Here is a 109,570-nt window from a genome sequence, read left to right on the forward strand (position 1 = left end):
TCGTCTCCAGCGGGCGCATCCAACCGCCGGGCCGCACGGCCGCGACCAGATAGCCGCCCGCATAGACGGCGCCGACGACCGCACAGGCCAGGGCGATGATTCGGTCCGGCGTCAGGCCGTGCTGGCCGATGCGTAGCGCCAGCCCCCAGAAGGCCAGGCCGACCAGGGGCGCGACCAGACCCCCGGCGATCCGGGTGGCGATCCGCAAGGCCGCAGGCGGCAGATTGTCGGGCCGACCGTCCTGATAGGCGGTGTTGATCAGGATGATCAGGGCGGCGGCCGCGGCCAGCACCAGGGCCGTCGCGCTGCCCGTGTCCCACAACCGCTCCAGGCCGGTGAAGGGCAGGGCGGCCAGAAAGCCCGCCGTCAGCAGGGCGATGACGGGCAGCAGCCAGGACAGCAGCATCAGGGCCACGGTCCGCACGCCCCGGATCAGGCCGTCGCGCACATCGGTCAGCTGGACCCCCAGGGCGAAGGCCAGGCAGGTGACGGGTATGGCGAACCAGGCCTCGCCGATCAGGGAGCTGAGGGCCTTGACGCCGATGACGTGGAACAGGGCAGCGCCCAGTTGCAGCAGGAGCCAGAAGGCCAGGGTGAAGCCCAGGGACAGCGCCAGCTGCACGCCCGCTTTCCAGGCCACGTCGAAATAGGCGTGATAATCGGCCCGCCAGCGCCGTTCGCGGATCGCCGGCAGGATCAGGTGGTGGGCCACGAAGAGGGCGGCGGCGCTGAAGGCCAGGACGGGAACCTCAAGATAGGGGGCCTGGTCGTTTTCGGGGGTCACCCGCCGCGCCACGTCGTGCCAGCCCATCAGGAACAGGGCCGTCGCCGCTGCGGCCGTCCACAGAGCCAGCGGCAGGGGCTTCAGCCGTCCAACCGCCGCCAGAAGCACGGCGGGCGCATAGCCGAAGGCTAGGGCCAGCCCGCCGAACACCTCGGGCCGGGTGTCGGGCCACATCCCGACCTCGGCCGCCCGGTACAGCAGATACAGGGCGCCGCCCTGAATCAAACCGGTCGCCAGGCGCGCGGCGAACAGCCGACCTTGCCCGTCCAGCCCCTTGCGCCCGCCGTCCTGCATCCACTCGTTCATGACGCTCGCCCCCGTGTTGCGGCCCAGTATGAGGCAGCTGGATACGGCAAGATAGCGGCGCGCGGTTGCGGCACGGCCGAACCTTCCCCAAAACAGGGGTATGAACGCCCCCTTCAAGACCCCCGACATTGACGCCCCCCTGTGGGACCTGTCCGACCTCTACGCCTCGCGGGACGACGCCCGGCTCGCCGACGACCTGACGCGGGCGCGCGCCCTGGTGGACGAGATGAACGGCCTGCGCGGGCGGCTGGCGGGGGCGTCGGGCGATCCGGCCGCCCTGGGGGTGGTGCTGGATCAGGCCATCAGCCTCTATGAGCAGGCCTCCGACATCCTGGGCGCGCTCGGCGCCTATGCCTTCCTGTCGGCCTCGACGGCGCGGGACGACGCGGGGGCGCAGGGGTTCGAGGCGGATGTGCGCGAAAAGATCACCGTCATCGCCACCCCGACCGTCTGGCTGACGCTGGAGATCAACCAGATCGACGACGCCGCCCTGGAGGCCGCGCTTCAGGCCCACGCGGGGGCCGCGCGCTGGCGGCCGTGGCTGCGGCGGGTGCGGGCCATGAAGCCGCATGAACTGTCCAGCGAGCTGGAGACCTTCATCGCCGAACGCGGCCCGATCACGGCCCAGTGGCCGCGCCTGTTCGACGAACAGCTGGCGGCGCTGCGCGCCAAGGCAGGGAATGAGAGCCTGACCCTGGCCGAGGCGCTGAACCGCCTGTCCGATCCCAAGCCCGCGCGGCGCAAGGCCGCCGCCGAGGGGCTTTCGGAGGCCTTGGCCGCCCGCGCCCCGACCCTGGCCCTGGTGCTGAACACCGTCGCCGCCGACAAGGCGATGGAGGATCGCTGGCGCGGCTTCAAACGCCCCGCCGACAGCCGACACCTGGCCAATGAGGTCGATGGCGAGGCGGTGGACGCCATGGCCGAGGCCGTCGCCGAAGCCTATCCGCGCCTGTCCCACCGCTATTACGCCCTGAAGGCCAAGGCCATGGGCAAGGCGCGGCTGGATCACTGGGACCGCAACGCCCCGATCGAGACCACCGCCCCGCGCGCCTTCACCTGGAGCCAGGGCCGGGAGATCGTTCTGGACAGTTTCTCGGACCTGGGGGCCGAGTTCGCCGAACGCGCCGCCGGCTTCTTCGACCGGCCCTGGATCGACGGCCGCGCCCGGCCGGGCAAACAGTCGGGCGCCTATGCTCATCCCGTCACCGCCGACCGCCACCCCTATGTCTTCCTGAACTGGATGGGCGAGCGGCGCGACGTCCTGACCCTGGCCCACGAACTGGGCCACGGCGTGCACCAGACCCTGGCGGCGGATCAGGGCACCCTGTTGGCCGACACCCCCCTGACCCTGGCCGAGACCGCCTCCATCTTCGCCGAGGGTCTGACCTTCGACCGTCTGCTGGCCACGGCGCCCAAGCGCGAGCAGCGTGGTCTGCTGGCCGGGAGGATCGAGGACGGGCTGAACACCGTGGTGCGACAGATCGCCTTCCACCGGTTCGAGACCCGTTTCCACGACGAGCGGCAGAAGGGCGAGGTGTCGCAGCAGCGGATCAATGAACTGTGGCTGACCGAAATGGGCGCGTCTCTGGGGCCGGCGGTGACGCTGAACCCCGGCTATGAGCACTGGTGGGCCTATGTCAGCCACTTCGTCCACTCGCCCTTCTACGTCTACGCCTACGCCTTCGGCGACCTGCTGGTGGCGGCCCTGATGGAGGCGCGGCGGGCCGATCCCAAGGGGTTCACGCCCCTTTACCGCGACCTTCTGGCCGGAGGCGGGGCCCGAACCTATGTCGAGGCGCTGAAGCCCTTCGGCCTCAATCCGCGCGACCCGGCCTTCTGGAGCGTGGGCTGCAAGCGGCTGGAGCGGCTGGTGGATCAGTTCGAGGCGCTGGGGTGAGGGTGTGTGCTTGAGCGGCGTCGAACCCGCGCTATAGTCGCGCCAACGACAAGACCGAGGGAGCTCTCATGGCCAAGGCCAAAAACCCCGCCACCGCCCAGGCCGACGCCGATGCGAGCGCCTATGTCCGGGGCGGGATGCAGATCAATGAACAGGTCTCGACCTTCCACCTGTTCATGGGCCTGACCAAATGGGGCGCCCTGGCCGTGGCCTGCGTGCTCGTGTTCCTGACTCTGTGGTTCCATCCGGGCGGAACTTTCGTCGCGGGCTTCATAGGGGCGGCGGTTCTGGCCGCCGTCGGCTTTTGGGCTCTCAAGCCCAAGGGCGGCGCCGGCCACTGATCCGTTCGCCCGACACGGGTCTTTGACGGCGTCGGTGGAACCGGCCTAGGCTCGTCTCCCAGCTTCAATGAGAGGGGATTCGCTTGGCCGTCGTTATCGCCGCCACCCGTGAACGTCGCGAAGGCGAGACGCGCTGCGCCGTCACGCCTGAAACGGTCAAGAAGCTGATCGCGCTCGGCGCCGCCGTCTCGGTCGAGGCCGGGACCGGCCTGGGCTCGTCCATTCCCGACGCCGACTACGCCGCCGCCGGCGCCACGGTGAAGCCTGACACCCGCGCCGTGCTGGACGGCGCCGACGTCGTGCTGAAGGTGCGCGGCCCCACGGCCCAGGAAATCAGCGCGCTCAAGCCCGGTGCGATCGTGATCGCCATGCTGGACGCCTGGCGCGACAAGGCCACGGTCGAGGCCCTGAAGGGGGCGAACGCCACCGCCTTCGCCATGGAGTTCGTGCCCCGCATCACCCGCGCCCAGGTGATGGACGTCCTGTCGTCCCAGGCCAATCTGGCCGGCTACCGGGCGGTGATCGAGGCGGCCTACGCCTATGGCAAGGGCTTCCCGATGATGATGACGGCGGCCGGCACGGTCGCCGCCGCCAAATGTTTCGTCATGGGCGTGGGCGTCGCCGGGCTTCAGGCCATCGCCACGGCGCGGCGTCTGGGCGCCGTCGTCACCGCCACCGACGTCCGCCCCGCCACCAAGGAACAGGTCGAAAGCCTGGGCGCCAAATTCCTGGCCGTCGAGGACGAGGAGTTCAGGAACGCCCAGACCGCCGGCGGCTACGCCAAGGAGATGTCGGCGGAATATCAGGCCAAGCAGGCCGAACTGACCGCATCTCACATCGTCAAACAGGATGTGGTGATCACCACCGCCCTGATCCCCGGCCGCCCGGCGCCGCGGCTGCTGACGGCGGCCCATGTGGCCTCGATGAAGCCGGGCTCGGTCATCGTCGATCTGGCGGTCGAGGCGGGCGGAAACGTCGAGGGCTCGAAGCTCAACGAGGTCGTGACCACCGCGAACGGCGTCACCATCGTCGGCTGGTCCAACCTGCCCGGCCGCATCGCCGCCGACGCCAGCGCCCTGTACGCCCGCAATCTGACGGCCTTTGTGGGGCTGATGATCAAGGACGGGGCTCTGGCCGTGGATCTGGAGGACGAGATCCTGAAGGCGGCCGTTGTGACGCACGGCGGGGCCGTGGTGCATGAGGGGGTGAGGGGATGAAACTCTCTCAATGGATACGAGCGGGCATTTGGATTTTGGTCCTCGCCATGGCCACACAGAGCTTCTGGGAGCGGTGGTCGGATTTGAGAAGCACGCAGCCTGAAGCGTCCGTATGGATGTTTGCGGGGGAAGAAGCATTGCGGCTGGTGATTGGCGTTGTTGTTCTGGGGCTGGGGTTGATGCTGGTGCTTGCGGGGCAGGACGTTTTCGACCGGCTGACGAAGCCTCATTTGACAAAGATGCTCCCGTTTCTGGCCGCGGGCCTGACTGTAGCCGTGGCGGCGACTGCAGTCCTGATCTGGGTCGGATCAACATGGGCGCCGCTCGCCGTCGCGGTCTCTATCGGGCTCGCGGTCTATGCGGCGAAGGCCGCCGGGCTAGAGCCCAAGCAGACGCCTGACAATCTCCCTCGCGTGGAAGGCTGACTATGGAACACGTCGATCCCACTGTCTTCCGCCTGGCCATCTTCGTCCTGGCCATCTTCGTCGGCTATTATGTCGTCTGGAGCGTGACCCCGGCCCTGCACACGCCGCTGATGGCGGTGACCAATGCGGTGTCCAGCGTCATCATCGTCGGCGGCCTGATCGCGGCGGCGGCCGTGTCGGGCGATGCGACCGGCCCAAGCGCCTGGATCGCCAAGGGCGCGGGCGTGGCGGCCGTGACCCTGGCCAGCGTCAACATCTTCGGCGGCTTCATGGTCACCCGGCGGATGCTGGCCATGTACAAGAAGAAGGAGCGGCCGGCTCAGAAGGGCGCGGCATGATCGACCCCGCCCAGATCGCCATAACCGGCTCCTGGATCGCCACCGGCGTCGGTTTCGGCCTGTGGCTGTACGGCTGGTTCGGGACCAAGATCCCGATCAAACGCCAGCGGCTGCACGACTGCGGCATCGCCCTGGTGTTTTCGGCCATTCTGGTCCGGGTCGTGACCCAGGACCGGCAGCTGGGCGTTTTCGAATGGGCCCTGTTCTTCATCGGCCCCCTGTTCATCGCCGCCGCCCTGTGGCGGCTGGCGCGCACGTCTTGAGGGGAGGGGCGTGATGAACGCATCCTTGGCCGCGCTGGCCTACCTGGTTTCCGGCGTTCTGTTCATCCTGTCTCTGCGCGGCCTGTCCAGCCCCGAGACCAGCCGCCAGGGCAATACCTTCGGCATGATCGGCATGGCGCTGGCCATCGGCGTGACCCTGCTGACCCTCGGCGCCACGCGGGCCTTGGACCCCCTGACCCTGGGGCTGATCGCGGGCGGGGTCGTGGTCGGCGGCGGGATCGGCGCCCTGATCGCCCGGCGCGTCGCCATGACCGACATGCCCCAGCTGGTCGCCGCCTTCCACAGCCTGGTCGGCATGGCCGCCTGCCTGGTCGCCATCGGCGCCGTCTATGCGCCCGAAGCCTTCGGAATTCTGTCCGAGGACGGGACGGGCATCAAAACCCTGTCGATCGTCGAGCTCAGCCTGGGCGTCGCCATCGGCGCCATCACCTTCACCGGTTCGGTCATCGCCTTCGCCAAGCTGAACGGCAATATGTCGGGCGCGCCGATCCTGCTGCCGGCGCGGCACCTGATCAACGTCGGCCTGGGCCTGGCCCTGGTCTTCCTGATCGGGATTCTGATCGGCACGGGCGGCTCGGCCGTCTGGGCCTTCTGGGGCGTCTTCATCCTCAGCTTGGTGCTGGGCGCGACCCTGATCATCCCCATCGGCGGCGCCGACATGCCCGTGGTGGTGTCGATGCTGAACTCCTACTCCGGCTGGGCGGCGGCGGCCCTGGGCTTCACCCTGGAGAACATCGCCCTGATCATTACCGGCGCCCTGGTCGGCAGTTCCGGCGCGATCCTGAGCTACATCATGTGCAAGGGCATGAATCGCAGCTTCGTCAGCGTCATCCTGGGCGGTTTCGGCGGGGATGCGGCGATGGCCGGCGCGGGCGGGGCCAGGGAGACGCGGCCGGTCAAACAGGGCTCGGCCGAGGACGCCGCCTTCATCATGAAGAATGCGTCCAAGGTCATCATCGTGCCCGGCTACGGCATGGCCGTGGCCCAGGCCCAGCACGCCCTGCGCGAAATGGCCGACAAGCTGAAGGAGGAAGGGGTCGAGGTGAAATACGCCATCCACCCCGTCGCCGGCCGCATGCCGGGCCATATGAACGTCCTGCTGGCCGAGGCCAATGTCCCCTATGACGAGGTGTTCGAGCTGGAGGACATCAACGCCGAATTCGCCACCGCCGACGTCGCCTTCGTCATCGGCGCCAACGACGTCACCAACCCCGCCGCCAAGACCGACCCCCAGTCGCCCATCTTCGGCATGCCGATCCTGGACGTGGAGAAGGCCGGGACGGTGCTGTTCATCAAGCGCGGCATGGGCTCGGGCTATGCGGGGGTGGAGAACGAGCTCTTCTTCCGCGACAACACCATGATGCTGTTCGCCGACGCCAAGAAGATGGTTGAGGGGATCGTGAAGGGGCTTTGAGCGCCCGGCCGCTCAGTGCGGCGCCTGTCCATAGGCGTCGAACACCGGTTGCAAATGGCTCTGGTATCGCCGCCACGCTTCACGCGACGTCGTATAGAGCGGCCGGCGAACCTGGGCGAAGCTGGCGGTCGTGACGGCGCGTTTCGTCAGATGAAAATCCTTGAGACCGGGTCGGAGCGGCAGGCCCGCGTGCACCAAGATCCGCGCGATCCAAGGCTCGGGATCGACGACGAGGTCTTCATAGGGGACGGTCAGAATGCGATCCCCCAGAACCGCCGTCCAATGTGCGTGCAGCCGATCCTCGCCGATGAAATACCGACCCATGTCGGCCAGGGACAGGCTCCAGTCCACCCCTCGGGCGAACCGGGTGCGCAGGCAGGACCAGGCGACAGCGCCGGGGCTGCGACGGAGCCAGATGAAGCGCGCCTGGGGCAGGGCCTTGGCGATCAGACCCAGGTAGCGGCTGTGGTTCAGGGTCTTGTCCACCACCCGGCCATCTGGGCCGAACCGCTGATCCAACAGGTGGCGATAGGCGCGGCCGACCCCGGTCAGACCCGCCGCCCCCCGAGCCTGGACGAAGCCGCCGACGGCCTCGGGCGTGAAGCCGCGAACGGGCATGGCGGCGACGCCGAACAGGTTCAACTCCGCCCCATCCATGACCGCCTCGTGGCTGACCAGGATCTGCTCGACCAGGGTGGTGCCTGATCGCGGCAGACCCAGGACGAAGATCGCTCGGCCGTCGTCGTCCAGCCCGTCCGGCAGGCGCGCGTGAAAGTCAGCCGTCCAGCCTGAGACCACCGTCTCGACGAACCGGTCGGTGGCGTCCGCATCATAGGGGCGGTGCGGCTTCAAGATCGCGGCGGCCTGGGCGTAGGCGGCGAAGGCCCGATCAGCCTCGCCCCGATCGTGGAAGGCCTTCCCCAAGGCGTAGAAGGCGGTGCTGCGCGCCTCATCCGTTTCATTGCGCGCCGGTATAGCTTCGACGAGGGCGACCATGGCTTCGAAATCCGGATCATCGGCCTGAAAGGTCTTGGCTTCGGCGATCGCATGCCAGGACGGGGTGCTGGCGGCGGGCGAAGGAGCCAGCGCCACCGCGCGCCGAAGATCTAACATCGACTGTCCCGCATCGCCCAGCTGCGCACGACAGGTTCCCAGAAAATGCCAGGCGGCCGCGTCGGCGCCGCGCTCCTGGGTCAGATGAACACCCACCGTCTCGGCCTCCGTCAGACGCCCATGATGCGCCAGCATCTGCCCCAGCGCCAGCCAGGGTCCAGGCTGAGCGGGATCGACGGCGGCGAAGCGGCGCGCGGCGACCAGGGCCGCCTCGGCCTCGCCGATCATGGAAGCCAGCCGCGAAACGGCGCCCCACCCCTGGCCCAGAGGGGCGTCGGACTGAACTGCCTGAATCAACAGTGCGGCGCAGGCGTCCCGGTCCCGCGCCTTAAAGGCTTCAAGCGCCAGATTGACCCATTGAGCCGCCTGGTTTTTCGTCGCCGTCACCTCGTCTCCCAGCCCCCGGTATTCATCCGTCGCTCCGGTCAACGCCGGCGATAAACTTCACCTATCCCAGGCCGCCGAGGGGCGCTATGGGCGGGAAATGAGTTTTAAGACGACACGGTTCGAAGCCCTGGACTCCCTGCGCGGGGTGTGCGCCGTTCTGGTCGTCATGTTCCACATGCCGGTGGCCAGCCACTGGCGGACCTGGGATTTCATCCAGCACGCCTATCTGTTCGTCGATTATTTCTTCGTCCTCTCGGGCTTCGTCATCGCCCACGCCTATGCCGAGCGGCTGAAGACGGCGCAGGACGCGGGCCGGTTCATGGTGCGGCGGTTCGGGCGGATCTGGCCGATGCATGTGCTGATGCTGGCCGCCTTCATCGGGCTGGAGGTGGCGCGGCTCGTCTTCCATTTCGACGGGGCCGAGCCCTTTACGCGCGACCGGTCGGTGGAGGCGATCTTCACCAATCTGGCCCTGATCCAGGCCTGGCATGTCCATCCCTATCTGACCTGGAACGGGCCGTCGTGGACGCTCAGCGCCGAATGGGCCTGTTATCTGATCTTCGCCGGCCTGGTGCTGGTCGCACCCAAGCGATTCCGCTGGATCGGCCTGGTGCTGGCGGTCATTGGCGGGGTGCTGGTGGTCAGCTACGCCCGGCGTTGGATGAACACCACCTATGACTTCGCCGTGCCGCGCGCGGTCTACGGCTTCTTCCTGGGCTGTCTGCTCCAGGGCCTATGGCTGAACATCCCCCGCTTGAAGGGGCTGGCCGCCACGGGGCTGGAGGTCGCCGCCGTCGCGGCCGTCTGCCTCTTCGTGGCCTGGGCCCAGGGACCGGTGACGGTGGCCGTCACCGTGGTCTTCGTCGTTCTGGTCTGGGTGTTTGCGGGCGAGGAGGGACGGGTGTCGCGCCTGCTGGACCATCCGGCCCTGGTCACCCTGGGGCGCTGGTCCTTCTCCATCTATATGGTCCACATGTTCATCCTGACCGTGATGCTGATCATCGCGCGCAAGCTGGACTGGATGCCCGGCGGCAGGCGCGTCGATTTCGGCTCGGTCTGGCTGAACGACCTGTTCGCGCTCGGCCTGTTCGGCTTCATCGTCGGGGTCGCGGTGGTGGCGCACAATCACGTCGAACGCCCGGCCCAGCGGCTGATTGATCGCTGGACCAAGCCGAAAGCCGCCTGATGAAGACGGCCTGAGTTCAGGCCGCCATCCGCCATTCGGGCGCGTCCCACTCCGACCGGGCCTCGTCCCACAGCATGTCTTCGTCGGAATAGCGGCTGCTGGCGGCGGCGGAGATGACGTCCACCACCTGTTCCTCCAGCCGATCCCAGATGACGGCCAGGTCCGACGATCCGTCGGCTTCGCACGGCACGATGATGTAGCGGTTGGCGTTGACGGCCTTGTGGGCCAGGGGGGCGGTCGGTTGGAACTGAGCCATCTGATGATCTCCTGAAGCGGTCGGCCTCTTGTCGATGATTGTGTTATGGCGCACTGATGCGTCAGAAACGGACGTATCTTTCAGGAGCGACGGTGAGACACGACAAGGCGGCCATGGTGATCGACCTGGCGCGGCGCCTGGCCGCCAGCGCCGAGGGCCTGAGCCTGGACGAGATGGCGCGCGACATGGGCGTCAGCCGCCGCACCGCCGAGCGGATGCGCGACGCCGTCTTCATGCTGTTCCCGACGGTGGAGGAGGTGTCGGACCCGCCGTCGAAACGCTGGCGCATTCGCGGCGGCCTGTCGGCCTTCGAACAGGCGCCGACCGCGACCGAGATGCTGGAGCTGACCAAGGCCGCGGCGGCCCTGCGCGCGGCGGGCGAACCGGCGCGGGCGGCGGCGCTGGAGGCGCTCGAACGGAAACTCAAGGCGGCGATGCGCTCCACCACCTTGAACCGGATGGCGCCGGACCTGGAGGCCCTGGTCCGGGCCGAGACCATCGCCGTCCAGGCCGGGCCGCGCCCCTCGGCTGACGAGGCCATGCTGACCGCCATTCGCGGGGCCATATTGGCGCAACAGCCGCTGGGCTTCACCTATTCCCGGCCGGGCGCCGAGCCGCGCCGCCGCAGCGTCGCCCCTTGCGGGGTCATGTTCGGCCGCGCCAACTATCTGGTCGCCGCCGACCGCGAGACCGGCCGCATCCAGACCTTCCGTCTGGACCGGATGAGCCATGTCGCCGCTCAGGACGGGGTGGCGATCCCGCCGCCCGATTTCGACCTGGGCGTCTTCGCCAGCCAGTCCTTCGGCATCTATCAGGACGAGATCGAGGACGTGGTCCTGCGCATCGCCCCGCAAGGCGCGGCCGAGGCCAAGAGCTGGCGCTGGCACCCGACCCAGACCTTCGAGGACCAGGCGGACGGCGGCGTGATCGTGCGGTTCCGGGCGTCCGGCATGCGCGAACTGGCCTGGCACCTGTTCACCTGGGGCGAACAGGCGGTGATTCTGGCGCCCGAACGGCTGAAGGCGGTCATGGCCGGGGAACTGGCGGCGGCCGGACGCGCTCTGGACGCGGCCCGCGGATGAACAAGGCTTAAGGTGACGCTGTCGCCGGCCGTCGCTATGGCCGCCATGACCTATCGGAGAGCTTCATGCGTCTGAAGACGGCCCTCATCTGTGCAGGCTTGATCGGACTTTCGGCCGTCACAGCCTGCGCCTCGCCCACCGTCGTTGCGGTTCAAGCTCCGGTCACGGCCGAGGACGGCCGCGTGGCCGTCACCGTCCAGCGCGACGGTGACCGGTGGACCGCCGACTATGTGCTGGACCGCGACGCGCCGGTCTGGGCCTTCTTCCGGTCGGCCCTGCTGCGCGAGAGCCGCCGGCCCTGGCGGCCGGACTGGTGGCGGGTGGAGACGCCGGGCGTCGTGCTGGAGCGGGTGGGGGACTATGACGTGCTGCGCTCGACCGACGGCGGTCCTGTGCCGCGCGACGTGCGCATAGTCATGACGCCGCGCCCCGGCGATCTTGAGGCCGAATATGATCCGGCTCTCGTCTTTTCGGACGGCACGGTGGCGCTGTTTTCCGGCCAGTTCGACGTCATTCCGCTGGAGTCCGTCGCCGCCGCCCGCGCCCTGCCGCGCGATCTGAACGGCGTCGAGGTGCCGGGCGGCCCGGCGGCCGTGACCTGGCGCGACCGGTCCGGGCCGATCCTGTTCAAGGGCGAGCGCAAGCCGGAGGCGACCGCCGTGGACGCCCAGACCTATGTCCTGTTCGGCGACGCCACGACGCGCCGGGGCGACGGGATCACCACCGTCATCGACCCTGGTCTGCCGCGCTGGCTGGGCGACCAACTGGCCGGTTTCACGCCCCAGGTCATGGCCTATTACGCCCGCCGTCTGGGCCCGGCCCAGGGCGAGCCCCCGACCCTGATGGTCAGCTGGACCGGCCCGACCAAATCCCTGTCCAGCATGGGCGGCAGCGTCCTGCCGGGTCTGATCTCGATGAATTTTGAAGGCGAGGGGGTGCTGGACCCCGACGCCCAGGCCCTGGCCCGCGCCCGCTGGTTCATCGGCCATGAGGCGGCGCATTTCTGGCTGGGCTCGCAGGGGCTCAGATATCAGTACGCCCGCGAAGCCTGGATCACCGAGGGCGGCGCCGACCTGATGGCCGTGCGCGCCCTGAAGGCCATCGACCCCGTCTATGACGATCGGGCCGAGCTTCAGCGCGAGGTGGACGACTGCGTTCGGCTGGCGGCGGGCAGGCCCCTGGCCTCGGCGGGCGATCGGGGCGACAACCGCGCCTATTACGCCTGCGGCGCAGTGTTCGGCCTGGTCATCGAAGGGGCCGAGCGGCGCGCGGGCGGGGGAGACTTCTTCGACGTGGTGGCGGACTTCCAGCGGCGGGACAATGACGACGGGATCCTCAGCCGCGAGGAATGGCTGGGCGCCCTGACCCGCCTGTCGCGCGACCCGACCCTGGCCAACGACATCTCCACCCTGCTGGACCGGGGCGTGGCCGATCCGTCCGCCGTCATCGCCCGCCTGTTCCAGCGCACCGGCGTCGCCTTCCGCCTGGAGAACGGCCGGGTGGTGCTCAGTTGAAGGTTTGACGCGGATCAAGGCGGGACGGGCCCGGCGGGCGCATCCAGGCTCCGGAAACAAGGAGCATCGCCATGACCTATTCGAGCCTGATGGTCTATGTGGACGACGAGGCCGACAATGTCGCCCGGATTGGTTTTGCGCGCGATCTCGCGGTCGTCTTCGACGCGACCCTAATCGGCATATCCGTCAGCGAGCCGGAGCCGCCCCTGGTGGACGCCTATGTCGCCGGCGGCATGGCGGGCGAGATCCTGACCCTGCGGCGCGATCAGGCGGAAGGGGAGTTGGCTGCCGCCAAGACCCGCTTTCTGGACGCCCTGAAGGACACCGGCATCGCCCATGAATGGCGGGCCGAAACCGGCTATCCCGCCGCCTGCGTCGCGCACCAGGCGCGTGCGGCGGACCTGATCCTGATCGGCCGAGACGCCGGCCGTCTGCCCTATCGGGCTCCGGACGCGGGCGACCTGATCATGAATCTCGGTCGCCCTGTCCTGGTCGCTCCGCCGCGCGCCCAGGCCGCTCCGGTCGACGGCGTCGCCTTGGTGGCCTGGAAGGAGGGGCGCGAGGCCCAGCGCGCCGTCGCCGCCGCCCTGCCGCTGCTGAAACAGGCGCGCGAGGTCCAGGTGGTCGAAATCTGCGCCTCGGCCGACGCCGCGGCTGCGGCCGCCCGCGTCGCCGACGTCGCCGCCTGGCTGCGTCGACACGGGGTGGTCGCCGAGAGCGAGGCGCGGGTCCGCGACGAACGTCCCGCCGGCGACCGTATCCTGGCCCTGGTCGAACAGATGGGCGCCAATCTGATCGTGGCCGGCGCCTGGGGCCATTCGCGGATGCGCGAATGGGTCCTGGGCGGCGTCACCCAGGCCCTGCTGAACCGCAGCCAGTCCTGGCTGCTGTTCAGCCACTGAGGCTTCAGCGATTCTCGCGGGCGTGGAAGATGCGGGCGACGACGACGGCGTCCGCATCGACGCGGTATTGGACGACGTAGCCGCTGTCGCCGAAGGGGATGTAGAGGTGGCGTAGACCGTCCAGGTCGATCCCGATCATCGGTGTGTCCGCCAGCCGGCCTATGGATCTGGTGATGATATGGCCTGCTCGTCGGGCGGCGTTTGGATTGACGCCCCTCAGAAAGCCGATGACCCGTCGGCGATCCTGAACCGCATCGGGCGACAGCCTAATTTTCAAGCCTTGGCCTTCAGCATGGCCTCGATCTCAGCCTCGAAATCCGCCGCCCAGTCCTCGAAATCGACGAACTTGCCGGTGCGGTCATACTCAGCCAGCCGACGTTTGGCCTCAGTGGTGTCATAGGGCGTGGTCGGGGGCCAAGGCTCTGGGCTGTCCACGATGAAGGCGGCGTCCGTCTCTCGAACCTCGAAGTCGCCGGAAGCGGCGTCACGCCCGCTTGCGAGCGCTCGATCCAGAACCGCGACGGCATAGGCTTCCGGCTCCATGCCCGCCGCGCGCGCAGCGGCCTTGAGCCGCTCAAGCGCCTCTTCGGTCAGGGTAAGGGTCAGGACGTGATCGGCCATAACCGCATCATCTCACAACTATGAGTGGTTGTGAACTCATGTCGCGGCGAACGGATAGGGGCTGACCGACTTGGCCCAGTCGTCCACGGCCAGGGGCCGGTCGATGGGGGCGGCGGCGCGCTCGGCGCAGGGGTGGCGGTGACACAGGCGGCAGGCGGGGCCGATGGGGGTGACCTCGGGCCGCTCCAGATCCAGACCGTGGGCATAGGCCAGCCGGTGCGCATGGCGCAGTTCGCAGCCCAGGCCGACGGCCAGGTCTTGGGCCTCGCCATAGCCGTCCCGGCCCTGGCGTTCGACGGTGCGGGCGAAGGTGAACCAGCGGCCGCCAGCCTTCCCGTCCTGGGCGGGCGTCTCGATGATCTGGGTGATGATCCGGCCCGGCGTGCGAAAGGCGCTGTGCAGGCGCCAACGCGGACAGGCGCCGCCGAAGCGCGAGAAGGGAAAGGCGCCCGCCGCATAGCGTTTGGAGATATTGCCCGCCTGGTCCACCCGCATCAGGAAGAAGGGCACGCCCCGCGCCGTCGGCCGCGACAGGGTGGTCAGCCGGTGCGCCGCCTGTTCGTAGCTGACCCCGAACCGGGCCTGGAGCCGCGACAGGTCATAGCCGGTCTCCTCGGCCGTCCGCTGGAAGGCGGCGTAGGGCATCAGGATCGCGGCGGCCAGGGTGTTGGTCAGGGCCACCTTCAGCAGGGAGCGCGTCGGTCCGTCCGGGGCGTTCGCCGCCTGGACCATGTCGTGGAGCGCCTGTCCGTGCTCGGCCAGGGCCAGCTGATAGGCGATGGCGAAGGCGCGAGACGACGGGCCCAGGGTCTCGGACAGCAGCAGACGGCGGCGGTGCAGATCATAGCGCCTGGTCCATTCCACCATGACCTCGGCCGGCAGGGTGCGGACCCCCAGGTCGTGTTTAGCCGCCAGCCGCTGGCGGGCGGCGGGTTCGAAACCGTCGGCATGGGCCGGCGCCTCGGCCGCCAGAACCTCGGCCAGGGCCTCGCCCATCTGGTCCAGTTCGGGAAAGTGGTTGCCGCGCGACTGGATATATTCGCGCACCCATTCGGCGGGACTGGCCTCGACAAGGCCCTCGCCGGTCTCGGCGGCGGCGCGGGCCTTGGCGCGGCCGTCGTCAAAGGCCCGATACAGGCGCAGCAGGGCGTCGGCCACGCCCGGCGCCTCTTCCAGCACCTGCACCAGTTCGTGACGGGGCAGGGCCAGGCCCTTGAACAGGGGATCGGCCAGAACCTCGCTCAGCCGCGCCTCATCGACGGCCCCGCCCTGGTTCAGACTGCGCAGATCGACGTCATAGGTCTCGGCCAGACGCAGCAGCAGCTGGGCCGACACCGGTCGCTGATTGCGCTCTATGTGGTTGAGATAGCTGGGCGAAACCCCCAGGTCGGCGGCCATGGCCGTCTGGGTCAGGGAAAGGTCGCGCCTCAGCCGCTTCAGCCGGGCCCCCAGAAACAGCTTGCGATCAGCGGCGGTGTCCATAGCTGAAGACTGTCATATTATGACTAGTGACGTAAAGTCACGATGTGACAAACTGACTTCATTGATCGGCGCGGTCATGTGTCATTCGTGACTTCGGCGTGTTCTTGTCCCTGAGACGGCGGCTGCGGCCGCGCCCTTTCAGAAGACGAGTTCGACCATGACCACCTTCGCCGACCTGGTTCCTTCGCCCGCCGGCCGTTTCGACGGCATCGAGCGCCCCTATACGCCCGAAGACGTCCTGCGCCTGCGCGGCTCGGTGCCGATCACCCACACCCTGGCCGAGCGGGGCGCCAATCGCCTGTGGCAGCTGCTGCACGACGAGCCCTTCATCAACGCCCTGGGCGCCGTCACCGGCAACCAGGCCATGCAGATGGTGCGCGCCGGGCTGAAGGCCATCTATCTGTCGGGCTGGCAGGTCGCGGCCGACGCCAATACGGCCGGGGCCATGTATCCCGACCAGTCGCTGTACCCGGCCAACGCCGCGCCGGAACTGTGCCGCCGCATCAACCGCACCCTTCAGCGCGCCGACCAGATCGAGCATGCCGAGGGCGGCGCCAAGCGTGACTGGTTCGTCCCCATCGTCGCCGACGCCGAGGCCGGCTTCGGCGGGCCGCTGAACAGCTTCGAGATCATGAAGGCCTTCATCGAGGCGGGCGCGGCCGGCGTCCACTTCGAGGACCAGCTGGCGTCCGAAAAGAAGTGCGGCCACCTGGGCGGCAAGGTGCTGATCCCCACCCAGGCGCATGAGCGCAACCTGGTCGCGGCGCGTCTGGCCGCCGACGTCATGGGCACGCCGACCATCACGGTCGCCCGCACCGACGCCGAAAGCGCCCAGCTGATCACCTCGGACATCGACGAGCGCGACCAGCCCTTCATCGACCGCGACAACCGCACGCCGGAGGGCTTCTTCCGCCTGAAGGAAGGCACGGGTCTGGACCACTGCATCGCGCGCGGCCTGTCCTACGCCAACATCGCCGACCTGCTGTGGTGGGAGACCTCGCATCCGGATCTGGACGACGCCAAGAAGTTCGCGGAAGCCGTCCAGAAGAAATATCCGGGCAAGCTGATGGCCTACAACTGCTCGCCCTCCTTCAACTGGAAGGCCAAGCTGGACGACGCCACCATCGCCAAGTTCCAGCGCGAGCTGGGGGCCATGGGCTACAAGTTCCAGTTCGTGACCCTGGCCGGCTTCCACGCCCTGAACAACTCGATGTTCGAGCTGGCGGACGGCTATCGCGACAACGGCATGGCGGCCTATTCCGAGCTGCAACAGCGCGAGTTCGCCAATGAGGCGCGCGGCTACACCGCCACCCGCCACCAGCGCGAAGTCGGCACCGGCTATTTCGACCAGGTCGCCACGGTCATCTCCAACGGCACGTCCTCGACCACGGCGCTGAAGGACTCGACCGAGACCGCCCAGTTCACCCACGCGGCTTAAGAAAGGGAACCGCCATGGAACCTCTGACCCAAACCGAAGCCATCATCGACTTCTGCCTGGCGCCCCTGGCGCTCGACGCCGGGACCGAGGCCGAACGCGAGGTGCGCCGCCGCCTGACTCACGTCCTGCGGACCTATCAGGCCAAGGTCGCCAGGCCGATCGCCGTGGACTTCTCGTCCATGCCGTCCCAGGTGATCAACGAGGCCGCCCACGGCTACGAATAGGCCGCGCACCTACCGCAAAGACAAGAGGCCCGCCCCGATCGCTCGGGGCGGGCCTTTTTATCGGGTCGTATCGGCGGGGGCTGCGGGGGCTCAGCGAGCGCCCGACGGCGGGGGCGCGGACGCCTGGGCTGAGGCGGCCGTCGGCGTCGGGGTCAGGGTGACGGGCACCGGCGTCTGGGCCGGGGGCGGGGGCGTGCCGGTCTCTTCCGGGGCGCCGACGGTGATGGTGGTGTTCAGCACCGCCTGGGTGGTGCAGGTGGCCAGGTCGCGGGTGATGTGGCGGCCCAGGCAGAACATGTCCTCATAGCTGGGGCGCGAGGCCGCCAGGCACTGGAACAGCATCAGCTTGGACATGTTCAGGCAGAATTCGTTGTTCGGCTCCACCACCAGGGCGTCCGTATTGGCCCGCGCCTCTTCGCCGGCGGCGCCCAGGGCGGCCAGGGCGGCGATGGCCAGGGACCGCACGACCGGCGGCGTATAGGGCGGCGCCTTGCGCGACGCCTCGACCCCTTCCAGGCCCGAACCCGAGTTGGCGGCGGCGAACAGTTTGGCCGATTCATCCGCCGAGGGCAGCATGGCGGCCGCCGACAGGGTCTTGGCGGTTTCCAGTCGAACCTCGCGGTTGGGGATGTGGGTGACGGCCCAGCGGCGGCGCGGGTCGTTGCGCTCCTGGATCGTATAGGCGTCGGCCTCGACCGCCTCGGCGATGCCGCGAATGACGACCGCGTCCTTGGCGATGGTCGCCGAGATCAGGCCGGCGGCCGCATCGGCGCCGGGCAGGGTTGCGGCATAGGCCGGATCGGCGACGATGCGGGCGACCATCTCCTGGCGCTGGACCGGATCGACGGCGAACTGACGCACCCCGGCGACGAACTCGGGCGACTGAAGCGCGATGATCGAACCATAGGCGATCAGGCCGCGCGACAGCTGGGCGGGCTCAAAGGCGACGCCCTTGCGGATGGCGGCCTGAACCGCCTCGGCGTCGGTGAAGCCGCCCGGCTGGATGGTTTCGGCCTCGCGCAGGAAGGCCACATAGATGGAGGCGGCCTGGGCCACGCCCTCGTTCAGCGAGACGGGCGGGGGGGCGGGGCGAGGCGGCGCGGCCGGTTCGGCCTCTTTCGTCGAACAGCTGGCCAGAAGGGCGGCGGCGGCGATGGCGGCGATCGAAAGGCCGCGGGTCATGAAGGCCTTGGGCATAGGGCGCGTCCACAGAACTGAAAGGAGGCCCCGGCGGGGGCGCGTACTGGAAGGCGCTTATAACGTGTCGAAAGTGGTTTGCCGAAGATTAATCGAACAGCTTCGATACCGATTCCTCGTTGGCGATCCGACGGATAGCTTCACCGATCAGCGGAGCCACGGAAACCCTGCGAATTTTCGCGCAGTTCAAAACTTCGTGGGGCTGTTCGATGGAGTCGGTGATCACCAGCTCCTTCAGCGGCCCGTCGGTGATCCGCTGCACCGCCGGGCCCGACAGCACGCCGTGGCTGATATAGGCCGAGACCTCGGTCGCCCCCTGGTCGATCAAGGCCTTGGCGGCGTTGACCAGGGTGCCGCCCGAATCGACGATGTCGTCGAACAGGATGCAGCGACGGCCTTCGACGTCGCCGATGATGTTCATCACCTCGCTCTCGCCCGCCTTGGGCCGGCGTTTGTCGACGATGGCCAGGTCGGCGTTCAGGCGGCTGGCCAGGGCGCGGGCCCGCACCACCCCGCCCACGTCGGGCGAGACGATCATCAGGTCGTCGCCCCGGGCGTAGTTTTCCTTCACGTCCTGGGCCAGGACCGGAATGGCGACCAGATTGTCGGTCGGAATATCGAAAAAGCCCTGAATCTGGCCGGCGTGCAGATCCATGGTCAGCACCCGGTCGGCGCCGGCGCGGGTGATCAGATTGGCCACCAGCTTGGCCGAGATGGGCGTGCGGCCGCCGGTCTTCCGGTCCTGACGGGCATAGCCGAAATAGGGCATGACGGCCGTGATCCGCTTGGCGGACGCCCGCACCAGGGCGTCCGTGATGATCAGCAGCTCCATCAGATTGTCGTTGGCCGGATAGCTGGTCGACTGGAGGATGAAGACGTCCTCGCCCCGGACGTTCTCCTCGATGACGGCGAAGACCTCATTGTCCGCAAACCGCTTGACCTGGGCCTTCGTCAGGGGCGCGTCCAGATGGTCGGCGATGGCCTGAGACAGGCCTCGGTTGGAGTTGCCTGAGAGCAGCTTCATCGGCTGGTCATCCTTTCGCCGTCATCCGCCCCCCATGAACGGGTGTCGGTTGGCGCGCTCTTTACCAGCGGAGCCGGTCAGGGCAAGTCGTGCACGGAGATTTCCTCGGCATGGCGCGCCCCGGTCGCGGGTGCTAGAGATCGCCGCGTTGGTTTTTGGAAGCTGGGCTTGGGGCCCCGCTTTCGCTCGTCATGGGGTCGTCCTTGTCCGTTTCCAAGTTCCGTTCCGGCCTGGTGCTGATGGCCGCAGGGGCCGCCGCTCTGACGATTTCCGGCTGCGCCGGGAACAAGCGGCCCAGGCTCGCCTATGAAGAACGCCCGGTCGAGGCGCTGTACAACACCGGCTATCAGCGGCTGGAACAGCGCCGTTGGGCCGACGCCGTCGACTATTTCCAGGAGGTGGAACGCCAGCACCCCTATTCGGACTGGGCGCGCCGCTCGATCCTGATGCAGATCTACGCCTATTATCAGAACAACAACTATACGGACGCCATCGCCGCGGCTGACCGCTATATCCAGCTGTTCCCCGGCAATCCGTCGGCAGCCTACGCCTTCTATATGAAGGCCGTCTGCAACTTCGAACAGATCACCGACGTGGGCCGCGACCAGGGCTACGCCACCGCCGCCCTGGCCGGTCTGAAGGACGTGGCCCGCCGCTATCCGGGCACCCCCTACGCCACCGACGCCGCCGTCAAGATCGACATGGTCAACGACCAGCTGGCCGGCAAGGAAATGAACATCGGCCGCTACTATCAGCGCGCCAACCAGCCCCTGGCGGCCCTGAACCGCTACAAGGCCGTCATCGCCAATCCCGAGTTCCAGCGCACCTCCCACACGCCCGAGGCCCTGTACCGCCTGGTCGAGGTCAATCTGCAGCTGGGGCTGAAGGAAGAGGCGACCCGCAACGGCGCCGTCCTGGGCTACAACTTCCCCGGCAGCCCTTGGTACGCCGAGGCCTACGCCCTGCTGACCGAAAACGGCCAGACCCCGGAAAAGGCGCCCGAAGCCAAGCGCGAGAGCTGGCTGCAACGGATCATCCCGGGCTGACCCGCCGAAGACCGTCGGCGGAAAGCCTTGTGCATTTCGGCGCATCTCCCGATTCTGTCGGCGTGATCCTGATTCGTTCCATCGGCGACCGACTGCCATGCTGACCGCCCTTTCCATCCGCGACGTCGTCCTGGTCGACGCCCTGGATCTCGACGTCGAGACCGGCCTGACCGTGCTGACGGGCGAGACGGGGGCGGGCAAGTCGATCATTCTGGACGCCCTGGGCCTGGCCCTCGGCGGGCGCGGCGACGCCGGCCTGGTGCGCAACGGCGCCAAACAGGCCGTGGCCACCGCCGTCTTCAGCGCCCCGGACGATCCGGACCTGCTGGCCCTGATCGCCGACAAGGGGTTCGAGGTCCAACCGGGCGAGGAACTGATCCTGCGCCGCGTCCTGAACGCCGACGGCCGCAGCCGGGCCTATGTCAATGACCAGCCCGCCGGGGTCACGGCGCTTCGCGAGATCGGCGCCGCCCTGGTCGAGGTCCATGGCCAGCATGAGACCGTGGGCCTCTTGGACTGGCGCACCCACCGGGGACTGCTGGACGCCTATGGCGGGCTTCAGCCGCAGTTGCAGGCCGTCGCCGCCGCCTCGACAAAGCTGAAGGCCGCCGAGGCCAAACTGGCCGAGCTGAAGGCCCAGGCGGCCGACGCCGCCGCCCGCGCCGAGGAGATCAGCCTGAACCTGGCCGAGCTGGACGCGCTCGACCCCCGCCCCGACGAGGAGACGGAACTGGCCGGCGAACGCGCCCTCTTGGGCGCCGCCGAAAAGGCCATCGCCGATCTGGCCGACGCCCGCACCCAGCTGGGCGGCGACAAGCTGAGCCAGAAGCTGGGCGCCGCCCTGCGCGCCGTCGAACACGCTCGCCAGCGTGCGGGTCAGGCCGGGGCCGAGGGCGACCATCCGGTCATTGTCAAACTGTCGGCCGCCGTCGAGGCCATCGACCGCACCCTGGTCGAGGCGGCCGAGGCCATCGCCGCCGTGGACGCCGCCGCCGACGCCTTCGACTATGAGCCCGGCCGTCTGGACAAGGCCGAGGAACGGCTGTTCGCCCTGCGCGCCGCCGCCCGGAAACTGCACACCACCGTCGACGCCCTGCCGTCCTTACGCATTCGCCTGCGCGAACAGCTGCGTCTGATCGAGGACGGGGAGGAGGCCTTGGCCGCCGCCGGCCGCGAGGCCGCCCAGGCCGCCGAAGCCTACGACCTGGCCGCGACCTTTCTGACCTCGGCGCGCGAGGCGGCGGCCGACCGCCTGACCGCCGCCGTCATGGGCGAACTGGGCCCGCTGAAGCTGGAGCGGGCGCGGTTCCGCGTGGCGCTGGAGCCGATCGAGGGCCGGCGCGGCCCCGACGGGGTCGAGACCGTCCGCTTCCAGATCGCCACCAACGCCGGAACCGACTTCGGCCCGCTGGACGCCATTGCGTCGGGCGGCGAACTGGCCCGGTTCGCCCTGGCCATGAAGGCGGCCCTCGCCAGCCGCGAGGACATGCGCCAGCCGGTCATGATCTTCGACGAGGTGGACCAGGGCGTCGGCGGCGCCGTGGCCGAGGCCGTCGGCTCGCGCCTGAAACGCCTGTCCACCGGCGCCCAGGTCCTGGTCGTCACCCACAGCCCCCAGGTCGCCGCCCGCGGCCACGCCCACTGGAAGGTGATGAAGGCCGACCGCGACGGCCTGACCACCACCACCGTCCTCGCTCTGGACGACGCGAGGCGTCAGGAAGAGATCGCGCGGATGCTGTCGGGGGCGGAGATCACCGATGAGGCGAGGGCGGCGGCGCGGGCGTTGATCGGGTAGAGTATAAGCAGCCGGTCGTCAGGGCGCGTCGAACGTCAACCTCGCCCGGGCTTCGCCGTGAACCGCCTCGAGCCGGGCCGGCCGGCCGCGCACCCAGATTCGCTCGACCTCGATGGCGGTCCAGCCGGCGGGCAGGACGACCGGGCGCCGAGGCCAATCTTCCGGGTCGCCGCCGTCGATGACCAGCCCCGTCAATCCCATGAGCAGGCCCAGCAGCATGCCGGACAGATTGGCGAAGAAGGGGCCGGCCGCGACCTGGCTGTCCGGGTGGTCCGGGCGATATTCCAGACACTGGTGGAAACGTCCGTGATCGTAGCGGGCGTAGCCCTCTACAAACAGTTTCAGCGCCAGGTCCCGATCTCCGGCCATGGCGGCCCAGGTGGTGTAGAGGGCCGGCAGCATGGGCGCCCCGACATAGTCGGTCCAGTGCGCCAGGTAGAAGTCCAGGGTGCGGCGTCGCACCGCGTCGGGGGCGGGATAGTCGTAGGGAAAGAAGCCCGCGAGCGGCGAAGGGGTCGCGCCCTTCGGCTCGCTGACGCGAAAATCGTCGTGGGCGGCGATGACGTCGTCGCTGCGGATCGGCAGGTGCAGCCCGTCGGCGACCTCGCCCCAGGCCTTGGGCGGCTCCCGTCTGATCTCCTGCGCCGCTCGGATCGCGCGCTTCAGCACCTCGCTCGCGGCCATCAGGGTGAAGGCGTCGTTGTCCGGGGGTTCGGGCACCTCGGCCGGGCCGGTCGACCGTAGAAACTCGAAACCGCGCTCGGTTCGCGTCACCCGGCTGACGATCCAGTCCGCCACCCCTGACAGCACCGGCCAGGCTTGAGCCTCCAGAAACAGCCGGTCGCCGGTGGCGTCGGCATGGAGGCCGAAGGCTCGGGCCGTGTGCAGAGAGCCGTGATCCTCGTGGGCGGCGCCGTCGCCCCCGCCCGGAGAGGCTTCCTGACCCGTCAAGGGCGCGGCCTCCCAGGGAAACTGCACCCCGGCCCGCCCGGACAGTTTGGCGATGTCCCTCGCCGCGTCGAGATGGCGCGTCCGGAACTCCAGCAGGGCCAGGGCGGCGTCCGGTTGCAGCAGGGTCAGCGGCGGCGCGCAAAAGGCGTCCACGTCCCACATCACATGGCCGAAATAATAGCTGTAGTCGTGCCAGGTCGCGAGGCCGAAGATCGAGGTCGCAGCCGGGCTGGCGGGGTGGGACGAGCTGTTCAGATAGAAGAAGGCGGCGTCGATCAGGGCCTGATGCTCGGTCGAGGCGCCCCGCACCACGATCCGGCCCTTCCACAGATCCGCCCAGAGGGCGCGGTTGCGACGGCTCAGTTCGTCGAAACCCGTGCTCTTGCCCCGCGCCACGCGACGGGCGGCTTCCTCGTCCGGCCGGTCGTGCATGACGGAAGGAACCATGGCCGTCATTTGCCGGAGGCGGACCGGCCGACCGGCGCGCGCCCTCAGCGAATAACCGCTGACCAAGGGCCCGGACTGGTCCCAAGGGGTCGTGGTCGGCGCCTCCGGCGCCCCCTCGCCCAGCAGTTCGGTGGCCACGGCGTAGCCGCAGCGGCTCAGTCCGCCCTCGGTCTCCCAGAGCAGGAAACCGTCGCAAACCGGCTCCGGCTCGCCCGGCGTATCGACACGCCGACCAATGACGCGACCCCGAAGGCCCGCCGTTTCGACGACGGCCCGGACGGTCAGGTCGCACGCGCCGTCCACCTCGATGCGCACCTCCTGCTGCACCAGAGCGGCGGCGTCGCGATTGGCGAAGGTGACGACCGTCACCTGGGCGACGCGGCCGCCGCCCTCGAACCGGAAGCGCGACGTCAGCTCGCCCGTGGCGAAATCATAAGCCTGGACCAGGTCGGAGACGGCCGAAGGTTGATCGCTGATCCAGACGCCGTTCAGGGCGATGTCGGCCGCCAGAGGATAGGGGGACGGGGCCGCCGCCTCGATCCGCCGCTCCGCATGTTCGCCCGCGACCCCGCTGACCAGGCACATCCCCGCCTGCAGCGGCTGTTCCCGCACCCGCAGACCGATCAGGCCGTTGCTGACATAGGCCGGCAGTTCGCCGTTGCGGACGCCGCGCGCCACGGGAGGATTGATGGGGCTGGACATGAACACGCCTCGACAGCGGAGCGCGTCGGCACGCGCCGGCTTCCTCTCCCAATGCCGACCGTTTGGAATGGTTTCGATCCGTCGGGCTGATCACCTCATGCGGGGCGGAAGCATGGTCGCTGGGGCGGAAATTTCCTCAAATTCGCCTCCGACCCCCGCCCATTAGCGATCCTGTCATCATCGTGCTATGAGCCCCGCCCTTTATACGGGCGGCGATGTCGCCGAGGCCTTTCAAGACTTCAGGAGAAGCACAGATGAGCAGGGTGCTGGTCATTGGCGCCGGCGGCGTCAGTTCGGTCGCCGTCCATAAGATGGCGATGAATTCGGACATCTTCTCGCACATCACCCTGGCCAGCCGCACCAAGGCCAAGTGCGACGCCATCGCCGAATCGGTGAAGTCGCGCTTCGGCGTGACCATCGACACGGCGGCGATCGACGCCGACGACGTGGCCGCGACCACCGCCCTGATCCAGTCGGTCAAGCCGGCCCTGGTGGTCAACCTGGCCCTGCCGTACCAGGACCTGTCGATCATGGACGCCTGCCTGGCCGCCGGCGTCAACTATCTCGACACCGCCAACTATGAGCCGCGCGACGAGGCCAAGTTCGAATACAAGTGGCAGTGGGCCTATCAGGACCGCTTCAAGGACGCCGGTCTGATGGCCCTCTTGGGCTCGGGCTTCGACCCCGGCGTGACCTCGGTCTTCACCACCTACACCAAGAAGCACCTGCTGGATTCGATCGAGACCCTCGATATCCTCGACTGCAACGGCGGCGACACCGGCCTGCCGTTCGCGACCAACTTCAACCCCGAGATCAATCTGCGCGAAGTGACCGCCAACTCGCGTCACTGGGAGAACGGCCAGTGGGTCGAGGGCCCGGCGCTGAGCCACAAACAGACCTTCGACTTCGAGGGGGTGGGGCCGAAGAACATGTACCTCATGTACCATGAGGAACTGGAGTCGCTGGCCAAATTCTATCCTGAAATCAAGCGCATCCGCTTCTGGATGACCTTCGGCGACTCGTATCTGAAGCACCTGGAGGTGCTGGAGAACGTGGGCATGACCTCGATCGAGCCGATGATGTTCCAGGGCCGCGAGATCATCCCGATCGAGTTCCTGAAGGCCCTGCTGCCCGAGCCCGCCTCCCTGGGTCCGATCACCAAGGGCAAGACCAATATCGGCACCATCGCCACCGGCCTGAAGGACGGGGCGAAGAAGACGGTCTACGTCAAGAACATCTGCGACCACCAGGAAGCCTATGCCGAGACCGGCAACCAGGCCGTCAGCTACACCACCGGCGTCCCGGCCATGATCGGCGCGGCCCTGATGCTGACCGGCCAGTGGAAGGGCGAGGGGGTGTTCAACATGGAGCAGCTGGATCCCGATCCCTTCATGGACATGCTGAACAAGCACGGCCTGCCCTGGACGGTCGAGGAACTCGACGCCCCGCTGGACTTCTGAGGATAAGCCCCATGGTCATGCAGACCCAGGCCGGCGGACCGGGCGCCTTTGCCCGGTTCGATCTGAACCGCGTCCCGTCGCCCGCCTTCGTGGTCGACGAGGTCGCTGTGCGTCGCAACCTGGCCGTCCTTCAGGACGTCGGGGCGCGGGCGGACGCCCGGGTGCTGCTGGCCCTGAAGGCCTTCTCCATGTGGTCGCTGGCCGACGTCGTCGGGGAATATCTCGACGGCGTCTGCGCCTCGGGCCTGTGGGAGGCGCGGCTGGCGCGGGAGTTCTACAAGGGTCATCTGACCACCTATTCCCCGGCCTATAAGCCCGTCGACCTGCCCGAGATCCTGCGGCTGTCGGACACGGTCATCTTCAACGCCCCGGACCAGATCGCCCGCTTCGCCGACCTGATCGCCGCCGCCCGCGCCGAGGGCGAGACGTTCGACATCGGCCTGCGTCTGAACCCGGAGCATTCGGAGGGCGAGGTCGCCAAGTACGACCCCTGCCAGCTGGGTTCGCGCCTGGGCTTTCCGGTGTCGCAGCTGACGCCCGAGCATCTGAACGGCGTCGACGGCCTGCACATCCACGCCCTGTGCGAACAGGGGTTCGAGCCGCTGGAACGGATCTGGGCCGCCGTGGAGCCGAAGCTGGCGCCCCTGCTGCCGGATCTGAAATGGATCAACCTGGGCGGCGGCCATCATGTGACCCGCGCCGACTATCGGATCGATGCCCTGGTCGCCTTCCTGAAGGACCTGGGGCAGCGCTACGGGCTGACGGTCTATATCGAGCCGGGTGAGGCCATTGCGCTGGACGCCGGCATATTGGTGGGCGAGGTGCTGGACACCTTCCACAACGGCCTGCCCATCGCCATCACCGACATCTCGGCCACCTGCCACATGCCCGATGTGATCGAGGCGCCCTATCGTCCGGCCATGCTGAACGAGGCGGAAGGCGGCGTGACCTATCGCCTGGGCGGGCCCTCCTGCCTGGCCGGCGACATCATCGGCGACTATGGCTTCGCCACCGCGCCCACGGCTGGAACCCGTATCGCCTTCCTGGATCAGGCCCACTATTCGATGGTGAAGACCAACACCTTCAACGGGGTGCCGCTGCCGGCGATCGCCCTGTGGAACAGCGACACCGACGCGCTGAAGCTGGTCCGCGAGTTCGACTGGTCAGAGTTCCGCGACCGCCTGTCCTGACGGACCTGGGGGTCTTAGACCCCCAGGATCCAGCCTTCTTCCTGCTCCACCTGGGCGATCAACTCGGGCGTGGCGTCCTTGGGCGGGCCGAAGGCCTTGGCCAGTTCGCCGGCCTCGTCCATGTGGGCCAGGGCCTCGGCGGTGGCGCGGACCTGGGCCTGATCCTTGAACTCGCCCTCATGGGGTTTGCCGTCGAACATCGAGGGCCAGACCTCGACAACCAGGGCCGACAGGGGCTCGACGTCGTCGGGCGTCAGTTCGCGCCAGCCGGTGCCGAACGGCCAGACGGCGCCCGAAGGTCCCAGAGATTCCAACAGCCTGCGCACGGCCGGTATGCCCACCAGGGTCTGGCCGCCCACGGCGCCGGCCCCGTGCATCTGCCACACGCTCTTGGGCTGCAGCCGGCCCTTGCGCGCCGCATTCTCGGTCGCCCGGAACTCGGGGATGTCGGCGCCGGCGCCGGCGGGCGGCTTGGTGGTCGTCAGCCAGCGCTGCGCTTGTTTCGCAGGCGCGCCCCACAGGGGCCAGGCCTCGTCCGTCATCAGACGGTTCATCTTGGCCGCCACCTGATAGCGGTTGTTGGTGTTGTCGGCCTTGTCCACGACATTGGCGGCGATGAATTTCCACATGGCCTGCCAGGGGGTTCCCTCCAGCTTCAGCCGCGCGGCCGTGCCGACCGGATAGCCGAAGTTGAAGTCCAGCCCCACCAGAACCCGGTCGCCGCGCTTTCGGTGGTCCGCCAGGATCGAGGTCAGCAGGGCCTCGCCCTCGGCCCGGGTCGCGACATTGTGCGTCTCGGTATAGAGGCGGAAGCGGACGTCGCGCTTTGCCACCCCGATCCACAGCGAGCTGTCGCCCAGCTTCTTGGTCTCGGCGGCGGTCCAGTCGGCGACGACATAGGCGTCGAATAGGCGGGCCAAGGCGGCCTCCCGTAAAAAGGCGTGTCGTTAGGAATGAGCGGGGGTTCTAGACCGCTCGCCGCCCAATCGGAAGGGGGCGATCAGCTCTTCAACAGGGCTTCCAGGTGCGACAGCCACCGCCGACCCAGCCGCAGCGCCTCGCCGGGCGAGCCGGTTCCGCCGGCCAGGGCGGCGTCCCACAGGGCCAGTTCGAACTCGGGATGACGGGCGTCTGCGAACATCAGCCGCAGCACCACCTGTTCGGCGTCCGGCGCCATGACGTCCAGCGACTTGCGTGTCTCGCCGCGCCGGATGCGGGCCACCACATGGCCGTCGACGATGATCTCGCCGCCCTCGACCTCCTCGAAGGCGTAGGCCAGGCCGTGGGCGCCGTTGGCCCACAGGACCACCACCTGTTCGACGTCGAAGTTCAGGGCGCAGGCCCGGCCCTCCCGGGGCGAAACGGCCTCGACCTCAGGCGGGGCGCCGAGGGCCTTCAGAAGGGCCCGGCGTATCCGGCGCGGCGGCTCCATCCACCAGGACAGGGCCAGGGCCAGGGTCGTCAGCAGGGCCGCCGCCAAGGCGATCAGCAGGACCACCCGAACGACCTCGGCCATGGGTCAGCCCTCCGATCCGGCCGAGAGGTCCAGATCGACCACCACCGGCACATGGTCGCTCGGCTTGTCCATCTCGCGCGCGTCGCGGTGGGTCTCGATCCCCTTCAGCCGATCGGCGGCCTGGGGCGACAGCAGGGCGAAGTCGATGCGGATGCCGTGGTTCCTCTGCCAGGCGCCGGCCTGATAGTCCCAGAAGCTGTAGGTCCCGGCGGGTTCGTTGGCGACTTCGTGCGCATCGGCCAGGCCCAGATTCTTCAGGGCGCGAAACGCCCGGCGGCTCTGGGGCTGGAACAGGGCGTCATCGGTCCAGGCGGCGGGGTTCTTGGCGTCTTCCGGCTCGGGAATGACGTTGTAGTCGCCGCACAGGGCCAGCGGCTCCTCGAAGGCCAGCAGGTCGCGGGCGTGGCGGTTCAGCCGCTCGAACCAGGCCAGCTTGTAGTCGAACTTCTCGGTCCCGATCGGATTGCCGTTCGGCAGATAGATGGAGGCCACCCGGATCGGTCGCGGCGCCTCGATTACGGCCTCCAGATAGCGGGCCTGTTCGTCGGTCTCGTCGCCCGGCAGGCCGCGCCGGATGTCCGACAGCGGGTGTTTCGACAGCAGGGCCACGCCGTTGTAGCTCTTCTGGCCGTGGGTCTCGACGTTGTAGCCCAGGCTCTCGAAGGCCTCGCGCGGAAACTTCTCGTCCACGCATTTGATCTCCTGGAAGCAGGCGACGTCGGGGGCGGCCTGTTCCAGCCAGGCCAGCACGGTGGGCAGGCGGGCGTTGACCGAGTTCACGTTCCAGGTGGCGATGCGCATGACGGGGACGCTAGGCTGCGTCTCGGTTTCGGGAAAGAGGCGCCGCAAACAAAAGGGCCGCCGGATCGCTCCGGCGGCCCCTTGCCGTCAATCGGTCTGTCTTAGGGGCGGCCGCCGGCCGGGGCGGGGGCCGCAGCAGGGGCCGGCGTCAAGGTGCAGCCGCCGCCGATCCGCTGAGCGGTGGCGCAAGGGTAGATCTGCTGCACGACGTTCTCGGCGTTCACGCGGGCGATGACGCCGTCGGCGCCGGCGCATTTGGCTTCATAGAACATGCCGTTGGCGTTCTGGCCCATCAGGCGCGCCTCGGTGACGTCGCAGCCCGCCGCTTCCGATCCCGCCAGCAGTTGCTTCACCTGAGCCGCATTCTCGGCGGCGGTGGTGAAGGCGCAGGCGCCGCCTTCAGCCAGAACCTGGATACAGGGCGTCTTGGTCCAGTTGTCGTTCAACGCCTTGACCCAGAAGCCCGAGGCATCGGCGCAGCCGATCTCATACATGACGCCGCCGTCGTTGGACTGGCCCAGGACCTTGGCTTCGTCGACGGTGCAGGGGACGCCCGCCTTCACGGCGTATTCGCGCAGGACCTTGAGAGTGTCGGTGTTGGCGGGAAGGGTGCATTGCGAGCCGACATCGGCCGCAGGATCGCGCGCCCGCATGACCGACGCCGAATGGGCGAGAAGAACGCAGTCCATCGCCGAGGGCGGCGTTTTGGATTCGATCAGGTAACCAGGACCGGCGGTGCAGGCGACTTCATAGACGGAGGTCTTGGCCGGGGTTTCGCCCAGCAGCTTGGCTTCGGTGACCTGGCATTTGGTGTTGGCCAGGGTGGCCTGTTCCTGAGCCGCCGCCATGATCTGCTCGGGCGTCGGCGCCGCAGGGCGGCGTTCGCGCCGTTGGCGCGCTGCGGCGGCTCGTGAAGAGCCTTCTGCAACAGCCTGGCGATCGTCATTGGGGCGGGTCTGGGCCGCGGCGGGAGCGACCGTAACGGCGCTGAACATCAGCGCCGCGAGGACGGCGGCGAAGCGGGCTTTCATGGAACACCTTGGAGATCTGAAAGGACTGAACGCTTCGTGGCCTTCTAATCGGGCAGGGTCAAGGCGGCTGTGGACGATGGAGGTCTGACGGGATTAAGGTCTGCGCGTTTTGATTGGAGACCCACTTGGCGGACGATGCGACGGCGGTGAAGACGGGTGTGGACGCAAGAGGGCTGACCTACCCCATGCCCCAGACGCCCGCGGGAGGAGAGGCGATCGAAGTCGCCCCCGGCGTCCTGTGGATGCGGCTGACCCTGCCGTTCCAGCTGAACCACGTGAACGTCTACGCCCTTCAGGACGGCGACGGATGGACGGTGGTCGATACCGGCCTGCGCACGCCCGACAGTATTGCGGCCTGGGAGGCGGCGCTGGCCGGCGCGCTGGAAGGGCGCCCGATCCGCCGCCTGGTCTGCACCCATATGCACCCCGATCACATCGGCCTGGCCGGCTGGTTGTGCGAGCGGAGCGGCGCGCCGCTGCTGATGTCGCGGCTGGAATATGTCACCGCCCGGATGCTGATGGCCGAGGAGGCCGGGGACGCCCCCGAAGACGGCGAACGCTACTATCGGGCCGCCGGATGGAGCGAGGCCCAGATCGACCGCTGGCGCAAGGATTACGGCGGCTTCGCCAAGGGGGTGTCGGCGATGCCGCGCAGCTATCTGCGGCTGTCGGATGAGGATGTGATCCAGATCGACGGCGACGACTGGACTGTGGTGGTCGGGTCAGGCCACAGCCCGGAGCACGTTTGCCTGTGGCGTAGGTCTGACGACGTTTTCATCTCCGGCGATCAGATCCTGCCCCGGATTTCGTCGAACGTCTCGGTCTGGCCCACCGAGCCCGAAGCCGACCCTCTGGGCGACTGGATGGATTCGCTGGAGAAGCTGCGGCGCCTGCTGCCGGACGGGGCCTTCATTCTGCCGTCGCACGGCGAGCCCTTCCACGGCGTTCAGGCCCGGCTCGACGCTCTGAAGCGCGGTCATGAAGGGGCGCTGAAACGGCTTGAGCGGACCTTGCGTCAACCGTCTAGGGTGATCGACGGCTTCTCCGCCGTCTTCGGGCGCGCGGTGGATGACAGCGTTCTGGGCATGGCCACGGGCGAGGCCCAGGCGCACCTGAACTATCTGGCAAAGCGCGGCCGCGCCCAACGGACGCGCGATGAGAACGGCGTCGACTGGTGGACGGCCGTCAAACGGGACGAGGAAACGACGTGAGCGAACATATCCGCACCCAACTGACCGACGGCGTCCTGACCCTGACGCTGGACCGGGCCGACAAGAAGAACGCCATCACCCAGACCATGTACGCCGCATTGGCGGAGGCGGTCGAACAGGCGCGGACCGACGAGGCCGTGCGGGTTCTGCTGCTGCGGGCCGAAGGCGACAGCTTTTCGGCCGGCAATGACATCGGGGACTTCATCGCCATCGGCTCCCAGACAGAACAGCCGTTCGACATGCCGGTGTTCCGCTTCCTGAAGTCCCTGGCCGATCTGGACAAGCCGCTGGTGGCCGCGGTGAAGGGCCGGGCGGTCGGCATCGGCCTGACCATGCTGCTGCACTGCGACCTGGTGGTGGTGGCCGAGGACGCCCTGCTGTCGGTTCCGTTCGTCAATCTGGCCCTGGCGCCGGAGGCGGCGTCCAGCCTGCTGCTGCCGGCCGTGGTCGGTCATCAGCGGGCGTTCGAACTGTTCGCCCTGGGCGAGCCGGTCGACGGACGGACGGCGGCGGCCTGGGGCCTGGCCAATCGCGTCGTTCCGGCGGAGGCGGTCGAGGCGACGGCGGCGGAGCTGGCGGCCAAGGTGGCGGGCCGTGCGCCCAATTCGATCCGCAAGACCAAGCGGCTGATGCGCGATGCGGAAGGTCTGTGGGCCCTGATGCAGCGCGAGGGCGAAGCTTTCGGATCCCAGATGCGGAGCCCCGAGGCCATGGAGGCCTTCATGGCCTTCACCCAGAAGCGGGCGCCCGACTTTTCGAAGGCGGACTGACGGCGCCGCAAGACCGCGCCTTGATTCAGCGCAGCTTTGGTTCTAGGTGCGCGCGCCCCCGTCGGAGCGCCCATGTCGCACGCCTCTATCCAGATTTCGGCCCCTGACCCGGTCGCCGAGCCCATCGACCTTGAAACGCCTGCCGACGCGCCGGGCGTCGAGGCCTTGATTATGGCCGCCTTCGGTCCGGGCCGTTTCCCCAAGACGGCCGGGCGGCTGCGCGAGGGGCCGCGCCCCGCCGTGGGCTTCGTCGCCCATCGGCAGGGCCGGGTCGGCGGGGCTGTCCGGCTATGGCCCGTGGCGATCGGCGCGACGCCCGGCCTGTTTTTGGGCCCCATCGCGGTCGAGGCGGCGGTTCGCAGCGAAGGGTTGGGCGCGCGTCTGGTTCAGGCCTGCGTCGATCATGCCCGTATCACGGCGACCGGCGGGATTCTGCTGGTCGGAGACCGGGCCTATTTCGAGCGGTTCGGCTTCGTCGCCGCGCCCGACGCCCGCCTGCCGGGACCGGTCGATCAGAGGCGCGTGCTGTGGCTGGCGGTCGGGAAGGAAACGGCGGCCGGCGGCGTCCGCATCGGCTGAACCTTCCCCGGGCGGGCTCATTGAACGCGAAAACAGTGTCCGATGTGTCCGACAAAAAAAGGTGTCCGATGTGTCCGATCTGTCCGACGCCCCTTGTTTTTCAAGCGGAATCTCACCGGCCCCGATCGGGCTGTCCGGCGATGGGGTCCACGACGGCTGTGGGCTGACCGTCGCGTCGGCGAGGGTCTGACAAGGCCGAGGGATCGGACCAGAAAAAGGGTGTCCGATGTGTCCGATCTGTCCGACGGCCTTTGATCTTGTTGCTAAAACAGCCGGACACTGATCGGACTGTCCGGCGGCGACCGCGCCTTGCTCTCTCTCTGCGATGTCAAAGACCGGGCGTCATTATAGGGGCGTCGGGCAGGGCGCCGGATCGTTCGGCGGCCGAGGCCGCAAGCCGTTGAAACAGAGGGCGTGTTCTGGCGACATCGCGCGGGCGTTCGAGGGCAGGCCCTGGCGCGCCGGGGACGGAGAGAACGGGGATGAAGGCGGCGGCGCCTCGCCCGGATCGGACGGGAAGGGCGGCCGGATCGGCTGACGAAGAATCGCTTCGCGGTTCCGTCCAGGACGATCAGCCACTAAGTCAGGGACGTCATGACAGAACCGGATGAAACGCCCAAAGGTCTGAACGCGGTCGCAGAGGCGGCGAAACAGGCGCCCGGCCGAGGACTGCCGCCGGTTCATCTGTGGAATCCGGCCCATTGCGGCGAGATCGACATCGTGATCCGCCGAGACGGCGTCTGGATGCACGAAGGATCGCCGATCGGGCGCGAGGCCCTGGTGCGGCTGTTCTCCACCGTTCTGCGTCTGGACCCCGACGGCTATCATCTGGTCACGCCGGTCGAGAAGATGAAGATCGAGGTCGAGGACCTGCCGTTTCGCGCCGTGGCGGTGCGGCGCGAGGGGGAGGACCTGATCTTCACCACCGACGTCGGCGACGAGGTGCGGGCCGGGGCGGACGACCCCCTGGTGGTGGACGAAGATCCCGAGACCGGCGAGCCGGCGCCGCGCGTGCATGTGCGCCGTGACCTGTGGGCGCGGATCACGCGGGCGGTCTTCTATGAATTGGTCGAGGCGGCCGAGGAGGCGGACGGGCGGCTGGTGGTCCGGTCCGGCGGGCAGGTGTTTCCTCTGGGAGCCGTGGCGTGAGTCTGGAGACCCTGAGGCGCAGACTTTCGGAGCGGCTGGCGCCGATCGGGGCCTGGCGGGCGGAGGCGGCGCCGGCGCGTTCCGATTTCGATCTCAATCCCCAGGCGGCGCGGCCTGTGCGGGAGTTGAGGCCGGCCGCCGTCCTGATCCCGGTCGTGGCGCGGCCGGAGGGGGCGACGGTCCTTTTGACCCGTCGGGCCGACACCCTGGCCCGGCACACGGGACAGATCGCCTTTCCGGGCGGTCGGCTGGACCCCGGCGAAACCGCCGTTCAGGCCGCCCTGCGCGAGGCCGACGAGGAGGTGGCGCTGAACCCCGCCGCGGTCGAGGTGCTGGGCTTGTCCGACGCCTATGAGACCGGCACGGGATTTCTGGTGACGCCGGTGATCGGATGGCTGGACCAGCCGCCCCTGACCCGGCCGTCGCCGGACGAGGTGGCGGAGGTGTTCGAGACGCCCTGGGACTTTCTGATGGACGCGGCCAATCACCGGCGGGACTTTTATGATCTGGAAGACGGTCTGCGGCGGTGGTTCTGGGCCATGCCCTGGCAGGAGCGCTATATCTGGGGCGTCACGGCCGGCATTCTGAAGGGACTTCACGCGCGTCTTTACGGCGACGAGGTCGATCCCGAACGCGCGGCCGAGCGGGACGCCGCCGAGGTTGAGGCGTGACGGCCTCGGTGCAGGGCCAGCCCTGGCTGGAGGCGACGGCCACCCGCGCCGTCATGGCGGCGCTGGAAGCGGCGGGCGGCGCCGACTGCGCCCGCTTCGTCGGGGGCTGCGTCCGCAACAGCCTGATGGGCCGCGCGGTGGACGACATCGACATCGCCACGCGTCTGACGCCCGAACAGACGATGGCGGCGCTGAAGACGGCAGGGCTGAAGGCTGTGCCGACGGGGGTTGAGCACGGCACGGTCACGGCGGTTTCAGAGCGGGCGCCCTATGAGATCACCACCCTGCGCCGCGACGTGGAGACCGACGGCCGGCGCGCCGTGGTGGCCTTCACCCAGGATTGGGCGGAGGATGCCGCGCGGCGGGACTTCCGCCTCAACGCCCTCTACGCCGATGCGACCGGCGTGGTGTTCGATCCGACGGGCGGGGGGCTGGCGGACGCCGCCGAGGGGCGGATCGTCTTCGTCGGCGAGGCCGAAACGCGCATCCGCGAAGACTATCTGCGCATCCTCCGCTTCTTCCGGTTTCAAGCCTGGTATGGACGGAGCGAGCCGGACGCGACGGGACTGGCCGCCTGCGCCGCTCTGAAAAGCGGCATGGCGCGGCTCTCGGCCGAGCGGGTGTCCAAGGAGCTGTTGAAGCTGCTGGCGGCGCCGGACCCGATCGCCAGCGTGCGCGCCATGGAGAGGACGGGCGTGCTGGGCCAGGTCTTGCCGCAGGCCCGACCCCTGGCGATGTTCGAAGCCCTGAGCCAACGCAGCGGCGATCCTGTCCTGCGGCTGTCGGCCCTTCTGCCCGAGGATGAGGCGGCGGTGCGGCGGATTGCGGAGGGCTTGCGGCTGTCCAACGCCGTGCGCGACCGGCTGGCGGCCGCCGTCGCCGAGGGGCCGGCGGTGAGGCCCGACATGGGCGCGGCCGAGGCGCGGGCTGCGATCTATCGGCTGGGGCGCCGCGCCTTTGAAGATCGGCTGGCGCGGGCGGAAGCGGCGGAAGGGGACGACGGCGGTCCGCTGCGGCGTCTGGCCGAGGACTGGACGCCCCCCCGGCTGCCGGTCGGCGGCCGCGACCTGGCGCGGCTGGGGCTTCAGCCGGGACCGGATACGGGACGCATCCTCAAGGCGTTCGAGGACCGCTGGGTCGCCGACGACTTTCCAACGGACGGCCATGAGGCCCGGCTGAAGGCCCTGATCGGCGGCTGAACCCCGAAGTCAGGGCGTGGCGCGGGTGAACTCGGTCACGACCGGATAGTGGTCCGAGCCGGTCGGTTCGCCGATGCGGCGGCTGAGCAGGGCCAGGTCCGGCGAGCGATAGACCTGGTCGATGGCGATACCCGCAAAGGCGGGCAGGGCCGAGGGCCAGGTGCCGGGGAAGCCGGGGGCGGGCAGGAGCCCCATGTCCGTCTTGATCTGGCGGCCGATCCGGGCGCTCGATACGCTGTTGAAGTCGCCGGCGGCGATGACCGGATGGGGCGGCGCGGCGCGTCGGCGCGCGTCCAGGGCCATGGCCTGGGTGATCTGGCCCCACTGATACTGATAGGGCCACGGCCGGGTCAGGTGGACGCCGAAGACGTTGATCGGACCCAGGGGCGTCTCGACCACGGCGCCCACGGCCGACAGGCCGTCGCGAGAGGCGGGCAGGCGGCGCAGGATCGGATAGCGGGACGCGACGACCGAGAGGGCCCGGCCGCCCGGCGCCTCCGCCGCCCCCATGACCGCGCGGTGCGGATAGCCCGCCAGGAGGTCGTCCAGACGATCCGACGCCGCATCGCCCACCTCGATCAGCACCAGAATGTCGGCGTCCGCCGCTGCGATCGACCGCTTCATGGCGGCGACGTCGGTGTTTTCCACCCAGAGATTGGCCGAGTACAGTCGAACGACGGGCCGGTCGGGCGCGGCGCGACCCTGGGACGGCGCCCATTGAGGCCAGACGGCGATCGCCAGGACAAGAACCGAAGCGACGCCTGCACCGGCGGCGGGCCAGAGGCGCAGGATCAGGCAGGCCAGGGTCACGCCGGACGCCGCCAAAAGGGCCGGCGCCGTGAACTGGGCCAGTATGTCCACCCAGCGATGTCCGACGCCGCTGAGCGCCGCCGCGCCGACGGTCGCCAGGCCGAGCAGGACCAGACCGGCGGCGGCGTTGGCTGCGGTCTTCAGCAACGACATCCTTATTGCCTTTCTCGGTGAACGCTGTTGGCTATGTCGCGTTGATGGGCCGCAGTGAGAGGCGACATGGCCAGACGGTCGATCAAGGATATCGAGAAAATCTGGTCCAATGTCGAGGGCGTCAAGAAACTGTCGGACCGGGTCATCGGCATAGGTCCGGTCGGCTTCGGCATGGACGCCCTCCTGACCTGGGCGCCAGTGGTCGGCACGGCCTATACGGCGGGCACGGGCGCCTGGCTGCTGTTGCAGGCGATTCGGGCCAAGGCGGCGCCTGGGACGCTGGCCAGAATGGCGGCCTATATGGCGCTGGATACGGCGACGGGCACGGTCCCCATCGCCGGCGACCTGATCGACACCTTCTTCCCCGGCCAGCTGCTGGCGGCCAAGGCCCTGCAAAAGGACATCGAAACCAGCCACTGGGTCGAGGACTCCGAAGCCAACGCCCGGGCCAGCGGCGAGCATGAACGCCATCTGGAGACGGTCAGGAACCACAAGTCCCTGCGTCGTGTGGTCTATCTGCACGACTGAGCCCTATGGGCATGGAGGCTTGATCCCGCTGGGGGCGGGGAAAATGTTCAAGTGAAAACAATCTCGTAATCCGCTCCTTCTCCGTCTGACGCGCCTGGGTTCGCGGCGGCGGCAGACTGATCTCCGACGATAAACGGAGAGCGCGATGAGCGAAGATTTCACGGCGCGGCTGGTCCTGCCCTATCTGGCGGCGGGGCAGATGCAGAAGCATGTGACCCTGAACGCCGCCCTGAGCCGCCTGGACGCTCTGGTGCAGACGGCGGTGATCAGCCGGTCGGTTTCGAACCAACCGGCCACGCCCGCGGACGGCGACCTCTACATCCTGCCGCTGGCGCCGGTCGGCCCGGCCTGGAGCGGGCGCCCGGCCGGCGCCCTGATGCGGTTCGAGGCGGGCGGCTGGACCGAGGTCGCCGCGCCCGTGGGACTGATCGCCCTGGTTCTGGACGCGGGCGTGAGCGTGGTCCGCAGCGCCGCCGGCTGGCGACCACTGGGCGACTGTCTGGGCGAGGCCCAGGGCCTGTCGCGCCTGGGGGTGGGAACGACGGCGGACGCCGCAAACCCCCTGGCGATCAAGAGCAACGCCGCCCTGTTTACGGCGCGCGGCTCGGGCGAGGGCGGCGACGGCGATCTGCGCCTGACCCTGAACAAGGAGGCGGCGGGCGACGTGCTGTCGCTGCTGTTCCAGAGCGGATACGGCGGTCGGGCTGAACTGGGTCTGGTCGGCGACGAGGATCTGAGCCTGAAGGTCAGCGCCGACGGCGGCAGTTGGCGGCGCGCCTTCGCCGTGGATCGCACCACGGGCCGGGTCGCCTTCGACCAAGGCGCCACGCGGCGCGAAACGACCGTCTTCACAGCGGACGGCGCCTATACGCCGCCGCCCTGGGCCCGGTGGATCGAGGCGGTCTGCGTCGGCGGAGGCGGCGGCGGCGGTTCAGGCATGGCGGGCGCTTCGGGAACCGCGCGGTTCGGCGGCGGCGGCGGCGCGGGCCTGAACCTGTCCGGCGCCGGGGGCGCAGGCGCGGGAGGCGTGATCCGCATCACGGCGGTCGGATGATCCGCCCGCCCGTCGCCCAGACACCGATCGAGGTCTTGGACACGGAAGCCTGGGATGCGCCGGAGGCGCTGAACGACTGGGATCGCCGCGCGCAAACCGGCTGGGACGGCCGACACTTCAGCGCGCCTTTTGATGAAGAGGACGAAGAATGATCAGACGCAGACGGCCGGTTTCGGACCGGTCTTTCAGTCCGCCCCTGGCGGAGGCGCGCTGGCTGTGGCGCAGGCTCTACGCCTTCATGGTCAGCGCCGGCCTGTGGGTCCTGCTGATGCGGACGGTGGGGCGAACGCCCCCCGAAATGCTGCCCAAGATGACGGACGGGCTGATGGGGCTGCTGGCCCTGATCCTGGTGCTCTATCTGGTCGCGCCGACGGCGCAGCAGTTGGCCGCCATGATCGCAACCGCCCGTCCTCGCCTGCCGGGAGGTCGGCCATGAGTTTCGAACTGTCCCAAAGCTCGCGCCGACGGCTCCTGGGCGTGCATCCCGCCCTGGTCGCCGTGGTCGAGGCCGCCATCACGCGGAGCCCCGTCGATTTCATGATCACCGAGGGCGTTCGGACGGCGGAACGACAGGCCGCCTTGGTCGCCGCCGGCGCCAGCCGCACCCGGCGCTCGCGCCATCTGACCGGCCACGCGGTCGATGTGGCGGCCCTGGTGGACGGACAGGTCCGCTGGGACTGGCCGCTCTACGGTCGGATCGCGGCGGCGTTCAAGGCGGCGGCCCAGGAGCTTGAGACCCCGATCATCTGGGGCGGCGACTGGCGGACCCTGAGGGACGGCCCCCATTTCGAACTGGATCGCAGGGTCTTTCCATGACCCCGGACGCTCTGAGGAAAGGTCTGCGGGCCGGGGGCTGGACGGCGGCCGTCGTTGCGGTCGTGGCGTTGACGGTCGCCCTGTTGGGCGGGCTGGGCTTTCGCTGGGATCCGCTGAACCTGGAGCAGCGCCGACGGGTTCGGGCCGAAGCCCGGGCGTCCGAGGCCGCAGCCTCGGCGAGGGCGGAGGGCGAGGCGCGGCGTCACGAGCAGGCGGGGACCGTCGCGCAACTCCGGCGATTGGAGCATTTCAAACAGCAGGAGACCCAGGCGACGCGGGCGACCGCCGTCGCCGTCTCCGAGGCGAAAAGGGCCGATGATGCAAACACTCTTCTGGAGAGCCGTCGCGCCGATCGTCTGCGCGCTCACGACCGCGAGCTGTGCCGGCTCGCCCCGGATCTCGCCGGTTGCGCCGCCGCGTCTGGCCTTGCCGGAGACGGCGAGCCGCCCCTGCGCCCTGGCGACCCTGCCGGCGGCGCCGACCCTGGCTGACCTTGAGGCCGCCTATATGTTGCGCGGCGCCCAGGTGCTGGCCTGTGACGGCGCTCGCCGGCTGGCGGTGGAGACGCTTCTGGCCGAGCGGGCGATGCAGGCGGCGGGACGGGCGTCCGTCCCGCAGCCTTAAGAAGGCATGGGGCAAAAACGACTCGGCAACTTCTGCCGCCGCACGACAGAAGTTGCCGAGTTTTCCGCCTTTCCATCAACAACAAGGCATATAAATCAACGACTTGATGAAACGGCCTCGGCTCACCGGCTTGGCCCCGCCCTTGCTCTAGGGAGGGCGGAGCAAAATGCTCCCGACGCCAAAACGGCGTCGCACATGCACAGAAGTGAAAGAGGGCAGCCAAAATGGCGAGCATCAACACCAATTACGGCGCCTCCATCGCGCTGCAGAACCTGAACAAGACCAACGCCCAGTTGGAAATGACGCAAAACCGCGTCAACACGGGCATGAAGGTCTCCAGCGCCAAAGACAGCGGCGCCATCTACGCCATCGCCACCGGACAGCGCGCCAACATGGGCGCGATGGAGTCCGTGCGCGCCTCCCTGCAGCGCGGCCAGTCGATCGTCGATGTGGCCCTGGCCGCCGGCGATACGGTGACGGCCGCCCTGGAGGAGATGAAGGGGCTGGCGGTCAGCATCGCCGGTTCCACCGGGGCGACCCAGACCTCCTATCTGACGGACTTCCGCGCCCTGGGCGCCGAAATCACCTCGGCCCTGGCCGGCGCCGGCTTCGACGGGGTCAACCTGTGGACAGGCGCGACGGCGACCAATCTGATCAAGGACGTCAGCGGCGGCACGACCGCCATCGGCTTCACGGTCGCAGGCGGCATGGCCGCCGACACGGCCATCACCACCATCACCAACCAATCCATCGCCGCCGGCGCCGCGACGACGGGCGCGGTCGACGCCGCCATCGCCAAGGTGACGGAAGCCCTTTCGACCCTGGGCACCCAGTCCAAGTCGGTCGGTCGGCAAGTGACCTTCCTGAACAAGCTGCAGGACGCGACCGAGGCGGGCATCGGCAATCTGGTGGATGCGGATCTGGCCAAGGAAAGCGCGCGCCTGACCGCCCTGCAGACCAAGCAACAGCTGGGCGTGCAGGCGCTGTCGATCGCCAACTCCTCCAGCCAGACCCTGCTGAGCCTCTTCCGCAACTAGGTCGGCCCTGAAGGCTGGCCCTGAAGGCCGCGTCTGAGGGCCGACGCCGCCCCGTTCGAGGGTCGTTCGTCGGGTCCTTTTGGGGCTCGGGTCGGCAAGATGTGCCCAGTGAACGGCGGGGGTCGGCAAATTCTGCCGGGCAAGAAGGAGGGTGAATCAATAGTAAACTAATGAAAACAGTGGCTTACCGTGACTTCTCGCCGTCGCCTCTGGCCCGGCAATTGCTTCTTACCCACTGAGCAAAAAGCTCCCTTCGCCAAAAGGGCGAAGGAATTCACGAAGTGAAAGGAACGCCAAAATGGCGAGCATCAATACGAACTACGGCGCGTCCATCGCGCTGCAGAACCTGAACAAGACCAACTCGGAGTTGGAGCGGACCCAAAACCGCATCAACACCGGCATGAAGGTCTCTTCGGCCAAGGACAGCGGGGCGATCTTCGCCATCGCCACGGCTCAACGCGCCAATGCGGCTTCGCAGGACGCGGTTCGCGCCGGCCTGCAACGGTCTCAGTCGATCACCGACGTGGCCCTGGCCGCCGGCGACACGATCACGGCCGCTCTGGAAGAAATGAAGAGCCTGGCCGTGTCCATCGCGGGCACGACGGCGGGTTCGGCCGCCGAAACCTCCTACCTGGCGGAATACAACGCCCTGGGTCTCGAAATCACCTCGGCGATTTCCGGCGCCTCGTTCGACGGCGTCAACAGCCTGACCACCCCCTTGGGCGTGGCCGGCGTGACCGACGTCAGCGGCGGCGGCAAGGCGCGCGCCGACGCCACGACCGCCAAGGTCGACACCGCCATCTCGACCGTGACCGCCGCCCTGTCGACCCTGGGCACCCAGTCCAAGTCGCTGGGTCGCCAGATCAGCTTCGTCAACAAGCTTCAGGACGCTCTTGAAGCCGGCGTGGGCAATCTGGTGGACGCCGACCTGGCCAAGGAAAGCGCCAAGCTGACCGCCCTGCAGACCAAGCAACAGCTGGGCGTGCAGGCGCTGTCGATCGCCAACTCCTCCAGCCAGACCCTGCTGAGCCTCTTCCGCTAAGGCCCGGAGGCCCGGTCGCCTCGGCGGCCGGGCCAAGGTCTTGAACCCCGAGCAAAACGCTCCCGTCGCCAAAACGGCGTCGGCCATCACGAAGTGAAAGGAACGCCAAAATGGCGAGTGTGAACACCAACTACGGCGCGTCCATCGCGCTGCAGAACCTGAACAAGACCAACTCAGAGTTGGAGCGGACCCAAAACCGCATCAACACCGGCATGAAGGTCTCGTCGGCCAAGGACAGCGGGGCGATCTTCGCCATCGCCACGTCTCAACGGGCGTCGGCCGCTTCGCAAGACGCGGTGAGGAGCTCGATCCAGCGCGGCCAATCCATCGTCGACGTGGCCCTGGCCGCCGGCGATACGATCACTTCCGCTCTGCAAGAGCAGAAGGCCCTGGCGGTCAGCATCGCCGGCTCCACCGGCGCGGCCCAGACCTCCTACCTGGCCGAATACAACGCCCTGGGGACTGAAATCGCCAGCGCCCTGTCCGGCGCGACGTTTGACGGCGTCAATCTGTTCTCCGCCAACGCCGCCGCGATCACGGTGCAGACCGGGCCGTCGACCACCTATACGCTGAAGGCCATCGCCGGCGCCGCGACCTCGGTCGCCACGACGACGACGGCGACGTCTGGCGATGCGGCGACCCTGGGGGCGACGGTGGACGGGGCCATCACGGCCTTCACCGCCATCCTGTCGGACTTCGGCACCAAGTCGAAGTCGCTGGGTCGTCAGATCAGCTTCGTCAACAAGCTTCAGGACGCTCTTGAAGCCGGCGTGGGCAATCTGGTGGACGCCGACCTGGCCAAGGAAAGCGCCAAGCTGACCGCCCTGCAGACCAAGCAACAGCTGGGCGTGCAGGCGCTGTCGATCGCCAACTCCTCCAGCCAGACCCTGCTGAGCCTCTTCCGCTAAGGCCCGGAGGCCCGGTCGCCTCGGCAGCCGGGCCAAGGCTTTGAAACCCCGAGCAAAATGCTCCCGACGCCAAAACGGCGTCGGCCCTCACAAAGTGAAGAAGGAACGCCAAAATGGCGAGTGTGAACACCAACTACGGCGCGTCCATCGCGCTGCAGAACCTGAACAAGACCAACTCGGAGTTGGAGCGGACCCAAAACCGCATCAACACCGGCATGAAGGTCTCGTCGGCCAAGGACAGCGGGGCGATATTCGCCATCGCCACGTCCCAACGCGCCGCCGCCAGCGCTCAGGACTCCGTCCGCAGCTCGATCCAGCGCGGCCAATCCATCGTCGACGTGGCCCTGGCCGCCGGCGATACGATCACGGCCGCTCTGGAAGAGATGAAGGGCCTGGCCGTCAGCATCGCCGGTTCCACCGGCTCGGCCAAGACCTCCTATGAGAACGAGTTCGCGGCCCTGGGTCAGGAAATCAAGAGCGCGCTGGACGGCGCCAGCTTCGACGGGGTCAACCTGTTGAAGACGGCCTCAACCGGCGGCACTGCGGTCAACGTCCGTATCGGCACGGGCGCCACCGACACCAAGACCATCGGCATCACGACCGATCTCAGCGCCAATACGGACCTGGCCAAGTTCACGGCCGCGTCTCCGACGGTGGCTGACTTCACCTCGGCCAACGTCGATCTGGTGATGACGGCCGTGACGACGGCCCTGTCGACCCTGGGCACCCAGTCCAAGTCGCTGGGGCGCACCATCAGCTTCGTCAACAAGCTTCAGGACTCCCTTGAAGCCGGCGTGGGCAATCTGGTGGACGCCGACCTGGCCAAGGAAAGCGCGCGCCTGACCGCCCTGCAGACCAAGCAACAGCTGGGCGTGCAGGCGCTGTCGATCGCCAACTCCTCCAGCCAGACCGTGCTGAGCCTCTTCCGCTAAGACCCGGAGGCCCGGTCGCCTCGGCGGCAGGGCCAAGGTCTTGAACCCCGAGCAAAACGCTCCCGTCGCCAAAACGGCGTCGGCCATCACGAAGTGAAGAAGGAACGCCAAAATGGCGAGCATCAATACGAACTACGGCGCCTCGATCGCGCTGCAAAACCTGAACAAGACCAACTCGGAGCTGGAGCGGACCCAAAACCGCATCAACACCGGCATGAAGGTCTCTTCGGCCAAGGACAGCGGGGCGATCTATTCGATCGCCACGTCGCAACGGGCCGCCGCCGCTTCGCAAGACGCGGTCCGCGCCGGTCTGCAACGCACCCAATCGATCACCGACGTGGCCCTGGCCGCAGGCGATACGATCACGGCCGCTCTGGAAGAAATGAAGGGGCTGGCGGTCAGCATCGCCGGATCCACCGGCGCGGCCCAGACCTCCTACCTGGCCGAATACAACGCCCTGGGTACGGAAATCGCTTCGGCGATCACCGGCGCCTCCTTTGACGGCGTCAACAGCCTGACGGCGCTCGGCTCGAACGCGGCGATCACCGCCGTGAACACCGGCAGCATCACCGCCGCCAACGCCACGACCGCCAACGTCGACGCCGCCATTGCGGCGACGACCTCGACCCTGTCGACCCTGGGCACCCAGTCCAAGTCGCTGGGCCGTCAGATCAGCTTCGTCAACAAGCTTCAGGACGCTCTTGAAGCCGGCGTGGGCAATCTGGTGGACGCCGACCTGGCCAAGGAAAGCGCCAAGTTGACCGCCCTGCAGACCAAGCAACAGCTGGGCGTGCAGGCGCTGTCGATCGCCAACTCGTCGAGCCAGACCCTGCTCGGCCTGTTCCGTTAAGGCGAGCGGCCGGGGCGGTTTCGCGACCGCCCCGGCCATCGTCCTCGTTTCATCAAGGAGACGCGGAGTGATCCGCGCAAGGAGCCATGACGGAGAATGTCGCCAGAATAAGCAGCGCTCTTGCACCCGTCGCACCCGCCAAGGCGGCTGAAGCCCCCTTGGAGGTGAAGCCCGTGAACGCCTCGGCCCCCGCGCCGACCGCGGATGAAGCGCCCCAGACGCCCAACAGTCTTGCAGACGCCGGACGCTATCGTCTGACGATCGAGGCGGTCGGTCGTCACCGCTTTGTCTACAAGGTTCTGGATCGGGTGACGGGGGAGGTGATCCGCCAACTGCCCCGCGAGGAGGTCGAGAAGCTGATCAGCGATCCGACCTATCGCGGAGGCCGGGTGGTCGACACCGCCGTCTGAGCCGGCGGGAGAGCCTGAATTTTTTAACGCCGCCGGCCCGCCGGACGGCGCAATCATGGTTTCCGGGGCGTTAACCATCCGCTCACGACTCATGATTAATACTGGCAGGAACAGAAAGTCCGGGGCTTGAAGCCATGACCAGCAGTATCCACACCAACACCTCGGCGATGATCGCCCTGCAGAACCTGAATCGCACCAGCGAGAACCTGGCGTCGACGCAGAGCCGGGTGAATACGGGACTGAAGGTGCAGGGCGCCAAGGACAATGCTGCGGTGTGGGCTGTGGCCCAGGGCCAGCGGGCGGACCGAGGGTCGCTGGAGGCGGTCACCACCAGCCTGAACCGCGCCACCTCGATCGCCGACGTCTCCCTGGCCGCCGGGGAGCAGATTTCGGACATCCTCCTGGAGCTGAAGCAGAAGGCCACTGCGGCTGCCGACCCCAGCGCCACGGCGGCGACGCGCGCCTCCTACGATCAGGAATTCCAGTCGCTGCTGAAGTCGATCCAGTCGTTCGCCGACAACGCCATCTTCGACGGCGCCAATATTCTGGACGGCTCGGCGACGGCGGATCTGAACTTTCTCGCCAGCGCCGACGGCAATGAGACGATCGCCTTGAAGCGTCAGAACCTCGGCCTGGTGGGCTTGGGTCTGGCGGCCAACTCCTTCGATTCCGATCCCGCCACCGCCGGCGTTCAGGCCTGGACCAACAACGCCGCCACGCCGGAAGACGAAACCCTGCTGAATGCCGCGCCCGACCTGCTGACCCAGGAAAAGGCCAAGTTCGCCCTTCAGCGGATCGATGCGGCCATCACCGTCGCCGGCTCGCGCCTGTCGGAACTGGGCGCCCAGGCCAAACAGATCGAACGCCACACCACCTATGTCGGCAAGCTGTCGGATTCGCTGGAGGCGGGCATCGGCAATCTGGTGGACGCCGACCTGGCCAAGGAAAGCGCGCGGCTTCAAGCCCTGCAGGTCCAGCAGCAGCTGGGGGTTCAGGCCCTGGCGATCGCCAACCAGGCGCCGCAGATGATCCTGTCGCTGTTCAAGGGCTGATAGGGCGACTTAACAGCTCGTTATCGCTTGCGTCGTAGGCTGCCCCTGAGCGGAGCCGCGCTATGATAAGCAACAGCTATTTGCTAGGTCTGTATGGGATTTCGGCGGACTCGTCCTCGCTGATCGGCGCCTCTGCGACTCCGGCCAAGGCCAAGAAGACCCAGCCCACCGCGCCCTGGGCCAATTCCTCTGCTGCGACGGCGCCCAAGGCCAGCGACCTGGTGCGGGCGGCCCTGGCCGGGCGCAAGGTGATCGACGAGAGCGCCGTCGATCTGGATATGGCGGGCGCGTCCCCCGACTATCGCAAGCTTTTCGCCATCTACCAGGGACTGAACACGCTGAGCGCCCTGGCGGATCGCGCCGACGACAAGGGGTTGACCAAGCTCGAGGCGGATCAGCTGAACCGGCGCTTCTCCGCCGGTCTCGAAGAGGTGTCCAAATATCTCCAGACTGCCAAGTTCGAGGATTTGAAGGTCGTTCAGGGCGTCTCTAAAACCAGTGTGAAGACCGGCTACGCCCAGGAAAAGGCGCCCGCCAGCTTCGTCGCCAAGCCGATCCATGAGGGCGCCCTGGATGCGCCGGTCGCCGCCTTCGCCGGCGACGTCAAGTTCGCCATGTCGGTCAAGAGCGCCACGGGAACCGTCTCGGTGTCCATGGACCTGTCGGAGATGGGCGATACGACGCGCACCCTGGACAATGTCGTGGCCTATATGAACGGCAAGCTGGAAGCGGCCGGGGTAGCCAGCCGCATGGGCCGCGAAATGATCAAGGTCGAGCCCAAGACGATCAAGAGCGGCGACAAGACCATCACCCTGCCGGCGGGGCCGGACCAGTGGGCGTTGAAGGTCTGGGGTTCTTCCGGGGAGACCGTCTCCTATCAGGCCGTCGATACGTCTGACGCCGTCTATGTGACGCAGAATGTCGGCGGGACGACGGGTTCGAGCCAGCTTTTGAAGTTTCAGACGGACGGGGGCGCCGCCCCGACGCCGCAGCAGGGCGTGGCTGACCCCTTCTGGGTCGAAGGCCGGGTGGGCCGATCCGAACTTCCGCCGGGCGTCGAATCCGTCCGCGACAGCGTGACGACCGCCGACGGCTCGGTTTGGGTGTTGGCTGACCTGAAGGCGGGGGAGGCCAATCAGCCCATCAAGGGGACGCGCGACGTCGCCCTGATGAAGTACGACAGCGCCGGAAATCTGGTGCAGACCAAGCTCCTGGGCGCCGCCAGCAAGGCCAACGGCTTTTCTCTGGCGGCGGCGGCAGACGGCCGCATCGCTGTCGCGGGCTCTGTCACCGGGGCCCTTGAGCCGGGCAAGAGCGGGGCCGATGCGGCTGTGGCCGACAGTTTCGTCACCGTCTTCGACAGTTCGGGCCAGGAGCTTTGGACCCAACGCCGCGGCGCGAAGGCGGCGGACGAAGCGACCCAGGTGGGCTTCGGCGCCGACGGCCTGGTCTATGTCGCGGGTCGGTCGAAGTCGGCCATGCCGGGCACGATGGCTCTCGGCGGCTGGGACAGCTATGTCCAGACCTTTTCCCAGACCGCGCCGAATCGAAAAGGCGTCGTGACGGCGATCAACATGTCCACCCAGCAGTTCGGCACGGCGGGAGACGATTCGATCCAGGCCATGACGGTGTCCGGCGCGGATCTGTTCACCGCCGGCGTGGAGAACGGCCGCGCGGTGGTTCGCCGGTTCACGCTGGACGCCTCGGGCGTTCCCACCCTGGCCGCGACGCGCGACCTGGGATCGGCCAGCGGCAAGATCGCGGGAATCTCCGTCGAAAACGGCAAGGTGGTGCTGACGGGGGAAACCAGCAATCCGGCCCTGGACCTGGGAACCCCGATCCAGGCGCATGCGGGGGGCACGGACGTCTTCGTCGCCGCCTTCTCGACGGATCTTCAGGATAAGAGTTCGGACAGCCTGACCTTTTTCGGCGGGGCGGGGGACGACACCGCCGCCGATGTCGAGGTGCGCAACGGCAAGGTCTGGATCACCGGCTCCAACCGGGACGAGGGGGCGACAAAGACCGATCCGACGCGCGCCTATCTGGCGCGGCTGGATCTGGCGACGGGCGCGGTGGAGTCCAACCAGACCTGGAGCGCCGACGGCGACCAGGCCAAACCCGCCAGCCTCAGCATCGTCTCCGGCGGCGCCAGCGTTCTGGATCGGCTGGGCTTGCCGCAGGGCGAAGTCATGCAGGCGGACTCCAAACTTCTGACCGTGGCGACCTCCGCCCGTGTCGGGGATCAGTTCTCGATTACCCCGGCCGGCGGGGGGCGAGCCCTGACCGTCACCATCGAAGCCAAGGATACGCTGGACACCCTGGCCAAGAAGATTTCCGTCGCCTCGGGGCGTCAGCTGGAGGCCAAGATCGTCTCCGACCTGAAATCGAATCCGCCGACCCAGAGGCTGCAGATCACCCCCGCGGCCAATCGCGAGGGCGCGGTCATCACGGCCGGACCCGCCGGCAAGGATGCTCTGGCCGCCCTGGGTCTGACGCCCGGCCTCATCAGCAAAACGGCGACGAGCGACAAGAAGACGATCGGGCTGAATCTGCCCAACACTCTGAATCTGAACGACGCCGCCTCGATCAAGGCCGCGAACGACGCCCTGGCCGCCGCCCTGACGGCGGTCCGCTCCGGCTATCGCGCCCTGGCTCCCTCCACTGGGACGATCACCAACACCCAGACGAACAAGGGCTCGTCCACCGTCTATCAGCAGACCCAACTGGCCAACTATCAGGCGGCGCTCAGCCGTCTTGTCGGCTGATTGCGAAGGCGCGTGGTTCCCGGTTGACGGCCGGCGCCGGTTCCGGGTTATTGGACGCCTCAGTCGCGAAAGTTCGCCATGGCCCTTCCTCAAGACAATCGCGTCATCATCGCCGTCGGCGCCGGACTGGTGATCATCGCCGCCGTCGTGCTGGCTCTGATCTTCACCAGCGGCGGCGACAAGACCCCCCAGACGCCGCCTGCGGCCAAGGGCGGTCTGACGGTCGATCTGGCCGACGCGCCCACCCTGGAGCCCACGCGCGAGCTGCGCTGCTTCGTGGACGGCCGGTTCGTGGGCATGGCGACCCTGGCGGACTGCGCCCAGCGCAACGGCCTGGCGACCGACGCCCTGGACGTCGGCATTGACGAAACGGGCGCCCTGGCCGCCGCGCCGACCGCCGCCTTCGCCCCGCCGCCGGAGCTGCCGTCCGTCGAACTGGCCCAGGCGGAACCCGCGCCGCACATGGAACCCAAGCCCACGACGCCCAGCGCGCCTGCGTCTTCAGCGCCGGCGACGGCGGGCGCGCAGTGTCTGCGCCACACCGGCTCAGACTGGCGCGTCCTGTCCAGCGGCATGAGCCTGAACGCCTGCGTCCAGGCCCTTTACGCCGGAACCTGCGTCCGTCCCGGCGACGCGCAGTACGGCCGCTGGGGCGAGACCACCCTGCGTCTGGTGCCGCGTCGCGTGGAACAGTCCAGCGACAACACCCGTTTCCGCACCTTGGCGGAGCAGGACCGCAACTGCCAATTCCCGGGTCTGAACTGATGCGCGTGCTCGCCCTTTCGATGATCGCCGCGGCCGCTCTGGGCGCCTGCTCCAACGCGCCGAAGTTCGAGTTCCAGCCCGGCGTCTGCTATTTCGTCGCCACGCCGGACGGACAGCCGCCGCGGCTTCAGAAGATGAGCGAAAACGTCGCCCAGATCGAACTGTGCGCCGCCCAGCTGGAGGAGATGCGCCTGCGCTTCCTGCGCATGGGCGGATCGAACCAGGAGGTGGCCGGCGCCTATCAGGGCCGCTTCATCTTCATCGACCGGGAAGGGGTGAAGTTCGGCAAGAGCCTGACGGGAAGCCGCTTCTTCGCCATGGCCCGCACCGGCGACGGGCGTTTGGCGATACCGGGTGCGATCCAGCGGGACGAGACGGGCAGGCCCGTCGCCGTCGCCGCCCCGCCGCCTGAGACGCCCTAACAGCGCCGCAAGTCCCCGCCGAGGGACTTGCGGCGCTCGAACAAAAGTGGAACAAAGCCTTAATCCACCGTTTTGGCGGGTTGGGCGTCGAATGCGGCTGACGGTGATCCGCAGCGGCTCTAAGACATCCGACTGAATTTGAAGGGCGGGCGAGGTGATCGCCGGTCTGGGCGAGAAGGAAGTTTCCATGGCGGGCAGCGTCAACAAGGTCATTCTGGTCGGCAATCTGGGCCGCGATCCTGAAATCCGGTCGATGCCGAACGGCGACCGCATCGCCAACCTGTCCATCGCCACCTCGGAAACCTGGCGCGACAAGTCGACCGGCGAGCGCAAGGAAAAGACCGAGTGGCACCGGGTCGTCATCTTCAACGACAACATCGTCAAGGTGGTCGAGAACTATGTGAAGAAGGGCTCGACCGTCTATGTCGAGGGCGCGCTCCAGACCCGGAAGTGGACCGACCAGCAGGGCGTGGAGAAATATTCGACCGAGATCGTGGTCAGCCGCTTCAAGGGCGAACTGACCATGCTGGGCGGCCGGTCCGAGGGCGGCGCCTCTCAGGGCGGCGGCTACGGCGGCGGTCGCGGCGACGACGACTATTCCTCGGGCTTCTCCACCGGCGGCGCCAACCGCCCCAGCGGCCCCAAGGAAAGCTACGACCTGAACGACGACATTCCCTTCTAAGTCGTCGACGTGGGGCGGGGGCCTTACAGCTATCGTCACGATCCCGCCGTGCCGGCCTTTCCGGACGATCGGCCCCTGGTCCTGTTCGACGGGGATTGCGCGCTCTGCTCCGGCTCGGCGCGCAAGATACTGAAGGCCGATCGGGCCGGGCTGTTCCGGCTGGCGCCGACCCAGTCGGCCTTGGGGCGGGCGCTCTTGACCCATTACGACGTCGATCCGGACGACCCCGCCACGATGTTGCTGATCCAGGACGGGGTGGCGCGCGAACGCTCCGACGCTGTTCTGGCCATCATCGCCCAGCTGCCTGCACCCTATCGGTGGGCGATCATCGGTCGGATCGCGCCCCGGTTCATTCGCGACCGCCTGTATGATTTCGTGGCGCGTCGCCGTCGCCGGTTTCCGGGTGCGACCTGGTGCGCCCTCCCTCCGGCAAGCGTCGATCTGAAGGACAGAGTGCTGGGATGAGCGGTCGCGTGCTGGTGCTGGGCGCCAACGGCTTCATCGGCTCGCACGTGGCGGCGGCCCTGTCCGCAGAAGGCTGGAGCTTAAGAGCGGGCGCGCGGCGTATCGCCGAACCGTCCCGTCGCGCCCCGAGGTTCGACTGGGTCGCGGCCGACTTTTCGAAACTGACGACGGTCCAGGCCTGGGCGCCGCTTCTGGAGGGGGTGTCGGCCGTGGTGAACTGCGTCGGCGTGCTTCAGGACGGCGGCGGCGACAGCACCCGCGCCGCCCATGTCGACGGCCCGCGCGCCCTGATCGCGGCGTGCGAGGCGGCGGGCGTGGCCCGACTGATCCACATCTCCGCCGTCGGCGCCGACGAAGCGGCCGGCACCGACTACGCCCGCACCAAGGCCGAGACCGAACGACTGGTCGAGGGCAGCGCGCTGGACTGGCTGATCCTGCGGCCGTCGCTGGTGGTGGACCGGGCGGCCTTCGGCGGCACGGGCCTGATCCGCGCGCTGGCGGCCTTTCCGCTGTTTTCGCCCGTCGTCGGCGGCGACCAGACCTTCCGTCCGATCCCCTTGGGCGATCTCACCGCCGCCGTCGTCGCAGCCCAGCGCCCCGGCGCCCCGTCGCGCCTGATCCTGGACATGCCGGGGCCGGAGGCGGTGACCATGGCCGAGACGGTGCGCCTCTATCGCGGGTGGCTGGGCTTGAAGCCGGCGCCGGTCGTTCGCATTCCCCGCGCCCTGGCCGCGCCCGCCCTGGCGATCGGCGATCTTCTGGGACGACTGGGCTGGTCTTCGCCGATCCGCACCACCGCCATGCGCCAGATGGATCACGACGTCGCCGGTCGCGACAGCGGCTGGGCCGAGCGGCTGGGCGTATCGTCGCGCGGCTTTTCCCGCTCCCTGGCCGAGACCCCGGCTTCGGTCCAGGACGTCTGGCACGCCCGCCTGTGGTTCGTCCGCCCGATTTCGATCCTGACCCTGGGCCTGTTCTGGCTGATCACCGGCCTGATCAGTTTCGGCCCGGGCTGGAGCGGCGCCGTCGCCATACTGCACGAAGGCGGCTACGGCCGCTGGGCCGGGCCGGTGGCGGGGTGGGGCGCCCTGCTGGACGTGGTGCTGGGCCTGGCCCTGTTCGTGCGGTCCTGGACGGCGCGGGTGGCGATCCTCATGTGTCTGGCCACCGTGGGCTATCTGATCGCCGGCAGCCTCAGCCTGCCGCACTACTGGATCGACCCCTTGGGGCCGTGGCTGAAGGTTCTGCCCGTGATGGCGCTCTGCCTGTTCGTCGCCGCCACGGACTCCCGTCGATGAGCCTCTATTTCGCGCTGAAGATCATCCACATCCTGTCCGGCGCCGTCCTGTTCGGCACAGGCGCAGGCATCGCCTTCTTCATGCTGCGCGCCCACGCCACGCGCGACGCCAGGACGGTGGCCGAGGTCGGCCGTATCGTGGTCCTGGCCGATTTCGTCTTCACCGCCACCGCCGTCGTGGTCCAGCCGATCAGCGGCCTGGGCCTGATCCATCTGCAGGGCTGGTCCCTGACCAGTCCCTGGCTGCTGGCGGCTTACGGGCTCTATGTCTTTGTCGGCCTCTGCTGGCTGCCGGTCGTCTGGATCCAGTACCGGATGATGAAACTGGCCGAAAAGGCGGCAGGGCAGGGGGGCGCGCTCCCGCCCGCCTATAATCGCCTGTTCCGCTGGTGGTTCGCCCTGGGCTGGCCCGCCTTCGCCGGCGTCCTGGCCATCTATTGGCTGATGGTCGCCAAGCCGACGTTCTAAGTTCTACCAGACCGCTTGATCGAAGTGGCGCAGGATCACCTGGTCGGCGGTGATCAGCGTCGCCCCGTCGGCCATGGCGTTGGCGACGATCAGCCGGTCGAACGGATCGCGCGTCCAGGCGAAGCGGCAGGCGGCCTCGGCGACGGCGGCCATCGAGGCGTCTGACTGGACCAACCCGATCTGCTCCTCCAGCGTCGCGATCATGGCGGGGACGGACGGTGGACTGATGCGGCCCAGCTCGGTCAGGATTTCCAACTCCACGATCACAAGCGGTGAAATCATCGGCGCCTTCGTGCGTCGCAGCAGCTTTTGCGCCGCGTCCCCAAGGTTGCGGATCTTGCGCAGATAGAGCCAGGCGACGATTTGCGTGTCGAGATGGATCACTTGTCGCCGAAGTCGAACTTGGCGTCCGGATCCCAGGTCCAATGGCTCTTGTTGGTGTCGATGTCGTCCGCCCAGTCGTCGGCGCCTTCCCGCACGCCTTGCGCCATATAGGCGTCCCAGCGTTCCTCGGGCGTCAGTTTGGGCGTGACCGCCTCGGCGACCAGGGTCAGCCGCCGTCCGCCGCGCCGGATCACCAGCGGCTCGCCGGTTTCCAGCACGCTGTCGACCAGCCGGAACAGGTCCTTGCGCAAGGCGGTCAGGGTGACTTCGGTCATATGTACATGTTGGGCGTCAGGCCTGTACATGTCAATGCAACGCGCGGACACGGCATGTGAAGGGCGTTCCGGCGCGCACCGTGCCATAGGCGGGGCATGTCCGATGCCGCCGCCGCCCGCCGCCCGCCCGCCGCCTGCAAAGCCCCATGCCCTGACCGGGCTGGAGATCGCCGCCATCGCTGCGATCATCATCGTCTGGGGCGTGAACAATGCGGGCGCCAAGCTGGCGACCGAGCAGCTGTCGCCTCTGCTGGTCGGGGCGATCCGGTTCGGCATCGCCACCGCCTGCCTGATCGTCTTCGTCCGTCCGCCCTTCCCGGATTGGCGCAGCCTGACCCTGATCGTCCTGTTGGGCGGGCCGATCCAATATGGTCTGGCCTATACCGCCTACTGGTTGGCCACCGACGTCAGTCCGGTCACCGTGGCCAACCAGTTGTGGATTCCCTTTACGGCCCTGTTCGCCTTCCTGATCCTGGGCGAGCGGCTGAACAAGGCGGCCCTGGTCGGCATGGGGGTGGCCTTTGTCGGCGTGGCCTGGATGACCCTGGACGCCCATGCGCTTCAGGACTGGAAGGCCATTCTGGTCGCCATTGCGGCGGGCGCCGCCTGGGGCGTGACGACGGTGGTCGCGCGGCGCACCACCTCGATTCCGCCGCTGAAGATGCAGGGTCTTCTGGCGCTGGGCGCCTTTCCGGTCATGGCCTTCGGCTCCGCAGTGTTCGAACACGGCCAGTGGGAGGCGGTGAAGGCCGCCACCCCCCTGGTCTGGGCCTCGCTGCTGTGGGCCGGAATCACTTCGTCGGTGCTGGCGACCACCCTGCTGTTCTGGCTGGTGCAGAGGCGCGAGGCCGGCCGGGTCACGCCCTATCTGCTGGTGACGCCGGTCGTGTCCATGCTGATCGGCTGGGGCTTCATGGGGGACGTGCTGACGCCCCAGATCCTGACCGGTTCGGCCATCGCCATGGGAGGGGTGGCTCTGGTGGCCCTGGCCGAACGGGGCTTGCGCGCGGGGGCCGCCAAGGCTTGATCTGGGGCGCAAGCCTCAGGAGCCCGCCCTTGTCCCACGCCCCGATCGACGCCGACCATCTGTCCCGCCGCTGGCTGGGCAAGGCCAAACACGATCTGCCCCCCAACGCCGCCAGCGTGATGCAGAGCACTGCCGACCGACGTCCCATTTCCGAGGACGTCAACACCGCCTTTCAGGGGCGTCAGACCTTCGGCGACCGACTGGCGGATCGGGTCGCCGCCTTCGGCGGATCCTGGCCCTTCATCATCGCCTTCGGCGTGTTTCTGGCGCTCTGGACCGCCGGGAACCTGCTGTTGCGCAAGGCGGCCTTTGATCCCTATCCCTTCATCTTCCTGAACCTGGTCCTGTCCATGCTGGCCGCGGTGCAGGCGCCCGTCATCATGATGAGCCAGAACCGCCAGGCGGCGAAGGACCGGCTGGACGCCAGCAACGACTATCAGGTCAATCTGAAGGCCGAGATCGAGATCATGGCCCTGCTGGACAAGGTGGAGCAGCTGACGGCCCGCCAGGAGGAACAGACCCGCATGATCGAGCGGTTGCTGATCCAGAAGGGGCGATGACGCCACACCCCCGTCATCCTCGGGGTGAGGCCCGGGGATGACGCAGGAGGGCGAGAGAACTCAGCTCGCGCTCAGGGCCGCACAGGCCACCCGATCGCCGGCGCCGCCGATCGGCTGGGTCGAATGGTCGTCGGGATTGGCGTGGATGATGATGGCCGAGCCGTCTTCGTCCCACAGCCACTGGCCGGGGCCTTCCGAGGAAATGCGCGCGCGGGTGGTGAAGAGTTCGGCGTTCACCTTGCCGTCCGCCCCCGCATAGACGTTCGGCAGATCGCCGTCGTCCGGCCCCTGGGCGTTCAGCAGGCCGTGCGGGGCCTTGGGCTCGCTGTGGTTGATATGGCCGCCGGACGAGGTGAAGGGGGCGGCGCAGGCGCCCGTCGCATGGATGTGGATGCCGTGCCAGCCCGGCGTCAGGCCGGAAGCCTCGACCCTGATCACCAGGCCGGTCGGCCCCTGACGCAAATCGACGCGACCGATGTTGGCGCCCGAGGCGTTGACCAAGACTGCCTGTCCCGCCGCACCGACCGGGGAGCGCTCGGCCTGGGTCTGGGGGGCGTTGCCGGTCGCGGCGCAGGCTGCGGTGAAGGCCAGGGGAGACGCCAGGGCGACGGCGAAGGCGAGGGTCTTGGCGTGCATGTGGAAAGTCCTTTCAGAGACGGGCTTTCACGGCGGCGTCGCTTTGCCACCGCAGTCCTAGAATGCTAGAAAACGCGACAGCGGATCACGTTCCGATTCCGGCCGCATAAAGCCACGCTTCCTTGACCGACGACAGCTACGAAAACGCCGCAACTCCGATTGTTCCGGGAGGCGGCGGCTCAGACATTTCCACGATCACCATCGAGGACGAACTGAAGCGTTCGTACCTCGACTACGCCATGAGCGTGATCGTCAGCCGCGCCCTGCCTGACGCCCGTGACGGGCTGAAGCCGGTTCACCGTCGCATCCTCTATTCGATGCACGACCTGAACATGACGCCCGAGCGCAGCTATTCGAAATGCGCGCGCGTGGTCGGCGACGTGCTGGGGCGGTTCCACCCCCACGGCGACGCCTCGGTCTATATGGCCCTGGTGCGGATGGCCCAGCGCTTCTCCATGGGGCTGATGCTGGTCGACGGGCAGGGGAACTTCGGCTCGGTCGACGGCGATATGCCGGCCTCGATGCGTTACACCGAGTGCCGGATGGCGCCGGCCGCCACGGCCCTGATGGCCGACATCGACAAGGACACGGTCGATTTCCAGCCGAACTATGACGAGAAGGAGCTGGAGCCGGTCGTCCTGCCCAGCCGAATCCCGAACCTGCTGGTCAACGGCGCGGGCGGGATCGCCGTCGGCATGGCGACCAACATCCCGCCCCATAATCTGGGCGAGGTGGTCGATGCGGCCCTGGCCCTGCTGGACGATCCGAACATTTCGGACGACGCCCTCTTGGACATCGTGCCCGGCCCGGACTTCCCGACCGGCGGCGAGATCATGGGCCGCACCGCGCCGCGCAATGCGCTGCGCGACGGTCGCGGCTCGGTCATCGTGCGCGGCCGCGCCTCGATCGAGGAGATCCGCAAGGATCGCGAGGCCATCGTCGTCACCGAACTGCCCTACCAGGTCAACAAACAGACGCTGATCGAGCGCATCGCCGAAATGGTTCGCGAGAAGCGTCTGGAGGGCGTCTCCGACGTTCGCGACGAATCCGACCGTCAGGGCATGCGGATCGTCATCGAGCTGAAACGGGACGCCTCGGGCGACGTCATCCTGAACCAGCTGTGGCGCTACACCGCCATGCAGAGCTCGTTCGGCGTCAACATGCTGGCGCTGAACCACGGCCGACCGGAGCAGATGGGCCTGCGCGCTCTTCTGGAAGCCTTCCTCGACTTCCGCGAGGAGGTGGTGGTCCGCCGCGTCAAGTTCGAGCTGAACAAGGCCCGCGACCGCGGCCACGTCCTGGTCGGTCTCGCCGTCGCCGTCGCCAATATCGACGAGGTCATCCACATCATCCGCTCCTCGGCCGATCCGACCGAGGCGCGCGAGCGGCTGCAGGGCAAGGCCTGGCCCGTCGGCGACATGATGGCCCTGGTCGAGCTGATCGCCGACCCGCGCACCGTGATCGTCGAGGGCGACAAGATCCGGCTGACGGACGAACAGGCCCGCGCCATCCTGGCCCTGACCCTGTCGCGTCTGACCGGCCTGGGCCGCGACGACATCTTCGGCGAGGCGCACGGCCTGGCCGACACCATCCAGGGCCACCTGACCATCCTGTCGGACCGCAAGAACGTCCTGGCCATCATTCGCGACGACCTGATCGACGTGAAGGACAAGTTCGCCGTGCCGCGCCGCACCCTGATCGGGGAAGGCGACGGCGAGATGGAGGACGAGGACCTGATCCCGCGTGAGGACATGGTCGTCACCGTCACCCACGGCGGTTATGTCAAGCGCGTGGCCCTGAACGCCTATCGGACCCAGCATCGCGGCGGCAAGGGCCGTTCGGGCATGGCCATGAAGGACGAGGACGCCATCACCGGCGTGTTCAGCGCCTCGACCCACACCCCGGTCCTGTTCTTCGCCACCAACGGCAAGGCCTATAAGCTGAAGACCTGGCGCCTGCCGCTGGGCAATCCGCAGTCGCGCGGCAAGGCCTTCGTCAACCTGCTGCCCATCGAGCCGGGCGACAGCATCATGAACGTCCTGCCCCTGCCTGAGGACGAGACGACCTGGGGCGACTACGACATCATGTTCGCCACCCGCTCGGGCGATGTGCGCCGCAACAAGCTGTCGGACTTCGCCACGGTCAACCGCGCCGGCAAGATCGCCATGAAGCTGGAAGGCGACGACCGCATGGTCGGCGTCGGCCTGTGCACGGCGGACGACGACGTGCTGCTGACCACGGCCCTGGGCCGCGCCATCCGCTTCAAGGCCGACGACGTGCGCGTCTTCAAGGGCCGGGATTCGACCGGCGTCCGGGGCGTGCGCCTGCAGGACGGGGACGAGGTCATCTCCATGGCCATCCTGGGCCGGGTCGACGCCACGCCGGAAGAACGCGCCGCCTACGTCAAACACGCCAACGCCATGCGCAAGGCCCTGGCCGGCGCCGAGGGCGAAGACGAGCCGACGACCACCGAGGCCGAGGACGACGTCGCCGAGGCCCCGATCTCGCCCGAGCGCATCGCCGAACTGGGCGCGGCCGAACAGTTCATCCTGACGGTCACGGAAACCGGCTTCGGCAAGCGGTCCTCGGCCTATGAGTATCGCCGCACAGGTCGCGGCGGCCAGGGGCTGACGGCCCATGGCCTGGGCGGCCGCGCGGGCGCGCGCCTGGCCGCGGCCTTCCCGGTCGAGGAGACCGACGACCTGCTGCTGGTCACCTCGGGCGGCCAGATGATCCGCACCCGCGTGGATCAGGTCCGCATCGTCGGCCGCTCCAGCCAGGGCGTCACCATCTTCCGCACCGGCAAGGACGAAAGGGTCGTCTCGGTCGAACGCCTGCCGGAAAGCGGCGGCGAGGATGAGGCGGACGTCGCCGGTGAAGAGGGCAGCGAGGCCTGATCAGGCGACGAGGACGAGGCGGTCGGCGAAGCCTTCCGCCTCGGCGCGTCGAGCCAGTCGGGCGTCCAGCGTCGCGACCTGGCTGTCTCGCACTTCCGCCAAGGCGATATAGGTCGCGTCATAGACGGAAAACCGGTGACGCGCGGCCAGGTCATAGGCGCGCGCCAACAGGTCCGGCAGTGATACCGGCATGGCCATCATGCCACGCGCCGTATCGACGGCTTCCGCCCCGAGATGCTCGGAGCATTCGCCTCGCCAGACCTTCTTCGCCGCTATGCTGGCGATTTCGAGCGGCATCAGGTCGGACGCGATCATGATCCGCTCCGAGCTTACGCAGTCGCCCAGAAACCGTCTGGCGGCGGCGGAATGTTCCTCGTCGAACAGGGCTGCCGCAAAGACCGAGGCGTCGATCACCACCTCATCGGCCATCACGATCTTCCCGGATCAGATCGACGCTGGAAACGCTGGAATAGGTCGAGCGGCTGCGTGAGCGGTCCATCCGGTCCAGAAAGGCCTCGTTCCGGCTTCGTGCGGTTTCGTTCAACAGGAGGGCGACGGCGGTTCCAAGATCGACGCCGCGCTCCTGACATGTGCGCTCGACTAGGCTGCGCGCAGCGGGCGTCAGGGCGGAAAAGGATAGAAGCGCGCCCTCTACCCCCGTTTCGGTCTGTTCCTTTACGAAGGTGACCTCGTTCCGAGCGGGATTGAGCTTGGCCTTGCGGCCCGCTTTCAGCCAGGCCTTGGCCTGAACATGGGTGTCGGTATTGGCCCACCATTGACGCCTTATCCGCTCGTCATAGGCGGATTGGGGAAGCTTTCGGCCCAGCAGGGCTTCGATCTCTTCGAACGACAGAGTGAGGGCGTTTTGCTTCGTTTGGGCGAGGCGGTATTCCAGCGGGGCGTAGACCGACATTTCGGCAACTCCAAAGTTATATAACTTTATATATAGGTACATACCGATAATGTCGATCCTGATCGACGGCCTTCCCGCCGCCCCTGACGACCTGGCGCACCAGGCCCTGGTCAACTACGGCGCCTACACCTCCTTCCGCGTCGAGCATGGCGGGGTCCGGGGGCTCGACCTGCATCTCGCCCGGCTGGATCAGGCCGCCGTCGAACTGTTCGGCGAAAGCCCCGGCGAGGCCGAGGTCCGGCGTCTGACGGCGCTCGCCGTCGAAGGTCGCGACGCCTGCTGGCTGCGCGTCAGCCTGTTCTCGCCGGAGATCGGCCACCGAAATCCGTCCTTCGTCGGACGGCCCAAGGTGATGACCGTCGTCTCGCCGCCGCCGCCGCTGGCGACCTCGATGCGGGTCACCGCCGTCCCCTATGTGCGCGAGACGCCGCATTTGAAGCATGTCGCCACCTTTGGTCAGACGCGCGTGCGCCGGGCCGCCCGGGCGGCGGGCTTTGACGACGCCCTGTTCGTCGATGATCAGGGTCATGTGTCCGAAGGGGTGACCTGGAACATCGGCTTCATTCAGGGGGATCGCATTGTCTGGCCCCAGGCGCCGATGCTGGCGGGCGTGACCCAGGTCCTGATCGACCGGGGGCTGGCTGGGCAGGGGCTGTCGTCTCAGACCCGCCCGGTGCATGTGTCCGAATTCGCGGATTTCGACGGCGCCTTCCTGTGCAACAGCGCCACACCCGTGTGTCCAATCACTCATGTTGACGACGCGACGTTCGGCAATGATCCCGCCGTCCTTGAGCGGCTCAACCGGGCCTGGACCTCGCAGCCGCCTCAATCCGTCGCCGATGACGCATGACGATCGCGTCAGCCGTCTAGGCCGTTGATTTCGCACCTGCTAAGTCACCCCCGACAGCAGGCGACAGGCCGGGGAGAAACGCCATGCGCATCGGACTTTATCCGGGCACCTTCGATCCGGTCACGAACGGCCACACCGACATCATCAAACGGGCCCTGAAGCTGGTCGATCGGGTCGTCATCGGCGTGGCCCAGAATGACGAGAAGGGACCGTTGTTCAGCACGGCCGAGCGGGTCGAGATGCTTCGGGCCGAGGTCGCGAGCCTGGGCGGGGACATCGTGGTCCAGCCCTTTTCGACCTTGCTGATGCATTTTGCGGAAGAGCTGAACGCCAATGTCATCATCCGAGGTTTGCGCGCGGTCGCCGATTTCGAATACGAGTTCCAGATGACGGCCATGAACCAGCGCCTCAATCAGGACATCGAGACGGTCTTTCTGATGGCCGATCCTCGGCATCAGGCCATCGCCTCGCGCCTGGTCAAGGAGATCGCCCGTCTGGACGGCGCGATCGACAGTTTCGTCAGCCCCGCCATCGCCGCGCGCGTGCGGGACAAGGTCAAGAACAAGGGATGAGTTCGGCAATGCGTCTTGGTGCGATCGCGGCGGCGGCCGCCGCTCTTCTGGCGACGGCTTCGGCCCAGGCTCCGGCCTTGGCCCAAGCCCAGGCTCAGGTTCAGGCGCCCGCCTCTGACTGGCGCACCGTCGCGCCCGAGAATCTGCTGGTCATCGACACGTCGAAGGGGCGGATCCTGGTCGAACTGACGCCGGTGGCGGCGCCCAGTCACGCTGAACGCATCCGCACCCTGGCTGACCAGGGCTTCTATGACGGGCTGAAATTCCACCGCGTCATCCCCGACTTCATGGCCCAGACCGGCGACCCCCAGGGCACGGGCGAGGGCGGCAGCGACCTGCCCGATCTGAAGGCCGAGTTCAGCTTCCGACGCGGCCGCGACGCCGGCTTCGTCGCCGTGCCGAACGCCGGTCAGGGCGTGCGCGGCCTGGTCGGCGTCCTGCCGGTCGAGACCCAGCCGGACGCTCAGATGATGGTCACCGCCGACTTCAAGGTCGACGCCCACGGCCTGTTCTGCCCCGGCGTTCTGGGCATGGCGCGGGCGGGTTCGCCCGACAGCGCCAACAGCCAGTTCTTCCTGATGATGGGCGAACGGGACCAGCTGAACGGCGCCTACACCGCCTTCGGCCGCGTGGTCTCGGGCCTGGACGTCGTCAACAAGCTGAACAAGGGCTCCGACGCGGAAGACGGCAAGGTGGCCAATCCTGATGTGATGACCAAGGTCCGCATGGCCTCGGCCCTGCCCGAGGGCGAACGCCCGACCGTGCGGGTGCTGAACCCCGCCGGCGCCGCCTTCGCCGAACGGATCGCCGCGGCCCGCACCGCGCGCGGCGGCGGCTTCACCATCTGCGACGTCCAGCCGGTGGCCGAGGTCGTCGGGGGCTGAGACGCGACAGGGGAGGGGTGATGATCTTTCGCAAGACGTTGATCGCCGCAGGGCTGGCCGCCCTGCTGACCGGGGCCGCCCAGGCGCAGGAGGCGGCCGCGCCGCCGCCGCCGCCCGGCCCGACCGAATGGCGCGCCGTCGCCCCCGACAATCTGCTGGTCATCGACACGACCAAGGGGCGGATTCTGGTCGAGCTGGCGCCCGAGATCGCCCCGGCCCATGTCGAGCGGATCAAGCTGCTGGCCTCGCGCGGCTTCTACGACAATCTGGCCTGGCATCGGGTCATCGACTGGTTCATGGCCCAGACCGGCGATCCCCTCGGCACCGGCGACGGCCAGAGCTGGTATCCCGACCTGAAGGCCGAGTTCACCTTCCGGCGTGGGCCGGACATGGCCTTCACCCCCGTGGCGGCGCCGGCCGGGGCCTTGGTCGGCTTCTATCATTCCATTCCGGTCCAGACCCAGCCCGACGCCTTGATGGCCGGCACCTCGGATCGCAAGGTCCACGGCTGGGGTCTCTATTGCCCCGGCGTGGCCGGCATGGCGCGCGACGAGGGCAATGACACCGCCAACAGCCAGTTCTTCCTGATGCGCCAGCCCTATCCCGCCCTGGACAAGCGTTACACCGTCTGGGGGCGGGTGGTCGTGGGGCTTGAGGTGGTCCGCGCCCTGAAGGCCAGTCCGGAGCCCAGCGGCATCGTGACCGATCCCGACCGGATGACCCGCGTCCGCCTGGCCTCCGACCTGCCCGCCGCCGAACGCCCGGCGGTTCAGATGCTGAATCCCGCCTCGCCCGCCTTCCGCGCCCTGGTCGATGAGGCGCGCCAGGCCAAGGGCGCGGACTTCTCAGTCTGCGACATCGACCTGCCGGTGCGGGTGGCCACGGCGGGCTGAGCCCGCACTGTCTCCTCCCCATGCAATGGGGAGGGGGGGCGCGCGAAGCGTGGTGGAGGGGTTCTGGACGCCGCACAGGCGTCTGCGATGCGGGAAGAACCCCTCCGTCACGACGCGAAGAGGCGTCGCGCCACCTTCCCACGTCGTGGGGAGGAGACGGTGCGTCAGGCGCCGGCAGGTCCTCGCCCCCGGCCCCGGCGCCGCCTGCGGCGTTTGGGCGGGGCCTTGTCCGCCCGCATCTGTTGCAGCAGCAGGCCTTCGCGCAGGCCGCGATCCGCCACCCTGACACGCTCTGACGGCCAGGCGCGCTGGATCGCCTCCAGGATCGCCGCCCCCGCCAGGACGAGATCGGCCCGATCCGGCCCGATACAGGCCTCCTTGGCGCGCCCGTCCGGCCCCAGCCGCTTCAGCCGCTCCGCCGCCGCCTCGCATTCGGCCCGGGTCATCCACAGGCCGTCGACCCGATCGCGGTTGTAGCGGGGCAGCTTCAGATGGATGCCCGCCAGACTGGTGATGGCGCCCGATGTCCCTATCAGATGGGCGCGGTTTCGCCGCAGCAGGTCCAGCATCTCGGGATCCTCGACGCCGCCTCCGGCCAGGGCCGCGCCCATGTCGGCGACCATGGTCTCATACCATTGGGCGTGGTCCGCAGGACTGGCCCCTTCGGGTTCGGGATGCCGCTCCGCCAGGGTGACGACCCCCAGGGCCGCCGACATCCAGTCGGTGGTCTTCCAGTTCGGCCCGTCGCGCCTCAGCCAGGACAGTTCGGTCGACCCCCCGCCCACGTCGATGATCACCACCCCCTCGGCTTTCGGGTCGATCAGGTTCAGACAGCCCTCGACCGCCAGCCGCGCCTCTTCGGCCGGATCGATGATCCGCAGCCGCAGCCCGGTGCCCTTGCGGACCCTGTCGATGAACTCGGCCCCGTTCTCGGCCGCCCGGCAGGCCTGGGTGGCCACCGCGCTCAGCCTGACCGGATCCACGCCCTTCCTGACGATCCGCTCGGCGCAAAGGGCCAGGGCGTCATAGGCGCGGTCCATGGCGCGCGTGTCCAGCCGCCCTGTCCGCGACAGGCCCTCGCCCAGCCGCACGATACGGCTGAAGCTGTCGACCACCCGAAAACCGTCGCGGGACGGTCTGGCGATCAGCAGCCGGCAATTGTTGGTCCCCAGATCGAGCGCGCCATACAGGGGCGCGTCCCGACCCGACGCATCCCGCTCGCGGGAAGGCTGGGACCGCTCGTCGCGCCGTCGGGGCGCGCCGTGGGTCTCCGGCATGGGCCGTCATTCCGATGTGGGCGGTCCAAAGCGGCGCCCGTCCCGATCAACCTAGCCCGGCAAGATCGTCCGCGCCAAGCCATTCTGTCAGGAAGATGAACAGGTCTGTGGCGTCAGGGTCATCCGGCCAAGCGTAACAGGGAGCATGACCCAGATTCACACAGCCCGGTTCGCCATCGGCCATATCGTGCGCCACCGCGACGACGCCTTTCGCGGCGTGGTGATGGATGTCGATCCGGCCTATCAGGGGCCGGCCTCTGACACCGGCGCGGTCTCGCCGGATCAACCCTTCTATCGCATCTTCGCCTTGGGCGAGGACGGCGGTTTCGTCGCCTATGCGGCGGAATCGGTTCTGGAAGACGGTCGGTCGGCGCTGCTGACGGACGACGTTCGACGCTGGTTCACCGTTGATGAACAGGGCCATCATGCGCCGCTCCATGCCGGCATCCACTGAGGAAGCGATGGAACGGGCGCGGGCGGAGGGTTAGGATGGGGCAAAGAGGAGCGCTCCATGTCCGACTTCGAACATGTCTTTGAAAAGCCCCCGGAAGGGGCGGCGGCCGACTGGACCATCCCGCAGAACTGGGACGCCTATACCGAGGTCGAACACCGCACCTGGGACACCCTGTACGCTCGTCAGATGAAGATCCTGCCGGGACGCGCCTGCGACGCCTTCCTGCGCGGCCTGGACGCCCTGGACCTGAACGCAGGCGGCATTCCCGACTTCGACGTCATCAATCCCAAGCTCCAGGCCCTGACCGGCTGGACCGTGGTCTGCGTGCCGGGGCTGGTGCCGGACGAGGTCTTCTTCGACCATCTGGCCAACCGCCGCTTCGTCTCGGGTCAGTTCATCAGGAAGCCGGACCAGCTCGACTATCTGCAAGAACCCGACATCTTCCACGACGTCTTCGGCCATGTGCCCATGCTGACCGACCCGGACTTCGCCGCCTATATGGAGGCCTATGGCAAGGGCGGACAGCGGGCGGCGGGCCTGGGCATGTTGCCCAATCTGGCGCGGCTTTATTGGTACACGGTCGAGTTCGGCCTGATGAAGGAGGCGGGGGCCTTGCGCATCTACGGCGCCGGCATCGTCTCCTCGGCGACCGAGAGCGTCTTTGCGCTGGATGATCCGTCGCCGAACCGCCTGGGCTTCGACCTGGAGCGGGTCATGCGGACCCTCTATCGAATCGACGACTTCCAGCAGGTCTATTTCGTCATCGACAGTCTGGAAGCCCTGAAGGACGAGACGCTGAAGGACTTCGGCCCGGTCTATGCGGCGCTGAAGGGGCAGGCCGATCTGCCGATCGATTCCGTCCTGCCCAGCGATCAGGTGTTCACGCGCGGCACCCAGGCCTATGCGGCCAAGGGCGGACGGTTCGCGGCCTAGAAGGTCTTCCCCCGCCTGCGGGGGAAGTGTCAGGTCGTGGCGCGCAGCGACACGCCTGACGATGGGGGAAGTCTTCCGTCTGAGCGGACTTCCCTCTCCGACCCTGGTTCGCTGCGCGAACGACGGGCCACCTCTCCCGCAAGCGGGAGAGGGCCTTCATTTCAAACCTGCTGGAACGGATAGAAGCCGCCGCCCAACTGCAAGATCCCCGTCAGTTCATCCAGCGCCCCCCAGCTCTCGTCCAGCAGGGCGGGATCGGCCAGATCGGCGGGACGCAGCTCGTCGCGGTACCAGCGGCGCGCCCAGTCTGACAGTCGGGCGTACAGGGCGTCGGTCAGGCGCATGGCCGGGTTGGTCGCGGCCAGCTCCGGTTCGTTCAGGACGACCCGCAGGCGCAGACAAGCGGGGCCGCCGCCGTTCCGCATCGACTGCCGCACATCGACATAGCGGACCTGCCCGATGGGGCCGTTGGAGGCGGCCAGGGATTGCGCCACCGCATGGCTGCGGGGGTTGTCGCGCGTCTCGGTCGGGCAGATCAGGGTCAGGCGGTCGTCGCCCGAAACCTGGATCAGCATGGAGTTGAACAGATAGGAGCTGATGGCGTCGGCCAGGGGCAGGTCGGCGGAGGAGACTTCCACGAAGATCGGGTCGAACAGGCCGTCGGCGGCCCGGCGGATGGCGTCCTGGGTCGCGGCCGTGTCCTCGAAGGCGAGGTCGTGGAAGAAGAGGGTCTCCAGCGCGCCGACGCAGACCACGTCATTGTGGAAGGTTCCGCCGGCGATGGCGGCCTTCGACTGCTGAGCCAAAACCGGGCGCCCGGCCGCATGCCGACGGGCGATCGCCTGAGAGGCTTCGCGCGTCTGGCGCGCGGGGTAGGGGCCGTCCCAGGGTTCGAACGACTCTCGGCCCCAGACCAGCAGATTGACGCCCGGCGCGCCATGCTCGGCGCACAGGCGCACATGGTTGGCGGCGCCTTCGTCGGCCAGATGGGCGACGGAGGGCAGGGCGTCATGGACGGCGAACCGCTCCGGGTCGGGGAAGAGGGCGTCCAGCGCCCGTTTGGTCTGCTGGTGTTCCAGCGACCGGTGCAGGTTTGTGACCAGATTGGCGGGGGTGAAGTGCACCCGCCCGTCGGCGGCGTCGGCGCTCGGCGTCACGGTCGCAGCATTGGCGGCCCACATGGGCGAGGCCGAGCAGGCGGCGGCGGCGAACGACGGCGCATCCTCCCAGGCCTGTTCCAGCACCTGGGCGTCCGATCCGGTGAAGCCCAGGGTGCGCAGGAAGGGGATGTTGGGCCGCTCATGCGGCGGCAGGACGAACTGGGGCAGGCCCAGGTCCGCCAGGGTCTTCATCTTGTCGAGCCCCTGCAACACCGCCGCGCGCGGGTTCGACGCCTCGCCCTTGTTCAGGCTGGAGGCCAGATTGCCCGGCGACAGACCGGCGTAGGAGTGGGTCGGCCCGATCAGGCCGTCGGCGTTGGCTTCGACGGCGGAAGTCATGGATTCACCGGGGTGATAGAATAGACGTGTATTAGGCCCAGCGTAACGAGGATCGGAAGACCCCAGAACCAAACGACGGCCAGAAGAGCGCTACCTACCAGACCCAAAGCCCACGCCCTTGATCTGCCTGGGCCCAATGTTACCGCGACGACAGTGACCACCAGAAGGATGCCAAAGGTTAGGCACCAAAGCTGAATATAGCCTCCGATGCTGAGCCTATCGCCCCAAGTCTCTACCCATGTCACGAAGGCGGCCGCTAAAGCGAGGAGAGGCGTCGAGACTGCGGCGGAAGTCAATGGTCCTTCTAGCCGGTTCCAAATGGTCGGCGGACCGATGCGACGCGCCGGGGGCAGGTTAAAGCTCATTCCCTATTTCCGCGGGTACGAAGAATTATGGAGAGGTGAATGGTGGGCCGTCACGACCGTAACCCCTTGATCTCGCCTTCGATGTTGGCGACCGCATCGGCCTCGAAGCTGGCGACCGGATAGGCGCAGTAGTCGGCGGCGTAATAGGCGCTGGGGCGGTGATTGCCGCTGGCGCCCAGGCCGCCGAAGGGCATGTCGCCGGCGGCGCCGGTGGTCGGACGGTTGAAGTTGACCACGCCCGCGCGGATGCGGCGGATGAAATGGTCCCAGTTGGCCGGATCGTCGCTGACCAGGCCGGCGGACAGGCCGTAGCGGGTGGCGTTGGCCGCCTGGATCGCGGCGTCGAAGGTCGGGACGCGGATCACCGATAGGAAGGGGGCGAACATCTCCTCGTCGGGAACGTCGATCCCGGTCACGTCGATGATGGCCGGCTTGACGAAGGCGCCGGGCAGGTTGGCGACGGGGCCCGAGGCGCGGATCACCTTGGCGCCGGCGTCGATCCGCTGTTGCAGCGCCTTCAATGCGGCCTCGGCGGCGCGGGCCGAGATCAGAGGTCCGGCGTAGGGTTCGGGATCGCTGTCCCAGGGACCGAAGACCAGGCGGTCGGACAGGGCGGCGATGGCTTTGACGATCGCATCGCCTTGAGCCCCTTCCGGCACGATCAGGCGGCGGGCGCAGGAACAGCGCTGGCCGGTGGTGATGAAGGCGGATTGGACTGCGATGCCCGCCACGGCTTCGGCATCCGCCGCATCCCAGACGACCAGCGGATTGTTGCCGCCCAGCTCCAGCGCCAGGATGACGTGGGGATCGTCGGCGAACTTGCGCCGGAAGTGGGCGCCCGCCGCGCCGGAACCGGTGAACATCAGGGCGTCGATCCCGGCGTCCAGCAGGGCCGCGCCGGTCTCGCGTCCGCCCTGGACCACATTGACCACGCCGGTCGGCAGGTCGGCGGCGGCGAAGGCTTCGGCCATCACCTGACCGACCAGGGGGGTCTCCTCCGACGGCTTGAAGACGACGGTGTCGCCCGCCAGCAGGGCGGGGACGATATGGCCGTTGGGCAGGTGACCGGGGAAGTTGAACGGGCCCAGGACCGCCGCCACGCCGTGCGGTCGATGTCGCAGGGTCGCGCGGCCGAAGGCGGTGTCGCTGGTCCGTTCGCCGGTGCGCTCGTCATAGGCGCGGATCGAGATGTCCACCTTGCCGATCATGGCGGCGGCCTCGGTCTTGGTCTCCCACAGCGGCTTGCCGGTCTCGCGGGCGATGGCCTCGGCGATCTGGGGCGCGCGGTCCTTCAGCACGGCCTGATAGCGTTTGACGGCGTCGATCCGGTCCTGGCGCGGGCGGTCGGCCCAGTCAGGGAAGGCGGCGCGGGCGGCGTCGACGGCGGTCTGGACCTGGGCGGGAGAGGCGGCCTCGCCCTCCCAGTTGACGGCTTCGGTGGCGGGATCGGTGGATTTGAACACGGTCATGGCACAGAGACTCCGCTCATCCCGGCGAAAGCCGGGACCCAGTTCTTTCGCATCGCCAGTGCATCGGATGACCACCGGCCTCTGATCTCACATATCCTTCGCCCAAAGTACTGGGTCCCGGCTTTCGCCGGGATGAGCGGATGAGAGTGGATCACGATTTTACTCGCACGCTGGCGCCTGCATCCACCTTCAACGCCGCAGCGGTTTCGGCGGTCAGTCTCACGGTTTCGCCCTCGATGTCGGCCTTGGCGCGGACGGCGCGGAAGGCGGCGACGCTGTCGGTCGAGATCAGGGCCGGCAGTTCAGCCTGGACCGTATCGACCAACTCGACCTTCAGTCGGCGGGCGTCGCGCACGGTGCGGATATTGTCGCGGCCGCAGGCCACCGTCGGACCGGCGTCGAAGATGTCCACCAAGCCGTTGGGCCGGAACCCTTCGCTTTCCAGCAGGGCCATGGCGGGCACGCCCTGGGGATGGACCTTGCCGATCACCGCGCGGGCCGGTTCGGGCAGCAGTTCGACATAGATCGGGTGGCGCGGCGCCAGGTCCAGGATGAACTGCTTGTCGGTCGAGCCGGTCATCCGGTCGGCGTCGTCGAACTCCATCGGGAAGAATTTGTGGGCCACATGGTCCCAGAAGGGGCAGGCGCCGTCGGGGGTGAAGACGCCGCGCAACTCGGCCAGAACCATGTCGGCGAACAGGTCGGGCTGGGCGCCGATCAGCATGTATCGCGACTGGCTGAGCAGACGGCCGGCGCCGCCCTTTCGCCGATCCGCCTTCAGGAACAGCGACCCGACCTCGGTCCAGCCGGTGCATTCATTGACCAGCACCAGGGTCTGATGGTCCAGCTTCACCCCCAGCGACGGCGACTGGACGGTGTTGTTGACCACGCGGAACGAGAAGAAGGGCCGCTTCAGCCCAACGGTCGCCTTGACCGAGCCGACGCCGTCGATGTCGCCCGTGTCGCCGTCCTCCAGCATCAATGTGTACCAGGCCTCCTGCCAGGGAACCCGACCCTCGAAACTGGCCTGGCTGAGGTCCAGCCGTTCGGCCAGGGCGTCGGGATCCTCGGGCAGGCTGGTGAAGCCGGGGCCGGACAGGATGGCCAGTTCGAGCAGATGGTCGAGATCGGCGGGGCCGGCGGGACGGACGACGAGCATTCAGAGAGTTTCCATCCGAAGGGCTTTGAGTTTGGCTGCGTCGATTTCGCCGGAGGCGATCTTGCACAGGATCAGGGCGCTGAGCTGGGCGCGTTCGACGAAGCTGTCGGGCCAGGCGAACTCCTGGTCCGAATGGATGTCGCCGCCGCGGACGCCCAGGGTGTCGATATTGGGCAGGCCGGCGGCGTGGAGATTGTTGCCCTCGCAGACGCCGCCAGAGGGTTTCCAGGCGATGGACTGGCCCAAGAGGGCGCCGGCTTCCTTCACCGCCTCGAACAGGGCCGTCTGGGCGGCGTCCATCGGCTTGGGCGCGCGGGTGAAGCCGCCGTGCAGATCCAGCGTCAGGCCTTCGAACGGCGGCGTGGCGGCGATGGCGCGGACCGAGGCGTCGATCCAGTCGGCGGCCGCCTTGTCAGGCACGCGCACGTTGAAGCGGACCACGGCGGTGTCGGCGACGACGTTCAGGGCGCCGCCGCCCGCGATCTTGGCGACGTTCACGGTGACGCCCTCGTGCTGACCGTTCAGCCCGTGCAGGGCGGCGGCGATGATGGCCGCGCCCGCCACCGCATTGCGGCCTTCCTCGAAGGCTCGACCGGCGTGGGCGGCCCTGCCGGTGACGATCAGATGATAGTTGCCGCTGCCCTTGCGCGCCCCCGCCAAGGTTCCGTCCGCCAGGGCCGGCTCATAGGTCAGGCCGACATGGCCGCGCGCGCCCAGTTCGGCCAGCAGGGGGGCGGAGGCCGGCGAGCCGATCTCTTCGTCCGGGCTCAGCAGAACGGTCCAGCCCATGCCGTACCGGTCGGGGTGGGTCTCGAAGGCTTCGAGCGCGGCCAGAAGCACGCTGATGCCGCCCTTCATGTCGGCGATGCCGGGACCGTTCAGAGCGCCGTCCGGGCGCGTCGTCACGGTCTGGAAGCGGCTGTCGGCGGGGAAGACGGTGTCGTAGTGGCCGGTCAGGACGACCTGGATCGGCGCCTCCGGCCGGACGGTGATCTTCAGGGCGTCGGCGTGGGCCTCGGTCCGCACCGATCCGTCGTCGGCGACGGTGGTGGAGCCCTGGGTCGGGATGCGTTCGACCGTGGCAGGCAGGAGCCGGGCCTCAGTCTCCAGCGCGTCCAGCACGGCGTTCAACCCGGCGGCGTTGCGGCTGCCGGAGTTGATGTTCGCCCAGTCGATGGTGCGGCCGATGATGGCGTCACGTCGCCCGGCGACATGGTCCAGGACGGCCTGGTCGGCGTTCAGAATCCGCATGGCCGGACCCTAGAGCATGATCGTTTCGGACGGAACCGGTTTGCGGTTCCGACAGAAGCGTGAATCATGCTCTCGCTTTAATCTGGAGCCTGATTCACCGTTTCAGCGGAACCGCGTAGCGGTTCCTCCTCAACGGATCAGGCTCTAGACGCCGCGCGTCCAAAGGTGAAGGTCGGGCCGACAGATTACCGGTTGGGGCGCCGGTCGGCGCGCTGGCCAGGGTCGCGGCTTTCCCGACGCCAGCGGATCGACAGGCTGGTTTCGCCCTGGCCGCCGAACTGGGAGCTGATCGCCAGATTCCGGCGCGGTTGCCACTCCACCTTGACCGCCGCCCCGCCCTCACCGCCGCCGATGACCTCCAGATAGACGTCGTCGGTGATGTAGCGGCCGCCCGCCACCGTCAGGGCGCTGGCCTGTCCGCCGAAGGACAGCCGGTCCAGCCCCGCCAGTTCGCGCAGATTGCCGATGACGTCGAAGCCGCCGCCGCCCGCCAAGGCCGCGACCCCCGCCGCCAACTGCGCCGCCTCGAACGGCGACAACTGGGCGGCCGACCGGCCGAACAGCACCTGGGACAGGATTTCGTCCTGGGGCAGGGCGGGGGTGGAGGTCAGGGCGATCTTCGGCTGGGCGGCCGTGCCGGTGACATTGATGGTGGCGGTCAGGGCCGCGTCCTCTCGCGTCGCCGACAGGTTCAGGCGGATGTCCTCCGGATCGGTGGACAGGGTGACGCGGCCGGATTCGTCGAAGACGAAGCGCTTGCCGGCGAACTCATAGTCGCCGCGAACCACATTGGCCGTGCCGGTCAGCTGGGGTTGGGCCACTGTGCCGCGCACCCGGGCGTTGACGTCCAGCACCACGTTCAGGCCGCGGCCGCTGACCCGCACCTTGCCCCCGCTGGAGCGCAGGGCGATGTCCAGGCCGATCTGAGGGCCGCGCTGGCGCACCTCGGCTTCCTGGTCGTCTCCGCCGGGCCGGTTGATCTCGACCACGTCCATGGAGACGATGCCGGTGGAACCGGGCACCTCCGGCTCGATCCGCGCTTCATCGACATTGATCTGACCCGACAGCTGGATGTTGCCGTCCTGGCCGCGGACGATGGTCACGGGGCCTGTGGCGCGGGCCTCGCCGATGTCGTTGTCGATGACGCGGAAGCGGGTCAGGTTCAGCTGGGCGGTCGAGCCCGAGCCTTCGCGCAGGCCGATCCGACCCTGGCCGTTCAGCGTGCCGCCCGCCGTGTCATTGGCGCTGAAGGCCTCGATCAGGGCCGTGGTGTCGTCGAACCGCGTCCGCAGGTTTAGGTCGCCCAGAACCAGCCCCACCGACTTCTCGCGATAGGAGCCTTGCGACAGGTCGAACCGGCCGTTCAGACGCGGGGACGCCAGGGTGCCGGCGATCGTCGCCCGGCCGTCCACCTGGCCCGCCAAGGTGCGGTCACCGCCCAGGAACAGATCCCAGATCGGCTGAATCTGTCCATTGATCGAGACATTGCCGGACATCGGGCGCTGGCGGGCGATCGCCAGCCGCAGCGGCGCCGCTGAGGCTTCGACCGGCAAGGTGATGTCTGCGGCCGCCTGAACGGCGTCCTCGTCCGAGGCGACGGCCTTCACCGTCAGGCTGTTGTTGATCAGGGTGGCGTCCAGACGGCCGTCGACCGCCAGGCCGCGCGGGGCGTCGATGCTGCGGACGTCCTGCAAGGTGACGTTGGCCGAACCGGACAGATCGTCACCGGCGCCGCGCAGAGAGACCCGGCCCGTCGCGCGCCCGCGCAGATCCGGCGAAATGGTCTGGAGGTCGACGCTGGTCAGGTCGGCCTGGATGACGGCGATCCGCGAATCCTGACGCAGGTCCGCCATCAGGACCCCGCCTCCGACGCCGAGGTCGAGGTGGGCGGCCCGTTCCGCGCCGTTCAGAGTCAAGGTGGCGGGGGTTCGGGTGGTGAAGGCCACCTCGCGGACCCGGCCGCCGCCCCGCAAACTCACGGTCTGGGCGTCGCCGCGTCGCGCATAGACGCCGGTGCCATTGAACTGGGCGGGCGTGCCGCCGCCGACGTCCAGGGCCAGGGTGAAGGGCAGATTGTTCAGGGTTCCGCGGCCGTCCAGATCGACGGTGCGAATGACCCAGCTTTGGCCGGACAGACGGACGTTTCGCCCGCTGACGTCCAGGATGGCGCTGTCGGAGCCGCCGCCCTCGGTCAAACGGACCCGCCCGTTGGCTTCGCCGGAAGCCAGGAAGGCGCCGGCGCGCGCCGTGAAGGTCAGGTCCGCGCTGGAGGGCAGGTTGTCCGACAAGGCCACGGCGCCTTGGGCCGTGACGCCGCCGGCGTTGACGTCCAGATCGCTCAGCCTGATCCGGTCGCCGCCCAGGGCGAAATTCCCCGACGCGCGGGCCGGGCCGTAGTTGGAGCCGCTGGTGATCGTGATCCGGCCGTCCGAGGCGTCCGCGCCCTTGCGGAAGCTCAGGATCAGGTCGGCGTCGGTCAGGATCAGTCCGCCGGCCGTGACCCGGTCGAACCCTGCGGTCAGATCGACGCGCGGCTGAGACAGGGTTCCGGTCAGGGCGCCTTGTCCGTTCATGTCGCCGGCGATTTCGACCGGACCGGCGGCGAAGGGGCCGCGCGCGTTCCAGTTCAGGGCCAGCCGCAGGCGGCCGTCCGTTTCGATCAGCCCCTTGGCGCCGGCCCGTCCGGCGGCGCCGGTCAGTTCGCCGCGATCCAGTTCGATCCGCCCGCCGTTCAGCTTGCCGTCCAGCTGGAGACGCGGCGTGCGGCCCAGAAGACGGTCCAACTCGTCCATGCCCACGCTCAGCTCGCGGCCCCGGCCGTCGAAACTCAGGGTCCAGGGCGCGCCCGTCTTGGCCGAGGCGGCGCTAATGGACCCGCCGAAAGACCCCTTGCCGCCGGACTGGATGCGCGAAACGTCGGTCAGCCGCGCATCGCCGCGGAACCCCATGCCGCCCAGAAGATTGCGGGAGCCGGATCCCTCGACCGACAGCCCCTGGCCGTCCAGATCGATCTTCTCCAGCAATAGGGCGCCGTCCTTCATGCGTGCGGCTTCAAGCTGAACGCGCGGGGCTGCGCCCAGCAGACCGCCGATCAGGCCCTGGGTCGAACCGCCGAAGGCCCGAACGTCGCCGTCGAGATCCATCCGTCCGTCGCGGACCTGCACGTTCAGCGGCCCTGCGATGCGGGTCGCCCTGTAGCTGGCCAGGTTGGCGTTCAACAGGGTGGCCTGGCCTTCCAGGCTCCAGGTCTGGGCGTCGCCCTTGAACAGACCAGAATAGGCGGCGGGACCGGCGACGTCCGCACCCGTCAATCGGCTCAGGGACGCGGTCTGAACGTCCAGCCGGATTCCGTCGGGCGAACTGCGGTCGGACATGCGGATGACGCCCCGCGCTTCGGAGGCGACGTTGTCGGAGATCAGTTTCCAACCCACGCCCTGGAAGGCCTTGTCCTTGGCCGGGACCATGGCGAAGCCGAACCGCGCCGTGCGCCCGACCCGTTCGACGAAGGGGGCGAACAGGTCCGAGCCGCTGAAATCGAAATAGCCCGAGACCCGAGACCCGGCCTCGCCGAACCGTCCGTCCACCGTCAGCGGGACGAAGCGGCCGGTCTGAACCTTGGCCCGCACCAGGTCGGCGTTCACGACCGCAACGGCCGAAAAGGGTTCGTCCGGCGAATAGCCCAGGGCGCCGGCCAGGGGGCCGCCCTGGGCCTCCTTGGCGCGCAGATCGACGCGCGTGTCCTCCAGCTTGCCGCCGAAGGTCGCCGCCAGGCGCAAAAGATCGCCGGGGCGATTCAGACTGTCGGCCTTCAGCTCGGCGTGTTTGGCCCCGCGACGCGGCAGGTCGACCATTCCCGACAGATCCCAGCGCCCGTATTCCTTGGAAAAACCTTCCAGCAGTTCGACCCGCGCCGAGAACTTGTCGATATCGACGTCGATCGGCTGGGGGCCGCCGGGCTCGCCGCTCGGCGCGTCCAGAATGGGGCGGCGGATCAGTCGGATCACATCGGCGCTGATCTCCGTGGCGTGAAACCGCCGCGTGACCAGGGGCCAGTAGGACCAGTCGACCCTGACGTTTCGGGCGTCCAGCCAGACCCCCTCGCGGTCCGTGACCGTGACCCGCTCCAGGGTGAAGTCGTCGAACAAATCGCCCTTCAGCCCATAGACGTTGATCCGGCCGTAACGGCTGATCTTCTGACCCTGGACAAAGCCCGACACCAGTTCTCGTCCGGCATCCGAGACGATGTACATCCGACCGCCGATCAGGGCGATCAGCGCCAGGACCAGTACACCGCCGACTATTCCACCGGCGATCAGGGCGATCAGCTGTGGCAGGCTGCGCTTGCGGCGCACCTGGGCGGCGGTTTCTTCGGGCGCGGCTTCAGGCGCTTGTTCGGGCGGCTCTTGGGTCAAAACGCCTGCCCGATGCTGATGTAGATCTGGAAGGCCGAGTCGCCTTCGCGCTTGTCCAGGGGGATGGCGACGTCGGCGCGGATGGGGCCGAACGGCAGCTTATAACGAACCCCGACGCCCGCGCCGTAGCGCATGTTGCTGAGGTTCGGCGTCTCTTGAAAACCCACGGCGCCGGCGTCGACGAAGGCCACAGCCTGGAAGCTCTGACCGATGTCGTGACGAACCTCCAGAGAGGTTTCGAACAGCGACAGACCGCCGCGCGGGGTCTGATCCGGCAGTTGCGGATTGACCCCCTGGTAGGAATAGCCCCGCACCGACCCGCCGCCGCCGGAGTAGAACAGACGGTCCGACGGCACGCTCAGCTCACCCCCGCCGATGATGGCGCCGAGGCGAAGGCGCCCGGCCAGGACGGTGCGGGCCTGATCTTGCAGCGGCAGATAGGCGGTCGCCTGGGCCTCATTACGCAGGAAAAGGACCGTGTCCTCCCCGGCCACGGCCGTCGGCTGGACCGAGGCGGTCACGCGCCATCCCCGCGTGGGATTCAAAGGATCGTTGGAGTTGTCTATATAGGCGCTGGTGCGGCCGGTCACGATCGCCAGATCCCGGTCGAAGCTGACCGCCCTAGGGGGGACGGACGCATAGTCGTATCGGTTCTCGCGGTACTGACCCGCGTCCAGGCCGATGCCGTAGTTGAAGTAGGAGGTCCGGCCGATCCGCTGTTGCAGCTCGGCCGCCAGCACCAGAGCGGTGCGTTCATAGGCGTCGGTGTCCTCCTTCACCACGCCTGCGCTGAGCTTCAAGGTGCGGCCGGGCTTGCGCCAGTGAGGCAGGGACAGATCGGCGCCGATGCGGCTGTCCAGCCGGGCGAACCGGGTCTCAAGCGCCAGGGTGTCGGCGCGCCCGAACCGATTGTAGCGGGTCCAGATGAAGTCAACGCCGGCGCCTTCCTTGGTGGCCCAGGTGGCGCCGGCCTCCAGCACGCGGCGGGGCCGGTCCTGGAGCGTCACGATCGCGGGACGCAGCCCTTCGGCGGTGGTCTGTTCCGGCGGCGCCAGGGCGACGCCCACACCGTCATAGACGCCGGTGTCCAACAGGCGGCGCTCAAGTTCGCCGACCTTGTCCGGGTCATACCGGTCGCCTTCCCGCCACGGCGCCAGGGCGGCGACCCAGGCCTGGTTGGTTCGACCCGGCCGCGGCATCAGGACGCCGTCCAACAGGACCGGTCGGCCCGATACGATGCGGTATTCGGGCGCGACGGTGAAGGCGGCGTGATCCACCACGACGCGGCGGGGATCGGCCTTGGCGTCCGCATAGCCGTCCCGCACCAGGCGCGCGACGATCCGCCCTTCCGCCGCGATCACATCGACCGCCCGGCCCGGATCGCCGGCCTTCAACCCGATCGCGGCTCTGGCGTCCTCGGCCGCCTCGGCGTCGGGGGCGGGGTCGATCCAGCTGATGGTCGGCGGGGTCAGCACGAAGCGGCGACCCGGCTCGACCGAAACGATGGCGGTCGGCCGCTCTTCGCCTTCGACGATGTCTTCGAGCACCGGCTGATAATAGGCTTCCGACCGCAGCAGGGCCTCGGCCGCCGACATGGCGCTGCGCGCGCGGCGCCGCGCTTCGAACCGGCTTTCGGGGGGGCCGTCCACCTCGCCGATGGCCCGCTCCAACATGCGGCGCAGCTCGGTGTCGACCTCGCCGCGGATTTGTGCGCGGGGATCTGCGGCGGCGGCCTGGGCGAGAAGGCTGCAGGTCGTCAATACGGTGAGAAACAGGGCGGGCCGGATCGTCAAACTACAGCTTTCGTCAAGATCACGGCCTCCGGATCGGCGTCTCGGCACGCCCTTTCAAGCGCTTAGGTAAGCCCCTATCCGACCGCAGGAGGGAGGGACAAGGCCCGTCAGTAGAACAGGGTTTCGCTTTCGGGCTGAACCGACTGTTCCGAAGTCCGCTCTTGCGGCGGCGGCGGGGTCTCCTCAGGCGGCGTGGGCGCGGGATCGGTCACTTCAGGGGCGACGACCGGCTCGCCGGCGGCCTCGTCGGTCTCGGCGGGTTGTTCAACGGGGGGCTGGTAGCCGTCTTCGGGCCGAGACTGGCGATCCTCACAGCCCGCCAATGCGGACGCGGCCAGCGCTGTCGCGGCCAGAATGAAGATCGAGCGTCTCATGAAAAGCGGTTCCCCTGGGTTGGTTCTGCAACGTCTGTCGCGCGGCTCCGTTCCATAGCGCCGAAAACGCCTTCGGTCATCTGGGTTCGCAGCCCCCCCAGCGCAGTATGGCCGCGTCGAGCGGAAGGGGCGGCGGATTTGCGACCGTAGAGGGCTGGTCGTCGAAGCGGGGCGCCGGGGCCGGGGCGCCGTCTTCGAATGTCCCACGGGCTTGATTGTGCGGATGAGCCGGCGCCTCGCCCAGGCTCAGCACGGGGGTGACGCAGGCCTCCGTCCCCGCGAAATGCTCCGCCCAGTCGTCACGGTTCCGGGCGGCGAACAGGGCGGCGAAGCGAAGATGGAGATCGGGCCAGGCGGAGGTGTCGTACTGAGGCGCTTCGGCGGGGTCGATCCCCAGACCCGAGAGCAGGGCGAGATAGAAGCGGGGCTCCAGCGCCGCGACCGCCACATAGCCGCCGTCCCGGCAGATGTAACACCGATAGAAGGGCGCGCCGCCGTCCAGAAGGTTGGAGCCGCGGCGGTCGTTCCACAAGCCCTGGGCGCGCAGGGCGTGGAACAGGCCGCCCAGCAGGGCGGTCCCGTCCGTCATGGCGGCGTCCACGACGCGTCCGCGCCCGGTGGTTCGGACCTCCAGCAGGGCCGCCAGAACGCCGACGACCAGCATCATCGCCCCGCCGCCGTAGTCGCCGACCAGATTCAAGGGCGGCGTCGGCGGTCGGTCCGGCGACCCCATGGCGTGAAGCAGACCGGTCAGTCCGATGTAGTTCAGATCGTGTCCGACGGCCTGGGCCAAGGGGCCGCTCTGTCCCCAGCCCGTGATCCGACCGAACACGAGGGCGGGGTTTCGGCCCAGCAGATCGGCCGGGCCATAGCCCAGACGTTCCATGACGCCGGGACGAAAACCCTCGATCACGGCGTCGGCGGACTCGATCAGGCTCAGAACCCCGCGCCGGTCCGACGCCGACTTCAGATCGACCGGCACGGCGGCCCGATTGCGGTGAAGGACGGCGCCGCCCACCTCGGAAAAGACGGCCGAACCCGCCGCTTCCGAGCGGGTGAGGCGCAGCACCTCGGCCCCCATGTCGGCCAGCATCATGCCCGCGAAGGTGACGGGCCCCAGTCCGTCGAATTCGAGGATGCGAAGTCCGTTCAGCGGTTTCATATGCATTGAGTAGCAGACCCGGTCTTGACCGGAAGGGCGGATTGCAACAGAAGGCGCCCTTCGACGGTTTGGGCCAGGCCCGAACGTCGCGCGGTGCGTCCTTAGCTCAGTTGGTTAGAGCATCTGACTTTTAATCAGAGGGTCCTCGGTTCGAGCCCGAGAGGACGTACCATATTTCTCCCTTCGGAGGAGCCTCCCCATGTCCCAGCCCGTCTTCTTCGCCGTCGAAACCGGCGGGACCAAGATCGTGTGGCGGGTCGAGGATGCGGCCGGGGCGGTGCTGGATCAGGGACGGTTTGCGAGTGGCGCGCCCGAGGCGGCGGTCGAGGCCCTGATCGCCGCGACGGGCGACAGGGCGGTCTCGGGACTGGGCGTGGCCAGTTTTGGCCCCCTGGTGGTCGATCCGGCCTCGCAGGATCGCGGCCTGATGCTGGCGACGCCCAAGCCGGGCTGGACCGGGTTCAATCTGGCGAAGACCCTGGCGGAGCGGCTGAACACCCCTTTCGTCGTGGACACCGACGTCAACGCCGCCGCCGTCGCGGAGGCGCGACTGGGCGCGGGGCGCGGGGCGCGGGCTGTGGCCTATGTCACCGTCGGCACCGGGATCGGCGGCGGGCTGTGTGTGGACGGCCAGACCCTGAAAGGCGCACTTCATCCCGAGATCGGCCATCTGTTCGTCCAGCGCCTCTCGGGCGACGCCCAGGTCAGCGCCTGCCCTTTTCATGCTGACTGTGTGGAGGGGCTGGCGGCGGGACCGGCGGTGCAGGTGCGGCTGGCGGGGCGTCGGCTGGAAGAAGTGGATGCGGTTCGGGCCGTGGTCACGGACTATCTGGGCCAGATGATCGCCGGCTTGGTTTTCGCCTGGGCGCCCGACCGGATCGTCATGGGCGGCGGCGTGATGTCGACGTCCGGCCTGATCGCCGAGGTCGAGGCGGCGGCGCGGCGCTGGGTCAACGGCTATGGCGCGGCGCTCGTGATGGGCGAGGGCGGCTATCTGGTTGCGGCCGAGCGCGGACACGCCGGGCTGGATGGGGCCATGCTGATGGCGCGGGAATCCATCCAGGGGTTTTGATCGGAGCGGCATCCGTGGTCTAAGGGCCGCATGAAGCTGATCCAGTGGCCTGTCCTCGCCGCCCTTCTCGTGCTGGCCGGCTGCAACGCCGGTCGTTCCGCCATGAGCGGGGCCGAGCAGGTGGGCGCGGGGCTGGGAGACGCGGTCACCGCGCCGCTGGAGGACTTCAATCTGCGTCGCCAGCTGATTCCGACGGTCCTCCTGCAGGCCGAGGCCAATCCCTATGATCTGCGCAATCTGAACCAGTGCACCACCATCGGCGCCGAGGTGGCGCGGCTGGACGAGGCCCTGGGGCCCGACACGGACGAGCCGCCGCGCCAGGACGGCTCCTATCGCAGCGAACAGGCGGCCGATGCGGCGGCCAAGGCGACGCTGGACGCCATTCGCGGCACGACGACCGACTTTATTCCGGGCCGCAGCTGGATTCGTCGACTGAGCGGGGCGGAACAGCACAGCCGCCATGTGCAGTCGGCCATACAGGCGGGGCGGATGCGGCGCGCCTTTCTGAAGGGGATCGGCATGCAGAGGAACTGCGCCCCGCCGGCGGCGCCGAGCTGGTTCCGCCCGAGACGGTAGGAGCTTATCCGTTCGACACGTGCCGCGCGTGGAAGTCGCGGCGGAAGGCTTCGAAGCGGCCTTCGGCGATGGCGGCGCGCATGGCGGCGGTCAGAGCCTGGTAGAAGGCGATATTGTGCCAGCTGAGCAGGACCTTGCCGAGGATTTCGTCGGCGCGGATCAGGTGGTGCAGATAGGCCTTCGAATAGGCGGAGGAGGCGGGACAGGGGATGGTGGGGTCCAGCGGATCCTGATCCTCGGCGAAACGGGCGTTTTTCAGGTTCAAGGGGCCGTCCCAGGTCCAGGCCTGGCCGTGACGGCCGGCGCGGGTGGGCAGGACGCAGTCGAACATGTCGACGCCGCGCCAGACCGCCTCGACCAGATCGACCGGCTTGCCGACCCCCATCAGATAGCGCGGCCGGTCGGCGGGCAGCATTTCGGGCGCATAGTCCAAGACCTCGCACATGGCCTGGTGGCCTTCGCCGACGGCGAGACCGCCGATGGCGTAGCCGTCGAAGCCGATCTCCTGAAGCTGTTCGGACGACTGGCGGCGCAGATCCTCAAAGGTCGAGCCCTGCTGAATGCCGAACAGGGCCTGGTTCTCCCGCTCGCCGAACCGGGCCTTGGAGCGGGCGCCCCAGCGGATCGACAGCTCCATGGCCTTTCGCGCCGCGTCCTTCTCGGCCGGATAGGCGACGCACTGGTCCAACTGCATCGAAATGTCGGCGCCGATCCGGTCGGACTGGATCTCGATCGAGCGTTCGGGGGTCAGGACGTGTTTGGAGCCGTCGATGTGGGAGGAGAAGGTCACGGCCTCTTCCTTGACCTTCGAAATGCCGGCCAGGGACATGACCTGGAAACCGCCCGAGTCGGTCAGGATCGGCTTGTCCCAACCCATGAATTTGTGAAGGCCGCCCAGACGCTCCATCCGCTCCGGGCCGGGGCGCAGCATCAGGTGATAGGTGTTGCCCAGGATGATGTCGGCGCCGGTCGCCTTGACCTGGTCCACCGTCAGGGCCTTGACCGTGGCGGCGGTGCCGACGGGCATGAAGGCGGGGGTGCGGATCTCGCCGCGGGCGGTTTTCAGCACGCCGGTGCGCGCGCGGCCTTCGACGGCCGCAATGTCAAAAGGAAAGGGCATTCAGGCGATCAGTCGTTCAAGCTGTTCGACGCGCGCCAGATCCTTGGGACGGCCGAAAAGGCGGTACAGGGCGATGTGGTCCCGGATATCGGGGACAAACAGGGGGGTGTCGTCGATAAACACCGGCCGGCGCGACCCGAACTGGACGTCCGCCCAGTCGCCGCCGTCGCGCACCTCCAGCCCGGCCATGACCTCGATCAGGATCGACTGATCATGCGCGCGGCCGAAGACGGCGGAGCGGAACAGACCCTCGCCGGGGTCGGGCACGATCTGGCCGCCCAAGGCGGCAAGCAGGGCGCGGGCGTCGCGCGGGGCGCACAGGACGTCGATGTCCGGCACATGGATGTCGGTCAGGCCGTAAAGCGCCATCGCCGCCCCGCCGAAAATCCACCAGGGCTGGTCCAGGTCGCGCGCGGCCTCTCCGACGGCGATCAGGCCGTCGCGGAGCTCTTGCGGCAGATCAAGCTCGGCGTCGTCAGGCGTCACGGAAGTCTCTTTCGTCAGAGGACGGCATTTAAGGGTTCGCGCGCCGGAAGGCCACAGGACAAGCGGTTCGATCCGCCTCAGCAGAAGGTTCGCGCCGGCGGCGTGGGGTTTTCAGGCCCGGAACAGCAAGGAGCCGTCGCCGTAGGAGTAGAAGCGGTAGCCGGTGTCGACGGCGTGGGCGTAGGCGGCCTTCATCGTCTCCGGACCGGCGAAGGCGCTGACCAGCATGAAGAGGGTCGATTTGGGCAGGTGGAAGTTGGTCATCAGCACGTCCACGGCGCGGAAACGGTAGCCGGGGGTGATGAAGATGGCGGTGTCGCCGTGGAAGGGGCGGATTTCGCAGGTCTCGGTCGCAGCGGATTCCAGCAGGCGCAGCGAGGTGGTGCCGACGCAGACGATGCGGCCGCCGGCGGCGTGGACGGCGTTCAGGGCGGCGGCGGTCTCGGGCGAGACCTCGCCCCATTCGCTGTGCATCCGGTGTTCAGCGACATCCTCGACCTTGACCGGCAGGAAGGTGCCGGCGCCGACGTGCAGGGTGACGGCGTGGGTCGAGACGCCCCGGGCGCGGATCGCGTCGAGCAAGGCGGGCGTGAAGTGCAGGCCCGCCGTAGGGGCGGCGACCGAGCCGTCGTGTTCGGCGAAGACGGTCTGATAGTCCGAGCGGTCGCGGTCGTCCTCGGGCCGTTTGGCGGCGATATAGGGGGGCAGGGGCATGACCCCGACGGCGCGGATCGCGTCGTCCAGGGCCGGGCCGGACAGGTCGAACTTCAGGGTGATCAGGCCGTCGTCGCCCTTGGCCGTGACCGTGGCGTCGAGACGGCCCAGGTCGCAGGCGGCGTCGGCTCCCTGTCCGAAGCGAATGCGGTCGCCCGGCTTGATCCGCTTGCCGGGCTTCATGAAGGCGGACCAGACGTCGGGGGCGTCGCGATGGTGAAGCGTGGCCTCGACGGCGACGGTCAGGGTCTCTCCCTCGGGGCCGGGACGGGTGCGGACGCCGGACAGGCGGGCGGGGATGACGCGGGGGTCGTTGAAGACCAGGGCGTCGCCCGGCTGAAGAAAGTCGGGCAGGGCGCGGATGATCCGGTCGTCCAGGGCGCCGTCCTTCACCACCAGCAGGCGGGCGGAATCGCGCGGATCGGCGGGCCGCAGGGCGATGCGGTCCTCGGGCAGGTCGAAGTCGAAATCGGCGGTCTTCATCAGGCGGCGCAAAGGCCATGGGGGCGGACAGGGGTCAACCCCCGGAACCGTCAGCCCGCGGCGGCCCGCGAACGCTTCGGCGGCCGCGCGGTCTGGAACAGTTGCTGACCGGAGTCCGTCAAAACCCAACGATAGCTCGTTTCGCCGAAGGCTGGAGCGATCCAGCCCGAACCGCCGCTTGAGAAGACGCTGTTCATGGCCTGATAGATGGGCGCACGATCCTCGTGGCGGATGACCCCCATCTCGCCTCGTCCGCGCAGGACGTGGTCGGCGACCGTCTGACGGTGAGCTTGCCCGCCCAATTCCCATAGAGCCAAGACGATCTCCACGACGACGGGGTCCGTCGCCCGCAGCCGTTCGATGCGCGCGCCCGAACGCCTCGCCTTCAGATTGATCAGTTTCGCGCCCATTTTATCCCCCGAGAAAACGTGGGGCGGGCAATGGCGCAATTATTTGGTCACGCGCTAGAGTTGGGTTTCTCAAAATGAGATGACTTCACCTCTTGGCTGAAGCACCATGTTCGCATGTTATCTGAAGGCGCATGGGAAAGGCTGCGACTGGCGGCCGGGGTCGATTACGTCCTCAGATTCATGTTGCTGTACAAGGAGGTCGCCGGGGGCGATCCCGTTACGGCCTTGGTCTTCGTCTCCGCCGCCCAAGGTTGCGCCCAGCATGTTCGAAACATGCACAGGCATGTTGCGCTGATGGGCTCTGAATTTCTGCCCGACGATCTCCGTCGCCCGGTCAGTCTGTCAGCCCTAGCGCGGTCCTTGAACATGTCCGTCGAGACGACGCGCCGACATGTTGAAAAACTTTGCGTCCTCGGTCTGGCCAGCCGGACGGAGGACGGCGGCGTCATGGTCGACACCCGCCACCTCAACCGGCCCGAGGTTCGCGATGCGGTGGCGTCGCATTCCCAGCATCTGGAGGTTTTCCTGAACCAGCTGGAACGCCTTCCGATCACGAGAGTCAGGCGCTGAAGCATCGGGTGTGAACCCGAACACCGGCTTCGAGTTAAGGGGAGATGCAGCTTACAGCCTTCCTCCCGTCCGTCCTCATCGGCGCCGTCGCCAGCGCTAGGTCCATGACGCCCATGGCGGCCATCGTCGGCGCGCGGCTGGCGCATCGGAAGACGCCGGGGCGGCTGGTCGTGCTGGATCACCCGCTGTTCAGGTTCGGCGGCCTGGCCATGGGCGTAGGTGAACTGTTCGGCGACAAGATGAAGTCGGCGCCGGACCGGACGGTCTTTCTGGGCCTGCTGGCGCGGGTGATGAGCGCGGGGATCGCGGGCTCGGCCCTGGCGCCGCGCGGGCGCGAGAAGCTCGGCGCGGCGCTTGCGGTGGGGACGGCGGTTCCGCTGGCCTATCTGGGGCTGGCCGGGCGGAAAAAGGCGATGGCGCGGATCGGGCAGACGAAGAGCGGTCTGATCGAGGATGCCCTCATCGTGGCGGCCGGGGCGGCGGTGGTGGCGATGGCGACCGGCCGACGTCGTTGAGCCGTTGACCCGGGGGGCGGGACAAGTCAAACCGCCGCCATGCTTCAGAACCTCGAAACCCTCGCCCGCGAGGCCAAGTCCTGGCCGTTCGAACAAGCCCGTAATCTGCTGGCCCATGTGCTGAAGAAACGGCTGGGCGAGAGCGAGCGGGCCGAGGCGCGGGCGCTGATCGACGCGGGCAAGGCCGACGAGGCCCTGGCGAAGTTCGAGGCCCTGCAGAAGCCGGTGCTGCTGGAGACCGGATACGGGCCCTCGGGCCTGCCGCACATGGGCACCTTCGGCGAGGTGGCGCGGACCACCATGGTGCGCAACGCTTTCCGCGCCCTGACCGGCGACCACTGGGCCACGCGGCTGGTCGCGTTTTCGGACGATATGGACGGCCTCAGGAAGGTGCCGGAAGGGGTGCCGAACCCCGAGATGCTGCGCGAGGACCTGAACCTGTCGCTGACGCGGGTGCGCGATCCGTTCGGCACGCACGACAGTTTCGGGGCGCACAACAACGCGCGGCTGCGGGCGTTCCTGGACTCGTTCGGCTTCGACTATGAGTTCATGAGCTCGACCGAGACCTACAGGTCCGGCGCCTTCGACGCGACGCTTCTGACCCTGCTGGAGCGGTTCGACGCGGTCATGGCCATCATGCTGCCGACCCTGGGCGAAGAGCGGCGGGCGACCTATTCGCCCTTCCTGCCGGTCAGCCCGATTACGGGCCATGTGCTGCAGGTCCCGACGCTTGAGCGGAACGTCGAAAAGGGGACCATCGTCTTCGACGATCCGGCGGGCGGGCGCACCGAGCTGCCGGTCACGGGCGGCCATGTGAAGCTGCAGTGGAAGCCGGACTGGGCCATGCGCTGGACCGCCCTGGACGTCGATTACGAGATGTCGGGCAAGGATCTGATCGAGAGCGTGCGCGAGAGCGGCAAGATCTGTCGCGCCCTGGGCGGGACGCCGCCGGAAGGCTTCAACTACGAGCTCTTCCTCGACATCGAGGGCAAGAAGATTTCGAAGTCGAAGGGCAACGGCCTGACGATGGAGGAATGGCTGCGCTACGGCACGCCCGAGAGCCTGAGCTGGTACATGTTCCAGTCGCCGAAGTCGGCCAAGAGCCTGCACTTCAACGTCATTCCGCGCGCCATCGACGACTATCTGGCCTTTATCGAAGCCTACAAGACGCAAGAGCCGGCCAAACGGATCGACAATGCGGTCTGGTCGATCCATGCGGGCAACCCGCCGACCCATACGTCGCCGGTGTCCTTCGCCCTGCTGCTGAACCTGGTGGGGGTGGCCAACGCCTCGACGAAGGACCAGCTGTGGGCCTATTTCGCCAAATATCTGCCCGAGGCCACGCCGGAGAACGAGCCGCTGCTGGACCGGCTGATGGACCATGCGCTGAACTATTACGAGGACTTCGTGAAGCCCTCGAAGTCGTACCGACTGCCGGACGACAAGGAGAAGGCGGCGCTGGAGGACCTGGCGGAGCGGCTGAAGGCCCTGCCGGCGGACACGACCGACGGCGAGCTGATCCAGAACGAGGTCTATGCAGCAGGCAAGGCGCATGAGTTCGAGCCGCTCCGAGCCTGGTTTGGGGCGCTGTACGAAGTGCTGCTGGGCGCCAGCCAGGGACCGCGTTTCGGCTCCTTTGCGGCCATCTACGGCCTGCCGCAGACGATCGACCTGATCAAAAAGGGCGCGCGCGGCGAACTGGCGCAGGCTTGACGCAAGGTAATATTTCTTAACCGCGAAGGGCTTGTATGGCGACGTGGCCGGGGAGGCGACGTGCAGTACGAGATCGACGAACAGGCGCGGATCTTGTGGATGGACCTGGTTTCGGCCGGGTCCGCAGACAAGGTGCTGACGGCGACATTGGCGCTGATCAAGGCGCGGCCGGAGCTGTGCAGCTGGGACTGGATCGTCGAATGCCAGCCCCTGCCCGACGATGCGACGGTGGACCATCTGTCGAAACTGGCCCAGGCCTGGGGCGCACCGCCCACGGTCGAGGCGCTGACCGTTTTCGTCACTCAGGACCGGCTGCTGCACCTGTGGGCCCGGGTGATGGACTTCCAATTTCTGCGCCGCAAACACTTGGTCGAGCGTGACGTCGAGGCCGCGCGGCGGTTGATCGAACGCCGACGCGCCGAGCGTCCCTTAAGATGAACGGAAAATAACGGCGAAGCTCCGGGAGCCTTCAGGTTCAGCTCGGCATTCTCCCCTCATCGGCAAACCCGATGACAGGAGATGAATATGTCGAGCAAGTTTCTGAAGACGGGTCTGGCCACGGCTGCGGCTCTGGCCGCCCTGGTAACCGCAGCCCCCATGGCCGCCCAGGCCCAGGCCAACGGCGTGACCAACTGCGACGCCCCCGGCGGTCGCCAGCGCGCGGGCGCCCTGATCGGCGCAGTCGTCGGCGGGGTGGTCGGCTCGAACCTGGCGCGGAACGAGCGCACGGCCGGGACCATCGTCGGCGCCGGCGCCGGCGCGGCGGCCGGCTCCTATATCGGCTGCAACCAGCAGCGCGCCCGCGTCGCAGCCGAGGCCAACGCCAACACCTATCGCGCCGGAACCACTCTGCGGATCCGCAGCGGCCCCGGCACCGGCTTCCGTCAGTCGGGCAGCCTGGCGGCCGGCCAGCCCTTCACCGCCGTCGCTCGCCAGGGCGACTGGATCCAGATCGCCGGCGGCGGCTGGGTGAACGCCAACTATGTGACCCGCTGAGGTCGCGCCCCGAAAGACCGCGCCAGCGGGGTCGTTCCTCCCCCCGTCGATCCCGCTGGAACGGTCGCCAGGCTCGCGGTTCGCCGTTTGAGCCCAGACCCCGTCCGGTTCGCCGGGCGGGGTCTTTTATTGGCTGACCCAGAGGATGCGGGCCATCCATTCGATGTCGCGCCGGGGCACCACCCGCGGCGGATAGTCGGGATTGATCGAGGACAGGGTGGCGCTGCGGGCGTTCAGCGCCGTCAGCTCCTTGGCCACCACCTCGCCCGAGGTCAGACGCGCCACGACCCGGTCGCCGCGCCGCACGGCTGGGTCGCCCCGGTCGACGATCACCCGGTCGCCCTCGCGGTACAGGGGCGCCATGGAATCCCCGCTGATCCGCAGGCTGAAGGTGGTGGGATTGACCTGCGGCAGTTCGGTGTGGTCCCAGCCGTCGCCGATCGGCAGGCCCGCCTCGTCGAAGAAGCCGTCCAGGCCCGCGCGGGCCAGGCCGAGCAGGGGCACGGTCGACGGGGTGGCGGGCGCGTCGTCGGCCAAGGCGGCGAAGTCGGCGAGGGATACGCCGGCCGCCTGAAGAACCAGGGTCAGGCTCTCGGTCGAGGGCCAGCGGGGCCGCGGCGGATCCCCGGCGCTGAACCGCTTGGACGGATTGAAACTGGTGGCGTCCAGCCCGGCCCGCCGCGCCAACCCCGACGGCGACAAGCCCTCGCGCCGCGCCAGGGCGTCAACGGCCTTCCAAAGTTTGGCGTGGGACAGGGGCATGGCGTTCCCGACAATGAGTCGGCCCAGCCTAGAGTGAGAGCTTAGGAATTTCTACCTAGCTGATGCTCAGTCGCGGCCTTCCGTTCCTGCCAGGCCCAGAAGGTGCCGACGGTGATGGAGATGATGATGAGGTAGCCGTTCAGGTTCATGATGGTGAACAGCGCGCTGACCGGCGTCCGGCCGTTCATCAGCAGGATGAGATGGCACAGGACTGTAAGAAGTTGGATGGCTCCGGCCCATATGGGCCAGGCGCGGTTTGATCTCAAAGCGAGAACGGCAAACACGGCCAGCAGGATCAGGTCGATGAAGAAGACGCCGTGGGGAGCCTGATCGGCGCGGGGCGATTCCTGTTGGACGACAAGCGAAGCAAACCACGCCATCAGGTATGCGCTGGCGCCCGCCTTTTCAGTATTTCCGCCCTTAAGCAGCGCAAAAAGCGCCATCGTGACCATGAAGACGGCGCCTATGACGGCGTACATCATGTTTACCATAATTGTCGCCCCCAAGCGTTTTACGCGAAGGGGGCGACTGTAGGCGATGTTAGGTTAAGTGATAATGAGGCCTAACCTTAACTTAATTTCATGCAACCGAGCGGAGATGATTGCGCGTGTCCTTCGGGTCAAGCCAGTCGTCGGGCTTGCCGATCGGGCCGGCGGCGTAGGTTCCGAAGCCGAGGCGGCGATGGTCCTTCTGCAACTCGCCGTGGCACGCCACGATGGACTCCCGCGCGGCGGCGAGGGCGGCGATGGTTTCCATGGCCTTGGCTTGCGAGGCCGTGGCGGCGACCGGCGACAGCGAGAGGTCGGCGCGCGCGCTGATGAAGGATTGAACCAGCGTCGTCGCTTGAGCGATGGCGGCGTCGATAGCGTGTTCCGTGGCGTGCAGATCAGCAGCCACGCCGGCGATGACTTCAGTACGGTCCATTGGGAAGCCCCTCAAACAAGGTTTACAATGGATGAATCCTAACACGGCTTAACCGCTTCTGGTAGAATATTGTTAACCTAATCGATCAATGTTGAGCGGGGAGGCGTTCTGGCGCGCGTGCGTCGTGCGGCCTTCCTCGCCTCAAGCAAAAGTCTTTGAAAAGGCTAGGATTCCTCCAGAAGGAAGTGCGCGGTCAGGGAGGCGATGGGGCGGCTCCGGCTTTCCTGCCACGCCTCAGCCTGGACGTGAGCGATCCGCCGGCCGGCGCGGCTGATCTCGGCCCTGGCGAAGACGTCGACCGGACGGCCGGTCCTGAGATAGGCGACGGTGACGTTGATCGGCCGCGGCAGGCGCGAACTCGGAAACGCCAGGGCGATCTGTGCCATGGCCGTCATTTCCAACAGGGCGGCGGTTGAGCCGCCGTGCAGGGCCGGCAGCATCGGATTGCCGATCAACTGATCTGCAAAGGGCATGACCACCGTGACCTCGTCGCCGTTCATCTGGGTCTGGAGGTTCAGAAAGCGGGCGTAGGGAAGCCGATCCAGAAGCTCGTTCATGCGCCGAGGTCTCCTGCGGGCGCCGGCTTGGTGCTGCTGCGCGAGCGGTTCAGCACATAGGCCGACTGAGCCGCCGCAACCGGATCGGCGGGATCGTCCTCGAACGCCCAGCCGCGCACGAAGGCGATCGTGGGGGTTAAACGATAGCAGCTGGCTTGGGCCAAAAGGTCCACGCCCGGCCGGGCCGCGCGCATATAGTCCACCCGCAGGTCCAGGGTGGCGATCGGGTGGAAGGCGTCCATGGCGGTCCAGACGGCCAGGCCGCCGATATGGTCCAAGAGGGTCGTCACCAGCCCCCCGGCCAGCACCCCCGTGTCAGGATCGCCGACCAGGTCGGGCCGCCAGGGAACCCGAATGCGCGGCGCGCCGTCATGAAGCCCGTCGAAGATGAAGCCCAGAGCGCCCGTGTGGGCGGCGCCCGCCGCGAGTTGTGGCAGGATGGCGTCGACGAAACTGTCGTGCATGCGAAAGGGCGTCCGTGGAGTCGGTGACAGTCTTCTGTATGACGGGGCGACCCGACGGCGTCGAGAGCGTTACGCCCCCATGATCCGACCCGAAGATCTGCTGCATCCGACGCCGGCCGGCCTCTATTGCCCGCCCGGCGACTTCTACGTCGATCCGGTGCGCCCCGTGGATCGGGCCGTGATCACCCATGGCCATTCCGATCATGCGCGGGCGGGGCACGGCGCCGTGCTGGCCACGCGCCAGACCCTGGCCATCATGGCCGAGCGCTACGGCGACGCCTTTACGGCGCGGGAGCAGGCGGTCGAATACGCAGAGAGGGCCGCGATCAACGGGGTCGAGCTGCGGCTGTTTCCGGCAGGCCATGTCCTGGGATCCGCCCAGGTCGAGGTGCGCTGGAAGGGTCTGACCATGGTCGTGTCGGGCGATTACAAGCGGCGGCGCGATCCGACCTGTCCGGCGTTCGAACCCGTGCCTTGTCACGTCTTCATCTCTGAGGCGACTTTCGGCCTGCCTGTATTCCGCCATCCGCCGGCGCAGGATGAGATCGGTCGGCTGGTTCGGTCGCTGGCGCAGTTTCCTGACCGAGCCCATCTGGTCGGCGCCTACGCCTTGGGAAAGGCCCAGAGGATCATACGCACGCTGCGTGAGGCGGGCTGGGACCGACCCATCTATGTGCACGGCGCCATGGAGCGGCTGAACGCGCTCTATGAGCGCGAGGGCGTCGATCTGGGGCCGATCCTGCCGACGCGCGATCTCCCAAAGGGGGCGCTGGGAGGCGAGGTGGTGGTCGCGCCGCCGTCGGCCGTGCAGGATCGCTGGTCCCGGCGGTTCGCCGATCCGGTCGTGGCCTTCGCCTCGGGCTGGATGGGGGTAAGGGCGCGGGCCCGCCAGAAGGGGGTGGAGCTGCCCTTGGTCATCTCCGACCATGCCGACTGGGAGGAACTGGTCACGACCTTCGAGGAGCTGAAACCCGACGAGGCCTGGATCACCCATGGCCGGGAGGAGGGGCTTCTGCGCTGGGCCGAACTGAACGGCCAGAAGGCGCGCGCGCTGCGCCTGGTCGGCTATGACGAGGAGGATGAAGAGACGCTGGAGGTCCGGCCGGACTGAGCGATCAGCGCCGCGCCCGGCGAGGGGCCGGCGCCGACGTCTGCGTCTCGTCCTCGCCCTTGTTCTCGACGAGGGCCGCGTTCATCGCCATGCGCAGGCGCTCGGGCTTGATCGGCTTTTCCACCACGGCGGCCATGCCGACGGACAGATAGTGTTTGGCGTCTTCGGGATCGGCGTTGGCCGTCAGGGCGACGATGGGGGTGCGTCCCACCTCGCCGCCCAGGGCGCGGATGGCCTGGGTCGCCTGGACCCCGTCCATGCGCGCATTTTGATGTCCATCAGGATCAGATCATAGCGACCTTCCTGAACCGCCTGGACCGCCTCCAGCCCGTCCTCCGCCAGTTCGGAACTGCAGCCGAACATTTCGCACAAGGCCTGGGCCACGACGCGGTTGGTGGCGTTGTCATCGACGATCAGCACGTGGGGCGCGGACTTCAGATCGAGTTCTGGCAGGCTGGAGACATTGGAGGCGGGCTCGACGACCGCTGCGGCGCGGCGCGCGGTGATGTCGAAGGCGAAGGTTGCGCCCCGACCCTTGTTGTTCTCGGCCCAGATCCGACCGCCCATACGCTCGATGACCTGGCGGCAGATGGACAGGCCCAGTCCGGCGCCGTCCGGGCCCGAGCCGTGGACGAAGGGTTCGAAGATGGAATCCACACGGTCGGCGTCGACGCCGGGGCCGTCGTCGCGAACCCGGGCCTCCATCCGCACCTGGTCGCCGTCGACCCAGGCCTTCAGCCCGGCCTCGACCACCCCATTGCGCGCGAATTTCAGCGCATTGCCGATCAGATTGTTGAACACCTGCTTCAGGCGGACTCCGTCGATGACGGCGGCCAGCTCCGTGTCGCCTTCGTAGCCGACCAGCAGGGTCACGCCGTCCTGGGAGGCGCGCGGCTCCCATAGGGATTGGACGTCGTCCATCACGGCCCGCAGCGGGGTGGCGACGGGGGTCAACTCCAGCTCTCCCGCCTCGGCCTTGGCCAGGTCGACGGCGTCCTGAAGGATGCGCAGCAGGTTTTCGGACGATTCGACGATGGTCTGCACATGGGCCTGGGCCGTCGTGCTCAAGGGCTGGCGGCGCAGCAGTTCGGCGACGGCCAAGACGCCGTTCATCGGGGTGCGAAGCTCATGGCTCATGATGGCCAGGAACTGGCTCTTGGCGCGGGCGGCGATGAGGGCCTGGGCGCGCGTGTCGTTGAGGGCTGCAGCTTGGTTGGCCAACTCCGCCTCGTGGCGCCGCTGGCGGTCTGTCGCGCTGCGGAGCAGGGTCGCAGCCGTGCCCACGCCGTGATAGCGGCCGTTTTTCGTCACGATGAAACCGCGCAGCAGGGCGGCGGGACCGCCCCTCAGCAGGATTTCACTGAAGGCGTCGATTTCAGCGTCGCCTTCCACCACCGCCGGCTCGGGGTCCATGGCGAAGGTGATCGGGCGCAGATCGTAGAGGGCGTGGCCGAAGCGGCCGGCGATCTTCTGTATGAAGGTGGTGCGTTCCACCAGGCCCAGGGGGCGGTCGTTCTCTACGACAGGTATGACCAAAGTGTCCGGTTCGCGCTCGAACCGGGCGAAAACCTCGCAGCCGAGCGTGGACGGACCTACCGGCTCGGGTTGTTCTGAAAGGGTCTCAATCGTCGGCATACTGCCTGGAACTCCTTACTCGCCTCCCATATGCACCAGTAGCGCTTGCCGATTAGTTAAGCCGGATCAGAAAGTTTCGGCCTGTACCCTCGGTGTCATCTCAGGGGCGGGCGCCGGCTGTTTCAGGATTTTGCGCCGGGGGCGGGTCTGGTGTAGAAGGCCCGCCCGACCCATCTGAGGTCCTCATCCCTTTGTGCATGCGCGCGGCCGACCGGCCGACCGCAGATTCGTCATGAGCGTCATCCTGGAAAAGTCTACGACATCGGCCCTGGTTCTCTTCTCCGGCGGGCAGGACAGCGCGACCTGTCTGGCCTGGGCGCTGGAGCGGTTCGGGCGGGTGGAGACGGTCGGCTTCGACTATGGCCAGCGTCACGTCGTGGAGATGGAGGCGCGCCAGGCGGTGCGTGCGGGGATGAAGACGGCCCTGCCGCAATGGGCCGACCGGCTGGGCGACGATCATGTGGTGGACCTGACCGGCTATGGTCGGATCGCCGAGAGCGCGCTGACCGCCGACCGCAAGATTGAGATGGATGCGCGCGGTTTGCCGACGACCTTTGTCCCTGGGCGCAACCTGATCTTCCTGGTGGCGGCGGCGGCCCTGGCGGATCGGCGCGGGCTGGAGGTGCTGGTCGGCGGCATGTGCGAGACCGACTATTCCGGCTATCCCGACTGTCGCCACGAGACCATGGAGGCCATGGCGCGGGCCCTGTCGCTGGGACTGGACAAGCCGGTGGTGATCGAGACCCCGCTGATGTGGCTGACCAAGGCCCAGACCTGGGAACTGGCCGATCGGATTGGGGGCGAAACCCTGGTCGAGCTGATCATTGAGGACAGCCACACCTGCTATCAGGGCGATCGGACGCATCGCCACGCCTGGGGCTATGGCTGCGGCCAATGCCCCGCGTGCGAGTTGCGGGCGGCGGGGCATGCGGAATGGGTCGCCGGCCGAGGCGCTCAGACGTGACCTATTCGGCTAAGGAAGTCTTTCTGACGGTCCAGGGCGAGGGCGGACAGGCGGGCCGGCCGGCGGTCTTCCTGCGCTTCGCTGGCTGCAATCTGTGGAGCGGGCGCGAGCAGGATCGGGCGAGCGCCGTCTGCAGCTTCTGCGATACGGACTTCGTCGGCGTAGACGGGGACGGCGGGGGCAAGTTCGCCACCGCGGACGGGTTGGCCGATCATGTCGCCGCGATGTGGCGGGGCCGGCAAGGCGATCCGAAACTGGTGGTCTGCACCGGCGGAGAGCCCCTGCTGCAGCTGGATGCGCCGCTGGTCGCGGCCCTGCACGCGCGCGGTTTCGAGATCGCCATAGAGAGCAACGGCACCCTGGCGGCGCCCGACGGGATCGACTGGATCTGCGTCAGCCCAAAGGCGGACGCAGACGTGATCCAGATCAAGGGGCAGGAGCTGAAGCTGGTCTATCCGCAGCCCAAGGCCCCGCCCGAGCGGTTCGAACACCTGGCGTTCGAACGGTTCTGGCTCCAGCCCCTGGACGGCCCCGACCAGGCGGAGAACACCGCCGCCGCCATCGAATATTGCCTGACCCATCCCCAGTGGCGCCTGAGCGTCCAGACCCACAAATACATCGGCGTCCGCTAATGCCCGTCTTCGAAATCACCAAACAGGCGACCTTCGACGCCGCCCACCACTTCCCCAACGAACCCGAGGGCAGCATCTATCGTCGCGTCCACGGCCACTCCTTTACGGTCGAGGCGACGATCCGGTCGGAGACCCTGGACGCCGAGCACAACTGGGTCGCGGACCTGGGGGCGCTGGACCGGGCGCTGAAGTCGGCGGCGGAGCAGCTGGACCACGGCATGCTGAACGAGCACGAGGGGCTGGAGCTGCCCAGCCTGGAAAACCTGTGCCTGTGGTTCGCCAAGACCCTGAAGCCGGACTGGCCGGGGCTTTGCCGGGTGCAGGTGGCGCGGCCGACGATCAACGAGCGGTGCGTGCTGTCGCTGTAGTCAGCAGCTTTTGCCCTGCCTCTGGCGCTGTTCGCAGCGGCGTTGCTCGCGTTCGTAGTCGCGCTGTTCGCGTTCGCGGCGGGCGCGGGTTTCTTCGTCCGAGGTGGTGACGGCGTCGAAGCCGGCGCCGACGACCGCGCCCCCGGCCTTGGCCGCGCCGCCCACGACGGCGGCGGTTCCGCCGACCACGGCGCCGGCGACGCAGCCCTGGAGCATCAAGGCTCCGCCCATGACGACGGCGGTCTGACAAGCGGCGATAAGACGGCTGCGACGCATGGGTGAGACACCAGAGATTTGGAAGAGAGGATAGGGGCGACGACAGCGACGTCCGGAGCCTACTCCAGAGATTTCGAATAGTCCCTGATAATGATGAACGGAGGCTGAGCGACGTTCAGGTCAGGCGCCGCGTTGCGGCAGCAGTTTGCGGCGCTGGCGCGAGATCGCCAGCGGGCTTCCGTCGGCGCCCCAGGCGGTCGCCTCGTCCACCGTCCAGCCCAGGCCCAGGTCCAGCATCCGGAACTCGAAGAAGGCCCAGCCCTCGGGCGCTGTTTCAGGCGTCGGGTCGGTCAGGATGTCGATGCGCAGATCGACGGTGGTCATGGGCGCGGGCGTCGAGGAGGCGGTCCAGGCCGGGGGATAGAGGGCGTCCAGCAGATAGCACAGCCCGACCTCGTCCAGCGGGCGGCGGTCGGCCATCCGCATCCAGGTGCGTTCGATCACCGGCTTGCCGGCATTGCCGCCCAGGATGTTGGGCCCGCCGTCGAACCGGTATTCGACATGCTGGGCGAAGTGGGGCGACATCGGCCCCCGGATGGTGGCGGCGGGGTTCAGGCCGTCCAGCGGGGGCGTCGGCAGATGAAGTGGGGCGAGCGGCGGGGTGTCGCCGTCCAAGCCGTAGGTACCGGTGGCGTGATGGGGCATGCGGCCGTCCTGCTCGGCCTCGACCGCCGCATAGATCACATTGCGGCCGCCGCGCAGCAGTCGGGGACGAAAGGCGACCTGTTCGCCGAACCGCGCCGCCGACAGATACTGGACCGACAGGGTCCGCAGCGGCGCGGTCAGGGACAGGCCCTGGCGCATCGCCTGGGCGCACAGGGCCGCCAGCAGGCCGCCGAAGGGAAAGCCCTTCTCCGGCGGCAGGCCGGACGGTCCGTTGGAGAAATGACCGGGAACGGGCGCCGAAAGGCCGCCGTCGTCCAGGGTGTGAAAGGCCAGGGCGGCGTCGAGGGAGATGGGGTGGGTCGTATCGGCCATGGGCGCCATCCTGCGTCAGGCGAAGAAGGGACGGAAGGCGCTGCGTTCTGGAGGGGGCGCAGGTCCGTTGCCAAACAAGACTGACTGAGCCGGTTCGGATTGGCAACCCTCTTGCCAACCGCCTGACGCGGGGTCACTTTTGTCGCATGGGACGCACCGCAGACTACAGCCGCCAAAGCTGCTCCATCGCCGCCACCCTGGAGGTGATCGGCGATCCGTGGACCCTGCTGGTCATCCGCGACGCCTTCAACGGGGTCAGCCGGTTCGAGCAATGGCAGGACAATCTGGGCGTGGCGCGCAACGTCCTGGCCGCGCGTCTAAAAAGCCTGGTCCAGCACGGGGTGCTGGAGCCGCGCCCCTATTCCGAACGGCCCCCGCGCAACGAATATGTGCTGACGCCCAAGGGCAAGGATCTGTACGGGGTTCTGGTGACCCTGCACGGCTGGGGCGCCAAACACGTCTATGGCGAGACCGACTGCGGCATCGACATGGTCCACTCGACCTGCGGCGCCACCCTGACCCCGCGCATCGCCTGCGGCTGCTGCGGCGAGATCGTCAAGCCCAGGGACATCCGGCTGACGCGGGCGGAGAACCGGCCGACGGTGGGGGATGTGATGCCGAAGGATGATGAGGCGGCTTAGGGCGGCCGTCGAGGACGGGTTTGAGAGCGGGACAGGGGGCTTTGGTTGGACAAGTTCAGTCGGCGTCCTAAAAGGAAGGCTCGTGTTCAGAACACCGTGCTGGCCCTGTCGGCCTTTACCTTTGCCGGTGGTTGCTTCGGCGTCCTGATCGCCTTCGGCAACGCCGCCATTCCCTGGTTTTTCGGCCTCTATGCGTTCTGCTGGACTTTGGGATTCCTGTTTTGGCAGCAGAGGTTTGTTCGAAACTACTTTCGCTGGAGGTCCAGAACGCGTCTTCAAAGCCAGCAAGGTCCAGGATTTTCAACACTAGAGCTGGCCGCTATCGAACAATTCCTTGATCGAGCCGGTCCTCAGGAGGCCGCCGCACGCCGACATTTCGAGCAGGCGGAAGTCGTTTCCCGCTACAATTCAGGCGCCGGCGGAGTCACTGCGATAAGAAGTTCGCAACCTTGGCCTTGGACGAAACCCGCAACGGACAATGTGTCCTGGTTTCACATTGATCAGTTGAATGCCGTTGTGGGGTGCCAATTTTGGCCTGGGCCGGCTGAGGGTCTGTCGATCCTTGAGATTTTTGCGGGAGACACAAACACGGCCCAGTTGGACTGGATGACAGTGACTTTCCGAGGGGCGGATGATGGTCTGCCGCATCCGCCGGCTCCCACCTTCGCCCCCATCATTAGCGAGCCTCGCTGGGTAACCTGGCGCCCGGAGCCCTGACGACGAAAGCCGGCCCCACCCTGCGGTGAAACCGGCTCCCGTCATCCCTTGACGCACACCACCTGACGCACGGTGTGCACGACCTCGATCAGGTCGGTCTGGGCCGCGATGACCGCGTCGATGTCCTTATAGGCCATCGGGGTTTCGTCGATCACCTCGGCGTCCTTGCGGCATTCCACGCCCTCGGTGGCGCGGACGTGGTCCTCGATCGTGAAGCGGCGCTTGGCTTCGGTCCGGCTCATGGCCCGACCGGCGCCGTGCGAGCAGGTGCAGAACGAATCCGCATTGCCCTTGCCGCGGACGATGAAGGACTTCGCCCCCATCGAGCCGGGGATGATGCCCAGTTCGCCGTCCTTGGCCGACACGGCCCCCTTGCGGGTCAGGAAGACGTCCTTGCCGAAATGCTTCTCCTTGGAGACGTAGTTGTGGTGGCAGTTCACCGCCTCCTGCGTCGTCTCCAGATCCGGCCAGAAGGCCTTCAGCACCCCGAGCACGCTGTCCATCATCACCTCGCGGTTGGCGCGCGCGTATTTCTGCGCCCACGACACCGCCCGCACATAGTCGACGAAGCCGTCCGTCCCTTCCGGGAAATAGGCCAGGTCCTGGTCGGGCAGGTTGATGTGCCAGCGGCGCATCTCGTGCTTGGCCCGTTCGATGAAATAGGTCCCGAACCGGTTGCCCACCCCGCGCGAGCCGGAGTGAAGCATCACCCACACGTCGCCCGCCTCGTCGAGGCACAGCTCGATGAAGTGGTTGCCCGTGCCCAGGGTGCCCAGGTGGCCGAAGCCGCGCGGGTGCGCCGCCTTGGGGTGTTTTTCCACCACGGCGTCATAGCCCGCCTTCAGATCGGCCCAACGGGTGATCGCCGAGGCCGGCGGTTCGGCCGCCCAGGCGCCCTTGTCGTTGCGCCCGCCGTTGTCGGTGCGGCCGTGCGGAACGGCGGCCTCGATGGCGGAGCGGATGGCCGACAGGTCGTCGGGCAGGTGTTCGGCGCGGATCGAGGTCCGCACCGCCATCATGCCGCAGCCGATGTCCACGCCCACGGCGGCCGGGATGATGGCTCCCACGGTCGGGATCACCGACCCCACCGTCGCGCCCATGCCCCAGTGCACGTCCGGCATGACCGCGACGTGCTTGTGGATGAACGGCAGCGAGGCCACGTTCTTCAGCTGTTTCAGCGCCGCATCCTCGATGGGCACCCCTCGGGTCCAGGCCTTGATCGGCACATGGTCCGGGGTTTCGATTACGTCATAACCACGCATGGCCGGCGTCTCCTTCTCTGTCTGTGATCCTCCCGGACCGGCGAGAAAAGGAGCCCCGCAGACGCAAGAAACCCCTCCGGCCGGAAGCGGGAGGGGTTTCTGGAAAGCCGAAGTCGATAGACCCGCTGCTCCCTATGCGCCCCTCACGCACGCGCCCTCGCCTTGGACCGACAGGCGGTCCAAGCTCTTGGGCGCGTTCATGGCGACGTATTGGGCGAACATGGGTGTCTCTTCTTCGGAGGCGGCCGGATACACGGCCAAGGCGGTGCGCGGCAACCCCTGATCCCAAAAAACCTGATGCTGCCGCTTTCTGTCAGCATCTCTGCTAGGCTCGCGTCGTGTCCCGGTCCGAACGCCTGCTTGATCTTCTGAACGCCCTGCGGCGATGGCGCCGGCCGGTCAGCGGTCGTGCGCTGGCCGAGGAGATGGGGGTCAGTCTGCGCACCCTGTATCGCGACATCGCCAGCCTGCAGGCGCAGGGGGCGACGATCGAGGGGGAGCCGGGGGTCGGCTATGTGCTGAAGCCGGGCTATCTGCTGCCGCCGCTGATGTTCACGCCGGAGGAGGTGGAGGCCCTGGTGCTGGGTTCGCGCTGGGTGGCGGACCGGGCCGATGCGCGGATGCGGGACGCCGCCCTGGGGGCGCTGGCGCGGATCGCGGCGGTGCTGCCTTCGGATCTGCGCGACGAGATGGAGACCTCGGCCCTGCTGGTCGTGCCGGGGGCGCCGTTTCCGACCGATCTGGTCGATCCCGCCCTGTTGAGAAAGGCGATCCGCACCGAGCGGCGGCTGAGGCTGTGTTACCGCGATGAGGCGGGCAAGGCGTCAGAACGGGTGGTCTGGCCCTTCGCCCTGGTCTTCTTCGACCGGGTGCGGCTGCTGCTGGCCTGGTGCGAGTTGCGACAGGATTTCCGCAGTTTCCGCACCGACCGGATCGTCGAGGCGGAGGTGACGGAGGCCCGCTATCCCGCCCGGCGTCAGGCCCTGCTGAAGACCTGGCATGAGGCGCAGGAAAAACGGGCGGAAGCAGGATCATGCTGACAGGAACTGGCAGCAGGGCGGTCTAGGTTTGTTCTCGCAAAAACCGGAGGGCGCATGACCGAGATCGAAGACATTCCACTGAGCGTCGCCGACCCGGAGGCCGCGGCGCGCTTCTACGCCCGGCTGCTGCGGCGAACGCCGCTGGAAGCGGGACCGGATCGCGCCGTCTTCATTCTGTCGACCCGGCGGACGCTGAGCCTGTGGCGTTCGGCACAGCCGGCGTCTCGACCGGGAGACGCCCTGGAACTGCGCATGAAGGCGCCGTCCGTGGTGGATGAACTGCATATGGACTGGTGGGATCGCGGCGCGCGGATCGTCTTGCCGCCGATGGACACCCGTCAGGGGCGGGCCTTCGTCGCGAGCGATCCCGACGGCAACCGCATCCGGGTCTTCGCCGCCGGCTAGACCGCGGGTCGGCGCGCGGGCTGACTTGGAATCTCCAGGGTGAAGAGGGAGCCGCCTGCGACGGTGTTGCGGTGAAGGGCGAGCCCGCCGTGAGCCTCCGCGATCGCCCGGACGACCGCCAGTCCCAGGCCCGAGCCCGTGGCCGATGGGTCGCGCTTGAAGGGGTGAAAGATGTGGGCGGCGCGATCGGCGTCTATGCCGGGGCCGCTGTCCTCGATCGAAATCCGGGCGAAGGCGCCGAAGGTGGCCGTGCGGATCACCAGCGGACCCGGAACGGCGTGTCGCCGCGCGTTTTCGAGCAGGGCCAGGGCGGCCTGTCTAAGCCGTGTCGGATCGCAGACGGCCAGGGCGGGCTCCAGGCGCCACTGGGCTTCGAAACCGGCGGCGCTCAGGCTGGGCTGTACGATTTCGCGCAGGGCGCCGATCTCTTGGGACAGATCGACCGCCTCAAGCTGGAGATCCAGGTGGTTGCTTTCGGCCAGGCTGACCACCCGCAGATCCTCGACGATGCGCGCCAGGCCCTCGATCTGACGCCTCAAACTGGTCAGGGTGTGATCGTCGATCTGGAACACCCCGTCGGCGACGCCCTCCAGACGTCCCTTCAGAATGGTGACCGGGGTGCGCAATTCGTGGGCGATCTTGGCGTTCCAGGCGATGCGTTCCTCGGCGTGCGCCTGAAGCCGTTGCGCCATTCGGTTGAAGTCTTCGACCAGTTGGGCGGTTTCGCGAAGGGCGCGTTTGCCGACGGTGGCGCGAGCGGTCAGGTCGCCCTCTGAAATCCGTTGGGCCGTAATAGCCAGGGACGCGAGTGGAAGGACGATCTGCCGAGCCAGCAGGGCGCCGGCCATGACGGCCAGGCCGATCGCCGTCAGGACCGCTGCAACGATGACCGCATAGTCGACGGCCTGGGGCTTCCAGTGATGCGGCGCGGCGACCACGCCGGGATGGTTTTCAAACACCCAGGCATAGACGAAGAAGGCGCAGAACGCGCTGAGGATGAAGCCGGTCAGGGTGACCAGGCCGATCCGAGCCGCCACATTGCGCCCTATGCCGTCGGTCAGGGGCAAGCGTCAGGCTCCAGCCGGTAGCCGACGCCCCGGACATTGGCGACCAGACCGACGGCGCCGGCGGCCTCCAGCTTGCGTCGAAGATGGCTGAAATGGCTGTCGATCGTGCGTTCCTGAACGTCCTGGTTCGGGAAGCAGGCGTCCAGGATTTCGGCGCGGGTGAAGACCCGCAACGGAATCCGCGCCATATGGGCCAGCATTTTGAATTCGGTCAGGGTGAGGTCCAGGCGTCGACGTCCGTCGGCCGTGATCACGGCGGCGAGATAGTTCTCCAACTGGACCTCGACCGGTCCGACCCGCAGCACCTTGGCGTCGGGCGCGCCGACGGTGCGGCGGAGAATGGCGTGGACGCGCGCGACGACCTCCACGGGTTTGAACGGCTTGACGATATAGTCGTCAGCGCCGATGCGGAGCGCCTGGAGCTTGTCCAGATCCTGGTCCAGGGCCGTGACCATGATGACCGGCGTCTCTCCGCGCCGGCGCAGTTCGCCCAGGACGTCCCAGCCGTCGCGATTGGGCATGCGCACGTCCAGCAACACCATGTCCGGCTTGAGCGCGGCATGGAGATCAAGCGCCTGCTGCCCGTCCGAGGCCGTCGCGGTTCGAAAGCCCTCGCGACGCATATAGGCGTCCAGAATTTCGACGATTTCGCCTTCGTCGTCGGCGATCAAGACAAGACTGCTCATGAAACCTCCGTCCTCCGCCATCGCGCCGCGCGCCCGGCACGTCCAGCGGAACCATGCGGCTTCGGACAAACTTCATCCGCTCTCCACAAAATCTGGATAATTCGACAAAGAAAACCCCCTCCCGCGCTGGGCGGGAGGGGGCGAACTGACCGAGAGGAGGACGGTCAGTAGGAGGCGCGCAGCTCGATGCCGAAGGTGCGCGGGTTGTTGAAGTTGCCGTAGTCGCCCAGCGTGCCCCGGTTCGAGGGGTCGCGGCGGTAGACATAGGTCTCGTCCAGCAGGTTGCGCGACCACAGGGCCACTTCCAGATCGGGGCCGCCTTCACGGGTGGCGATGTCGGCCACCGCGATGCGGGCGTTCACCAGGAACGAGGAGTCGTTCTTGATTTCGAACTGGTCGAAGCTGTGGCTGGCGTCGGCGTAGTTGGCGTCGATGTGAGCCTTCAGCGTCGCGCCCATGAAGGGCGAGTTCCAGTCCGCGGCCACGCTGGCGGCGTTCTCAGGCGTATAGGCGATGAACACCTTCTGCACCTGATTGTTGAACGGGTTCACCGTGTCCGGGATCTTGGCGTCCGTATAGGCGTAGGAGGCCGACAGCGTCAGATAGTCGTTGGCGCGGAACTGGCCTTCCAACTCCAGGCCCCGGATCTTGGTGGTGCCGGGGGCGTTGATCGTTTCCAGCGTGTTGCGGGTCGAGGCGCCGATCACGGTGACAAGGCTGAAGTCGATCTGGCTGTCGGTGCGGTCCATCGCATAGACGGCCGCGTTCAGCCGCACCCGACGGTCGAACAGGTCGCTCTTCAGGCCCAGCTCATAGGCCTTCACCTCTTCCGGATCGAAGGAGCGATAGGTCAGCGAGCGCGACGAGGCGCCGCCGGCCCGATAGCCGGTCGAATATTTGCCGTAGACGTTGACGCTGTCGGTCAGGTCATAGGCCAGGGTGACCAGCGGATCGAACCGATCGACCGAGGTGTTGAAGCTGAGATTGGTCGGGGCGTTGTTCACCATCTCCAGCTTGCCGTCCTTGTCATCCCAGGTGTAGCGGCCGCCGACCGTCAGGTGCAGGGCGTCCAGCTGGGCCGGGGTCCAGGTCGCCTGACCATAGACCGCCTTGGATTCGGCGTGAGCCGTCGACTTGCGGTCGAGCGAGCGGGAGCCGCGGATGGTCGGGGTGGGGTCCAGGATGGTGTAGCCCGTGCCGTCGGCGTTCCATTGGTTCGTCGAAGGCGTGGCCGCATCGTCCGACACGGTTTCCTTGAAGTAGAAGACGCCGCCGACATAGTCGATGCTGTCGCCCAGCGAACCGACCGCCTGGACTTCCTGGCTGAACTGGTGCTGCCAGAAGCCGGCCAGGGAGTAGCGCGAGAACTTGCCATTCGGGCCGGTCACCGGCGGACGGTGGGCGCCGGCGATATTGTCGTACTGCTCGACGTCCAGGTCGCGATAGGCGGTGATCGAACGCAGCTCCAGCGCGTCGCTGGGGCGATAGGACAGATGCAGATCCGTCCCGCGCGTGTCATCGACGCTCCACTGCTGAGGCACGCCGATGTCGGCCTGCGTCATGCGCTCCGAACCCTCGACCTGCACCAGGGGCGACAGGGCGCGGATTGAGCCGCTCGGCACGGTGGCCGAGGTCCACGGCACGACCGTCAGGCCGTTCGGGTTGAAGTTCAGCAGCTGGCTGTAGAACGGGGTGTTCTTGTCCTTGCCGATGTCGGCCGCCAGATCGGCGGTGAAGTTTTCGGCCGGGGTCCAGCGGGTCTGGAAGCGCAGACCGCGGCGGTCGTATTGGCCAAAGCCCGTCTCGCCCGGCAGGATGTTCTTGGTGGCCGGTCCCTGAACCGCGATCACGCCGTCCACCTTGAAGGCGAAGTCGCCCAGGGCCGGAAAATCGACGTGCAGTTCGGAGTTGTAGGAGTCCAGGTTGCCGACGCCGGCGACGGCGCGCATGCCGAACTCGCCCGTGGGCTTCTTGGTCACCAGCGACAGGGCGCCGCCTTCGGTGTTGCGGCCGAACAGGGTGCCTTGCGGCCCCTTCAGGACTTCCACCCGTTCGATGTCGAGCAGGGCGGAAGCGAGGCCGTGCTGACGCGCCAGATAGACGCCGTCGACATAGACGCCGACGCCCTGTTCGCGGGCGGGTTGGTTGGCGTCGTTCGGCACAATGCCGCGAATGCCGATGGTTAGGGCCGATTGGCGCGCTTCAAAGGTGGCGACGCGAAGGCTGGGCACAGCGCCGTCGGCCAGATCCATCAGGCTCTGAACGTGGCGGTTTTCCAGCGATTCCGAACCCATGACCGAGATGGAGATCGGCGTGTCTTGCAGATTGGTTTCACGCTTGGTGGCGGTGACGACGATGTCGGCCAGGCCGGTCGGCGTCGGATCGACGGCGACGGGATCGCTGCCGGCGAAGGCGGAAACGGGCGCGGCGAGAAGTGCGGTCCCCAGCAAAAGCTGGAGGCGAAGTTTGTTTTGACGTTGCATTTATTTCCCCTGCTTGGTCAGGCTGGGGATTAGGGCATTACTGCAATGATCAGTTTAAAGAAATATAACGCACTCGTGCATTATTGTTGAATAGGGTCTCAATCAATATTCGACGAAAATCAACTCAACATCCACCCGCTCTCCACAATTGTCTAGGCTGTCGCCACGGCGGTCGTGTCGCGGATGAAGCCGCCGCCCAGGACGCGGTCGGGATCGGTCGAATCGTAAAGGGCGCAGGCCTGGCCGGGGGCGACGCCTTCCTCGCCTTCGTCGAAGACCACGCAGACGTCGCCGTCGATCAGGGCCAGACGGGCGGGGGAGGGCTGGCGGGTCGAGCGGACGCGGGCCAGGACGGGGAGGGCGGACGCAGCGGCCTCGACGAGGGTGGCCTCGTCGCCCAGCCAGTTGGTCTCTTCCAGCGTCAGAGACGCGGTCAGCAGGGCTTCGCGCGGGCCGACGACGACGCGGCGGGTTTCGGGCTCCAGCCTGACGACGAACAGGGGCTCGCCCACCGCGACGTTCAGGCCCCGGCGCTGGCCGATGGTGTAGTCGGTGATGCCGGCATGGCGTCCCAGCACCCGACCGTCCATGTGCACGATCTCGCCGGCCTCGCGCCCTTGCGGGCGCAGGCGGTCGATCAGGGTGCGGTAGTCGCCGGAGGGCACGAAACAGATGTCCTGGCTGTCCGGCTTGGCGGCGATCTTCAGCCCCAGTTCGGCGGCGACGCCGCGCACCTGGGGCTTTTCCAGATCGGCCAGCGGAAAGCGCAGATAGTCGAGCTGGCCCTGGGTGGTGGCGAACAGAAAGTAGGACTGGTCGCGCGAATGGTCGACCGCCTTCCTCATCTGCGAGCGATTGCCGACGGCGGCGCGGCGGACGTAGTGGCCCGTGGCCATGGCCTCGGCGCCCAGGTCGCGGGCGACGTCCAGCAGGTCGCGGAACTTGACCGTCTGATTGCAGCGGATGCAGGGAACCGGGGTCTGGCCCTTCAGATAGGAGTCGGCGAATTGGTCGATCACCGCGTCCTTGAACCGGCTCTCATAGTCCAGGACATAGTGGGGGATGCCTATGGTCTCGGCGGCTAAACGGGCGTCGTGGATGTCCTGACCCGCGCAGCAGGCGCCCTTCTTCTTCAGGGCCGCGCCGTGGTCGTAGAGTTGAAGGGTCACGCCGACGACGTCATAGCCCGCCTTGTGCAGCAGGGCGGCGACGACGGTGGAATCGACCCCGCCGGACATGGCGGCGACGACGCGCGCTCCGACCGGCAGGCCGACCGCCGCCCGAGCGCTCTCGACCGCCGCATCCATGTCGGTGCGGCGGATGTCGGGAACGGGGCAGAGATCTTCGACCAGGGTCATGGCCGCCATTTAGTGCGGAACCGGCGCGATTTCGAGGCTGGGAAACGAAAAGGGCCGCATCCGTCGCCGGACACGGCCCTCTTCGTCTTCGGGGAGAAGCCTTAGGAGCGGTAGCTCTGGATCCGCGTCGTGCGCAGGCCCTGCATGCCCCATTTGTCGATGGCCTTCTGCCAGGCGAGGAATTCTTCCGCCGTCAGGCGGTACTTCGCCAGGGCGTCGTCCAGGCTGAGCAGGCCGCCGCGAACGGCGGCGACGACCTCGGCCTTGCGGCGGATCACCCACCGGTCCGTGTTGGCCGGGGGCAGATCGTTCAGGGTCAGGGGCGTGCCAGTCGGTCCGACCACGTATTGTTCGCCTTTGCTATTCAGGCGTCGCTCTTGCAACATGGGCTTATGCCTCTTTCACCATCACCGTAGTGAGATGACTGTAGGCCTGCCCCTCTAAGGTCGGTTTAAGCGTCGTGGTGAAGGAACGGATAAAATCCGACCTCGCCAGAGGGACTCTGTAAACCTTGCTTGAGCGACGATTCATTAGAACTAACGGTTACTTACTGGCCGATCAGCGTTTGATGTTGATCAGTTCAGCGAGCATTTCGTCGGCCGTGGTGATGATCTTGGACGAGGCGGAATAGGCGCGCTGGGTCGTGATCAGGCCGGTGAATTCCGCCGACAGATCGACCGTGGAAGACTCCAGCTGCTGGGCGGCGACCTTGCCCGCGCCGCCGGTGCCTGCGGCCTTCAGATTGTAGGTGCCGCTCTCAAGGCTGACCGCATAGGCGTTGCCGGACACCTCCTTCAGGCTGTCGGGGCTGGGGAAGGTGGCGATGGCGACCTGGGCGATCCGACGCATCACGCCGTTGTCGAAGATGGCGGTGACGAAGCCGCCCTCGTCGATGGTGATCTCGCTCAGATTGCCGAAGGCCGTGCCGTTGGTGACCGTCGATTGGACCACCGAGGCGGTGTTCAGCTGGCTTAGGCCGCCCGCGGAGGTGTTCAGGTCCAGGGTCACGGTCTGGGCCGCGATGCCCAGGCCGTCGGCCCATTTGACCTTGCCGTTGTCGCTCGGATCAGCGGGGTCGATCGTATTGTTCGGATCGGATTCCAGGAAGTTCAGGCTCGCCTGTTCCGGATCGTCGAACAGCCCCTTGCCTGCGGGCCAAGCCTGCATGGTCTCGATATCCAGGCGGCCTGAGGGGGTGAAGGCGATAAGGCCGGTCTTGATCTGACCGTGGGAGTAGGGCGCGCCGGTGACGACGTCGCTGGCCGGCACGGCCACCACTTCCGCATACCATTGGTTCGGTTCGGCGCTCTTCAGGAAGCGGATTTCCAGGTTGCGCTGGCCGCCTTTCGAATCCGACACCGGGATGTTCATCTTGAAGTCGGGCTTGACGCCCACCGGATTGTCGTCCTCGGCGTTATACATGGCCATGGAGTTGGCCGAGGGGTCGTACTTGGTCTTGGCCACGCCGTCCGTCGACATGCCGATGTCGGCGAAGTTGATCGCGAAGGGCGTGCCCGCGACAGGCGGCGTGCCGCTGGTCGGGGTGATGGTGAGGGCCGTCGCGGTTGCGGTGGCTGAACCGTTGCTTCCCGCAGTGGGGGTGAAGCCCGTCAGGGCGCCGGCGGCGTAGGTCGCGGTGCCGGTGATCTTGGTGATGCCCGTCTTGATCGTCACCTGATAGGTGTTGGCGCCGGTGCGGACGTAGGAGACGTCCACATCATGTTCGACCGGCGGGGTGGCGGCGTCATCGACGCCGTTATAGCGATTGGCGGCGGCGGCGGAGGAAACAGTCTGGGTCGAACGCAGATTGGCGTTGATCTGAACCCGGGTCGTCGGTTCGGCGGTGCCGCCGACCTGGCCGATGTTGATCGAGCGCAGGCGCGACAGGTCGGACGGATCGGTCGAGATGTCGCCGTTCGAATCCACCGGCCAACCCTGAAGATAGAGGCCGGCGCTGTTCTTCAGATAGCCCAGATTGTCGACCCGGAAGGCGCCGGCGCGGGTGAACAGGCGGGTGTCGGTGGCGCCGACGTTCTCGGCCTGGGTGGTGGTGACGAAGAAGCCCTGACCGCTGACGGCCAGGTCGGTGTTCTCGGTCGTGCGCTGAAGCTGGCCTTCCTGGCTCACGAAGGAGCGGGTCGCCGACATCACGCCGCCGGCGGAATAGGAGCCGCCGGTCCGGGTCTGGCTGTTGACCAGGGTCTGGAACTCGCCCTGCGATCGCTTGTAGCCGACGGTGTTGACGTTGGCGATGTTCTGGGAAATCGCCGCCAGGGCGGCGGAGTTGGCGGCCAGGCCGGACACGCCGGCCAGCATTGCGCTGTTCAAGCTCATGAATACGCTCCTTGAATGGAAGTCATCGGGAAGGCGGCGGAGCGCATCATGCGGCCGCCTCCTCGGTCGGGACGTCCGGCTTCTCCGTATCGTCATTGTCTGCGCGATCCGTGATCTCGTTCAGCGAAATCACGGTCGAAAGCGGAAGGATGGAATCGCCGATCACCAGATAGGGGGCGCCGTCGTACATCTCGACGCCGGTGACGCGACCGCGGATCAGGGCCTGGCTTTCGACGGCGGCGCCCGCCTCGTTGGTGGCGCTGACCTTCAGGGTGTAGACACCGCCGTCGTCCAGCTGATCGCCCTGGGTCGTCTTGCCGTCCCAGACGAAGTCGTGCAGGCCCGTCGTCTTGTTCGGGGCGTCGCCTTCCCAGACGACCTTGCCGGCGCTGTCGACGACCTGCAGCTTCGCGCTCTCGGCGTTGGAGGCCAGTTCGTAGCTCCAAGTCGCCTTGCCTTCGTCCAGGGTGGTGGCGGTCCAGGCGGCGGTCACCTGTTTGCCAATATAGTTGGCGGCGTTGTCCAGGCCGCCCCCCGTCTGGGCGGCGACCAGGCTTTTCAGCAGGTCGTTGGTCAGCAGTTGCTGCTCGACGCCCGCCATCTGGGTCAGCTGGGCCGTGAACTCATTGGAATCCAGCGGCGACAGCGGGTCCTGGTTCTTCATCTGGGTGGTCAGCAGGGTCAGAAAGGTCTCGAAGTTCGAGGCCATCATCGCCTTGCCGCTGTTCAGGCGGCCTTGGGCGTCGACGGAAGAAATCGCGGTGGCCATGTGTCAGACCCTCACATCGACGCGGTCGCGCGTCTGGGAATGGTTGGTCCAGGCGCCCGGAGGCGGCGAGACGGGGAGATCGGTCTCGGCGGTCAGCCGGGCGGCGCCGGTGAATAGGGCCTGGCGTTGCTGGTGCTGACGCTCAAAGCCGCCGCCGGACGAGGAATCGCGCTGAGTAAAGTCGAGGGAGTCGTTCGACAGTTGGAAACCGGCGTCCTGAAGCTGGCGACGCAGTTCATCGGCCCGGCCGCGCAGTTCGGCGGCGGCGGCGGGATTGTCGAACGCCAGTCGAGCCGCCAGTTGGCCGTCGGAGCCGATCTCAAGGCTGACGTCGACGCGGCCCAGATCCTCGGGCGTCAGAACCATGTCGAACCGCGTCGAGCGGCCTTCCAGCTTGCGCGCGATCTGGGCGG

The 109,570-nt window shown here is 67.8% G+C and carries 115 protein-coding genes, 1 tRNA gene and 1 pseudogene (2 of these 117 running past the window's edge); 68 read left to right on the forward strand and 49 right to left on the reverse strand.

Going from position 1 to position 109,570, the window contains the following annotated elements; all coding sequences use genetic code 11:
* Positions 1-1,090: the 5' portion of a DUF4153 domain-containing protein gene (locus JMT67_RS14260; protein ID WP_201463836.1), read on the reverse strand. It extends 680 nt beyond the left edge of the window; 1,090 of the gene's 1,770 nt are visible here — the first part of the coding sequence; the start codon lies at positions 1,088-1,090; its stop codon lies beyond the left edge, outside the window.
* A 100-nt stretch (positions 1,091-1,190) separates the two neighbouring features.
* Between JMT67_RS14260 and JMT67_RS14265 the strand changes: the two genes are divergently transcribed.
* The 7 genes from JMT67_RS14265 to JMT67_RS14295 all read left to right on the forward strand — a co-directional run bounded on the left by JMT67_RS14265 (position 1,191) and on the right by JMT67_RS14295 (position 7,006).
* The gene (locus tag JMT67_RS14265; RefSeq protein ID WP_201463837.1) at positions 1,191-2,987 is read left to right on the forward strand and encodes a M3 family oligoendopeptidase; all 1,797 of its coding nucleotides are present in this window, start codon (positions 1,191-1,193) and stop codon (positions 2,985-2,987) included.
* A 68-nt stretch (positions 2,988-3,055) separates the two neighbouring features.
* Positions 3,056-3,328, forward strand: coding sequence for an aa3-type cytochrome c oxidase subunit IV (locus JMT67_RS14270; protein WP_183217686.1), 273 nt, complete (start codon positions 3,056-3,058; stop codon positions 3,326-3,328).
* 83 nt (positions 3,329-3,411) lie between these two features.
* Positions 3,412-4,545 carry a Re/Si-specific NAD(P)(+) transhydrogenase subunit alpha gene (locus tag JMT67_RS14275; protein WP_201463838.1) on the forward strand — a complete coding sequence of 378 codons (1,134 nt, stop codon included), beginning with the start codon at positions 3,412-3,414 and terminating at the stop codon, positions 4,543-4,545.
* Positions 4,542-4,970 (forward strand): hypothetical protein, encoded by a 429-nt coding sequence (locus JMT67_RS14280; RefSeq protein ID WP_152949761.1) that lies wholly within the window; start codon positions 4,542-4,544, stop codon positions 4,968-4,970. Before JMT67_RS14275 ends, JMT67_RS14280 begins: the two co-directional genes overlap by 4 nt.
* 2 nt (positions 4,971-4,972) lie before the next feature.
* A complete protein-coding gene (locus JMT67_RS14285; protein ID WP_182714697.1) occupies positions 4,973-5,308 on the forward strand; it encodes an NAD(P) transhydrogenase subunit alpha in 336 nt (111 codons plus the stop codon).
* Entirely contained in the window at positions 5,305-5,571 is a 267-nt protein-coding gene (locus JMT67_RS14290) for a hypothetical protein (protein ID WP_152949763.1), read from the forward strand. Before JMT67_RS14285 ends, JMT67_RS14290 begins: the two co-directional genes overlap by 4 nt.
* Positions 5,572-5,584: 13 nt before the next feature.
* Positions 5,585-7,006, forward strand: a complete 1,422-nt coding sequence (locus tag JMT67_RS14295; RefSeq protein WP_201463839.1) for an NAD(P)(+) transhydrogenase (Re/Si-specific) subunit beta — start codon at positions 5,585-5,587, stop codon at positions 7,004-7,006.
* 12 nt (positions 7,007-7,018) lie between these two features.
* Here JMT67_RS14295 and JMT67_RS14300 read toward each other — a convergent pair whose 3' ends face one another.
* The gene (locus JMT67_RS14300; protein ID WP_201463840.1) at positions 7,019-8,506 is read right to left on the reverse strand and encodes a tetratricopeptide repeat-containing sulfotransferase family protein; all 1,488 of its coding nucleotides are present in this window, start codon (positions 8,504-8,506) and stop codon (positions 7,019-7,021) included.
* A 97-nt stretch (positions 8,507-8,603) separates the two neighbouring features.
* On the opposite strand from JMT67_RS14300, the gene JMT67_RS14305 reads away from it, so the two are divergent.
* Entirely contained in the window at positions 8,604-9,692 is a 1,089-nt protein-coding gene (locus JMT67_RS14305; RefSeq protein WP_201463841.1) for an acyltransferase family protein, read from the forward strand.
* Positions 9,693-9,708: 16 nt separating this feature from the next.
* On the opposite strand, the gene JMT67_RS14310 is transcribed toward JMT67_RS14305, so the two are convergent.
* Positions 9,709-9,948: a hypothetical protein gene (locus JMT67_RS14310; RefSeq protein WP_054765069.1), complete on the reverse strand. Its 240-nt coding sequence runs from the start codon at positions 9,946-9,948 to the stop codon at positions 9,709-9,711.
* 92 nt (positions 9,949-10,040) lie between these two features.
* Between JMT67_RS14310 and JMT67_RS14315 the strand changes: the two genes are divergently transcribed.
* From JMT67_RS14315 to JMT67_RS14325, 3 genes are all read left to right on the forward strand, one after another.
* Positions 10,041-11,030 (forward strand): helix-turn-helix transcriptional regulator, encoded by a 990-nt coding sequence (locus JMT67_RS14315; protein WP_054765070.1) that lies wholly within the window; start codon positions 10,041-10,043, stop codon positions 11,028-11,030.
* 65 nt (positions 11,031-11,095) lie between these two features.
* Positions 11,096-12,544, forward strand: a complete 1,449-nt coding sequence (locus JMT67_RS14320; RefSeq protein ID WP_054765071.1) for a hypothetical protein — start codon at positions 11,096-11,098, stop codon at positions 12,542-12,544.
* Between the two features lie 71 nt (positions 12,545-12,615).
* Positions 12,616-13,446 carry a universal stress protein gene (locus tag JMT67_RS14325; protein WP_201463842.1) on the forward strand — a complete coding sequence of 277 codons (831 nt, stop codon included), beginning with the start codon at positions 12,616-12,618 and terminating at the stop codon, positions 13,444-13,446.
* Between the two features lie 4 nt (positions 13,447-13,450).
* On the opposite strand, the gene JMT67_RS14330 is transcribed toward JMT67_RS14325, so the two are convergent.
* From JMT67_RS14330 to JMT67_RS14340, 3 genes are read right to left on the reverse strand one after another with little or no spacing between them, the layout of a single operon-like run.
* Positions 13,451-13,723: a type II toxin-antitoxin system RelE/ParE family toxin gene (locus JMT67_RS14330; RefSeq protein WP_183217702.1), complete on the reverse strand. Its 273-nt coding sequence runs from the start codon at positions 13,721-13,723 to the stop codon at positions 13,451-13,453.
* Complete coding sequence (locus JMT67_RS14335) at positions 13,720-14,067, reverse strand: hypothetical protein (RefSeq protein ID WP_183217704.1); 348 nt, start codon at positions 14,065-14,067, stop codon at positions 13,720-13,722. Before JMT67_RS14335 ends, JMT67_RS14330 begins: the two co-directional genes overlap by 4 nt.
* Positions 14,068-14,103: 36 nt before the next feature.
* A complete protein-coding gene (locus JMT67_RS14340; RefSeq protein ID WP_201463843.1) occupies positions 14,104-15,549 on the reverse strand; it encodes a helix-turn-helix domain-containing protein in 1,446 nt (481 codons plus the stop codon).
* 157 nt (positions 15,550-15,706) lie between these two features.
* Between JMT67_RS14340 and aceA the strand changes: the two genes are divergently transcribed.
* Together aceA and JMT67_RS14350 are read left to right on the forward strand one after the other, a co-directional pair.
* A complete protein-coding gene (gene aceA, locus JMT67_RS14345) occupies positions 15,707-16,987 on the forward strand; it encodes an isocitrate lyase (RefSeq protein WP_054765076.1) in 1,281 nt (426 codons plus the stop codon).
* Between the two features lie 14 nt (positions 16,988-17,001).
* Positions 17,002-17,211: a hypothetical protein gene (locus JMT67_RS14350; protein ID WP_054765077.1), complete on the forward strand. Its 210-nt coding sequence runs from the start codon at positions 17,002-17,004 to the stop codon at positions 17,209-17,211.
* 90 nt (positions 17,212-17,301) lie between these two features.
* On the opposite strand, the gene JMT67_RS14355 is transcribed toward JMT67_RS14350, so the two are convergent.
* Together JMT67_RS14355 and JMT67_RS14360 are read right to left on the reverse strand one after the other, a co-directional pair.
* The gene (locus tag JMT67_RS14355; RefSeq protein ID WP_201463844.1) at positions 17,302-18,408 is read right to left on the reverse strand and encodes a hypothetical protein; all 1,107 of its coding nucleotides are present in this window, start codon (positions 18,406-18,408) and stop codon (positions 17,302-17,304) included.
* An 88-nt stretch (positions 18,409-18,496) separates the two neighbouring features.
* A complete protein-coding gene (locus tag JMT67_RS14360) occupies positions 18,497-19,432 on the reverse strand; it encodes a ribose-phosphate pyrophosphokinase (protein WP_054765079.1) in 936 nt (311 codons plus the stop codon).
* Positions 19,433-19,623: 191 nt separating this feature from the next.
* Here JMT67_RS14360 and JMT67_RS14365 point away from each other — a divergent pair, with 191 nt between their 5' ends.
* Positions 19,624-20,478 (forward strand): outer membrane protein assembly factor BamD, encoded by an 855-nt coding sequence (locus tag JMT67_RS14365; RefSeq protein WP_201463845.1) that lies wholly within the window; start codon positions 19,624-19,626, stop codon positions 20,476-20,478.
* Positions 20,479-20,575: 97 nt separating this feature from the next.
* Positions 20,576-22,273 (forward strand): DNA repair protein RecN, encoded by a 1,698-nt coding sequence (recN, locus tag JMT67_RS14370; RefSeq protein ID WP_201463846.1) that lies wholly within the window; start codon positions 20,576-20,578, stop codon positions 22,271-22,273.
* Positions 22,274-22,291: 18 nt separating this feature from the next.
* Here recN and JMT67_RS14375 read toward each other — a convergent pair whose 3' ends face one another.
* Complete coding sequence (locus JMT67_RS14375; RefSeq protein WP_201463847.1) at positions 22,292-24,373, reverse strand: glycoside hydrolase family 65 protein; 2,082 nt, start codon at positions 24,371-24,373, stop codon at positions 22,292-22,294.
* 254 nt (positions 24,374-24,627) lie between these two features.
* Between JMT67_RS14375 and JMT67_RS14380 the strand changes: the two genes are divergently transcribed.
* Positions 24,628-25,833, forward strand: coding sequence for a saccharopine dehydrogenase family protein (locus tag JMT67_RS14380; RefSeq protein ID WP_201463848.1), 1,206 nt, complete (start codon positions 24,628-24,630; stop codon positions 25,831-25,833).
* Positions 25,834-25,844: 11 nt separating this feature from the next.
* Positions 25,845-27,023, forward strand: coding sequence for a carboxynorspermidine decarboxylase (locus JMT67_RS14385; protein ID WP_233455899.1), 1,179 nt, complete (start codon positions 25,845-25,847; stop codon positions 27,021-27,023).
* Between the two features lie 14 nt (positions 27,024-27,037).
* Here JMT67_RS14385 and JMT67_RS14390 read toward each other — a convergent pair whose 3' ends face one another.
* The 4 genes from JMT67_RS14390 to JMT67_RS14405 all read right to left on the reverse strand — a co-directional run bounded on the left by JMT67_RS14390 (position 27,038) and on the right by JMT67_RS14405 (position 30,371).
* Entirely contained in the window at positions 27,038-27,943 is a 906-nt protein-coding gene (locus tag JMT67_RS14390) for a cobalamin biosynthesis protein CbiG (protein WP_201463849.1), read from the reverse strand.
* Between the two features lie 80 nt (positions 27,944-28,023).
* Positions 28,024-28,539, reverse strand: a complete 516-nt coding sequence (locus JMT67_RS14395; RefSeq protein WP_054765085.1) for a hypothetical protein — start codon at positions 28,537-28,539, stop codon at positions 28,024-28,026.
* 3 nt (positions 28,540-28,542) lie between these two features.
* Positions 28,543-29,340: an exodeoxyribonuclease III gene (gene xth, locus JMT67_RS14400; RefSeq protein WP_201463850.1), complete on the reverse strand. Its 798-nt coding sequence runs from the start codon at positions 29,338-29,340 to the stop codon at positions 28,543-28,545.
* A gap of 101 nt (positions 29,341-29,441) precedes the next feature.
* Positions 29,442-30,371 (reverse strand): hypothetical protein, encoded by a 930-nt coding sequence (locus tag JMT67_RS14405; RefSeq protein ID WP_201463851.1) that lies wholly within the window; start codon positions 30,369-30,371, stop codon positions 29,442-29,444.
* Between the two features lie 185 nt (positions 30,372-30,556).
* Between JMT67_RS14405 and JMT67_RS14410 the strand changes: the two genes are divergently transcribed.
* The 6 genes from JMT67_RS14410 to JMT67_RS14435 all read left to right on the forward strand — a co-directional run bounded on the left by JMT67_RS14410 (position 30,557) and on the right by JMT67_RS14435 (position 35,950).
* Positions 30,557-31,582 (forward strand): MBL fold metallo-hydrolase, encoded by a 1,026-nt coding sequence (locus JMT67_RS14410; protein ID WP_233455900.1) that lies wholly within the window; start codon positions 30,557-30,559, stop codon positions 31,580-31,582.
* Positions 31,579-32,352, forward strand: coding sequence for an enoyl-CoA hydratase (locus JMT67_RS14415; RefSeq protein WP_201463853.1), 774 nt, complete (start codon positions 31,579-31,581; stop codon positions 32,350-32,352). Before JMT67_RS14410 ends, JMT67_RS14415 begins: the two co-directional genes overlap by 4 nt.
* Positions 32,353-32,424: 72 nt before the next feature.
* Positions 32,425-32,931: a GNAT family N-acetyltransferase gene (locus JMT67_RS14420; protein ID WP_201463854.1), complete on the forward strand. Its 507-nt coding sequence runs from the start codon at positions 32,425-32,427 to the stop codon at positions 32,929-32,931.
* 594 nt (positions 32,932-33,525) lie between these two features.
* Entirely contained in the window at positions 33,526-34,080 is a 555-nt protein-coding gene (locus tag JMT67_RS14425) for a DUF1285 domain-containing protein (RefSeq protein ID WP_054765090.1), read from the forward strand.
* The gene (locus tag JMT67_RS14430; RefSeq protein ID WP_201463855.1) at positions 34,077-34,751 is read left to right on the forward strand and encodes a CoA pyrophosphatase; all 675 of its coding nucleotides are present in this window, start codon (positions 34,077-34,079) and stop codon (positions 34,749-34,751) included. Before JMT67_RS14425 ends, JMT67_RS14430 begins: the two co-directional genes overlap by 4 nt.
* The gene (locus tag JMT67_RS14435) at positions 34,748-35,950 is read left to right on the forward strand and encodes a CCA tRNA nucleotidyltransferase (RefSeq protein ID WP_233455901.1); all 1,203 of its coding nucleotides are present in this window, start codon (positions 34,748-34,750) and stop codon (positions 35,948-35,950) included. The genes JMT67_RS14430 and JMT67_RS14435 overlap by 4 nt, the downstream gene beginning before the upstream one ends.
* Positions 35,951-35,959: 9 nt before the next feature.
* Here JMT67_RS14435 and JMT67_RS14440 read toward each other — a convergent pair whose 3' ends face one another.
* Positions 35,960-36,913, reverse strand: a complete 954-nt coding sequence (locus JMT67_RS14440) for an endonuclease/exonuclease/phosphatase family protein (protein WP_183218167.1) — start codon at positions 36,911-36,913, stop codon at positions 35,960-35,962.
* Positions 36,914-36,979: 66 nt separating this feature from the next.
* Here JMT67_RS14440 and JMT67_RS14445 point away from each other — a divergent pair, with 66 nt between their 5' ends.
* The 20 genes from JMT67_RS14445 to JMT67_RS14540 all read left to right on the forward strand — a co-directional run bounded on the left by JMT67_RS14445 (position 36,980) and on the right by JMT67_RS14540 (position 53,030).
* Positions 36,980-37,441 carry a DUF4112 domain-containing protein gene (locus JMT67_RS14445; RefSeq protein ID WP_183218169.1) on the forward strand — a complete coding sequence of 154 codons (462 nt, stop codon included), beginning with the start codon at positions 36,980-36,982 and terminating at the stop codon, positions 37,439-37,441.
* Positions 37,442-37,586: 145 nt separating this feature from the next.
* The gene (locus JMT67_RS16430; protein ID WP_201463856.1) at positions 37,587-38,495 is read left to right on the forward strand and encodes a DUF2793 domain-containing protein; all 909 of its coding nucleotides are present in this window, start codon (positions 37,587-37,589) and stop codon (positions 38,493-38,495) included.
* Complete coding sequence (locus tag JMT67_RS14455) at positions 38,492-38,647, forward strand: hypothetical protein (protein ID WP_201463857.1); 156 nt, start codon at positions 38,492-38,494, stop codon at positions 38,645-38,647. Before JMT67_RS16430 ends, JMT67_RS14455 begins: the two co-directional genes overlap by 4 nt.
* Positions 38,644-38,931 carry a hypothetical protein gene (locus tag JMT67_RS14460; RefSeq protein WP_152949779.1) on the forward strand — a complete coding sequence of 96 codons (288 nt, stop codon included), beginning with the start codon at positions 38,644-38,646 and terminating at the stop codon, positions 38,929-38,931. The genes JMT67_RS14455 and JMT67_RS14460 overlap by 4 nt, the downstream gene beginning before the upstream one ends.
* Positions 38,928-39,311, forward strand: coding sequence for a M15 family metallopeptidase (locus JMT67_RS14465; RefSeq protein WP_201463858.1), 384 nt, complete (start codon positions 38,928-38,930; stop codon positions 39,309-39,311). Before JMT67_RS14460 ends, JMT67_RS14465 begins: the two co-directional genes overlap by 4 nt.
* Positions 39,308-39,802 carry a hypothetical protein gene (locus tag JMT67_RS14470; RefSeq protein ID WP_201463859.1) on the forward strand — a complete coding sequence of 165 codons (495 nt, stop codon included), beginning with the start codon at positions 39,308-39,310 and terminating at the stop codon, positions 39,800-39,802. Before JMT67_RS14465 ends, JMT67_RS14470 begins: the two co-directional genes overlap by 4 nt.
* A 357-nt stretch (positions 39,803-40,159) precedes the next feature.
* A complete protein-coding gene (locus JMT67_RS14475; protein WP_183218177.1) occupies positions 40,160-40,972 on the forward strand; it encodes a flagellin in 813 nt (270 codons plus the stop codon).
* A 298-nt stretch (positions 40,973-41,270) separates the two neighbouring features.
* The gene (locus JMT67_RS14480) at positions 41,271-42,014 is read left to right on the forward strand and encodes a flagellin (protein ID WP_183218179.1); all 744 of its coding nucleotides are present in this window, start codon (positions 41,271-41,273) and stop codon (positions 42,012-42,014) included.
* A 110-nt stretch (positions 42,015-42,124) separates the two neighbouring features.
* Entirely contained in the window at positions 42,125-42,922 is a 798-nt protein-coding gene (locus JMT67_RS14485; RefSeq protein ID WP_152949782.1) for a flagellin, read from the forward strand.
* A gap of 113 nt (positions 42,923-43,035) precedes the next feature.
* On the forward strand, positions 43,036-43,854 hold the full coding sequence (locus tag JMT67_RS14490) for a flagellin (RefSeq protein ID WP_054765101.1): 819 nt from the start codon (positions 43,036-43,038) through the stop codon (positions 43,852-43,854).
* A gap of 112 nt (positions 43,855-43,966) precedes the next feature.
* The gene (locus JMT67_RS14495; RefSeq protein ID WP_054765102.1) at positions 43,967-44,704 is read left to right on the forward strand and encodes a flagellin; all 738 of its coding nucleotides are present in this window, start codon (positions 43,967-43,969) and stop codon (positions 44,702-44,704) included.
* An 86-nt stretch (positions 44,705-44,790) separates the two neighbouring features.
* Entirely contained in the window at positions 44,791-45,114 is a 324-nt protein-coding gene (locus JMT67_RS14500; protein ID WP_078581569.1) for a flagellar protein FlaG, read from the forward strand.
* A gap of 134 nt (positions 45,115-45,248) precedes the next feature.
* Entirely contained in the window at positions 45,249-46,166 is a 918-nt protein-coding gene (locus JMT67_RS14505; RefSeq protein ID WP_054765103.1) for a flagellin, read from the forward strand.
* A 62-nt stretch (positions 46,167-46,228) separates the two neighbouring features.
* Entirely contained in the window at positions 46,229-48,931 is a 2,703-nt protein-coding gene (locus JMT67_RS14510; RefSeq protein ID WP_201463860.1) for a transcriptional regulator, read from the forward strand.
* 78 nt (positions 48,932-49,009) lie between these two features.
* Positions 49,010-49,696 carry a hypothetical protein gene (locus JMT67_RS14515; protein WP_054765105.1) on the forward strand — a complete coding sequence of 229 codons (687 nt, stop codon included), beginning with the start codon at positions 49,010-49,012 and terminating at the stop codon, positions 49,694-49,696.
* A complete protein-coding gene (locus tag JMT67_RS14520; RefSeq protein ID WP_152949785.1) occupies positions 49,696-50,118 on the forward strand; it encodes a PDC sensor domain-containing protein in 423 nt (140 codons plus the stop codon). The genes JMT67_RS14515 and JMT67_RS14520 overlap by 1 nt, the downstream gene beginning before the upstream one ends.
* Positions 50,119-50,305: 187 nt before the next feature.
* A complete protein-coding gene (ssb, locus tag JMT67_RS14525; RefSeq protein WP_054766868.1) occupies positions 50,306-50,800 on the forward strand; it encodes a single-stranded DNA-binding protein in 495 nt (164 codons plus the stop codon).
* Between the two features lie 9 nt (positions 50,801-50,809).
* A complete protein-coding gene (locus JMT67_RS14530; RefSeq protein ID WP_201463861.1) occupies positions 50,810-51,265 on the forward strand; it encodes a thiol-disulfide oxidoreductase DCC family protein in 456 nt (151 codons plus the stop codon).
* A complete protein-coding gene (locus JMT67_RS14535; protein ID WP_201463862.1) occupies positions 51,262-52,563 on the forward strand; it encodes an SDR family oxidoreductase in 1,302 nt (433 codons plus the stop codon). The genes JMT67_RS14530 and JMT67_RS14535 overlap by 4 nt, the downstream gene beginning before the upstream one ends.
* Positions 52,560-53,030, forward strand: coding sequence for a DUF2269 family protein (locus JMT67_RS14540; protein WP_201463863.1), 471 nt, complete (start codon positions 52,560-52,562; stop codon positions 53,028-53,030). Before JMT67_RS14535 ends, JMT67_RS14540 begins: the two co-directional genes overlap by 4 nt.
* A gap of 3 nt (positions 53,031-53,033) precedes the next feature.
* Here JMT67_RS14540 and JMT67_RS14545 read toward each other — a convergent pair whose 3' ends face one another.
* Together JMT67_RS14545 and JMT67_RS14550 are read right to left on the reverse strand one after the other, a co-directional pair.
* Positions 53,034-53,414 (reverse strand): type II toxin-antitoxin system VapC family toxin, encoded by a 381-nt coding sequence (locus JMT67_RS14545; RefSeq protein WP_201463864.1) that lies wholly within the window; start codon positions 53,412-53,414, stop codon positions 53,034-53,036.
* On the reverse strand, positions 53,411-53,689 hold the full coding sequence (locus tag JMT67_RS14550; RefSeq protein WP_201463865.1) for a type II toxin-antitoxin system Phd/YefM family antitoxin: 279 nt from the start codon (positions 53,687-53,689) through the stop codon (positions 53,411-53,413). Before JMT67_RS14550 ends, JMT67_RS14545 begins: the two co-directional genes overlap by 4 nt.
* Before the next feature lie 103 nt (positions 53,690-53,792).
* Between JMT67_RS14550 and JMT67_RS14555 the strand changes: the two genes are divergently transcribed.
* Positions 53,793-54,716, forward strand: a complete 924-nt coding sequence (locus tag JMT67_RS14555) for a DMT family transporter (RefSeq protein ID WP_201463866.1) — start codon at positions 53,793-53,795, stop codon at positions 54,714-54,716.
* Between the two features lie 29 nt (positions 54,717-54,745).
* A complete protein-coding gene (locus JMT67_RS14560) occupies positions 54,746-55,276 on the forward strand; it encodes a DUF1003 domain-containing protein (RefSeq protein WP_233455902.1) in 531 nt (176 codons plus the stop codon).
* A gap of 60 nt (positions 55,277-55,336) precedes the next feature.
* On the opposite strand, the gene JMT67_RS14565 is transcribed toward JMT67_RS14560, so the two are convergent.
* On the reverse strand, positions 55,337-55,912 hold the full coding sequence (locus tag JMT67_RS14565) for a superoxide dismutase family protein (RefSeq protein ID WP_183218194.1): 576 nt from the start codon (positions 55,910-55,912) through the stop codon (positions 55,337-55,339).
* Positions 55,913-56,034: 122 nt separating this feature from the next.
* Between JMT67_RS14565 and gyrA the strand changes: the two genes are divergently transcribed.
* Positions 56,035-58,809, forward strand: coding sequence for a DNA gyrase subunit A (gene gyrA / locus JMT67_RS14570; RefSeq protein WP_201463867.1), 2,775 nt, complete (start codon positions 56,035-56,037; stop codon positions 58,807-58,809).
* Here the strand turns inward: gyrA and JMT67_RS14575 are convergent, their stop codons facing one another.
* Both JMT67_RS14575 and JMT67_RS14580 read right to left on the reverse strand, forming a co-directional pair.
* On the reverse strand, positions 58,810-59,238 hold the full coding sequence (locus JMT67_RS14575; RefSeq protein WP_152949792.1) for a type II toxin-antitoxin system VapC family toxin: 429 nt from the start codon (positions 59,236-59,238) through the stop codon (positions 58,810-58,812).
* Positions 59,228-59,722: a DUF7662 domain-containing protein gene (locus JMT67_RS14580; RefSeq protein WP_201463868.1), complete on the reverse strand. Its 495-nt coding sequence runs from the start codon at positions 59,720-59,722 to the stop codon at positions 59,228-59,230. The genes JMT67_RS14575 and JMT67_RS14580 overlap by 11 nt, the downstream gene beginning before the upstream one ends.
* Before the next feature lie 49 nt (positions 59,723-59,771).
* Here JMT67_RS14580 and JMT67_RS14585 point away from each other — a divergent pair, with 49 nt between their 5' ends.
* The 4 genes from JMT67_RS14585 to JMT67_RS14600 all read left to right on the forward strand — a co-directional run bounded on the left by JMT67_RS14585 (position 59,772) and on the right by JMT67_RS14600 (position 62,921).
* The gene (locus tag JMT67_RS14585; RefSeq protein ID WP_201463869.1) at positions 59,772-60,572 is read left to right on the forward strand and encodes an aminotransferase class IV; all 801 of its coding nucleotides are present in this window, start codon (positions 59,772-59,774) and stop codon (positions 60,570-60,572) included.
* A gap of 83 nt (positions 60,573-60,655) precedes the next feature.
* Positions 60,656-61,144: a pantetheine-phosphate adenylyltransferase gene (gene coaD / locus JMT67_RS14590; RefSeq protein ID WP_054765118.1), complete on the forward strand. Its 489-nt coding sequence runs from the start codon at positions 60,656-60,658 to the stop codon at positions 61,142-61,144.
* Positions 61,145-61,152: 8 nt separating this feature from the next.
* On the forward strand, positions 61,153-62,028 hold the full coding sequence (locus JMT67_RS14595; protein WP_201463870.1) for a peptidylprolyl isomerase: 876 nt from the start codon (positions 61,153-61,155) through the stop codon (positions 62,026-62,028).
* 20 nt (positions 62,029-62,048) lie between these two features.
* Complete coding sequence (locus JMT67_RS14600) at positions 62,049-62,921, forward strand: peptidylprolyl isomerase (RefSeq protein WP_183218202.1); 873 nt, start codon at positions 62,049-62,051, stop codon at positions 62,919-62,921.
* Between the two features lie 164 nt (positions 62,922-63,085).
* Here JMT67_RS14600 and JMT67_RS14605 read toward each other — a convergent pair whose 3' ends face one another.
* The gene (locus tag JMT67_RS14605) at positions 63,086-64,198 is read right to left on the reverse strand and encodes a Ppx/GppA phosphatase family protein (RefSeq protein WP_201463871.1); all 1,113 of its coding nucleotides are present in this window, start codon (positions 64,196-64,198) and stop codon (positions 63,086-63,088) included.
* 145 nt (positions 64,199-64,343) lie between these two features.
* On the opposite strand from JMT67_RS14605, the gene hspQ reads away from it, so the two are divergent.
* Positions 64,344-64,652: a heat shock protein HspQ gene (gene hspQ, locus JMT67_RS14610; RefSeq protein ID WP_201463872.1), complete on the forward strand. Its 309-nt coding sequence runs from the start codon at positions 64,344-64,346 to the stop codon at positions 64,650-64,652.
* A 57-nt stretch (positions 64,653-64,709) separates the two neighbouring features.
* Entirely contained in the window at positions 64,710-65,585 is an 876-nt protein-coding gene (phhA, locus tag JMT67_RS14615) for a phenylalanine 4-monooxygenase (RefSeq protein ID WP_201463873.1), read from the forward strand.
* 161 nt (positions 65,586-65,746) lie between these two features.
* Here the strand turns inward: phhA and astB are convergent, their stop codons facing one another.
* The 8 genes from astB to JMT67_RS14655 all read right to left on the reverse strand — a co-directional run bounded on the left by astB (position 65,747) and on the right by JMT67_RS14655 (position 79,075).
* Positions 65,747-67,084, reverse strand: coding sequence for an N-succinylarginine dihydrolase (astB, locus tag JMT67_RS14620; RefSeq protein ID WP_201463874.1), 1,338 nt, complete (start codon positions 67,082-67,084; stop codon positions 65,747-65,749).
* A gap of 415 nt (positions 67,085-67,499) precedes the next feature.
* A complete protein-coding gene (gene astD / locus JMT67_RS14625; protein WP_201463875.1) occupies positions 67,500-68,918 on the reverse strand; it encodes a succinylglutamate-semialdehyde dehydrogenase in 1,419 nt (472 codons plus the stop codon).
* A gap of 151 nt (positions 68,919-69,069) precedes the next feature.
* Positions 69,070-70,077, reverse strand: coding sequence for an arginine N-succinyltransferase (locus JMT67_RS14630; RefSeq protein WP_054765126.1), 1,008 nt, complete (start codon positions 70,075-70,077; stop codon positions 69,070-69,072).
* Positions 70,078-71,328, reverse strand: coding sequence for a hydrolase (locus JMT67_RS14635; RefSeq protein ID WP_201463876.1), 1,251 nt, complete (start codon positions 71,326-71,328; stop codon positions 70,078-70,080).
* Between the two features lie 185 nt (positions 71,329-71,513).
* Positions 71,514-75,740 carry a translocation/assembly module TamB domain-containing protein gene (locus JMT67_RS14640; protein WP_201463877.1) on the reverse strand — a complete coding sequence of 1,409 codons (4,227 nt, stop codon included), beginning with the start codon at positions 75,738-75,740 and terminating at the stop codon, positions 71,514-71,516.
* Entirely contained in the window at positions 75,737-77,533 is a 1,797-nt protein-coding gene (locus JMT67_RS14645) for an autotransporter assembly complex protein TamA (protein WP_201463878.1), read from the reverse strand. The genes JMT67_RS14640 and JMT67_RS14645 overlap by 4 nt, the downstream gene beginning before the upstream one ends.
* 107 nt (positions 77,534-77,640) lie before the next feature.
* Positions 77,641-77,907, reverse strand: coding sequence for a hypothetical protein (locus tag JMT67_RS14650; RefSeq protein WP_054765130.1), 267 nt, complete (start codon positions 77,905-77,907; stop codon positions 77,641-77,643).
* Positions 77,908-77,983: 76 nt separating this feature from the next.
* A complete protein-coding gene (locus tag JMT67_RS14655) occupies positions 77,984-79,075 on the reverse strand; it encodes a CaiB/BaiF CoA transferase family protein (RefSeq protein ID WP_201463879.1) in 1,092 nt (363 codons plus the stop codon).
* A gap of 89 nt (positions 79,076-79,164) precedes the next feature.
* On the opposite strand from JMT67_RS14655, the gene JMT67_RS14660 reads away from it, so the two are divergent.
* The 3 genes from JMT67_RS14660 to JMT67_RS14670 all read left to right on the forward strand — a co-directional run bounded on the left by JMT67_RS14660 (position 79,165) and on the right by JMT67_RS14670 (position 80,717).
* Positions 79,165-79,241: transfer RNA gene (locus JMT67_RS14660), tRNA-Lys, on the forward strand.
* Between the two features lie 27 nt (positions 79,242-79,268).
* Positions 79,269-80,141 (forward strand): ROK family protein, encoded by an 873-nt coding sequence (locus JMT67_RS14665; protein WP_201463880.1) that lies wholly within the window; start codon positions 79,269-79,271, stop codon positions 80,139-80,141.
* 30 nt (positions 80,142-80,171) lie between these two features.
* Positions 80,172-80,717, forward strand: coding sequence for a hypothetical protein (locus JMT67_RS14670; RefSeq protein ID WP_054765190.1), 546 nt, complete (start codon positions 80,172-80,174; stop codon positions 80,715-80,717).
* Between the two features lie 4 nt (positions 80,718-80,721).
* On the opposite strand, the gene tgt is transcribed toward JMT67_RS14670, so the two are convergent.
* The 4 genes from tgt to JMT67_RS14690 all read right to left on the reverse strand — a co-directional run bounded on the left by tgt (position 80,722) and on the right by JMT67_RS14690 (position 83,930).
* Positions 80,722-81,837, reverse strand: coding sequence for a tRNA guanosine(34) transglycosylase Tgt (tgt, locus tag JMT67_RS14675; protein WP_201463881.1), 1,116 nt, complete (start codon positions 81,835-81,837; stop codon positions 80,722-80,724).
* Entirely contained in the window at positions 81,838-82,323 is a 486-nt protein-coding gene (locus tag JMT67_RS14680) for a hypothetical protein (RefSeq protein WP_152949813.1), read from the reverse strand.
* Positions 82,324-82,434: 111 nt separating this feature from the next.
* Positions 82,435-83,520 carry a tRNA preQ1(34) S-adenosylmethionine ribosyltransferase-isomerase QueA gene (gene queA, locus JMT67_RS14685; RefSeq protein WP_201463882.1) on the reverse strand — a complete coding sequence of 362 codons (1,086 nt, stop codon included), beginning with the start codon at positions 83,518-83,520 and terminating at the stop codon, positions 82,435-82,437.
* Between the two features lie 50 nt (positions 83,521-83,570).
* Positions 83,571-83,930, reverse strand: coding sequence for a hypothetical protein (locus tag JMT67_RS14690; RefSeq protein ID WP_183218230.1), 360 nt, complete (start codon positions 83,928-83,930; stop codon positions 83,571-83,573).
* A gap of 114 nt (positions 83,931-84,044) precedes the next feature.
* On the opposite strand from JMT67_RS14690, the gene JMT67_RS14695 reads away from it, so the two are divergent.
* The 5 genes from JMT67_RS14695 (at position 84,045) to JMT67_RS14715 (ending at position 87,724) form a co-directional block, all read left to right on the forward strand.
* Positions 84,045-84,500 carry a hypothetical protein gene (locus tag JMT67_RS14695; RefSeq protein ID WP_183218232.1) on the forward strand — a complete coding sequence of 152 codons (456 nt, stop codon included), beginning with the start codon at positions 84,045-84,047 and terminating at the stop codon, positions 84,498-84,500.
* 44 nt (positions 84,501-84,544) lie between these two features.
* Positions 84,545-85,015 carry a hypothetical protein gene (locus tag JMT67_RS14700; protein ID WP_201463883.1) on the forward strand — a complete coding sequence of 157 codons (471 nt, stop codon included), beginning with the start codon at positions 84,545-84,547 and terminating at the stop codon, positions 85,013-85,015.
* Positions 85,016-85,054: 39 nt separating this feature from the next.
* Complete coding sequence (locus JMT67_RS14705) at positions 85,055-86,728, forward strand: lysine--tRNA ligase (protein WP_201463884.1); 1,674 nt, start codon at positions 85,055-85,057, stop codon at positions 86,726-86,728.
* Between the two features lie 60 nt (positions 86,729-86,788).
* On the forward strand, positions 86,789-87,166 hold the full coding sequence (locus JMT67_RS14710) for a hypothetical protein (protein WP_054765196.1): 378 nt from the start codon (positions 86,789-86,791) through the stop codon (positions 87,164-87,166).
* Positions 87,167-87,253: 87 nt separating this feature from the next.
* On the forward strand, positions 87,254-87,724 hold the full coding sequence (locus tag JMT67_RS14715; protein WP_054765197.1) for an SH3 domain-containing protein: 471 nt from the start codon (positions 87,254-87,256) through the stop codon (positions 87,722-87,724).
* Between the two features lie 126 nt (positions 87,725-87,850).
* Here JMT67_RS14715 and JMT67_RS14720 read toward each other — a convergent pair whose 3' ends face one another.
* From JMT67_RS14720 to JMT67_RS14740, 5 genes are all read right to left on the reverse strand, one after another.
* A complete protein-coding gene (locus JMT67_RS14720) occupies positions 87,851-88,486 on the reverse strand; it encodes a S24 family peptidase (protein ID WP_201463885.1) in 636 nt (211 codons plus the stop codon).
* 41 nt (positions 88,487-88,527) lie between these two features.
* On the reverse strand, positions 88,528-88,968 hold the full coding sequence (locus tag JMT67_RS14725; RefSeq protein WP_233455903.1) for a hypothetical protein: 441 nt from the start codon (positions 88,966-88,968) through the stop codon (positions 88,528-88,530).
* A gap of 97 nt (positions 88,969-89,065) precedes the next feature.
* Positions 89,066-89,410, reverse strand: a complete 345-nt coding sequence (locus JMT67_RS14730) for a hypothetical protein (protein WP_054765200.1) — start codon at positions 89,408-89,410, stop codon at positions 89,066-89,068.
* Between the two features lie 164 nt (positions 89,411-89,574).
* On the reverse strand, positions 89,575-89,967 hold the full coding sequence (locus JMT67_RS14735) for a PaaI family thioesterase (protein WP_182714950.1): 393 nt from the start codon (positions 89,965-89,967) through the stop codon (positions 89,575-89,577).
* Entirely contained in the window at positions 89,964-90,431 is a 468-nt protein-coding gene (locus JMT67_RS14740; protein ID WP_182714949.1) for a PaaI family thioesterase, read from the reverse strand. The genes JMT67_RS14735 and JMT67_RS14740 overlap by 4 nt, the downstream gene beginning before the upstream one ends.
* A gap of 79 nt (positions 90,432-90,510) precedes the next feature.
* On the opposite strand from JMT67_RS14740, the gene JMT67_RS14745 reads away from it, so the two are divergent.
* Positions 90,511-91,542, forward strand: coding sequence for a ligase-associated DNA damage response exonuclease (locus JMT67_RS14745; protein WP_201463887.1), 1,032 nt, complete (start codon positions 90,511-90,513; stop codon positions 91,540-91,542).
* A 4-nt stretch (positions 91,543-91,546) separates the two neighbouring features.
* Here JMT67_RS14745 and JMT67_RS14750 read toward each other — a convergent pair.
* A pseudogene (locus JMT67_RS14750) lies at positions 91,547-93,177 on the reverse strand (ATP-binding protein).
* Between the two features lie 232 nt (positions 93,178-93,409).
* Here JMT67_RS14750 and queC point away from each other — a divergent pair.
* From queC to JMT67_RS14765, 3 genes are read left to right on the forward strand one after another with little or no spacing between them, the layout of a single operon-like run.
* Positions 93,410-94,141, forward strand: coding sequence for a 7-cyano-7-deazaguanine synthase QueC (gene queC, locus JMT67_RS14755; RefSeq protein WP_201463888.1), 732 nt, complete (start codon positions 93,410-93,412; stop codon positions 94,139-94,141).
* Complete coding sequence (gene queE, locus JMT67_RS14760) at positions 94,138-94,773, forward strand: 7-carboxy-7-deazaguanine synthase (protein WP_054765206.1); 636 nt, start codon at positions 94,138-94,140, stop codon at positions 94,771-94,773. Before queC ends, queE begins: the two co-directional genes overlap by 4 nt.
* Complete coding sequence (locus JMT67_RS14765; RefSeq protein WP_054765207.1) at positions 94,773-95,141, forward strand: 6-pyruvoyl trahydropterin synthase family protein; 369 nt, start codon at positions 94,773-94,775, stop codon at positions 95,139-95,141. The genes queE and JMT67_RS14765 overlap by 1 nt, the downstream gene beginning before the upstream one ends.
* Here the strand turns inward: JMT67_RS14765 and JMT67_RS14770 are convergent, their stop codons facing one another.
* Complete coding sequence (locus JMT67_RS14770; RefSeq protein WP_201463889.1) at positions 95,142-95,417, reverse strand: hypothetical protein; 276 nt, start codon at positions 95,415-95,417, stop codon at positions 95,142-95,144.
* Positions 95,418-95,537: 120 nt separating this feature from the next.
* Entirely contained in the window at positions 95,538-96,395 is an 858-nt protein-coding gene (locus JMT67_RS14775; RefSeq protein ID WP_201463890.1) for an acyl-CoA thioesterase, read from the reverse strand.
* A gap of 146 nt (positions 96,396-96,541) precedes the next feature.
* Between JMT67_RS14775 and JMT67_RS14780 the strand changes: the two genes are divergently transcribed.
* Entirely contained in the window at positions 96,542-97,036 is a 495-nt protein-coding gene (locus JMT67_RS14780) for a winged helix-turn-helix transcriptional regulator (protein WP_054765210.1), read from the forward strand.
* A 45-nt stretch (positions 97,037-97,081) separates the two neighbouring features.
* Positions 97,082-97,753: a hypothetical protein gene (locus tag JMT67_RS14785; RefSeq protein ID WP_201463891.1), complete on the forward strand. Its 672-nt coding sequence runs from the start codon at positions 97,082-97,084 to the stop codon at positions 97,751-97,753.
* A 41-nt stretch (positions 97,754-97,794) separates the two neighbouring features.
* Here the strand turns inward: JMT67_RS14785 and JMT67_RS14790 are convergent, their stop codons facing one another.
* Positions 97,795-99,015 carry an RtcB family protein gene (locus JMT67_RS14790; protein WP_201463892.1) on the reverse strand — a complete coding sequence of 407 codons (1,221 nt, stop codon included), beginning with the start codon at positions 99,013-99,015 and terminating at the stop codon, positions 97,795-97,797.
* Between the two features lie 338 nt (positions 99,016-99,353).
* Between JMT67_RS14790 and JMT67_RS14795 the strand changes: the two genes are divergently transcribed.
* Both JMT67_RS14795 and JMT67_RS14800 read left to right on the forward strand, forming a co-directional pair.
* A complete protein-coding gene (locus tag JMT67_RS14795; protein WP_201463893.1) occupies positions 99,354-100,055 on the forward strand; it encodes a helix-turn-helix transcriptional regulator in 702 nt (233 codons plus the stop codon).
* Positions 100,056-100,109: 54 nt separating this feature from the next.
* On the forward strand, positions 100,110-100,460 hold the full coding sequence (locus JMT67_RS14800; protein ID WP_054765214.1) for a VOC family protein: 351 nt from the start codon (positions 100,110-100,112) through the stop codon (positions 100,458-100,460).
* Here the strand turns inward: JMT67_RS14800 and JMT67_RS14805 are convergent.
* From JMT67_RS14805 to JMT67_RS16330, 8 genes are all read right to left on the reverse strand, one after another.
* Positions 100,457-101,527: an ATP-binding protein gene (locus tag JMT67_RS14805; RefSeq protein ID WP_201463894.1), complete on the reverse strand. Its 1,071-nt coding sequence runs from the start codon at positions 101,525-101,527 to the stop codon at positions 100,457-100,459. The two genes, JMT67_RS14800 and JMT67_RS14805, sit on opposite strands and share 4 nt — an antisense overlap.
* Positions 101,518-102,213: a response regulator gene (locus JMT67_RS14810; RefSeq protein WP_201463895.1), complete on the reverse strand. Its 696-nt coding sequence runs from the start codon at positions 102,211-102,213 to the stop codon at positions 101,518-101,520. The genes JMT67_RS14805 and JMT67_RS14810 overlap by 10 nt, the downstream gene beginning before the upstream one ends.
* Before the next feature lie 164 nt (positions 102,214-102,377).
* On the reverse strand, positions 102,378-104,696 hold the full coding sequence (locus JMT67_RS14815) for a TonB-dependent receptor (protein WP_182714942.1): 2,319 nt from the start codon (positions 104,694-104,696) through the stop codon (positions 102,378-102,380).
* A gap of 152 nt (positions 104,697-104,848) precedes the next feature.
* The gene (gene mnmA / locus JMT67_RS14820; protein WP_201463896.1) at positions 104,849-106,063 is read right to left on the reverse strand and encodes a tRNA 2-thiouridine(34) synthase MnmA; all 1,215 of its coding nucleotides are present in this window, start codon (positions 106,061-106,063) and stop codon (positions 104,849-104,851) included.
* Positions 106,064-106,155: 92 nt separating this feature from the next.
* Positions 106,156-106,440: a CtrA inhibitor SciP gene (gene sciP / locus JMT67_RS14825; protein WP_054765220.1), complete on the reverse strand. Its 285-nt coding sequence runs from the start codon at positions 106,438-106,440 to the stop codon at positions 106,156-106,158.
* Between the two features lie 172 nt (positions 106,441-106,612).
* Positions 106,613-108,388: a flagellar hook protein FlgE gene (gene flgE, locus JMT67_RS14830; RefSeq protein ID WP_054765221.1), complete on the reverse strand. Its 1,776-nt coding sequence runs from the start codon at positions 108,386-108,388 to the stop codon at positions 106,613-106,615.
* A gap of 46 nt (positions 108,389-108,434) precedes the next feature.
* Positions 108,435-109,157: a flagellar hook assembly protein FlgD gene (locus JMT67_RS14835; protein WP_054765222.1), complete on the reverse strand. Its 723-nt coding sequence runs from the start codon at positions 109,155-109,157 to the stop codon at positions 108,435-108,437.
* 3 nt (positions 109,158-109,160) lie between these two features.
* Positions 109,161-109,570: the 3' portion of a flagellar hook-length control protein FliK gene (locus JMT67_RS16330; protein WP_233455906.1), read on the reverse strand. Its footprint extends 1,612 nt past the window's final position; 410 of the gene's 2,022 nt are visible here — the last part of the coding sequence; its start codon lies beyond the right edge, outside the window; it ends in the stop codon at positions 109,161-109,163.

Origin of the sequence: Brevundimonas aurantiaca, from assembly GCF_904830995.1 — a bacterium.
GTDB classification, from domain to species: Bacteria; Pseudomonadota; Alphaproteobacteria; order Caulobacterales; family Caulobacteraceae; genus Brevundimonas; species Brevundimonas aurantiaca.

Excerpts from the sequence above, each read along its gene's own strand:
- JMT67_RS14405 (WP_201463851.1), bottom strand. The coding sequence starts at position 30,371 with ATGAAAGCCCGCTTCGCCGCCGTCCTCGCGGCGCTGATGTTCAGCGCC.
- JMT67_RS14475 (WP_183218177.1), top strand. The coding sequence starts at position 40,160 with ATGGCGAGCATCAACACCAATTACGGCGCCTCCATCGCGCTGCAGAAC.
- JMT67_RS14325 (WP_201463842.1), top strand. The coding sequence starts at position 12,616 with ATGACCTATTCGAGCCTGATGGTCTATGTGGACGACGAGGCCGACAAT.
- JMT67_RS14310 (WP_054765069.1), bottom strand. The coding sequence starts at position 9,948 with ATGGCTCAGTTCCAACCGACCGCCCCCCTGGCCCACAAGGCCGTCAAC.
- ssb (WP_054766868.1), top strand. The coding sequence starts at position 50,306 with ATGGCGGGCAGCGTCAACAAGGTCATTCTGGTCGGCAATCTGGGCCGC.
- JMT67_RS14670 (WP_054765190.1), top strand. The coding sequence starts at position 80,172 with ATGAAGCTGATCCAGTGGCCTGTCCTCGCCGCCCTTCTCGTGCTGGCC.
- JMT67_RS14410 (WP_233455900.1), top strand. The coding sequence starts at position 30,557 with ATGCCCCAGACGCCCGCGGGAGGAGAGGCGATCGAAGTCGCCCCCGGC.
- JMT67_RS14455 (WP_201463857.1), top strand. The coding sequence starts at position 38,492 with ATGATCCGCCCGCCCGTCGCCCAGACACCGATCGAGGTCTTGGACACG.
- JMT67_RS14420 (WP_201463854.1), top strand. The coding sequence starts at position 32,425 with ATGTCGCACGCCTCTATCCAGATTTCGGCCCCTGACCCGGTCGCCGAG.
- JMT67_RS14280 (WP_152949761.1), top strand. The coding sequence starts at position 4,542 with ATGAAACTCTCTCAATGGATACGAGCGGGCATTTGGATTTTGGTCCTC.
- JMT67_RS14770 (WP_201463889.1), bottom strand. The coding sequence starts at position 95,417 with ATGCGTCGCAGCCGTCTTATCGCCGCTTGTCAGACCGCCGTCGTCATG.
- JMT67_RS14635 (WP_201463876.1), bottom strand. The coding sequence starts at position 71,328 with ATGCGGATTCTGAACGCCGACCAGGCCGTCCTGGACCATGTCGCCGGG.
- JMT67_RS14265 (WP_201463837.1), top strand. The coding sequence starts at position 1,191 with ATGAACGCCCCCTTCAAGACCCCCGACATTGACGCCCCCCTGTGGGAC.
- coaD (WP_054765118.1), top strand. The coding sequence starts at position 60,656 with ATGCGCATCGGACTTTATCCGGGCACCTTCGATCCGGTCACGAACGGC.
- JMT67_RS14480 (WP_183218179.1), top strand. The coding sequence starts at position 41,271 with ATGGCGAGCATCAATACGAACTACGGCGCGTCCATCGCGCTGCAGAAC.
- JMT67_RS14350 (WP_054765077.1), top strand. The coding sequence starts at position 17,002 with ATGGAACCTCTGACCCAAACCGAAGCCATCATCGACTTCTGCCTGGCG.
- JMT67_RS14600 (WP_183218202.1), top strand. The coding sequence starts at position 62,049 with ATGATCTTTCGCAAGACGTTGATCGCCGCAGGGCTGGCCGCCCTGCTG.
- JMT67_RS14775 (WP_201463890.1), bottom strand. The coding sequence starts at position 96,395 with ATGGCCGATACGACCCACCCCATCTCCCTCGACGCCGCCCTGGCCTTT.
- JMT67_RS14365 (WP_201463845.1), top strand. The coding sequence starts at position 19,624 with ATGGGGTCGTCCTTGTCCGTTTCCAAGTTCCGTTCCGGCCTGGTGCTG.
- JMT67_RS14505 (WP_054765103.1), top strand. The coding sequence starts at position 45,249 with ATGACCAGCAGTATCCACACCAACACCTCGGCGATGATCGCCCTGCAG.
- JMT67_RS14550 (WP_201463865.1), bottom strand. The coding sequence starts at position 53,689 with ATGACCGAAGTCACCCTGACCGCCTTGCGCAAGGACCTGTTCCGGCTG.
- JMT67_RS14700 (WP_201463883.1), top strand. The coding sequence starts at position 84,545 with ATGCAGCTTACAGCCTTCCTCCCGTCCGTCCTCATCGGCGCCGTCGCC.
- JMT67_RS14555 (WP_201463866.1), top strand. The coding sequence starts at position 53,793 with ATGCCGCCGCCGCCCGCCGCCCGCCCGCCGCCTGCAAAGCCCCATGCC.
- queC (WP_201463888.1), top strand. The coding sequence starts at position 93,410 with ATGAGCGTCATCCTGGAAAAGTCTACGACATCGGCCCTGGTTCTCTTC.
- JMT67_RS14335 (WP_183217704.1), bottom strand. The coding sequence starts at position 14,067 with ATGGCCGATCACGTCCTGACCCTTACCCTGACCGAAGAGGCGCTTGAG.
- JMT67_RS14465 (WP_201463858.1), top strand. The coding sequence starts at position 38,928 with ATGAGTTTCGAACTGTCCCAAAGCTCGCGCCGACGGCTCCTGGGCGTG.
- JMT67_RS14725 (WP_233455903.1), bottom strand. The coding sequence starts at position 88,968 with ATGATGTACGCCGTCATAGGCGCCGTCTTCATGGTCACGATGGCGCTT.
- JMT67_RS14320 (WP_054765071.1), top strand. The coding sequence starts at position 11,096 with ATGCGTCTGAAGACGGCCCTCATCTGTGCAGGCTTGATCGGACTTTCG.
- JMT67_RS14460 (WP_152949779.1), top strand. The coding sequence starts at position 38,644 with ATGATCAGACGCAGACGGCCGGTTTCGGACCGGTCTTTCAGTCCGCCC.
- JMT67_RS16430 (WP_201463856.1), top strand. The coding sequence starts at position 37,587 with ATGAGCGAAGATTTCACGGCGCGGCTGGTCCTGCCCTATCTGGCGGCG.
- JMT67_RS14630 (WP_054765126.1), bottom strand. The coding sequence starts at position 70,077 with ATGCTCGTCGTCCGTCCCGCCGGCCCCGCCGATCTCGACCATCTGCTC.
- JMT67_RS14340 (WP_201463843.1), bottom strand. The coding sequence starts at position 15,549 with ATGGACACCGCCGCTGATCGCAAGCTGTTTCTGGGGGCCCGGCTGAAG.
- JMT67_RS14305 (WP_201463841.1), top strand. The coding sequence starts at position 8,604 with ATGAGTTTTAAGACGACACGGTTCGAAGCCCTGGACTCCCTGCGCGGG.
- xth (WP_201463850.1), bottom strand. The coding sequence starts at position 29,340 with ATGCGCATCGCCACCTGGAACGTGAACTCGGTCAACGCCCGCCTGCCC.
- JMT67_RS14485 (WP_152949782.1), top strand. The coding sequence starts at position 42,125 with ATGGCGAGTGTGAACACCAACTACGGCGCGTCCATCGCGCTGCAGAAC.
- JMT67_RS14690 (WP_183218230.1), bottom strand. The coding sequence starts at position 83,930 with ATGGGCGCGAAACTGATCAATCTGAAGGCGAGGCGTTCGGGCGCGCGC.
- queA (WP_201463882.1), bottom strand. The coding sequence starts at position 83,520 with ATGAAGACCGCCGATTTCGACTTCGACCTGCCCGAGGACCGCATCGCC.
- JMT67_RS14380 (WP_201463848.1), top strand. The coding sequence starts at position 24,628 with ATGAGCAGGGTGCTGGTCATTGGCGCCGGCGGCGTCAGTTCGGTCGCC.
- flgE (WP_054765221.1), bottom strand. The coding sequence starts at position 108,388 with ATGAGCTTGAACAGCGCAATGCTGGCCGGCGTGTCCGGCCTGGCCGCC.
- JMT67_RS14815 (WP_182714942.1), bottom strand. The coding sequence starts at position 104,696 with ATGCAACGTCAAAACAAACTTCGCCTCCAGCTTTTGCTGGGGACCGCA.
- JMT67_RS14730 (WP_054765200.1), bottom strand. The coding sequence starts at position 89,410 with ATGGACCGTACTGAAGTCATCGCCGGCGTGGCTGCTGATCTGCACGCC.
- JMT67_RS14540 (WP_201463863.1), top strand. The coding sequence starts at position 52,560 with ATGAGCCTCTATTTCGCGCTGAAGATCATCCACATCCTGTCCGGCGCC.
- JMT67_RS14835 (WP_054765222.1), bottom strand. The coding sequence starts at position 109,157 with ATGGCCACCGCGATTTCTTCCGTCGACGCCCAAGGCCGCCTGAACAGC.
- JMT67_RS14780 (WP_054765210.1), top strand. The coding sequence starts at position 96,542 with ATGGGACGCACCGCAGACTACAGCCGCCAAAGCTGCTCCATCGCCGCC.
- JMT67_RS14515 (WP_054765105.1), top strand. The coding sequence starts at position 49,010 with ATGGCCCTTCCTCAAGACAATCGCGTCATCATCGCCGTCGGCGCCGGA.
- JMT67_RS14565 (WP_183218194.1), bottom strand. The coding sequence starts at position 55,912 with ATGCACGCCAAGACCCTCGCCTTCGCCGTCGCCCTGGCGTCTCCCCTG.
- JMT67_RS14790 (WP_201463892.1), bottom strand. The coding sequence starts at position 99,015 with ATGCGTGGTTATGACGTAATCGAAACCCCGGACCATGTGCCGATCAAG.
- astB (WP_201463874.1), bottom strand. The coding sequence starts at position 67,084 with ATGACTTCCGCCGTCGAAGCCAACGCCGACGGCCTGATCGGGCCGACC.
- JMT67_RS14270 (WP_183217686.1), top strand. The coding sequence starts at position 3,056 with ATGGCCAAGGCCAAAAACCCCGCCACCGCCCAGGCCGACGCCGATGCG.
- JMT67_RS14655 (WP_201463879.1), bottom strand. The coding sequence starts at position 79,075 with ATGCATATGAAACCGCTGAACGGACTTCGCATCCTCGAATTCGACGGA.
- JMT67_RS14445 (WP_183218169.1), top strand. The coding sequence starts at position 36,980 with ATGGCCAGACGGTCGATCAAGGATATCGAGAAAATCTGGTCCAATGTC.
- JMT67_RS14575 (WP_152949792.1), bottom strand. The coding sequence starts at position 59,238 with ATGGCCGATGAGGTGGTGATCGACGCCTCGGTCTTTGCGGCAGCCCTG.
- JMT67_RS14800 (WP_054765214.1), top strand. The coding sequence starts at position 100,110 with ATGACCGAGATCGAAGACATTCCACTGAGCGTCGCCGACCCGGAGGCC.
- JMT67_RS14375 (WP_201463847.1), bottom strand. The coding sequence starts at position 24,373 with ATGTCCAGCCCCATCAATCCTCCCGTGGCGCGCGGCGTCCGCAACGGC.
- aceA (WP_054765076.1), top strand. The coding sequence starts at position 15,707 with ATGACCACCTTCGCCGACCTGGTTCCTTCGCCCGCCGGCCGTTTCGAC.
- JMT67_RS14440 (WP_183218167.1), bottom strand. The coding sequence starts at position 36,913 with ATGTCGTTGCTGAAGACCGCAGCCAACGCCGCCGCCGGTCTGGTCCTG.
- JMT67_RS14360 (WP_054765079.1), bottom strand. The coding sequence starts at position 19,432 with ATGAAGCTGCTCTCAGGCAACTCCAACCGAGGCCTGTCTCAGGCCATC.
- astD (WP_201463875.1), bottom strand. The coding sequence starts at position 68,918 with ATGACCGTGTTCAAATCCACCGATCCCGCCACCGAAGCCGTCAACTGG.
- JMT67_RS14285 (WP_182714697.1), top strand. The coding sequence starts at position 4,973 with ATGGAACACGTCGATCCCACTGTCTTCCGCCTGGCCATCTTCGTCCTG.
- JMT67_RS14715 (WP_054765197.1), top strand. The coding sequence starts at position 87,254 with ATGTCGAGCAAGTTTCTGAAGACGGGTCTGGCCACGGCTGCGGCTCTG.
- JMT67_RS14290 (WP_152949763.1), top strand. The coding sequence starts at position 5,305 with ATGATCGACCCCGCCCAGATCGCCATAACCGGCTCCTGGATCGCCACC.
- JMT67_RS14520 (WP_152949785.1), top strand. The coding sequence starts at position 49,696 with ATGCGCGTGCTCGCCCTTTCGATGATCGCCGCGGCCGCTCTGGGCGCC.
- JMT67_RS14500 (WP_078581569.1), top strand. The coding sequence starts at position 44,791 with ATGACGGAGAATGTCGCCAGAATAAGCAGCGCTCTTGCACCCGTCGCA.
- JMT67_RS14395 (WP_054765085.1), bottom strand. The coding sequence starts at position 28,539 with ATGGCCGAGGTCGTTCGGGTGGTCCTGCTGATCGCCTTGGCGGCGGCC.
- JMT67_RS14605 (WP_201463871.1), bottom strand. The coding sequence starts at position 64,198 with ATGCCGGAGACCCACGGCGCGCCCCGACGGCGCGACGAGCGGTCCCAG.
- JMT67_RS14735 (WP_182714950.1), bottom strand. The coding sequence starts at position 89,967 with ATGAACGAGCTTCTGGATCGGCTTCCCTACGCCCGCTTTCTGAACCTC.
- JMT67_RS14425 (WP_054765090.1), top strand. The coding sequence starts at position 33,526 with ATGACAGAACCGGATGAAACGCCCAAAGGTCTGAACGCGGTCGCAGAG.
- JMT67_RS14585 (WP_201463869.1), top strand. The coding sequence starts at position 59,772 with ATGTCGATCCTGATCGACGGCCTTCCCGCCGCCCCTGACGACCTGGCG.
- JMT67_RS14720 (WP_201463885.1), bottom strand. The coding sequence starts at position 88,486 with ATGCCCCTGTCCCACGCCAAACTTTGGAAGGCCGTTGACGCCCTGGCG.
- sciP (WP_054765220.1), bottom strand. The coding sequence starts at position 106,440 with ATGTTGCAAGAGCGACGCCTGAATAGCAAAGGCGAACAATACGTGGTC.
- JMT67_RS14495 (WP_054765102.1), top strand. The coding sequence starts at position 43,967 with ATGGCGAGCATCAATACGAACTACGGCGCCTCGATCGCGCTGCAAAAC.
- JMT67_RS14695 (WP_183218232.1), top strand. The coding sequence starts at position 84,045 with ATGTTATCTGAAGGCGCATGGGAAAGGCTGCGACTGGCGGCCGGGGTC.
- hspQ (WP_201463872.1), top strand. The coding sequence starts at position 64,344 with ATGACCCAGATTCACACAGCCCGGTTCGCCATCGGCCATATCGTGCGC.
- JMT67_RS14295 (WP_201463839.1), top strand. The coding sequence starts at position 5,585 with ATGAACGCATCCTTGGCCGCGCTGGCCTACCTGGTTTCCGGCGTTCTG.
- tgt (WP_201463881.1), bottom strand. The coding sequence starts at position 81,837 with ATGCCCTTTCCTTTTGACATTGCGGCCGTCGAAGGCCGCGCGCGCACC.
- mnmA (WP_201463896.1), bottom strand. The coding sequence starts at position 106,063 with ATGGCGGCCATGACCCTGGTCGAAGATCTCTGCCCCGTTCCCGACATC.
- JMT67_RS14745 (WP_201463887.1), top strand. The coding sequence starts at position 90,511 with ATGATCCGACCCGAAGATCTGCTGCATCCGACGCCGGCCGGCCTCTAT.
- phhA (WP_201463873.1), top strand. The coding sequence starts at position 64,710 with ATGTCCGACTTCGAACATGTCTTTGAAAAGCCCCCGGAAGGGGCGGCG.
- JMT67_RS14535 (WP_201463862.1), top strand. The coding sequence starts at position 51,262 with ATGAGCGGTCGCGTGCTGGTGCTGGGCGCCAACGGCTTCATCGGCTCG.
- JMT67_RS14650 (WP_054765130.1), bottom strand. The coding sequence starts at position 77,907 with ATGAGACGCTCGATCTTCATTCTGGCCGCGACAGCGCTGGCCGCGTCC.
- JMT67_RS14705 (WP_201463884.1), top strand. The coding sequence starts at position 85,055 with ATGCTTCAGAACCTCGAAACCCTCGCCCGCGAGGCCAAGTCCTGGCCG.
- JMT67_RS14355 (WP_201463844.1), bottom strand. The coding sequence starts at position 18,408 with ATGCCCAAGGCCTTCATGACCCGCGGCCTTTCGATCGCCGCCATCGCC.
- JMT67_RS14510 (WP_201463860.1), top strand. The coding sequence starts at position 46,229 with ATGATAAGCAACAGCTATTTGCTAGGTCTGTATGGGATTTCGGCGGAC.
- JMT67_RS14665 (WP_201463880.1), top strand. The coding sequence starts at position 79,269 with ATGTCCCAGCCCGTCTTCTTCGCCGTCGAAACCGGCGGGACCAAGATC.
- JMT67_RS14490 (WP_054765101.1), top strand. The coding sequence starts at position 43,036 with ATGGCGAGTGTGAACACCAACTACGGCGCGTCCATCGCGCTGCAGAAC.
- JMT67_RS14580 (WP_201463868.1), bottom strand. The coding sequence starts at position 59,722 with ATGTCGGTCTACGCCCCGCTGGAATACCGCCTCGCCCAAACGAAGCAA.
- JMT67_RS14765 (WP_054765207.1), top strand. The coding sequence starts at position 94,773 with ATGCCCGTCTTCGAAATCACCAAACAGGCGACCTTCGACGCCGCCCAC.
- JMT67_RS14595 (WP_201463870.1), top strand. The coding sequence starts at position 61,153 with ATGCGTCTTGGTGCGATCGCGGCGGCGGCCGCCGCTCTTCTGGCGACG.
- JMT67_RS14740 (WP_182714949.1), bottom strand. The coding sequence starts at position 90,431 with ATGCACGACAGTTTCGTCGACGCCATCCTGCCACAACTCGCGGCGGGC.
- JMT67_RS14810 (WP_201463895.1), bottom strand. The coding sequence starts at position 102,213 with ATGAGCAGTCTTGTCTTGATCGCCGACGACGAAGGCGAAATCGTCGAA.
- recN (WP_201463846.1), top strand. The coding sequence starts at position 20,576 with ATGCTGACCGCCCTTTCCATCCGCGACGTCGTCCTGGTCGACGCCCTG.
- JMT67_RS14470 (WP_201463859.1), top strand. The coding sequence starts at position 39,308 with ATGACCCCGGACGCTCTGAGGAAAGGTCTGCGGGCCGGGGGCTGGACG.
- JMT67_RS14385 (WP_233455899.1), top strand. The coding sequence starts at position 25,845 with ATGGTCATGCAGACCCAGGCCGGCGGACCGGGCGCCTTTGCCCGGTTC.